Raw genomic sequence first — 112357 nt, 5'->3', positions numbered from 1 at the left:
CGAACGGCACCGACAGCGCGGCCGGGACGGAGGCGGCGCCGACGACGCTCGCCTCGGCGCTCACCCGCGTCTCGTCCGGCGGGAAGATCTACCTGCGCGGCGGGAAGTACGCGCTCACGCAGACCGTCACCATCGCGCCGGGCAACAGCGGCACTGCCAGTGCCCCGAAGGAACTGTCCGCCTACCCCGGTGAGACCCCGGTGCTGAACTTCTCCGCCATGGCGGAGGACCCCGCCAACCGCGGGCTTGCCGTCAACGGCTCGTACTGGAACATCGACGGCCTCGTCGTCGAGCACGCCGGTGACAACGGGATCTTCGTCGGTGGCAGCAACAACACCATCGAGCGCACGGTGACGCGCTTCAACCGCGACACCGGGCTGCAGCTCTCGCGGATGGCCTCCACCACCCCGCGCGAGCAGTGGCCGTCCAACAACCTCGTCCTCAGCGCGGAGTCGCACGACAACGCCGACTCCGACGGAGAGGACGCCGACGGTTTCGCCGCGAAGCTCACCGTCGGCTCCGGCAACGTATTCCGCTACGCCGTGGCACACAACAACATCGACGACGGCTGGGACCTCTACACCAAGACCGACACCGGCCCCATAGGCGCGGTGACCATCGAGGACTCCCTCGCCTTCGAGAACGGCACGCTGAGCGACGGCAGCCAGAACTCCAGCGGTGACCGCAACGGCTACAAGCTCGGCGGCGAGGACATCGAGGTCGACCACGTGATCCGGCGCAACATCGCCTACGACAACGGCAAGCACGGATTCACGTACAACAGGAATCTCGGGACGATGGCGGTCTCGGACAACATCAGCATCGACAACTCCGAGCGCAACTTCTCCTTCGACGGCGGCACTTCGGTGTTCCGGAACAACGTCTCGTGCCGCAGCAGCAGCGGCACCAACGACAAGACCGTGGGCGACGCCGACAGTACGAACCAGTTCTGGTCCGGTACGAACGGGTCCCGGTGCTCCGCATACGCAGGCGCCCTGGCCTGGTCCTACACGACGGACGGCCGCCTCGCCGTGACCTTCGGCGGCAACCTGGTGACTCCGTAACCGACCCGTTGACCCATGAAGAGAAGGCCCAGGTCGGTGACCTGGGCCTTCTCGCTTCACTTCTCGTCTCTACGGATGCCTGACGGCGGCTCAGTCGTAGCTGAAATCGCCTACCGTCCAGGCGCTGACGTCCTCGATCGAGACCCGGTACATCCCGCCCGTCTCCGGGATTCCGACGGTGCCCTGCAGGATGCGGGCAACATGGAAGTGCAGATAGGTGGGCGTGGCGTCCTTCCCGGCGGAGGTGGTGAAGATGCTGGAGAACTCGCCCAGGCGGGCCGAGTCCGTCAGGACCTCCGACACGCGCTGCCTCCACACGGTTTCGGGAGCCAGTCGACCGGTGATGACAGCGCCACCGGTGACCACGGTCAGGGACATCTGATTGCTGTGCCCGGACTCCACCATGGCGGCGATGTCCACGAGCAGCTCGTCAGTCTTCGACATGGAAGCCGAGTCTATTCGCCGGACCGCCCGGGCATCTCGGGGCCGATCCGGTCCGCTGCGCAGTCCTGGCCGCTTGGGCCGATTACCTTACCGACAAACATGCGGAAATCTATGATGGCGAAGCTAGACATTGGGTATCCGACTGACTATGGTTTCTCTCGTAGCCAAGGTTGAACGGTGTACGCGGTTCGAAGGTGGACCGACGGTGACACCGGCTTGGCACATGTGTAATCCCGAGGGAACGAACGGAGGATGCAGGCGCCATCAGGATCGCCCGGGCGGGATGGACACGGCCCGGGTACCGCAAGACCCCGGAATGGACGGTGGTTCCCGGTCAAGCAATCGCGATCCCCGCACTCCTCCCCTCGTTCAGGGCGAGGCTGCGGTAACAGACGGTCGGCGCAGTACTGAGGCCGACTGATGGTGTTGAATTTCCCTTCGGGGCCCTGGTGCCGTACGGCACCAGGGCCCCTCGACGCGTTCCCGGGAAGAGGTGCAGATGACAGCGGACAGTGCGCTCGGCGATCGGCTCGACGACGATGACTACCCCGCGTACACCATGGGGCGGGCGGCCGCGATGCTCGGCACCAACGCCGGTTTTCTCCGTGCTCTCGGAGATGCCCGCCTGATCACCCCGCTCCGTTCCGGGGGCGGCCACCGGCGCTACTCCCGGTATCAGCTGCGGCTCGCCGCGCGCGCACGGGAAGTCGTCGACCAGGGCACCCCGGTCGAGGCCGCCTGTCGCATCGTGATCCTTGAGGACCAGCTCGAGGAAGCGCAGCGCATCAACGCCGAATACCGCACCTCGGCGAAGGCGGACGAGAGCTCCAGCTGAGCCCATCACCGTTCACGGCAAAGTGCAGGATGCAGGCGTCGCTGGCGCACGGGTGGATGCGGCCGGGAGACCTTGGCCACATCGCCCGCGAGCGGGATGCCAGGGCCGTACCCGGCTGTTGGCACCCGAAGGACTACACAGCGACTGAACAGGACCAGACGTGACAGACGTACATGCCGGCCGCGCCGCAGACACCCTCTCGCGCCCGTTCGCAGTCCGCGGACTGACCTCGCGCAACCGGATCGCCATGGCCCCCATGACCCGGCAGTTCTCCCCGAACGGCGTCCCCGGTCAGGACGTGGCGGACTACTACACGCGGCGGGCCGCCGGTGGTGTGGGGCTGATCATCACCGAGGGCACCTACATCGACCACCACTCCGCGGGCACCAGCGACCGCATCCCGCGGTTCCACGGTGCGGACGCGCTCGCGGGCTGGGCGGCCGTCGCGGACTCCGTGCACCAGGTGGGCGGCGCGATCATTCCGCAGCTGTGGCACGTGGGTGTCACCCGCGCCGAGGGCGCCCCGCCCGTGGTGGACGCGGAGCCGGTCAGCCCCTCGGGCGTGTCCCTGGCGGGTGCCCCCAAGGGGCGCGCCATGACGCAGAAGGACCTCGACGACGTCGTCGGCGCCTTCGCCGACGCGGCAGCCGCCGCCGAGCGCGCCGGCTTCGACGGCATCGAACTGCACGGCGCACACGGCTACTTGATCGACCAGTTCCTCTGGTCGGGCACCAACCGGCGTACGGATGCCTACGGCGGCGACCTCGTCGCACGGACCCGTTTCGCGGCCGACATAGTGGCGGCCTGCCGCGCGGCCGTGTCCGACGCCTTCCCCATCTTCTTCCGTATGTCCCAGTGGAAGATGGACGCGTACGAGGCGAAGCTCGCCGCTACGCCCGAGGAGCTGGACTCCCTGCTGACGCCGCTGGCCGAGGCCGGTGTCGATGTGTTCCACGCATCCACGCGCCGCTACTGGCTGCCGGAGTTCGACGACTCCGATCTGAACCTCGCCGGGTGGGTGAAGAAGATCAGCGGCAGGCCGACGGTCACCGTCGGCTCGGTCGGCCTGGACAGTGACTTCTTCGGCGCCTTCCAGGGGAACAGCTCCGGCGTCACAGGCGTCGAGCAACTGCTGGAGCGGCTGGAGCGCGACGAGTTCGACATGGTCGCCGTCGGCCGTGCGCTGATCGCCGACCCCGAGTGGGCGGCGAAGACGCTGCGCGGGCGCACCGACGAGATCACGCCGTTCGGCGCGGAGATGCTGTCGACCCTGCGCTGATCAGGTCGCATCACGAGCATCACGAACATAGGGATCATGGGGATCATGGGGAAGCCCCGGGCCGGTGGCCCGGGGCTTCCCAGCAGCAGGAGCGTCAGGATGCCGTCGGGGTCCAGCCTCCGAGCCAGTCCGCAGTCTCCTGGCCCGCGGCCTGGCTGTCGGTCAGCTGCGGGCGGTTGCTGCTCGCGGTGCCCGCGCCGGGACCGGTGTTCCTGTACTCGGCGAACCGGTCGTCCTTCCACGAGAATCCGCCCATGTCGGCCCACGGGGTCGTCTTGATCGCGGCGCTCAGCGTGGTCTCGCGGACGGTGGTCTGCGGGTCGAGGGTCGCGTCGCCGCCCGCGTGCCAGTTACGGCCCAGGAAGAAGCTGCCCGCGGTCACGTCACCGTTCACGACGGACCGCGTGATCAGGAAGCCCTTGCGGTCCGCGGGGGTGCTCGGTGCGGTGAGGTAGCCGGCCGACGTGCCGTCCCAGCGCTTCTTCAGCGTCAGTACGGACCGGTCGATCACCGCGCTGGCCCGGCCGAAGACGAAGTCGACGTTCCCGGCTATGTAGGAGTTGGTGACGTACACCCGGCCGAGCCGGTCCCTGGCCGCGGTGTCCAGCAGCAGGGTGTCCTGGTCGCCGTCGACGATGACACCGTCGAGGAGGACCTTGTCGGCGGCGGTGCGCAGGGCGACGGCCTGGTGACCGCTGAGGCTCTGGTTCGCACCTTCGTCGAAGCTGTTGGTGATGGTCAGGTTGCGGGCCTGGAAGTCGTCGGCCTCGACGGCGACCGTCGCGCTGCCGCTCGTACCGTACGTACCCGAACCGTCGGGCTTGGCTGTGCCCGCCGCGTTCCCGTAGACGATCACGGTGTCCTTGCGGCTGGCGCCCGAGCCCTGGAGGGTGACGTGCGGCTTGTTCGCAGGGACCTTGACGGTCTCCCGGTACGTGCCGGGCGCGACCGAGATCACCACCCGTGAGCCGTTGCCCGCCGGGACGGCGTCGACGGCCTTCTGCACGCTCGTGTACTGGCCGCTGCCGTCCTTGGCGACGGTGATCGTCGTGGCGGCGGCCGCGGCCGCCGTGCTCACCGTGCTCACCGTGCCGATCGTGGTGCGCGGCCCGGCACCCGCCTTGAGCAGGGCCGGGACGTCGGCGGCGCTGTCGAGGGTGTAGCCGTAGTACGTCTTCGGGTCGAACGCCGCGCCGCCCCCGCTCTCGTTGCGCCCGCTGGTCCCCTTGAAGACGTTCCCGCGCTGGACGACGGCGGCCGTGCTGTCCCGGGTGACGGGGTTCGCGAGGCCCTCGAAGTAGGAGTTCTCCAGGACCATCTTCGTCCGGCCGCGCGCGTAGTTGCCGTAGGACGTCGTGATGTCCGTCCCCGGCACGTCCTGGAGGTAGTTGTTGTAGAGATGGGCGTGCGCGACGTTGTCCGTGGACGGGTTGCGCTGCTCGGTCTCGCGGAACCAGTTGTGGTGGATCGTGAGATCGGAGGTGACGTTCTCGGTCCAGCCGATGCCGAACGTCTTGTTGTTGTCGCTCAGCCTGTTCCAGGACACCGTGACGTACGTACTGTCCTTGCGCACGTCGATGAGACCGTCGGCCATGTGCCTGAGGTCGTTGTGATCGACCCACACATGGTGCGCGCCGTCCATCTGGACCGCGTCGAAGTCGTGGTCCTTGTCGTTCCAGATGCCCTGGTACGAGTCCCGGATCGTCAGGTTCCGGATGATGACGTTGTGTACGCCCTGACCGAGGAAGAAGCCGCCGCCGACGATCTGGCCCGAGGTCCCGGCGCCCACGATCGTCTTGTCCGACTGAACCTTGATCTCCTTGCCGACCGGGTTCATGGTGATCGTCGCGGCCACGACGATCACGTACGGCTCCGGCGCGGTCGCGTACTTCTCCAGCTCGGCGAGCGTCTTCACGGTGACGATCGTGCCGCCGCGCCCGCCGTACGTACCGTCCTGGCCGAGCGCCTTGACCGAGGCGAAGCCGTCGGCGGCATCAAGTGCCGAGGCCGGTACGGCAGTTGCGGCCGACGCGTTCGCCTGGCCGTCCTCGCCGAACAGACCGAAGACGGTGCCGTAGGCCATGGCGACGGCCGCGGTCAGCGCCAGCGGGACACCGACGACCAGGGCCGGCTTGCGCCTGCGGTGACGGGAAGTGCTGCGTGTATCAGTCACGAGATGCGTCCGTTTCCACTCCGTGGGGGATGGGGGCACTCGTCAGTCGCCGCCAGGAAGCGGAAGGTTGCCGCGAATGTGCACAGGTCCGGGCGCCGTCATGAGCGGCGCCGCCCGGACCTGTAGTTCCTGTCGTCCGGTCCGGTGGCCCGGGAAAGGTTGAAACGAGGATTCGCTCAGGCCCGGCCCGTTGCGGCGGGGCCGACCAGTTCCTCCAGAACGTCTTCCATCGTGACGAAACCGATGACAGTGCCCTTGTCGCCGGTCACGGCCGCCAGGTGCGTGCCCGCGGCCCGCATCGCGGTCATGGTGTCGTCGAGCGGGGTGTCGATCTCGACGCGGATGACGGCGTGGAAGGCGCTCCTCGGGATCGGCTGGGTCCGCTGGGCGACGCCCAGGGCGTCCTTGATGTGCAGGTATCCCAGAATCTCGTCGCCCGGCCCGGTGACGGGCAGCCGGGAGAAGCCCGAGGTGGCCGCGGCACGTTCCAGCTGCTGCGGGGTGATGTCGTGGCCGACGGTGACGGTCCTGTTGAGCGGGACCATCACCTCGCCGATGGGCCGGGTGCCCAACTCCAGGGCGTCCCGCAGCCGTTCGCCGTCGGCCGGGGCGAGCAGACCGGCCTCGCTGGAGTCCTTCACCAGCCGGACGAGTTCGTCGTCGGTGTATACGGACGTGACCTCGCCCTTCGGCTCGACCTTCAGCAGCCGCAGCAGGACGTTGGCGAAGGCGTTGATGCCGAACACGACCGGGCGCAGGGCCCGGGTCAGCGCCACCAGCGGCGGGGCCAGCGCGAGCGCCGTCTGGGCGGGGGCGGCCAGCGCGATGTTCTTCGGGATCATCTCGCCGACCAGCATGTGCAGATACGTGGCGAGGGCCAGCGCGATCACGAACGCGATGGGGTGCACCAGCGCTTCGGGCACACCGACCGTTTCGAAGGGCGGCTCCAGGAGGTGGGCGATGGCCGGTTCGGCCACGGCGCCCAGGACCAGGGAGGAGATGGTGATGCCGAGCTGGGCGGTGGCCATGGCGGCCGACAGGTGCTCGAGACCCCACAGGGTGCTCCTGGCGCGGGCGTCGCCCTTGACGGCCCGGGGCTCGATCTGACTGCGGCGTACGGAGATCAGAGCGAACTCCGCCCCGACGAAGAACGCGTTGGTGACGAGGGTGAACAGGCCGATGGCGAGCTGGAGCATGGTCATCGGGAGCCCTCCTCGACGAGCGACACGGGAGCAGAGGCGGGAGCAGAGGCGGGAGCAGAGGCGGGCGCAGTGACGCGTACCCGGTCGGCGCGGTGGTGCTCGACGTGCAGGACGGTCAGGTGCCAGCCCTCCACAGAGATCCCGTCGGCAGGTACGGGGATGCGTTCCAGCCGGGTCGCGACCAGTCCGGCAAGCGTTTCGTACGGGCCTTCCGGCACGTCGAAGCCGATGGTTTCGAGCTGGTCGAGACGGATACTGCCGTCCGCCTCCCAGACCGCGCGCCCGTCCGTGGACGGTGCGCCCGGCGCCAGGTCGGGGCGCTCGTCGGGGTCGTGCTCGTCGCGGACCTCGCCGACGACCTCCTCGACGATGTCCTCGACGGTCGCGACACCCGCGGTGCCTCCGTACTCGTCGATGACGACAGCCATCGTGCGGCTCTGCCGCAGCCGTCCAAGGAGCGTGTCCACGGGCAGCGAGTCGGGTACGAGGAGCGGGGCCGTGGCCAGGTCGGTGACCGGGGTCGTGCGGCGCAGCGGCTCGTCCAGCGCGAGTACGTCGCGGATGTGGACGGTGCCTATGACCTCGTCGAGGCTCCCGCGGTAGACGGGGAACCGGGACAGGCCGGTGGCCAGGGTCAGATCGGCCGCGTCGGCCGCGGTGGCACCGGCTTCGAGGGCCCGGACGTCCACGCGCGGCGTCATGACGTTCTCGGCGGTCAGGTCGGCGAGGTGGAGGGTGCGGACGAACAGCTCGGCGGAGTCCTGCTCGATCGCGCCCTCGCGGGCGGAGTGCCGGGCGAGGGCGACGAGTTCCTCCGGGGTGCGGGCGGAGGCCAGCTCCTCGGCGGGTTCCAGGCCGAAGCGGCGTACGACACGGTTCGCGGTGTTGTTCAGGTGCCGGATCAGCGGGGCGAAGCAGGCGGTGAACGCGCGCTGCGGCCCCGCCACGACCTTGGCGACGGCCAGCGGGCTGGAGATCGCCCAGTTCTTCGGAACGAGCTCGCCGATCACCATCAGCACCACAGTGGAGAGCGCGACGCCGAGGAACGTGGCGACGGCCGGGACGGCGCCCGGGGGCAGGCCGACCGCGTCCAGGGGGCCGCGCAGGAGCACGGCGAGGGAGGGCTCGGCGAGCATGCCGATGACCAGCGAGGTGACGGTGATGCCGAGCTGGGCGCCGGAGAGCTGGAACGTGAGGCGTTTGGCGGCCTTCAGGGCGCTCGCGGCGCCGCGCTCGCCGGCCTGGGCGGCGCGCTCCAGCTCACCGCGTTCGATCGTGGTCAGCGAGAACTCGGCTGCGACGAAGACCGCGCATGCCAGCGTGAGCGCGAGCGCGAGGAGGAGAAGGAGGACTTCGCTCACCGTGCCACCGCCGCCCTGCGAATCAGCGGGGCGGGAATGGCACGGCGCGTACTGGGAGGCTCACCCATTGCGGGACCGGAGCTCCTTTTCGGGTCGGACGGCGGTCGGATGGCGGGCTGGGGCGTACTGCCCCTTCACAGATGGTAAAGGGAAAGCAAAGCATTCCCTTGTGGCCCCGGTCACAGGGCGCTCCGAGCCCGCTCAACCGGCCGGGCACCCCAGGGCCTCTCCAGCCGCGCTACCGTGCGCCGACAGCCGGGCCGGCCGGATGCCCGTGCGCGCGGGGAGGATCGATCCATGAGTCAGGCAGAGACCGGCGAGCTGCGACGACGGCTCGGAGTGCGCGACGCCGTGGTCATCGGGCTGGGCTCCATGATCGGGGCCGGCGTCTTCACCGCGCTCGGGCCCGCCGCCGAGGCCGCCGGTTCCGGACTGCTGCTCAGCCTGGCCCTCGCCGCCGTGGTCGCGTACTGCAACGCGACATCGACCGCCCGCCTCGCCGCCCGCTATCCGCAGTCCGGCGGCACCTACGTCTACGGCCGCGAACGCCTGGGCGACTTCTGGGGCTACCTGGCCGGCTGGGGATTCGTCGTCGGCAAGACCGCCTCGTGCGCCGCCATGGCCCTCACCGTCGGCGCCTACGCCTGGCCGGACCAGGCGCACGCGGTGGCCGTGGCCGCCGTCGTGGCGCTGACCGCCCTGAACTACACCGGCGTACAGAAGGCGGCCCGGCTGACCCGGACCGTCGTCGCCGTCGTCCTGGCCGTCCTGGCCGCGGTCGTCACCGCGCTCCTGACCAGCGGCACGGCCCAGGCCTCCCGCCTCGAACTCGGCGGCGACATCACGGCGAGCGGGGTGCTCCAGGCCGCCGGGCTGCTGTTCTTCGCCTTCGCCGGATACGCCCGCATCGCGACGCTCGGCGAGGAGGTCCGCGACCCCCGGCGCACCATCCCCCGGGCCATCCCTCTCGCCCTCGGCATCACCCTCGTCGTCTACACCGCGGTCGCCGTGTCCGTCCTGGCCGTCCTCGGCCCGGACCGGCTCGCCCAGTCGGCCGCCCCGCTCACCGACGCCGTGCGCGCGGCGGGCGTCCCGGCCCTGGCTCCCGTGGTGCGCGTCGGTGCGGCCGTCGCCGCCCTCGGCTCCCTGCTCGCGCTGATCCTGGGCGTCTCCCGCACCACGCTCGCCATGGCCCGCGACCACCATCTCCCCCGTACGCTGGCCGCCGTCCACCCCCGCTTCGGCGTCCCCCACCACGCCGAGCTGGCCGTCGGCGCCGTCGTCGCCGTACTCGCCGCGACGATCGACGTACGGGACGCCATCGGTTTCTCCTCCTTCGGCGTGCTGGTCTACTACGCCATCGCCAACGCCGCCGCCCGCACCCTCGGCCCCGACGAGGGGCGCCCGCCCGTGCCCGTACCCCTGCTCGGCCTGGCCGGCTGTCTCGCGCTCGCCCTCACCCTGCCCGCCCCCTCGGTCCTCATCGGCGGCTCGGTCCTCCTGGCCGGCGCCGCCGTCTACGGGCTGCGCCGCCGGACCACGGGCTGACGGGCCCCGCCGCCCGCGCCGTCCCCGACTTGCCGGACCACCCCACATGGGGTTGGTTCGAAGTAGGTGTGTACGTGGTTCCCGTCTCCCCGGTTTGGGGGTGAACCGGCGTGCTGTTCACCGATCGTGCCGCAGCGGGGCAGCAGCTTGCCGAAGCGCTCCGGCACCTTGAGAAAGAGCGTCCCGTCGTCCTCGGTCTGCCGCGCGGCGGAGTCCCGGTGGCCTTCGAAGTGGCCCAGGCCCTCGACGCACCCCTCGATGTGATCGTCGTCCGCAAACTCGGCGTGCCGTACCACCCCGAGCTGGGGTTCGGTGCGATCGGCGAGGACGGGGTGGAGGTCATCAGCGAGGAGATCGTCCGCCGGGCCGGGGTCACGGAGCAGGACGTCGCATCCGTCGAGCAAGCCGAGCAGGAGGAACTCGTACGCCGGGCACGGGCGTTCCGCGCCGACCGGCCCCGGGTGCCGCTGGAGGGCCGGACGGTAATCCTGGTCGACGACGGGATCGCGACCGGCGCCACGGCCGAGGCCGCGTGCGAAGTCGTACGGGCGCACGGGGCGGCCCGTGTGGTGCTCGCCGTTCCGGTGGCGCCGCCGAGCGCGGTCGCCCACCTCCGTGCCCTGGCGGACGACGTGGTGTGTCTGTCGACGCCGGCCCTGTTCTCCGCCGTCGGCGAGTGGTACCGCGACTTCTCCCAGACCCCGGACGAGGAGGTCGTCGCCCTGCTGGCCCGTGCCGCGCACCGCGACGCACCGTCCCGCCCCGTCCGTAGGACCGAGGTCGAGGTGACGGCCGACGGCCTCGCACTGGCCGGGGAACTCGCCCTTCCCGAGGACGCCGGGGCGGTCGTGGTGTTCGCCCACGGCTCCGGAAGCAGCCGCCACAGCCCCCGTAACCGCGCGGTGTCTGCCGGCCTGAACCGGGCCGGCCTCGGCACCCTCCTCTTCGACCTGCTCGTGCCCGCGGAGGAAGGCGACCGCACATACGTCTTCGACATCGAGACCCTCGCCCGGCGGCTGACGCACGCAACCCTCTGGCTGCGCGACCGGGTGGACGTGCCGATCGGCTACTTCGGCGCGAGCACCGGAGCCGCCGCCGCGCTGCGGGCCGCGGCGGCCCCCGACGCGGACGTCGGCGCGGTGGTCTCGCGCGGCGGACGCCCCGACCTCGCCGGGCCGCGGCTCGCGGACGTACGGGCCCCCACGCTGCTCATCGTGGGCGGCTACGACGATCAGGTGCTCGATCTCAACCGGCAGGCGCAGGCCGAACTGCGCTGCGAGAACCGCCTGGAGGTCGTGCCGGGCGCCACGCACCTCTTCGAGGAACGCGGCGCCCTGGACACGGTCGCCGACCTCGCACGCGACTGGTTCACCCGGCACCTGGTGACGGGTGAACGGTGACGGGCGCCGACGGGCCGGCAGCCTTACCTGATGGCGTCCTCACTTCATGGCGTGACATCCTCACTTCATGGCGCGAGCGGGTACGACCTGCGCCCCGACGCCTCGTCGATCTCGTCGTGCGCCTTGGTCAGCAGCTTCATCGCCAGTTCGTTGAGGGCTCTGCCACCCGCGATCTCCTCGCCCACTCTCGGCTGCTCGGCGTCACTGGGGTGACGGCTGGCGTAGCCGTGCGAGCGCATCTCCGTACCGTCCGGGAGGCGCACCATCGCAGCCGCACGGGTGCGGTTGCTGTCCTCCTCGAATTCGAGCTCGATGTGCCATCCGACAGCGGTCCTGAGCATGACGGTCACCTCCGGAAATCCCCTCCGGACATCCCCTCCTACCAGGGTGCTCCTGTTCCCTCGGCCGCGCAGCGCCACCCTTCCCTGATTAACCGGATCAATGGGAAAACTTTCCGCATGTCCGGCACGGGATTACCGTTGAAGAATGTCCAGCCACCAGCGCGAGACCAAGCCACAGACGGAATTCACGTGTCCGGCCTGCAAGCAACCGGTTGCGACCGAAATGACCCGGCACAAGACGCTCGGGATCTTCGTACCCGTATGGCAAGCGGGCCCGTGCCAGAACCCCGACTGCCCCGAGTACCGGGCGGATACGGAGCAGCCGCAGGACAAGGCGCACTCGTAGCCCCACCAGGCCCCCACCCCGCCCGCACCCCGCCCGTATACAGTGCGAAAATCAGTATGTTCGAGTAGGTGGGGGCCTGGCATGGCACTGTTCGGAAACGCGCACACGATCGACCCGGGGACGGCTCAGCAGGACTACGCCCGGCTGCTGGCGCCGGGCGAACAGATCAGCGCCGCCTATCTGTTGATCCGCGACACGATGCTGTTCACCGAGCATCGGCTCATCCTCGTCGACAAGCAGGGGATCACCGGCAAGAAGATGGAGTACCACTCGGTCCCGTACCGGAGCATCACGCACTTCTCGGTGGAGACGGCCGGCACGTTCGACCTCGAAGCCGAGCTCAATATCTGGATCACCGGGGCCCCCCTGCCGGTCCGGAAGACCTTCTCCAAGGATGTCGACATCTACGAGGTGCAGGCCATCCTGGCGCAGTACGTGGCCAAGTAGGTCGACGCGGCCACGTAGGTCACGCCACCCGGTCTCGTGCCGGTCCGAGCGGCCCTCCGCGTACGCCTCACCGTCGGCGTTCGCGGAGGGCCGACACCATCTCGCGGATGGCGGGCAGCTGGGCGTACATGGCATCGCCGGGGCAGTCGGTGAGATAGCTGTCCCGGTGTCCCGACACGACGTGCAGCTTGGCCGCGTGGCCCTTCGGGTACCGGCTCTCGTCGTTCGTGGAGACCAGCCGTACCGAGCCCCGCGGGTCGGTCCCGGGGCGCAGCTTCCACGCGATCACCCGGCTGATCGCCTCCACGACCGCCTTCGGTACGGGCACACCGGCCCCGAAGGTGCCGATCGCCGCGATCCCGACGCTGTCGGCGTTGAACCCCTTGGTGTGCGCGCCGCGCACCGGCCGTGTGATGCCGCCGGCCCTGCCCTCGTAGATGGTCCCGCAGCGGTCGACGAGGAAGTTGTACCCGATGTCGTCCCACCCGTCCGCCTTGATGTGATTCGCCTGGATCCGGCGCAGCAGCTCCGGGGCGTCGGCGCAGTCGTAGCCGTTGGAGTTGCCCGTGTGGTGGATGAAGGCGGCGCTCACCCGGCCCGTGTACGCCGCCGCGTGCTTGACCATGCCTTCGTCTGCATGCCAGAACGACCGGGGGACGATCTCGGGCTGCGGTGCCCCGGGCGGGACCTCGGGCAGGGCGAGGGGTTCGGGCGCGGCGAATCGTACCGGGGCATCCCGGAGGACCAGGAAAGCCAGCGGCATGAACACGGCACACAGGACGAGCCGACGCGACCACATGGGCATACGTCCACCCTGCTGCCTGCGCGGCCGCCCCGCAGCCGTGCCAGCCAACCGAGTGAGGGGAGGGCCGTGGAGACGAGCCCGGGGACAGACCAGGGACAGGCCCGGCAGAACATACCGAGCGTGCCTTTTACGGGCACCCGAACCATTCCGGCCAATCAGCGCCGAAGGTCAGGAGGCGACCGCTCCCCTGCTGTCCTTGAGGAGCCGCTCGGCGCGGTGCGGAGACGTGTCCAGTCTCGACAGCACGCCCGGGACGGCGTTGTTGGGGAGGATGAGTTCGAAGAGGGCCGAGATCTCACAGACCAGGTCCGGCGGCTCCGCCATCGACTCGGCGACCAGCTGAACTCCCGTCCACGCGCCGACGAACAGCCGTGAGGTGGACTCCGGGTCGACGTGCGGCAGCAGCTCCCCGCGCGCCTTGGCCTCGGTGAGGATCTCCGTGCCCATGTCGATCCAGTCGGGCCAGCGGGTGCCGAACAGGCTCCGGGCGCGCGGGTCGACGGACAGCCGGATCGAAGCGCTCAGCATCGGCTCGCGGGGCAGCCGGTACGCCAGCAGCAGCGCTATGTCCACCCACTCCTGGAGCTTGAACGCCTGCGGCGTGAGCCCTTCGGCGGTCACCGCCTCTTCGAGAACTCCTCGCGCAAGCTCTTCCTTCGAAGTGAAGTGGAAGTACAGTGCACCTCGGGTAAGTCCAGCCCGTTCAAGGATTGATGCGATGGTGGCCGCGTCGTAACCGTGCTCGTCGAAGACCTCGGCTGCCGCTTCCAGGAAGATCCTGCGCGTGCGGATCGCCCGTTGCTGTCTGGCCAACTCGCGCTCCCCTGACCTCGTCTTTGCGCTTACTTCAAAACAAACGGGTGAGCCGGTATCATATCAGTGCGAGCATCATCACATTGCGCCACGTCCGGGGGGGATCGTGTCCGAAGCTCCTGTGATTGACGACAACTTGACCGCGGTGCCCAAGGAGATCGTGCATCTCCGGCGGGACGCCTCGGTGTTCATCACCGACTGGACGTGCCTGGGCCCCGGTGACTTCACGCTCACCGCCCGCTGGCCCGCCACCACCGTCGGCCACGCCTACGACCCCAGGGTGCTCACCCAGACCATCCGGCAGAGCGGCCTGGTCATCGCCCATGCCGCGTACGACGTGCCACTCAGTCATCAGACGCTGCTCCATGACTTCAACTTCACTGTCCGGCCCGGCTTTCGGATGCCTGCCGACCGTCCCTCGGCCCTGGAGATCGGGATAAGGGTGTCGGAGCCCACCCGCCGCGGGAAGAACGTCAGCGGTCTCGGCATGGATGTTCATGTGACCCAAGAAAACACCACTGTGGCGGTGGCGAATTCGGAGTTCGGCTGGATTTCGCCGGCCGCCTACCGCCGGCTGCGCGGCGAACACCTCTCCCGCAGCTGGAACGAATGGCCGCTTCCCGCTCCTGTCGCCCCGCGCACCGTCGGCCGGCTCACCGCTGCGGACGTGGTCCTGTCCGCCACCGACCGCCCCCACCGCTGGCAGTTGCGCAACGACGCCGACAACGTCCTCCTCTTCGACCACCCGGTCGACCACGTCCCCGGACTGGCGCTCATGGAGGCCGGCTATCAGGCGGCGCAGGCCCTGCTCTCCCCCGCGGCCTTCGAGCCCACGGGTATAGCCAGCAGGTATGAGCGGTACGTCGAATTCGACCGGCCCTGCTGGGTCGAGGCCGAGCTGATGCCGCCCCCCGGCCCCGGCCTCACCGCGGTGAAGGTCACGGGCACACAGGACGAACAACCCGTATTCCAGGTCGAGTTGAGCGGCACCGTCACCTAGCGGTGGCGCACCGGACGACGGGGCCGGCCGACGGAGTCCGCCGGTCCCACGCCGTACCGGCGGGTCACTGATTGATGAATCCGCCGTCCACCGGCATGACCGTGCCCGTGAGGAACGGGCAACGGTCGCTGAGCAGCCACGCCGCAGCCGCCGCGATCTCCTCCGGCTCCGCCGTACGGCCCTGTGGCGTAAGGGAGTTGACCATTTCCTCAAGGCCGGGATTGCGCCCGAACCAGTCGGCGGTGATCTCGCTGCGCGTCGTCCCGGGAGCGACGGCGTTCACCCGGATGCCCTGCTTGGCGTACTCGTCGGCAGCCGCCCGCGTGAGACCGACCACGGCATGCTTGGACGCTATGTAAGGCGCGGCGGCGGGTATCGCCACCAGCCCGGCCACGCTGCTGTTGTTGACGATCGTGCCGCCGCCGCTGGTGAGCATCGCGGCGATCTCGTACCGAAGGCAGTTCCACACGCTTCGTACGTTGGTGTCCATGAGGGTGTCGTAGATGTCGTCGCCCATCAGGTGCATCGGCGTCCGGTCACCGCCGAGACCCGCGTTGTTGAAGGCCGAGTCCAGGCGCCCGTACGTCGACACGGCGAAGTCCACCGCCCGGGAGACCTCTTCCGCCACGGATACGTCGGTGACGACGTAGGCCGCTTCCGCACCCTTGTCCCGCAGTTCGCCGACCAGCGTGGCGAGCCGCTCTTCCCGGCGGGCGGCCAGCACCACCTTCGCGCCCTCCTGGGCGAACACCCGGGCCGCCGCCGCGCCGATGCCACTGCTCGCCCCGGTGATGAGGACGACTTTGTCTGAGAGGAGATCGTTGCTCATGGGCGCAGTGTCGCAGGGCTGTTCGATGCGGACTATGGCAGCCCCGTCTCTCCCCTGCGCACCGCGAGCCGTGGCAGCATCAACGACCAGAACTGGGCGACCGCCCGGCACGAGGACCACTCCGCGTCCGCGCGCCCCAGGATCTCCGAGCCCACGACGGCCGCCGTGACCGCGGACACCACGGCATCCGGCAGCACGTCCGCCGCCAGATCGCCCCGCTCACCGGCGACGACCAGCGTCGCTCCGACCCAACTGCGCCACTTCAGCCAGAGTTTGGCGTCCTCCTGCCAGGTGGCGTCGTTGCCGAGGCCGAACCCGACCCTCAACACCACGTCCTGAGTGAGGCGTTGGGACAGCAGATGGGAGGTGTCGACCAGGAGGCGCAGTGGATCGGGGTGGCCGGGCGGGCACGGGGCGATGATTCCGCGCAGCGTTTCCGCCGCCGCCGACTCGACCGCCTCCCCCAACTCCCTTTTGCTGCTGAAGTGGAAGTGCAGCGCACCGCTGCTGACTCCGGCGCCGGTGCTGATGTCGGAGAGCGAGGACAGTCCGAACCCGCTCCGGGCGAAGGCCTCGGCGGCCGAACGGATCAACTGCTCGCGCGTACGCACCGCACGGTCCTGCTTGGCCATCCTGACGCTCCGGGGGGCGTGATCAACGACTGCGTGCGGCGAAGTCACCACGTTAACAAACCGGTCGTATGGTTTCGGTGGTTGTTTCTTGAATCTGGCTGAAATTCTGTCCCGGCCCCGGCCCCGGGTGGCTGCGCGGTACCGTGCGGCATGCTCGCTATCCGGTTCGGCCACTTCGGTGGTCCTGAAGTCCTCGCGCCCGTTGAACTGGCCGCCCCCGTCGCGGGCCCCGGAGAGGTGCTCCTCGCGGTCGAGGCAGCCGGGGTGAACTTCGCGGACACCCATCAGGTGGACGGGTCCTATCTGACCGCCGACGCCCTGCCGTTCGTCCCGGGCAGTGAGGTCGTGGGCCGTACCCCCGACGGCACCAGGGTGCTGGCCCGGGTCTCGGGCGGTTACGCGGAGCAGGTGGTCGCCAAGGAGTCCGCCGTCCAGGAGATCCCCGAGGAACTGGGCGCCGCGGAAGCGCTCGCCCTGATGATGCAGGGCCTGACCGCCTGGCATCTGCTCCGCTCGGCGGCCCGGCTGCGCGAGGGCGAGACCGTGGTCGTCCACTCGGCGGCCGGCGGAGTGGGCAGTCTCGCCGTCCAGCTGGCCAGGGAGTTCGGCGCCGGACGGGTGCTCGCCCAGGCCTCGACCCCCGCCAAGGAGCGCCTCGCCCTGGACCTCGGTGCGGACGCGGTTATCACGTACCCCCACGAGGAGAAGGCGGACGTCGTCCTGGACGCGGTGGGCGGTGAGCTCTTCGACCAGGCCCTGGGGTCCCTGGCGTCCTTCGGCAGGCTGGTGACCTACGGCAACGCCGCCCGTTCCGGATTCACCCCGGTCGACCCGGCCCGGCTGAACCGGCTGAACGCGGCGGTCGTCGGTTTCTGGCTGCGGCCGGCCCTGGCGGCGCCGGGTGCGGTCAGCGGTCCCCTCAAGGAACTCTTCGGCCTGGTGGCCGAGGGCCGTCTCAAGCCGGTGGCCGGAGGGAGCTACCCGCTCGCGGAGGCCCGTCGCGCCCACGAGGACCTGCTCGCCCGCCGCACGGTCGGCAAGATCGTCCTCGTCCCAGGAGCCTGACCGCGACGACCTCATCCGGGGCGCCGGTCACCCGTTCTCCCGCACCGGAGTGCCGCGAGGCCGGAACGGGCTTTGACTGCTTCGTACGAGTACGAGCCCTTCCCCAGACCTCGCGTCCCCACGAGTCCTGGGCCCGACTGGGAGTGCCCATGCCGCTGCCGCCCTCCACGAACGACTCCGGTGCGGAATCCGTCCCCGAGCCCCGGACCCCGCACCGCGCGGACGACGCCCGGCCACGCACGGGTGCTCTGCGCCGCACCGGCCAGTGGTGCGCCCGGCACTTCGTCACCGTCATCGTGCTCTGGCTCGCCGCCCTGGCCGGGCTCCAGGTCCTGAACCACGCGTACGGCGGCGACTACTCCGACGACTTCTCCCTCCCCGGCACCCAGTCGCAGGACGGCCTCGACGTGCTCAAGGCGCACGATCCCTCGGCCGGCGGCTACAGCTCCCAGGTGGTGCTGCACGACGCGTCCAAGCCGCTCACCGACGTCAGCAGCCAGGTCTCCTCCGCCGTCACGGCCCTCGAAAAACTGCCGCACGTCCTCTCGGCCCAGAACCCACTGCCCTCGGACGGCTCCACGCCCCCGGCCTCCGGCACCCCGAATGTCGGGCCTCTCTCCACCGACGAGAAGACGGCGTACATCACCGTCCGGTTCGACGTGCAGCCCTCCACTCTCGGGGAGGGCTATCTGGACGGAGTGGACTCCGCCGTCGCGCCGCTGCGCGCGGCGGACGTCGACGTGGAGTACGGCGGACCGCTGGGCGAACTGGCCCGCCCCGAGGCGGACGACAGAACCAGTGAGGTCATCGGCTTCGGGGTGGCGATCCTCGTCCTGCTGATCGGCTTCGGCAGTCTGCTGGCCGCCCTTCTGCCCCTGATCACGGCACTGATCTGCGTCGTCTGCGGCCTCGCCCTGCTGGGACTGCTCGCAGCCACGGCCACCTTCGCCACCGTGTCACCGACCCTGGCCACGATGATCGGGATCGGCGTCGGCATCGACTACGCGCTCTTCCTCGTCACCCGGCACCGCCAGAACCTGATGAACGGCGAGGACCCGGTGAGCGCCGCCGGCCTGGCCGCGGCCACCAGCGGGCGGGCGGTCCTGCTCTCCGGCTGCACGGTCATCATCGCCCTCTCCGGACTGTGGGTCTCCGGGATCGGCTTCATCGGCAAGCTCGGCCTGGCCGCGGCGGTCACCGTTGTCACGGCAGTGGCCGGGGCCCTCACCCTCGTACCCGCGATGCTGGGTCTGATCGGCCGGCGCATGGACCGGCTCCACGTACGCACCCCTGTCGCCGAGACCGACGCGGAGCCCGGCGAGGAGACGCACGGCGGCTGGCACCGGTACGCGCGGCGCGTGGAGCGCCGGCCGTGGTGGTTCCTGACCGGCGGGGTGATCGTCCTGGTCGTCCTGGCATTCCCGCTGCCGTTCATCCAGCTCGGGCACATCGGCGACGGCGCGGACCCCAAGTCCTTCACCGACCGGCGGGCCTTCGACCTGATGTCCTCGGCCTTCGGCCCCGGTTCGAACGGCCCCCTGACCCTCGTGATCGACCAGACCTCCGTCCCGCAGTCCGACCGGTCCGCGCTGGCCACGCAGGCGCAGCAGGCCCTCACCAAGGTGCCGGACGCGGCCACCATCACCCCGCTGAAGGCCACGTCCGACGGCGACGTGCTGATCGGCACCGCGTACTCGGTGGCCTCCCCGCAGGACGAGAAGACCACCGATCTCGTCAACCGGCTGCACGACGAGGTCCTGCCGAAGGCCGTCTCCGGGACGGACGCGAGCACCTACGTCACGGGCACGACCGCCGCCCAGGTCGACTTCCTGGACATCGTCTCCAGCCGGCTCCCCCTGATCATCGCGGTGGTGGTGGGCCTCGCCTTCCTCGTCATCCTGACCGTGTTCCGCGGCCTGCTCGTCGCGGTCAAGGCGGCCGTGCTCAACGTGCTGTCGATCGCGGCCTCGTACGGCGTCGTGGTGGCCGTCTTCCAGTGGGGCTGGGGCGGCCCGGCCCTGGGCGTATCGGGTGACGTCCCGATCGAGAGCTACGTACCGATGATGATGTTCGCCATCGTCTTCGGCCTCTCCATGGACTACGAGATCTTCCTGCTCTCCCGCATCCACGAGGCGTGGCTGCGCACCGGGGACCCCAAGGCGAGTGTGGCGCACGCCCTGGAGATCACCGCCCGGGTCATCACCTGCGCGGCGCTCATCATGGTCAGCGTGTTCGCGGCCTTCATCATCAGCGACAACATCGTGGTGAAGATGCTGGGCCTGGGCCTCGCCGCGAGCGTCCTCATCGACGCCACCGTCGTCCGCCTGCTGCTGGTCCCCGCCGTGATGACCCTGCTCGGCAAGGCCGCCTGGTGGACCCCGCGGTGGCTGGACCGGATCCTGCCCCACCTGGACGCCGAAGGTGACGCCCGTACCTAGGGCCAGGCCAGGCCGGGCCCGGGGGGCTGAACCGCCGGACCGAAGCCGCGTACAGCAACGCGCCCGTCGTTCCGTTTGCGGCGGTCACTATGGTGTCCGCGTGACCTCCTTGACCTCGCAGACACCGAGCCCGGCTCCCGCGGACGCCGGGGCGGCAGCGGCCGGTGCCCGCCCGACCGGGCGCGACCCGTTCTTCGACAACGCGAAATACCTGGCGATCGTCCTGGTGGCGATCGGCCATGCCTGGGAGCCGCTGCCCGACAGCGGGCGGGTGGTCGAGGCGCTCTACACCTTCGTCTACACCTTCCACATGCCGGTCTTCATCGTGATCGCCGGCTACTTCTCCCGCAGCTTCGACCTGCGGCCGGAGCGGGTGTGGAAGCTGGTCACCCAGCTTCTGGTGCCGTACGTCGTCTTCGAGGTCGCGTACACCGTCTTCGAGCGTCTGGTGGAGCACCCCTCCCAGCCGCTGACGATCGTCGACCCGTACTGGCTGCTCTGGTTCATGCCCGCCCTGTTCATCTGGCGGCTCACGACACCGATCTGGCAGGTGATCCGCCAGCCGGTGGCCGTGTCCGTGGTCATCGCCGCCCTGGCGTCGATGAGTGACGGCATCGGCGGCGATCTGCAGCTCCAGCGCGTCCTGCAGTTCCTGCCGTTCTACGTACTCGGCCTGCGTCTGAAGCCGCACCACTTCGACCTGGTGCGCCGCCCCGCGGCACGGATCATCGCCCTGCCGGTCTTCGCGGTCGCCCTGCTCGTCGCGTACTGGGCGGTGCCGCGCATCTCGACCTCGTGGTTCTTCCGGAAGAGCAGCGCCGAGGAGCTGTCCTCGCCGGTCTGGGCGGGCGCCGTGATGACCCTCCTGCTGTTCGCCGCCGCCGTGGTGCTCAGCGCGTGCTTCCTCGCCTGGGTGCCGAACCGGAAGCTGTGGATGAGCGCGCTCGGAGCGGGCACGATCTACGGCTATCTGCTGCACGGCTTCGTCATCAGGACCGCGACGTACGAGAACTTCTACGACCACGCGTTCCTGGAGACTCCGCTCGGCCGGATCGCGGTGACGGTGGCGGCCGCGGTGATGGTGACGCTGCTGTGCACCTCACCGGTGCGGCGGGTGTTCCGCTTCGTGGTGGAGCCCCGGGTGAAGTGGGCCCTGAAGCCCAAACCGAAGCCGGCGCCCTGACACCCGAGGCGTCCTGACGCCCAGGACCTCCGGACGCCTCAGGACCTCCGGACGCCTCAGCCGGTGACGGAGGTCCTGCCGAGCACCGTGGCGTGCTCCAGGACGTCCTCCAGCGGGTCGTCGATCTGACCGGTCGCGATGAGCGCCACCTGCGGACCGTTGTGTGCGTTGGTGTGCGTCTCGTCGGCGTACGCGATCCCGGCGGGCAGCACGGAGGCCAGTACCGTCGCTCCGAGTACGGTCAGCTTGCGCATGCTCATGTCGGTTCCTTGCCCATGGGGTCCAGTCGGCCGGACCATCCTCTCCCTCCACCCGAGCGCGACACGCCGGTCACAACCCGTATGCCGGATCAGCTGTTACGGAAAACGCACCGCACCCCTGGGCCCGTCCGGCGGGCACAGGGGTGCGGGTGGTTCTACGAGCTACAAGCTACGGGCTACCGGTTCAGACCGGGTCCGGCGTACCGAGCAGCGCCGACGCGTTCTCCATCGGGGTGAGGGGCACCGCGGGAGCGGGCACCTCGGCCGAACGGCAGGTGAAGCCGAGGCGCGTCAGCGCCCGGGTGACTTCGGCGGAGGAGAAGTCACGGCGGTCCTGCCGGGTGATCACTTCACCGACCTGCTTGACGGGGTAGACCCGGCGGCTGATGACCACCGCGTCACCGGTGACGGGTTCGGGCTTGATGCCCTTCATCGAATCCTCGACTTCGTTCTTGAACAGATCGAAGGGGAAGCGGGCGATGACACAGCGCATAGTGCCTCAACAAGGTGGAGGGGAAAGCCGGACGGGGACTTACCGGTTCGGGTTCACGCAGCCCGGTTGCCGCGGCGCTGCGTTGCCGCAGCACGCGCTTCCGGCGCGGGTGCGCCCGGACGGCGACCCTGTGCGGGGCGGCTACGCCGGCCGCGGCCGGCGAAACCACCACTCTTGGACCGCTCGGACGGCGGCGAGCTGATGGTGACCGGGACGCCCGACGGGGCCTGCGCACCGGTGATCCGGCTCAGCTCGGCCTCGCCGGAACGGACCTGGGCGACCTGCGGGGTGATCCCGGCGTCCGCCATCAAGCGGGTCATCTCGCGGCGCTGGTTGGGCAGCACCAGCGTGACGACACTGCCGGACTCACCGGCGCGGGCGGTACGGCCGCCGCGGTGCAGGTAGTCCTTGTGGTCGCTCGGCGGGTCGACGTTCACGACGAGGTCGAGGTTGTCGACGTGGATACCGCGGGCGGCGACGTTGGTGGCGACGAGCACCGTGACATGGCCGGTCTTGAACCGGTCCAGGGTGCGGGTGCGCTGCGGCTGCGACTTGCCGCCGTGCAGGGCCGCGGCCCGTACACCGCTGCTCAGCAGGTGGTCGGTGAGCTTGTCCACGGCGTGCTTGGTGTCCAGGAACATGATCACCCGGCCGTCGCGGGCCGCGATCTCGGTGGTCGTGGCGTACTTGTCGGCGCCCTGGACGTAGAGCACGTGGTGCTCCATCGTCGTCACCGCACCGGCCGCGGGGTCGACCGAGTGGACGACCGGGTCGTTGAGGTAGCGACGGACGAGCAGGTCGACGTTGCGGTCGAGGGTGGCCGAGAACAGCATCCGCTGGCCGTCGGGGCTCACCTGGTCGAGCAGCTCGGTGACCTGGGGCATGAAGCCCATGTCGGCCATCTGGTCGGCCTCGTCGAGGACGGTGATGGTGACACGGTCGAGGCGGCAGTCGCCGCGCTCGATGAGGTCCTTCAGCCGGCCCGGGGTGGCGACGACGACTTCGGCACCGCCGCGCAGGGCGCTGGCCTGGCGGCCGATCGACATGCCACCGACGACGGTGGCGATGCGCAGCTTCAGCGACCGGGCGTACGGGGTGAGCGCGTCGGTGACCTGCTGGGCCAGTTCCCGGGTGGGGACGAGGACCAGGGCCAGCGGACGGCGGGCGTCGGCGCGGCGGCCCTCGGTACGGGCCAGCAGGGCCAGACCGAAGGCGAGCGTCTTGCCGGAGCCGGTGCGGCCACGGCCCAGGACGTCGCGCCCGGCGAGCGAGTTCGGCAGGGTGGCTGCCTGGATCGGGAACGGCACCGACATGCCCTCGGCGACGAGCGCCGCCATCAGCGGTGCGGGCATCTCCAGGTCACCGAAGGCTTCCACTGCGGGCAGCGCGGGGGTGATGGTCACGGGAAGGGCGAACTCGCCCTTGAGCGCCGCGGGCCGACGGCCGCCGTAGCCACCGGAACGGCCGGAGCCGCCGCCGGAACGGCCCTGGGAGGGTCCGCCCTGTCGGCTCGACGGAGCCGAGCGGAACCCGTTGGCGGTGCGACTGCTGCCGGCGGAACCGCCTGCGCGGGTCCGGGAAAATCGGTCGTTCGTACGAGATGTGCGATCGCGGTTCATGCAGAACCTTCCTCGATATGGCGCGTATCGAGGGATTCTTTATCGGGCAGCAGCAGCCTGAGCGGCGCCAAGAATCGCAAGAACGTGCCGATGAAATACGAAATTGAAGCCCGGCCGCTGGGAACAAGCCGTATCCGGCGCTTCAGAATGACTGCTTCGACATGACCGACATACATCCGGAATAAATCACCGGGGAGTCGCTCATGGTGTCGGTCATGGATCGGTCAAGATGTGGGACGTGCGGTGGTACGTGGTGCGTGTCCTGCCGGGGGATCGTCGACGGTCCGGTTGCCGGATGTCCGGGCTGACCTGCGTCACGCCCACGCTCCCCGAAAACAACAACGAGCTGGGACCCGCACCCCAAGGTGCGGGCCCCAGCTGCGCCATACGCCTGAGGTGATCAGGCGGGGGTGATGTTCTCCGCCTGCGGGCCCTTCTGGCCCTGCGTGACGTCGAAGTTCACCTTCTGGCCTTCCTGCAGCTCGCGGAAGCCGGAAGAGGCGATGTTCGAGTAGTGAGCGAAGACGTCAGCGCCGCCACCCTCCTGCTCGATGAAGCCGAAACCCTTTTCCGCGTTGAACCACTTCACGGTGCCAGTAGCCATGTCATATCTCCTTCGGGGCAGTGCCCGTGAGCTCACACTGTGCGAGCCCTACGTCGCCGCAAATGATTGCCCCTTCCGGAAAAGACCCGGAAATACAAAAGCGCGCCCACCGATGTAGAACCGGCGAGAGCACTTGAAGTTTTGGGAACCACAACTGCAACTGAGATCAACAGTAGCACGATTCGCCGGGATCGGGGCTGTACGCCATATCACTCCGGCCGCAGGCATAAATCTGCAGTTGCCCATTGAGTAATATTCTGTGCTGGCCAATACAGATATTCAGCGGCCGGTCGCGGGACGCCGCAGCTCCTCGTTGAGACGCAGGGCTTCTTCGAGCTGATCCTCGAGGATGACGATGCGGCACGCGGCCTCGATGGGCGTACCGCCGTCGACCAGCTCGCGGACGCGAGCGGCGATGCGCAGTTGATAGCGGGAGTAGCGGCGATGGCCGCCCTCGGACCGCAGAGGCGTGATCAGACGGGCCTCGCCGACCGCACGCAGGAATCCCGGCGTCGCACCGATCATCTCGGCGGCTCGCCCCATGGTGTAAGCGGGGTAATCGTCGTCATCGAGCCGACCGATGGCGGGCGAAGGGGGTTCCGCCGGCATCTGCACCTCTTCTGTCACGCGTCCAGGCGTACCGCTGTTTGACGCGCCTGCGCAAGAAACCCTATGCGTGCGGGAACTTCATGTCTATCGCGCCCATCACAGATTTCCGCGCGGGCGGGGGCGCGGAGCGGACGGGACGAACACCCGACTGACCGGTTGGTCAGTTGGAAACGCACCTGACCTGGGGCCATAATGCTGGCGTAGCCCTTCACGCATCCCCCGTCGTGAAGGGCTACACCTCTGTCCGGACGCGGCTTTTACGGTGCGGGGGTCTTACGGTCCTGTGACGTGGGTGCGCCGAGCCGGGTCATGCGCTCCGCCCGGCCCTAGCGTGGCGTCCATGCGTGTACTGGTCACCGGCGGAGCCGGGTTCATCGGGTCGGAGATCGTCCGCGCCCTCGTCTCGTCCGGTCACGAGGCGGTCGCGTTCGACGCCTTGCTGCCGTCGGCGCACATGGGGGGTTCCCCTGCGCCGGTCCCGGCCGGCGTCCGGTCGGTCGTCGCCGACGTTCGGGACCGGGAGGCGGTCGCCGGGGCGCTGGCCGGGGTCGACGCCGTGTGCCATCAGGCGGCGATGGTCGGGCTGGGCAAGGATTTCGCGGACGCGCCCGCGTATGTAGGGTGCAACGACCTCGGTACCGCGGTGCTGCTCGCCGAGATGGCGGCGGCGGGGGTACGGGGGCTGGTGCTCGCCGGATCGATGGTGGTCTACGGCGAGGGGCGCTACGACTGCCCCCGGCACGGGGCGGTGCGGCCCGGCCCCAGGGCGGAGGCCGATCTGGCGGCCGGGCGCTTCGAGCCACTCTGCCCTTCCTGCGGCGCGGACCTCGTGCCCGGGCTCGTCCCGGAGGACGCTCCTGCCGATCCGCGGAACGTGTACGCGACGACCAAGCTCGCCCAGGAGCACCTTGCGGCGGCGTGGGCGCGGGCGACGGGTGGGCGGGCGGTGTCGCTGCGCTACCACAACGTGTACGGGCCGGGGATGCCGCGCGACACCCCGTACGCCGGGGTCGCCTCCTTCTTCCGCTCGGCCCTGGCACGGGGCGAGGCGCCTCGGGTCTTCGAGGACGGCATGCAGCGGCGGGACTTCGTCCACGTACGGGATGTGGCGGCGGCCGATGTGGTGGCGCTGGGGGCGCTGACGGGGCGGGCGCCGGGGTCGTTCACCGCGTACAACACGGGGAGCGGGGAGCCGCACACGATCGGCGAGATGGCCACCGCGCTTGCGTCGGCCCACGGTGGGCCGGCCCCAGTGGTCACCGGGGAGTACCGCCTCGGGGACGTACGCCACGTCACGGCGGACACGACCCGCCTGCGCGCCGAGCTGGGCTGGCGGCCGGGGGTCGGCTTCGAGGCGGGCATGAAGGAATTCGCGGCGGCGGGGCTGCGGGGCATTTCAAGCCCGTCCGGCGTTTGAGGACGGAACCCTCAGCCCGGAGACACCGGCAGCGTTACCTCGAAGCGGCAGCCGCCGGCCACGTTTCTCACCGCAGCCCGCCCCGCATGCGCCTCCACAATGCCGCGCACGATCGCGAGGCCCAGGCCCGCGCCCGCCGGTGGTGTGCGGGCGTGCGTGCCGCGCCAGCCCGTGTCGAAGACCCGGGGCAGGTCCTCCTCCGGAATCCCCCCGCATCCGTCGGTCACCGAGAGCACCACCCCGCCCTCGCACCGCTGCGCCGCCACCGCCACGGTGCCATCGGCCGGCGTACGGCGGATCGCGTTGATCAGGAGGTTGCCCAGGACCCGGCTCATCTCCTTGCTGTCGACCTCCACCGGCACCGCGTCGATCCGGTCACCCACCAGCCGTACGCCGTGCTCGCGCGCCAGCGGATGCGCACCCGCGAGCGCGTCCCCGACCAGGTCGTACACGGATATACGGGCGGGGGTGAGGGTCAGCGATCCGGCATGGATACGGGAGAGTTCGAAGAGGTCGCCGACCATGTCGTTCATGCGCTCCACCTCCGTACGGATCTGCCGCAGATAGCGCCCCGAGTCCGGCGCCATGCCGTCCTCCAGCGCCTCCGACATAGCGCGCAGCCCGGCCAGCGGCGTCCGCAGATCGTGCGAGATCCACGCCACGAGTTCGCGCCGCGAGGTCTCCAGGGCGCGTTCCCGCTCCCGGGAACTGTCGAGCTTGGCACTGGTGGCGGCCAACTCCCGGGTGAGCGCGGCAAGTTCGGCGGTCACCTCACCCTCGGGCGCCGCGAACGTACCGCCGTCCCCGAAGGAGCGTGCCGCGAGCGTCAGATCCCGGCTCCGCGCCGCGACCCAGCGGCCCAGCAGCATCGCCGTCGCGAGGGAGACCACGGCGGCCATGGCCACGACGGTCGTGACGACCGTCAGGTCGTGCGGCGACAGGAACATCGCCCAGGCCACCGCCAGCGTCCCCGCGAGCATCGCCGTCACGGCGACCGCGGCGACGACCGTCAGCGATACGACGAGGGAACGGTGCCGGAAGATCCGCAGGACGAGGGCGCCCAGCAGCCCCGCAGCGGCGGCGCCCATGAAGGCGAAGAGCGCGATGAGCAGGATGTCGTTCACTGCGTCCCACTCCCGGCGGCGTCAAGCGTGCTGTCGCCCTGGAGGTCCAGGCGGTAGCCCACACCCCAGACCGTGCGGATCAGGCAGGGGCGGCCCGGGTCCGCCTCGACCTTGCCGCGCAGGCGCCGTACATGGACCGTCACCGTCGACAGGTCGCCGAAGTCCCAGCCCCAGACCTCACGCATCAGCTCCTCGCGGGTGAACACCTGGCCGGGGTGGCGCAGGAAGAACGCGAGCAGGTCGAACTCGCGGAGGGTCAGGGCGAGCACGGTGCCGTCGCGGGTCGCACTGCGGGCCGCCGGGTCGAGGACGAGCCCGGCGCCACCGAACGGCGCCATGGGCCCACCGGCGGCCGACCCGTTGGTGGCCCTGGCGCGGCGCAGTACGGAGTCGACGCGCAGGACGAGTTCGCGCGGGCTGAACGGCTTGGTGACGTAGTCGTCCGCCCCGGTCTCCAGACCGAGGATGCGGTCGTCCTCGTCGCCCCGCGCCGTGAGCATGATGACCGGCACCGGCCCCTTTGCGCGCATCCGGCGGCAGACCTCGAAGCCGTCCATGCCGGGCAGCATCAGATCGAGGACGACCAGATCGGTTCGCCGCGCGGCGAACCGTTCCAGGGCGGAAGGCCCGTCGTCGGCCCGCTCGACTCCGTAACCCGCCCGGTACAGATAGCCAGCGACGACTTCGGCGACGGTCGGATCGTCGTCCACGACGAGCACCCACCCGGCCGGGGCATCGGAACGGGCAGTCGGTGGGGTGTTCTGCATGGCCCCCACCTTGGCACCCGGTGGTTCGGCGCGGGTCGTCACGGGCTCGCCGGTTGGCCGACGTCCACGTTTCGTAAGATCCTGGCACCCGAAATGCCGGATTCCGCTCCGTAGGGTGAACGGCGTGACCGACTCCTCACCGCCCGACTCCACGGCCCCACGCGCCGAAGCCGCCGCGCCCGCCGACGTCGTCCTGCCCTGTCTCGACGAGGCGGCTGCCCTGCCCGGCGTGCTGGAACGCATCCCGCCGGGCTGGCGCGCGATCGTCGTCGACAACGGTTCCACGGACGGCTCCGCCGAGCTGGCGCGCTCGCTCGGCGCGACGGTCGTCCGCGAGCCGCAGCGCGGCTTCGGCGCCGCCTGCCACGCCGGACTGCTCGCGGCCACGGCGGAGTTCGTCTGTTTCTGCGACTGCGACGGCTCCCTCGATCCGGCCCTGCTCCCCTCCTTCGTACGGAGGATCGCCGACGGGGAGACCGATCTGTTGCTGGGGCGCCGCCGCCCCGAGGGCCGAGGCGCCTGGCCGTTGCACGCACGGGCGGGGAATGTGGCGCTGGCCCGGATGCTGCGCCGCCGCACGGGTCTGCGCCTGCACGATCTGGGCCCGATGCGGGCCGGCCGCCGCGACGACCTGCTCGCGCTCGGACTCACGGACCGCCGCAGCGGCTACCCGCTCCAGATGGTGGTCCGGGCCGCCGACGCCGGACTGCGCGTCGCGGAGACGGACGTCCCGTACCTCGCCCGTGCCGGAAAGTCGAAGGTCACCGGCACCTGGCGGGGCACCTGGCACGCGGTGCGCGATATGCGGGCGGTGCTGCGGCAGCCACCGGGACGGTCGACAGCCGTACGCACGGAGGCGTCCCGATGAGCCACGCCACGCACCCCACCGGTTCCACTGAACCCACCGGCCCCACCGGCCCCACCACACTCCTGGTCATCGCGAAAGAACCCGTGCCCGGACGGGTCAAGACCCGGCTCTGTCCGCCCTTCAGCCCCGCCGAAGCCGCCCAGCTCGCCGAGGCAGCCCTCGCCGACACCCTGCGCACCGTCCTCACCCTCCCCGCCCGGCGGCGCATCGTCGTCCTCGACGGGCAGCCGGGACCGTGGCTGCCGCCCGGCATCGACGTCGTGCCCCAGAGCGCGGGCGGCCTCGACGAACGGCTCGCCGCCGCGTTCGCCGCCTGCACCGGCCCCGCCCTCCTCATCGGCATGGACACCCCGCAGGCCGGCGCCGCGCACCTGGCCGATGCCCTCGCCCCGGACGGCTGGGACCACTGCGACGCCTGGTTCGGACCGGCCGAGGACGGCGGTTTCTGGGCGCTGGGCCTCGCCGCCCCCGACCCCGGTCTCGTGCGCGGCGTACCGATGTCCGTCCCGGAGACCGGCGCGGTCCAGCGCCGCCGCCTCGTGGACGCCGGGCTCACCGTGCGCGATCTGCCGCCGCTGCGCGACGTGGACATGGCGGAGGACGCCGCGTACGTCGCCGCCGCCGCGCCGGACGGCGCGTTCGCCGGGGCCTTCGCCCGCCTGGCCCGGACGGCGGTCCGGTGAGCGCCCCGACCGATACGGCGCACCCGGCCCCGGCCCCGACCCCCTGGACCACCGACCCGTACGCGAACGCGCTGCGCAACGGCCACGGTCCGCTCTTCCTGCGGCGTACGGACGGCTGGCTGCTGCCCCTGGACGTGGAGCGCTGGTGCGCGGGCGCCGACACCGCCGACCTGTCGGCGCTGCGCCGCTGCGAGGGCCCGGTCCTGGACGTCGGCTGCGGACCCGGCCGCCTCGTCGCGGAACTGGCCGCGCACGGACACCGCGCGCTGGGGATCGACGTGAGCGAGGCAGCCGTCGCCCGCACCCTGTGCCTCGGCGGCTCGGCGCTGCACCGCAGCGTCTTCGATCCGCTGCCGGGCGAGGGCCGTTGGGGCACGGTTCTGCTCATCGACGGCAACATCGGTATCGGCGGCGACCCGCACGCCCTGCTCCGCCGCGCCGCCGAACTCCTCGCCCCCGGCGGGCTGCTCGTCGCCGAGACCACGGCTCAGGACGTCGACGAGCGGGTCCGGGTCCGGCTGGACGACGGACGCGGTGGGGCAGCAGCGGACGGTACGCGGCCGGGCGCCCCAGCGGACACGCTCTTCTCGTGGGCCCGGCTCTCCACACCCGCCCTGCTCCGTTACGCGCGGCCGCCCGACTGGCGGCCCGTCGATCAGTGGGAGACGGACGGCCGCCCCTTCGTGGCCCTGCGCCTCAGCCACAGAGCGCGGACCACGAACCAGAGCGCCGATGCCGCGAACAGCGCGCCCGTGATCAGCAGCCAGTTCCCGAGGAACACATCGGGGGACAGCCCACTCGCGGACTCGTAACGCTCCGTCTGCCGGGTGATCAGCGGAAACCACGTCAGCAGGAGAAGACCGGAGAGGAAGGCCGGTACGCGTACGAAGTTGATCCGCCCGGACCACGGTCCCAGGGCCCGGCGTACGGCCCGGTCCACCAGGGAGTACGCCGGCACCAGCACCAGGTCGTGTACGAGGGCGGCGCCGACGAACCACAGCACGATGCCGAACGTGTCGCCGTCCAGCAGCCTCACGCCCGCGTAGCCCGCGAGGCAGAACGTGGTGGCCAGCAGCAGGAGATGCAGCGGCCCTTCCCCGTACCAACGCTCCAGAATCCCGTGCCAACGCTCCAGAACACCCTTTTGGGGCCCCGGCCGTACTGCACGCGTACTCATCACAGCTCTCCGAACGTCAGCCGGCCCACCCATTTGGTGTTCATCACGCCGGGCGCCGCCGGCACGATGATCCGTGCCGGATATCCGTGATCGGGCGACAGATCCTCGCCGTTGACCCGCAGCGCAAGCAGCGAGCGCGGGTCGCGTACCTGGTTGTCGCGGAGTGCGGCCTTACGGAACGGGCCGCGCCGCTGCACGGACTCCACCAGGACGCCCGGCGGCCGGTCCTCCGGATATCCCGCGAGCGCCGCCAGGTCCCGCAGCCGTACCCCCCGCCACCACTGGTCCGACGTCGACCAGCCCTCCACGCAGGCGATCGGGAGCGCCGCGCTGTACTGGTCCATCGCCAGCAACTCGGCCCGGGACAGCCGGATCACACCGGCCGGTCCGCTGACGGTGAGCGACCAGCCCTCCCCCGTATCGACCGGGGTGACACCCACGTAGGCGGCGGTCTTGTTGATCTGGAAGCCGTTGGGTCCCGCGCCGGGCTCCGCGCCGCCCCTCGGGGTGAGGAGCGCGGTGGCGCGGAGCGGTCCGTCGAAGCTCCGTCCCGCCGAGGTGGCGAGCATCAGCAGCGAACCGGTGCCCACCACCGCGAGAGCCCCGCGCCGGGAGATGGTCGCCGGAGCGGGGGCGGGTGACGCCAGTTCGTCCTGGTCCGCTCGTAGTGCGCCGCCGCGCATCGCCCGTACGGCCTTCGGGAGTTTCAGCGCGGTGTGGGCGAGGAACGCGGCGAAGAACACCCATCCCCCGTAGAAGTGCAGCGGATAGAAGGACCCCGGAAACAGGTACTCCAGCTGGATGTTGAGCAGTCCGGTGATGAACTCGAACAGGGCGCCGCCCACGAGCAGCAGCAGCGAGATCCGCTCCAGCGCATGTGCCACGGACCGGACGGGCGGCAGCGTGAAGAGCTTCGGGATCACCGACCAGAGCTTCGCCAGCAGGACGGGTACGAGCGCGATGCCGACCGTGACGTGCAGCCCCTGGTTCAGGCGGTACAACCAGACGGGGCCGGTCGGCCAGGCGAAGAGACAGAAGCCCAGCCACCCCTTGCCCGGCGTCTTGTCGTTGACCGCCGCGAGGTCCGGGTTGTACGCCGCGTACGACAGCAGCCCGGTCACGAACAGCAGCGTGAGCCCGACGAGCAGGACCACGCCGAGCACGGCCGTGAAGCGGACACCGCGCACCGGGCTGCGCCAGAACGCGGGGTCGGCGGGGGTGGGCAGGGGGCTGGGCAAAGCACTGGGCAGGGCACTGGGCAGCGTACGAATCCGACGTCTTGCGTCCATGCGCCGACGCTATGTCCGGGACGGGGGGACGAGGCGGCTGCGACTCCTGACGAAAGTCTGACGTCACTCCCGTGGCACCTCCGGAAGCCACCCCCACCTGCATAGCGTGCGGGTGTGAAGACCGGGAACCCGCTGAATTCCGAGGACCGTGCCGGGCGCCGCCACGACCTGATCGCCGCCGGGGCAGGTGTCCTGCTCGTCACGGTGGCCGTGCTCGTCGGACGCGCGATCCAGCACGCCGACGGAAGCCTCCGGGTGCACTGGCCGCCGCTGCTGGCCTCGTGGGACCCGCACGTGGGCGCCGGCACCCCGGCCGCCGTCGTGGTCGCCGCCGCCGTCATCGCGTACGGACCGGTCCTCGCCGCACGGCTGCCGTGGCGGGGCCTGCTCCTCACCGCGTGGGCGGCCTCCCTGGCCTGGACGCTGTCGCTCGCGCTCATCGACGGCTGGGACCGGGGCATCGCCCGCCGCCTCACCACGAAGCACGAATACCTGCACGTCATCGACCGTTTCGACGACATCGGGGCGGCTCTGCGCAGCTTCAACGACCACATCGTGATCGGACCCCCGGGCAACTGGCCCGCCCATGTCGCCGGGCACCCGCCGGGCGCCACGCTGACCTTCGTCGGCCTCGACCGCATCGGGCTCGGCGGCGGCGCCTGGGCCGCCGTCTGGTGCCTCGTGCTCGCCGCGTCCGCCTCGGTCGCCGTCCTGATCACGCTCCGCGCCCTGGGCGAGGAACGCCTCGCGCGCCGGGCCGCCCCGTTCCTCGTCCTCGCCCCCGTCGCGGTGTGGGCGGGCGTCTCGGCCGACGGCTACTTCGCGGCCGTCGCCGCCTGGTCGGTGGCTTTTTTGGCGCTGGCCGCGACACGGCGAACAGGCCGCTGGGCCCTGGCACTCGGCTCCGGGCTGCTGTTCGGCCTGACCTGCTACCTGTCGTACGGACTGACGCTGATCGCGGTGCTCCTGCTCGCCGCCCTCGTACTCGCCCGGACGGCACGCCCGCTCGGCCCGTTCCTGCTGCTCTGCCCGTTCCTGCTGGGGGCGCTGGTCGTGCCGCTCGCCTTCACCCTGGCGGGATTCAACTGGTGGGACGCCTACCACCTGCTCGTCGAGCGCTACTACCAAGGTGCGGGCGGTGTACGGCCGTACGGCTACTGGGTCTGGGCGAACCTCGCCTGCACCACCCTGGCCGCCGGCCTCGCCACCGTCGCCGGCCTGCGCCGCGCCATGGCCGCCGCCCCCGACGCCGTACGCACCCTGCGCCCCGGCCACGGCCCCGTCCCCGGCACCTCGGAGGCGGCCGGGCAGCGACTCGCTCTCCTTGCCCTGGCGGCGCTCCTGGCCCTGCTCGTCGCGGACCTCTCCGGTATGAGCAAGGCGGAGACGGAACGCATCTGGCAGCCCTTCATCCTCTGGCTGCTGCCCACCGCCGCGCTGCTCCCCGACACGACCCGGCGCGGCTGGCTGACCGCACAGGCGGTGGTGGCCCTACTGATCAACCACCTGCTGTGGACAGGCTGGTGATACTCCCTTGAGCCGCTTCACACCCGCACCCGCACCTGCCCACGCAGCCGCTCAAGCACCCGCCCGCGCAGCAGCTCGTACTCCTCGCGGAGCCTCACGATCTCCGCCGGGCGGGGGACCACCGTGCCGCCCGTGACGATCTCCTCCGGTCCGAACTGCTCGCGGGTGAGGTCGATCTCGATACCCATGCCCAGTCGGTTCCACCAGTGGAAGTCCGTCTGGACGCCGCCGACCCGGACCTCACCACGGATCAGCTCGCCGCCGAGCAGGTCGTTGACCACCATGGCGGTGACCCCGCACTGGTCCCGCGCCGGGTTGTCCGGATTCCAGTGCGGCCGGTGAACGGGGGTGGTCGTGTCGGCGTCCCAGCTGCTTCTGATGGCGGCTTCGAGATCGGCGAGGAGGAGTGGTTCCATGCCCTGATCCTCCCACCGCCCACTGACAGTCCCCGCCCCTCAGCGCGAGGTCCGCGAAGCCATGACGGCGATGTCGTCCTCCGCGTCCTGCCCGAACCGGTCCAGCACCTCGTCCAGCAGGTCTTCCAGCTTCCCGCTCACCGGCAGGGCGAGCCCCGAGAGCCGTCCCACCGACACATCGATGTCCTCGCCCCTGCGCTCCACCAGACCGTCGGTGTACATGAACAGCACCGTCCCCGGACCGCACGGCAGCTTCGTCGACCGGTAGCCGCCGAACCCCGTCCCGATCGGCGGTCCCACCGGTACCGTCGCCACCCGCCCGGTCGACCCCGGATCGATGAACACCGGCGGCAGATGACCCGCGCTGGACACTTCGCAGACCCCGGCGGACCGGTCGACCACCGCGATCAGACAGGTCGCGGCCCGGTCCATGCCGGAGCGCTCGACCATCTGATCGAGGTGCTCCAGAATCTCGTGCGGCGGCAGATCGTCGTAGGCGAGGAGCCGGAGCAGCGAGCGGTAGTGGCTCATGGCGACGGACGCCTCCACCCCGTGCCCCATCACATCGCCCATCGCCTTGAGATGGCGCCCGTCGCGCAGCGGAATGACGTCGAACCAGTCGCCTCCCACCAACGCCCCCTGTTCCGCGGGCAGATAGCGGCTGGCGACCTCCACATGCGGGTGCGGCCCGCGCGGCTCGGAGAGCAGGGAACGCTGGAGCTCCCGGGCGATGGAGTGCTCGTGGGCGTACCGGCGGGCGTGCTCCAGATCGATGGCGGCGCGGACCGCCAGCTCGCGCGCGACGACCAAGTCCTCGTCCGTGAAAGGGGGCGAGCCACCGGTCCGTACGAGGCTCAGCGCACCCTGCGGAAGCCCGCGCACCGTGAGCGGTACGACGAGCGCCGAGTGGATGCCGATGGCGCGGCAGACCGCGGCCCGTTCGGGAGTGGGAACCCATACGCCGAGCAGCTCCTCGCTCCGGAAGTCCACGCTCACCGGGGCGTTCGACACCAGGCAGCGCGGTACGGCCGCGTCCTCCTGGTAGTCGATGTACTCACCCGGCCGGCTGAACTGGTCCAGCGTGTCACGGAGCTTCGGCACCGCCGCCAGCGCGGCGCGCCGCAGCCGCAGCACGCCCGGCGGCGCGTGCCGCACCTCGTGCCCCACATCCGGCGGGAAGACCTCCACGGCGGCGACGTCCGCCAGCGCCGGTACGACGAACTCGGCGAGTTCCTGGCAGGTGGTGTCCATGTCGAGCGTCGTACCAAGACTCACCGCCGCCGTGTCCAGCAGCGCCAGACGACGCCTGGCCCGGTTCAGCTCCTCGTGCCGGATCTCGGACTCGCTGATGTCCAGGACGATGGCGACGAGCCCGATGACGTTCCCGTACTCGTCCTCCAGCCGGTGGTACGCCCCGTGCCAGTGCCGCTGCTCCAGATCGGACACCGCCCACGTCTGACCCGTGTAGGTGAGGTCGCGGGCCTGCCCGTCGGCCAGCACCTTGCGCAGGACGTCCTCGCGCGCCTCGATCTCGGGCAGCATCTCGAAGACGGACCGGCCCAGGTGGGCGGCGGCCGAGACGCCGTTGATCCGTTCGAGTGCCGGGTTGACGTAGAGGTAGCGCAGTTCGGTGTCGAGCACCGCCACGCCCGCCATCGCACCACCGAACAGCGCGGCCGGCCCCGCGAGGTCGAAGGGCGTCGGCTGGGCTGCGTGCTCTTCGGACGGCAAGGGAGCCTCCTGGGGCGGGCACGGGGCAGGCACAGGGCGGGCACGCGGTGGCCGGGCGGCAGACGGGGTGCATGCACCGCCTGCAGCCCGGCTCTTCATCGTGGTCCGCCGCGCCCCGCCCCGCATCTCCGCGCCTTCCGAACGGACCAGGGCGCCGTCGTCCCCGCGCATCCGTGCCGCCGCCGCTCAGTGCGCGTGCGGTCCCGACAGCTGCGGCTTCCCCTGCGGTACGAGCGCGAGCGCCACTACCGCGCTCACCCCCGCAGCCACCGCACACACCGTGAACGCGTCACCGAACGCCCCGATGGCCGCACTCCCGCCCGCGATCCCCGCCGCCGCGACCGTGGACACGACCGCAACCCCGACGGAACCGCCCACCTCGTGGAAGGTGTTCACGACACCCGAAGCGAGCCCCGCCTCCCGGTGATCCACCATGGCCAGCGCCGTCGTCGTCGCCGTCACGAACACCGCCCCCAGCCCGAACGAGGCCACGACGAGCCCGGGAAGCAGATCCCCATACACACTGCTGTCCGCCGAAAGCCACGTCAGGGGTAGGCACCCGACGGCGGCGATCACCATCGCGCCCACGGCGGTCGTACGGCTGCCGATCCGCCCGACGAGCCGCGACCCGAGATGCGCGCCGATACCGACGGCGAGCGCGACGGGCAGGAAGACGAGACCGGTCTTCATCGGCCCGAAGCCGCGCCCGTGCTGGAGATAGACGGAACCGAGGAAGAAGAACGCGATCAGCAGCCCTGTGGCGATCAGCATCAGGAACGCCCCCGCGAGCACCGGCCGCCGCGTGAACATCCGCAGGTCCATGAGCGCCGCCTTCGCGACCCGTTCGACGCCCGCGAACACCGCGTACAGCACGGCCGCCCCCGCGAGCGGCAGCAGCGTCGCCGCCGCACCCCAGCCGGAGTCCCCCGCCTCGACCAGCCCGTAGATCAGCGACCCGGTCCCGGCGGTGACCAGCAGCGCCCCGGGCACGTCGAGCCGGGCGGGCTGCGGTGCGCGGGCCGGAACCAGGAGAGGTACGGCCACCAGGAGCGCCAGGCCGACGGGGACGTTGACGTAGAACACCCACTGCCAGCCCGGACCGGCGGTCAGCGCACCGCCGAGCAGCACCCCGATCGCCGAACCGGTGCCGCCGATCATGGCCCACACGCCGAGCGCCTTGTTGCGCTCCTCGCCGTGGAACGTGGTGGTGACCAGGGACAGCGCGGCGGGCGACAGCAGCGCTGCTCCCACCCCCTGCGCGATCCGTCCGCCGATCAGCAGCGCGGCGCTGTCGGCGAGCCCGGTGGCCAGCGAGGCGGCGGTGAAGACGGCCAGCCCGGCAAGCAGGACACGGCGGGCCCCGAGCGCGTCGGCGAGCCGCCCGCCCAGCAGCATCAGCCCGCCGAAACAGAGGGTGTACGCGGTGACGACCCAGGTCAGCGTGGTGCGGCCGAGGTTCAGATCGGTCGCCATGTCGGGCAGCGCGACGTTCACCACGGTCACGTCGAGCACCAGCATGAACTGGCCGACACAGATCAGCGCCAGGACCGCCCAGCGCCGTGGATCGACGACGGGGTCGGAGTGGGCATGGGCATGCGGATGGACCTGATGGACCTCGGAATGGCTCATGAACTCAACTGTACGGTTCAGTTCAGTTGAACTCAACTGTTCAGTTCAGGTCGCTGTTAGCCTGTCCTCCATGAACGCGAAGCAGCCCCCCGCCGGACCCCGCGCCGAGGCCAAGCGCCTGGCCATCGTCGGAGCCGCCCGCACGGCGTTCCTCCGCGAGGGTTTCGGCGTGGGCATGGACGTCATCGCCGCCGAGGCGGGCGTATCGAAGGTGACGGTCTACAACCACTTCGGCAGCAAGGAAGCCCTGTTCACGGCCGTCATCACGGGCGCGCTGGACGAACCGCTCGGCGGCGCGCCCACGGCAGCGCTCGCCGGCCTGGCCGACGCCGCCGACCTCCGTACGGCCTTCATCGACGCGGCCCGCGCCTGGGTGGCGGCGGTACGGGGCAACACGGACGTCGCGGCCCTGCGCAACCTGGTCGCCGCCGAGCAGCACCGCTTCCCCGAGCTAGGGACTGCCTGGCAGGGCCACGGCCCCGAAGGCCACCACCCGGCCGTCGCCGACGCCCTGCGCACGCTCACCGACCGGGGCCGGCTGGACATCCCTCACCTGGAAACGGCGATCGTGCAGCTCTACGCGCTGCTCGTCTTCCCGCACCTGGTCTTCAGCTCGTACGGGACCGCCATCGACGACGCCGCCACGGATCGTCTGATCACGAGCGGCGTCGACATGTTCTTGAGCTACTACGCCCCGAAGGGATAGCCCCTGGGGCGGGTTGTGAAAGTGCTGGTCACAGCCATTCGTTGATGGCTGCGATCAGCACGGTCGCTTCGTAGCGGACGGCGAGTCTGTCGTACCTGGTGGCGACGGCCCGGTGTCGTTTGAGTCGGTTGATCCCGCACTCGACAGCGTGCCGCTGCTTGTAGTCGTCTCTGTCGAACTTCGGCGGCCGTCCGCCGCGCGAGCCGCGCCCCAGCCGGTTGCGGACACGGTCCGCGGGGACCGGAATCGTGGCCTTGATCCCGCCTGGCGGCGCTTCCGGCGGATCTGAAACCGAACGAGAGGTAATGAGAGGACCCGCCGTGCCGACGGCCCGCGGCGGATCGATTCGCCGCTCGCGGCCCTCCTGGGGTCGGCCCCGCAGTGGCCTCTTGACCATCTTCGGAAGGGACGCATACCCGCATGAAGCTCCGCAACGCCGTCGCCGCCACACCCCACCCGCACGGTCCGGGCCGGGCAGCGCCGGCGCGTCGCCCCGGACGGCACCGCCGTCAAGCTCGGGTCGGCCTCACCGACGGACACCTGCCGGATCAGCCACTTCTCCGTCTGCCCGGGACGCGGCGCCTGAGCCGGTCCCGAACCCCCTGACGATCAGCCACCCGGCCAGCCCCAGCTCCCAGGCGAACACCGGGAGCGCGGCGGCCGACCCCGCCACGGAGAGTTGCGCGTAGGCCCCGAACATCACGGCGACGGCCGAGGCGCAGATCAGCGGCCCGCCGACCAGCCCGAGCACGGCGATGAAGCGCGGCACGAGCCGTGCGCGGTACGTCAGGTACGCAAGCAGGACGGTGTTCAGACCGAGGGCGATGTTGGGCCCGAGCAGGAACGTCCAGTCGTGCACGGCCGCCAGCGCGACGTCGGCGCCGGCCGCCGCCCCCGCGTCCCGCCGCAAGGTGACGAGCGCCAGGACGGCGACGATCCCGAGGGCGATGACGGCCGCCTCCAGCAGCCGCCCGAAGGCGTACCCGAGCGCGAGCCCCTCGCCGTGGCGCCGCAGGACGGGGAACAGCGCCGCCCCGGTACCGGCCACCGCCACCACCAGCACCACCTCGCAGAGCACCCCGATCAGCGCCCGCGTGTCGGCGCCCTGCGCGAGCCGGCCGTCCGCCGCGCCCAGCAGGGGGCGGTACAGAACCGCCCCGGCTATCGCGGCGGCCTCGGTCAGCAGGAACAGCGACCCGGCGGCCACCGCGGTTCTCCGGTCCGGACTCATCTTCTAGGTACCCCTCGCTCGGTGGTGGTGTACGCCGTACACCTGGCAGCAACCATAGGCGTACGGCGTACACTCGTCAAGGAGAGGGCACTGTCGAAGAGGGAAGGGGCCGAACCGGAATGACCCGGCAGGAAGCCACGCACACGCAACGGATCCCCCTGAACAGGGACCGCGTCCTGCGCGCCGCCGTCGCGCTCGCCGACGCCACCGGCATCGACGCGCTCAGCATGCGCAGGCTCGCGCAGGAGCTGGACGTCGTACCGATGGCCCTCTACAAGCACGTGGCCAACAAGGAGGAGCTGCTCGACGGCATGGCCGACGCCGTCGTCGTCGAGATCGACCCGCCGGCCGCGGGCCCCGACTGGCAGCGCGTGGTCCGCGGGCGGATCCTCTCGGCCCGGCGGGTCCTGCTGCGCCACCCCTGGGCGGCCCGGGTCATCGAGTCGCGGACCGGCCCCACCCCGGCCGTGCTGGCGTACCTGGACACGATGGCCGGGAGCTTCAGGGACGGCGGCCTCTCCGCCGACCTCACGCACCACGTCATGCACGCGATGGGCAGCCGCCTGCTCGGCTTCAGCCAGGAACTGTTCGACACCTCGGGCCCCTCCGGCCCGCCGGACCCCGGGCTGGCGGCGCGCTACCCGCACATCGCGGAACTGGCCGCGACGGCCGCACACGACAGGGGCTCCACGGTCGGTGGCGGCTGCGACGACCAGTACGAGTTCGAATTCGCCCTCGACCTCCTCCTGGACGGCTTCGAAAGCCTCCGCCGCCAGGGCTGGACGTCCGCGCGGAAGGCGTAGCGGGTGCGGGGGGCGGGGGCTGATCTAGCGTCGAAGAGGGGGAGGGAAACCCAGCCGGGCCGGGGCCAGTGGTTGCGCGCGGGCCCGCGTGCGCTCGGCGCCGTTCCCACGCGGATCCGGCAACACTCAGCTCCCGGGCCGCGCGACGATCCCGGAGAGCAGGTACGTCCCATGCGCACGTCCATTCGCAACTGTCCTCACCGGCCTGACCCTCGCGCTCGGTGGCGTGGCCTTCACGGCCCCCGCCACCCACGCGGACGTCACGGCCTGCATCAACCAGGTCGAGCGGGAGCTGCAATCACGACCCACATCAATGGTGCACCGTCACCATCAAGGATGCGCTGGCGTTCCAGACGTGCGGCGACCTTCGCATCGAGTTTGCGCTGGTCCAGCACACCCAGCACTGCGCGGGCATAGTCCTCGGTCTGAAGCAGGCCATGAACCAACTGCGCCTGGTACGTGGAGATGAAGGCCGCACGCGCCTCCATCTCTGCATACGCCTGGAACCAGGTAGGCAACCGGCTACGCAGCACCAGTCCCACGAGGACGGGCGGGGCCTGTTCCTCGTCGCGGCCGTCGCCACCCGGTGGGGTGTCAGGCCGCGTGCGGGTGGAAAGACCGTCTGGTTCGAGTGCCGGGCGGGCGTACGCCCAGATGGCGCCACGCAGCACGCCCGGAGCGCAGACCCGCTCTCTAATAGGGAGTCGCGGCCCCGACACACGGCCGACCGACCGGACAAAGGAGTCCCGGGATGCCAAGGATCGCCAAAGCGGCTGCCGTCATGGCCGTGATCGGATTGCTCACCGCGGCCGGCAGCGGCTGTTCCGACAGCGACAATGGCGGGTCGTCCCCGACGAAATCCGCGACGAAGTCCGCGACGAAATCCCCGACTGCGAGCGCCACCGCCGCCGGAGGCCAGACCGTGGCCACCGCCGACAACCCGCTGGGGACGATCCTGGTCGGCGAGGACGACAAGACCGTCTACCTCTTCGAGTCCGACACTTCCATCAAGTCCACCTGCTCCGGTGACTGCGCGAAAGCCTGGCCGCCCGTGCTCACGGACGGCAAGCCCGTCGCGGGCGAGGGCGCGAAGGCCGACCTGCTGGGCACCGCCGCGCGCGGTGACGGCGGCACCCAAGTCACGTACAACGGCCATCCCTTGTACTACTTCCAGGACGACGTACAAGCCGGTGACACGAACGGCCAGGACTCCGACGCGTTCGGCGCCAAGTGGTACGTACTCGACGCGTCCGGTGACAAGGTCACCAAGAAGGCGGAGCCGACCGGCGGCGGATACTGACCTCGTCGACACCCATTTCATCGCGCACTGCGCGGAGTACCGTGGAGACATCGAGGGCTCGATGTCGGGCGCGCGGCCGGAGGCGATGGTCTGTGATCAACAGAAGAATGCCTGACGCGAGGGCGCATGCGTACGGGTGACGAGTCCTCGCAGAGTCCGGTCGGCGCGATCGGCAGAGTGACCGTGCAGATCCCGCCCGACGGACCGGGCGAGGTTCTCGTCGCGATGCGTGGCGGTTCGGAGTCGTACGCGGCGTACTGCACCACGTCCATCGGCTGGGGTGTGCGCGTCGTCGTCATCGACTCCCTCTCGGCACGCTCAGTGCTTGTCGAGCCCCTGCCTTCCTGAATCACTGCAGGAGAGTTCCCATGCTGTTCTGGCACGTTCCCGCGCCCAACGAGGCGATGCTCATATCCGGTACGAAACGGCAGGCGCAGGAGACACAGTTCCGGATCGTCACCGGGCACGGCAGTTTCGTCCTGCCGGTGAAGCAGAAGGCCCGCATGCTGTCGCTGGCCCTGCGCGAAGCGGAGATCTCCGAGGACTGTGTCACCCAGCAGGGCAAGGCCGACCAGGAGGCGACCGAACGCGAGCAGCAGGCAGCGGCACTCAAGGCCGAGTACGAACGTGACACCGCGATCAAGAGGGCCGGTTTCCTCGCCGAGACGGAACAGTCCAACGCCCGGGCCGCGCAGGCGGGCCCGCTCGCCCAGGCCAGGGCGTCCCACGAGGTCATCGAGGAGCAGACCGCACTCGCCGAGCGCCAGGCCATGCTGGCCGCGCAGCGATTGGAGGCGGAGGTCAGGCGACCGGCGGACGCCGAGGCGTACCGTCAGCGCACGCTGGCCGAAGCCGCCCGTGACCAGGTCAAGTTCGAGGCGGACGGCAACGCCTACGCCGCACGGACGCTCGCTCAGGCGCAGGCCGACGCCAACGCCGCCCGTGCCGCCTCGCTGCGGGACGGAAACCAAGAACTCATCGCGGCCAACCTCGTCGTGGAGAACCTGCCCGCTCTGGCCGACGCGGCCGCCCGGGGCATGTCCGGGGCAAGCCTCACCGTCCTGAACGGCACCGACGGGGTCAACGAGATCGCGGCGGGTCTGGTGGGCCAGGGTCTGGCCATCCTCAACTCGCTCCAGAACACGAAGAACCCGGCCGTGAACGGAAAGTCGGACCTCCGTCTTCCCGGTATGACTTCGTAGAACACAGACCAGAGGCCCGGCAGTTCACGGACGGGCCCCGCTCCGAGCCACCCCGTACGGGCGCGGCAACTCGTCGATGCCCAGCGTTCCGTGCGGGGTCTCGGCGTGCAGGGGCAGCTGGAGCGCCGCGGAGACCGCTTCCGGGAGGGCCTCGATGCCCAGCAGGCCGGTGACCAGGGCGGTCGTCAGCTCGTGCCAGAGGTCGGCGCGGCGCAGCATCGCGTGGTCGCTGTCCTCGACCGTGATCAGGCAGGTCCGGCCACCGGCGCGGCGGGCCCGGTCGGCCAGGGCCTGGCTGGCGCGGGGACTCGTGACGCGGTCGTGGGTGCTGTGGAGCAGGACGACATCGCGGTCCGCGAGCTGGGCGACCGGGTCCTCGGGCGGGCACCACGGGGCGAGGCCGATCACTGCGCGTACCAGGGGGTGCCCGGCGGCGCGGAGGGATGCGCGGGCGCCCATGGAGTGGCCCACGAGGACGACGGGGATCTCACCGGCCTCACGCTGGATAGCGTCGAGGGCGCGTACGGCGTCGTGGAAGGGGTCCTCGCGGGGGCCGTTCCAGCCGCGGCAGGTGTAGCGGACGCTGCGGACCAGGACGTCGGCCGGGCGCGTGGCCTTCGTGACGGCCTGCCGGAACGGGCGCATCCGGACCGCCGGCAGATTCAGCGGACCGAACGGCGGAGGCCCCGTCCCTGCCTCGCGGCCACCGTGCAGGAGGAGTACCGCAGCCGAGGGGGGTTGGTTTGCCATACGTTCACCGTACGGGGGCACGTACGTGTCCACGTACGGCAATCAAGGGAGCCATCATGGCATCAGGACCTCAACTCGGTCAGCCGGTCCAGGACTTCACCCTGCCCGGCGGAATTCTCACCGACGACGCTTTCGAGCGGCGTGATTTCTCGCTCTCGGAGACGCGCGGACGGTCCGTCGTCCTCGCTTTCTATCCGGGAGACAACACTCCGGTCTGCACGAAGCAGCTCTGCTCCTACTCTTCCGGGTTCGAGACCTTCGAGGGGCTGGATGCCGAGGTCTGGGGAATCAGTCCACAGGGCGTGGACAGCCATGAGGCGTTCGCCCGCACGCACGGACTGCGGATGCCGCTGCTCGCCGACGAGGGGCGCGAGATCGCCAAGGCGTACGGGGTTTCCGCGCCCGGCATCGGTGTGCGGCGGGCGATCTTCCTGGTCGGTCCTGACGGGGTTCTGCGGTGGAAGCACGTGGCGCTGTTCGGGGCCACATTCCAGTCGCTGGACACCCTCGCCGACCGCCTGTCCGGCATCAAAGTCGCGTAAAGACTGCCGGGACCCGGCAGTACCACGATCCCCCGGCGTATGGGATCATCCAGCCAGTTCGACGGAAATGTCGGGGGACATCGAAAAACCGGGGGAGTGATCACGTGACCTTTTTTCTGGGTCTCGGCATTGCGGGAATTGCTCTTCTCGCCCTCTCCCTGATCTTCGACGGAATCCTCGAAGGACTATTGGGCGGCGTGCTGGACGGCCTGTTCGACGGCCTCCTCTCGCTGCCGGTCATCGCGGGCTTCCTCTCGATGCTGGGCTTCGGCGGCGCGATCATGCTGGGCACGACGGGTGTCGGCACGGTCGCGGCGACCGTCACGGGAGTCGCCGCCGGTCTCGTCGCGGCGTGGGTGACCTGGAAGTTCAGCCGGTCCCTCATGCGGGACCAGACGACCGCGACGCCGCGCGGGGACGATCTCGTCGGCACGTCCGGGTCGGTCGTCACACCCATCCCGGCCGACGGCTACGGCGAGGTGCTGCTGCGACTCGCGGGCCAGACGGTGAAGTTCTCCGCCAAGAGCCCGGAGCCCGTCGAGCGCGGCGCCGAGATCTGGGTGGAGGCCGCGCTGTCGACCACCTCGGTCCAGGTCCGCCCGGTAGAGCGCTGACCACCATCTGACCGTTCGACACTGACTGTTCGACCGAAAAACGATCTGCCGTCCCCCTCGTCGGGAGGCAGGGGGGACCCTTCTCATGAGCCCAGTTCTGATTGCCGTCATCGGCATCGTCGTACTCGTCGTACTCCTCGGCCTCGTAGTGGTCACCCGCTACAAGGTGGCCGGGCCCAGCGAGGCGTTCATCATCACCGGCCGGCGCGGCAAGAAGTCGACCGATCCGGTCACCGGCCGCACCAGCATCGACAACAGCGGCCAGAAGGTCGTCGTCGGTGGCGGCGTCTTCGTCGTGCCGTTCGTCCAGCAGAAGTTCACCCTGGACCTCTCCAGCCGCCACATCCCGATCTCCGTGCGCGGCGCCGTCACCCTGCGCGGCGTGAAGGCGAACCTGGAAGGCGTCGCGATCGTCAAGGTCGGCGGCAACGAGGACGCGATCCGGGCAGCGGCCCAGCGTTTCCTCCAGCAGCAGGACGGCATCGTCGGCTTCACCCAGGAAGTGCTGTCGGGCGCGCTGCGCGCCATCGTGGGCCGGATGTCGGTCGAGGACATCATCCGCGACCGTGCCGCGTTCGCGAGCCAGGTCGCAGAGGAGGCCGAGGCGAGCCTGTCCGGTCAGGGCCTGATCCTGGACGCGTTCCAGATCCAGGACATCACCACCGAGGGCTCGTACCTCGAAGACCTCGGCCGGCCCGAGGCGGCGCGCGCCAAGCAGGAGGCCGACATCGCGGAGGCCATCGCCCGCCGTGCGTCGGAGCAGGCCCGCCTGAAGGCGGCCGAGGAAATCGCCATCGCCGAGCGGACGTTCTACCTCAAGCAGGCCGAGATCAAGGCCGAGACGGAAGCGGCGGCCGCCAAGGCCAACGCGGCCGGCCCGCTCGCCGAGGCCGCCCGCCAGCAGGAAGTGCTCCAGGAGCAGGAGAAGGTCGCCGAGCGCCAGGCGGCGCTGACCGACCGCGAGCTGGACACGAAGGTCCGTAAGCCTGCGGACGCCGCCCGCTACCAGGCCGAGCAGGAGGCGGAGGCCCGCCGCATCGCCCAGGTCAAGGAAGCCGAAGCGGACGCGGAGCGCTCCCGTCTGACCGGCCAGGGCGAGAAGCTGCACCGCTCGGCCCTGGCCGACGCGGTACGCATCGAGGGCGAGGCGGAGGCCGCGGCGATCGCGGCCAAGGGCTCGGCCGAGGCCGAAGCCATGCGGAAGAAGGCCGACGCGTTCGCGCAGTACGGGGACGCTGCAGTACTCCAGATGCTGGTCGAGGTCCTGCCGACGGTCGTCGCGAAGGCCTCCGAGCCGCTGAGCGCGATCGACAAGCTGACGGTCATCTCCACAGACGGCGCCAGCCAACTCGCCCGCACGGTCACGGACAACGTGACGCAGGGCATCGAACTCCTCAACTCCACAACGGGCGTGGACCTGGGCGCGCTGCTCCAGACCCTGAAGAACCGCACGGCCCCCGCCACCGCCACCGAGCTCCCCGCCCAGGCGGAGCCCGCCACAAGCAACGGCAAGATCGAGATCACCGACTGACCGATCGCGCACCCACGACCACCCGTGCCCGGCCGAGGAACTCCTCGGTCGGGCACGGGTGCGTCCGGGATGGGCGAGAAAGCGGACCTTTGAGGGGTTCGATGTGGACCACGGCGAGGGCGGAGCCCGCCACCGTGTCCTGGTCGAGCCGCCACAGCACGCTCGGGGTCGCCGCATCCGGCCGGTACTCGGTCAGTACGGGTGCGCGGGCGTCGCTGCGCAGGTCACGCCCCGGGGTCGTCCAGGTCGGCGGCGCGGGACAGGAGGGCGCGCAGCCGTTCCTCGTCGCCCTGGGAGAGCGCGGAGACGAAGCGGGCGAGGACGGCGTTGCGGTCCCGCTCGCCGTCCAGGATGCGGCGCATCCGCAGCGCGGCGAGACCGGCGTCGTCGGCAGCCGCGGTCCATATGTAGGAGCGGCCCTCGCGGGTGCGGGTCACGGCGTTCTTCGCGTACAGACGGGAGAGGATCGTGATGACGGTGGTGTACGCGAGGTCCCCGTCGAGGTGTTCCTGCACCCAGCCCGCGGTGGCGGGGCCGTCGGCGGACCGCAGCACCTTGAGGACCTGGGACTCCAGCTCCCCCTGACCTCGCCTGCGCAGCCGCCGGCTCTCGGTTCGCTCCACGTCACCGGGGCCGTCGTCCCCGAGTTCGTTCCGGGCGTTGTCCATCGTCCTGTCCGCCCTTCCCGAGTCCTGGCAACGCCGCATTTTAGTGGGCGTTCCTCCCGTTTGCTTCTACAAGTCTGTAGAGTTTCACTCGGAACCAAGCAGTTCGTCCAACGCAACGTATGGAGACGGCAATGGCCCTGTGGGATCGGCTCAAGGAATCCGCGTCGACGATGCAAACGCAGCTGGAGGCGAAGAAGAACGACCTCAAGAGCGGGGCGTTCCGCGACGCGAGCATGGCCATGTGCGCCCTGGTCTCCGCCGCCGACGGTTCCATCGACCCGTCCGAGCGGCAGCGCGTCGCCTCGCTGATCGCGTCGAACGACGTGCTCCAGAACTTCCCGGCGGACGACCTCCAGCGCCGCTTCAACGCGTACGTCGACAAGCTCACCGCCGACTTCGCGTTCGGCAAGGTCAGCGTGCTCCAGGAGATCGCCAAGGCGAAGAAGAAGCCCGCCGAGGCGCGTGCGGTCGTCCAGATCGGCATCATCATCGGCGGCGCCGACGGCGACTTCGACAAGTCGGAGCAGGCCGTCGTGCGCGAGGCGTGCTTCGCACTCGACCTGCCGCCGCACGAGTTCGACCTGTAGTCGACCTGCGAGGGCCGGCCCGGGCTGCTTTCCTCTCAGAGTTCCTTGGCCGGCCAGTCCAGGAGACGGGCGCCGATCACCGCGGTCTGGAGCGTGTAGCGGTGCACCGGGTCGGACGGGTCCGAGCCGGTCAGCTGGCGGATGCGCTCCAGCCGGTACGTCAGGGCGCGCACGCTCAGCGCCAGTCGGCGGGCCGTCTCGGCCGCGACGCAGCCCGCATCGAAGTACACCGAGAGCGTCTTCAGCAGCGGTTCCGCGCCGCCCCTGGCCTTCTGGAGCGGGCCGAGCTCGCTGCGCACCAGGTCGGCCATCGCCTCGCGGTCGCGGGTCAGCACCGGGTAGACCAGCAGGTCGGACGCGTACAGCACCGGCTCGTCGAGCCCCATCCGCCGCGCCAGATCGATGGCATCGAGCGCTTCGTCGTACGAGTGGACGACGCCGCCCGGACCCTGGTGCGGGCGGCCCACCGCGACCTGGCCGCCGTCCGTCGCCGCGTGGGCCTGCTTGGCGAAGTACCGCAGGACGTCCGGCTGGCTGCCGGGGGCGATGCAGACCAGCCGCCCGTCCTTCGTCGTCAGCAGGATCTTCCGGCCGCCGAAGCGGGCCAGCAGCGCCGCCTCCACGTTCCGCGCCACCGCGTCCGTCTCGGTGTACGCCTCCGGGCCCGACGCCACCGCCACCGCATGGGCGCGCGAGAGCCGCAGCCCGAAACGGGTGGCCCGCTCGGCGAGGCGACCCAGGTCGCTGCGCCCGTACAGCAGGTCGTCGATGAACTCCCGTCGCGCCGCTTCCTCGCGCCGTACGGTGAGGCGCTGGGCGCGCTCGAAGCCCTCGGCAAAGGCGTCGACCGCCTGTTCCACCGCGGCCAGGACGGAATCGGTCGTGGTCGGCGTCGCGGTCGCCGTCTGCGGCCAGGCGGTGCGGGTCTCGGCCAGATGCATGCCTACCAGGGCGCGCAGTTGGTGTCCGGCCTCGGCGGCCTCGCGGCCGAGGACACGGCGGGACTCCAGCTCCTCGCGGGTCAACCGGCGCCCCGTGACGGAGACTTCGCTCAATATGCGGGCATAGTCCCCCAGAAACTCTGCGGGTATCTCCGGCACCGGCACGTACACCCCTCTGCCTTCACATTCCGGTCCTGATGCGGCTCCAACGCTTCCTTAACGCCTCCGGGCGGCTGCCAGTGCCCGGCATCAGCGATGCGTAAAGACTGCCGGATTCCGGCAGTGCGGCAGTGCGGTCCCGGCTGACACCATCCGGTCAGCAACACACGGGGGAACGCACGGCGGACACGGGGGACAACCCGGCTGCAGCACAGCCGTTCGCGGCGACGCGGCAGCCGGGCACCGCCCTCCCCTACCGGACACGGCGCGCAGGGCGCAGGGGGGTGGACGATGACCGAATTCCTTACGGCAGCAGTCGGATTCCCTGTCGTTCTCTTCGATGCCGCCCTGGTCGTCGTCGTGTGCTTCTGGCTGCTGGTACTGGCCGGAGCCGCAGGTCACGACACCTTTGACACGGACATCGACGCCGAATCGGCGGGTATCGGCGGGGTGCCGGTCACCGTGTCGGTGTCCCTGCTGGTCCTCGTCGCCTGGTTCACCAGCCTGACCGGCTCCGTGCTGCTGCACCGCAGCGCTGCCACCGGCGGCACAAAGGCCGCGCTCTCCGTCGCCGTACTGGCCGGGGCGCTGCTGATCTCCTGTGGCACGGTGCGCGTGCTCGTACGCCGCTTCCGCCGGTCCTGACGGTTCGGCCGCCATCGTGCAGGTCCGGAAACTCCGGCCGCACCCACCACTTCCGGCGCAGGGCGCCGAGCAGGGGCTCTCCGCGGGCTGAACCGGAAGGAGCAAGGCATGCTGGGTTTTGTGCCCCCACTTCCTCAGCAGCCCCAACGCGCCCCCGCAGGCGGACACATGGTCGTCTGCGGTGACGACACTCTGGCCAGGCGCCTCGCCGTGGAGCTCCGTTACGTCTACGGAATGGGGTCTCCCCTGCTCGAACGGAGTTGAGAGCTTGGGGAAGGGTCACCCTGCTCCTCCCACCGGGCCGCGACCCCAGCCGTCCCGAGCAGCAGATGACCCAACGCGGGCGCGCGGCAGCCCTGTTCGGGCGGATGTCGGCGGCGATGAACCGCAACGGCGGCGCGGCCGGCGCCACGGACAACGACACGAACGCGGGGGTCGAGGCCGTACGCATCCTGGAGGCGCCGGAGCCTCCGACGACGTACTCGAAGAGGCGGGCATCGACCGTGCCGCCGCACTCGCGCTCGTCTACGACGACGACGAACGCAACATCCGCGCCGCCCTCACCGCCCGGCGCCTCAATCCGAGGCTGCGCCTGGTCATCCGGCTCTACAACCGCAAGCTCGGCCAGCACCTGGAGACGCTGCTCGACCAGGCGGCGGTGCTGGCCATGCCCGGACTCGACCAGGCTGCGCTCGACGCCTCCACCACCGTCCTGTCCGACGCGGACACGGCGGCCCCCGCCCTCGCCGCCACCGTCCTCACCGGCAGCAGCAAGGTCATCCAGGCCGAGGGGCTGCTGCTGCGGGCCGCCGAACGGCCGCCGCCGCGCCACGGCGAGGTGGCCGACCCGGGGCTCTGCACGCTCGCGCTGCTCTCCTCCACCACGCACGACCCGGCGGGCGCCGAGGGTTCCGACAGCAGTGGCGACGAGGGACCCCAACTCCTCCCGGACGCCGCCTCGGTGGCGGCTGCCGCCGGGCGCGGAACCATCGTCCTGGAGAACATCAGCCAGGCGGACCCGGCCCGGCCCGTCATGCGGATGGGCGGGCGGGGCGCGCCACTGAGCCAGGTGTTCTCACGGCGGTTGCGCTGGTCGGCGGCGGGCGTGGCAACAGCCGTGGTCGGCCTGGCCGTCTCCTCGGTCCTGACCAACGACTACCACCCGCTGCACGCCGCCTATCTGACCCTGCTCGATCTGTTCGCGATGGGCGACCCGGCGGTCGACGACCCGCCGTCCCGCCAGATCATCCAGCTGCTCTCCGGCCTGGCCGGACTGATGCTGCTGCCGCTGCTGGTGGCCGCCGTCCTGGAGGCGTTCGGCTCGCTGCGCACCACGTCGTCGCTGCGCCGCCCGCCGCGCGGACTGTCCGGACACGTCGTCCTGCTGGGCCTCGGCAAGATCGGTACGCGGGTCCTGGTGCGGCTGCGTGAACTGAACATCCCCGTGGTCGTCGTGGAGGAGGACCCGGAGGCGCGCGGCATCCCGCTGGCCCGGAGCATGCACGTCCCGACGGTCATAGGCGATGTCACCCAGGAAGGCGTCCTGGAAGCGGCGAAGATCCACCGCGCCGGTTCCCTGCTGGCCCTGACCAGCGTCGACACCACGAATCTGGAGGCCGCGCTGTACGCCCGCTCGGTGAAGCCGGACCTGCGGGTGGCGCTGCGCCTGTACGACGACGAGTTCGCCACCGCCGTCTACCGCACCCTGCGCACCGCCCACCCCCAGGCCCTGACCCGCTCCCGGTCCGTCTCCCATCTGGCCGCCCCGTCGTTCGCGGGCGCCATGATGGGCCGGCAGATCCTGGGGGCGATCCCGGTCGAGCGGAAGGTCATGCTGTTCGCCGCCCTGGGGGTGGCCGGCCACCCCCAGCTGGAGGGCCGCACGATCGAGCAGGCGTTTCGCGCGGGCGCCTGGCGCGTCCTGGCCCTGGACGCCACCCCGCCCGCCGACCGGCAGCCGGACATGGCGGCCGGCGGGGCGACAGGGCAGCCGCAGGGCCTGGTCTGGGACCTGCACCCCGGGTACGTGCTGCGCCCCGAGGACCGCGTGGTGATCGCCGCGACCCGCCGCGGTCTGGCGGAACTCCTGCGCGGGCAGCGGACGATGACGCGCCGCTGACCGCACCGGCGTGGGCTACCGCAGGCCGCCCATCGCGTCCCGTACCTCGTCCAGGGTCCGTTCGGCGATCTCGTTGGCCCGCTCGTTGCCCGCGCGCAGCACCGACCGTACGTACGCCATGTCCTGCGCGTACTCCGCGCGCCGGGCCCGGATCGGCGCCATGCGCGTATTGACCGCGTCGGTCACCGTCCGCTTGAGTACGGCGGCGCCGCCGTTCCCGATCTCCTCGGCGACTTCGTGCGGGTCGCGGTCGAGGCAGAGCGCGGCGAGCAGCACGAGGCTCGACACCCCGGGCCTGCCCTCCGGGTCGTACGTGATGTGGCGCTCGGCGTCCGTCTTCGCGCCCTTGATCAGCCGCGCCGTCTCGTCGGCACCGGCGGAGAGCGCGATCGAGTTGGCGCGGCTCTTGCTCATCTTGGTGCCGTCGGTGCCGAGCAGGAGCGGCGCGGCGGAGAGCAGGGCGTCCGGTTCGGGGAACACCGCCCCGTACCGCTCGTTGAAGCGCCGTGCGATGGTCCGGGTCACTTCGAGGTGCGGCAGCTGGTCCTGGCCGACCGGCACGAGGTTGCCCTTGCAGAAGAGGATGTCGGCGGCCTGGTGGACGGGATAGGTGTACATGAGCCCGCTGACCGAGGACTGCCGGGAGTGCGCGATCTCGTCCTTCACCGTGGGGTTGCGGCCCAGCTCGGCGACGGAGACCAGGCTCAGGAAGGGCAGCAGGAGCTGGTTGAGGGCGGGCACGGCGCTGTGGTTGAAGACCGTCGTGCGGGCGGGGTCGATCCCGATCGCCAGATGGTCGAGCAGCAGCCCGTCCACGTACTCGGTGAGCCGCTCGGCGACGTCCCGGTCGGTGAGCACCTGGTAGTCGGCGACGAGCACGAAGACCTCCACGCCGAGGTCCTGGAGGCGGACCCGGTTGTGGAGGGTGCCGAAGTAGTGCCCGAGGTGAAGGGCGCCGGTGGGGCGGTCGCCGGTCAGGACGCGGAAGCGTTCGGGGGTCTGCCGGAGCTGCTGTTCGAGCTCGGCGCTGCGGACCTGTTCGGGCGTGGTGGCGATCGTGGTCGGGATCTCGGATGCGGTGATGGTCATGGTCGGTCTCTCCTCGCGAGTGCGCTGGATGCGTGGAGGACGGCCCGCCGAACCGGGGATCCGCGCCGCCCGGGGGGCAGCAAAAAAGGGCCGTCCATATCGAGCGGCCCTGGTTCCGTGCAGATGAGGTGGCCGCTCCTAGGAGGAGCGCCACCAGTTCCGGCACAGTACGGAGGTCATGGGGCGAGTGTACCGACCGCCGGAGCGGCCGGGCTGCGCGCCGCAGCCGGCGCGCCTGCTGCGTATGGGTGGACACCGCGCGCCCTTGGCTCCGTATCGCTCGTCGCGACGGTAGACCGGGGCACGCCGCACGTTCTCCCGGACGCACAGAGGAGCCCCGCATGGTGCCACCCGACCGTACCGATGGCGCATACCGGTTCGACGGTCTGCGCGCGATGTACATCAACTGCACGCTCAAGCGGTCTCCCGAGACCAGCAACACGGACGGTCTCGTCGAGCGGAGCCGCTCGGTGATGGAGGCGCGCGGTGTCACCACCGAGGTCGTCCGGGCCGTCGATCACGACATCGCGACCGGGGTGTGGCCGGACATGACGGAGCACGGCTGGGAGACGGACGCCTGGCCCGCGCTGTACGAGAAGGTGATGGCCGCCGACATCCTGGTGCTGTGCGGGCCGATCTGGCTGGGTGACAACAGCTCGGTGATGAAGCGGGTCATCGAGCGGCTCTACGCCTGTTCGAGCATCCTCAACGACAAGGACCAGTACGCGTACTACGGCCGGGCCGGGGGCTGTCTGATCACCGGGAACGAGGACGGCGTCAAGCATTGCGCCATGAATGTGCTCTACAGCCTCCAGCACCTGGGCTACACGATCCCCCCGCAGGCCGACGCGGGCTGGATCGGGGAAGCGGGGCCCGGGCCCTCGTACCTGGATCCGGGATCGGGAGGCCCGGAGAACGACTTCACCAACCGCAATACGTCCTTCATGGCCTGGAACCTGATGCACCTCGCCGCGATGCTCAAGCGCTCTGGCGGCATCCCAGCCCATGGCAACCAGCGTTCCGCGTGGGACGCGGGCTGCCGTGCGGACTCTCCCAATCCGGAGCACCGCTGACCTCGTGGGGCGCTACTTCTTGGCGTGCTCGCCCACGTAGAACAGGATCCAGATGAAGCCGGCGAAGATGTGCGTGGCGAAGACGTAGACGAAGACGCGCAGGGCGACGCCGCGTTCCTTCCAGCGTTCGCTCTCGGCCATGGTCCGCCTCACTTCGTCCGTCGCCGAGGTCGTACGGCCTGTCCAGAGTACGCACCGGCCCCGGCCCGGACGGCGGACGAGATGTTGCCGCCCCGATCAGCCGAGGAGAGCCTGAGCAGGACGTCACCAGGTCTCAGCGAGCGCGGACCGCACCGCGCCGGTCATGGTGGGCGTAAGGAGCGACATTGCGATGAGAGTCATGCTGAGGGCACACCTGGACACCCAGGTCTCGAATGAGGCGCTCAAGAACGGCCAGCTCCAGAAGGTCGTAGAGAAGATGATGGAAGACCTCAAACCCGAGGCGGCCTACTTCGGCCCCAGCGAGGGCGGTCGGTCCTGCACGTTCGTCTTCGACATGCAGGACAGTTCCCGGATGCCCAGCATCGCGGAGCCGTTCTTCGATCAGCTCGGCGCGAAGATCGAGATCCAGCCGGTGATGAACGGCGAAGACCTGAAAAAGGGTCTTGCCGCACTGAAGTAGGGCTGACCTCGGGTGCCGCCCGGACCGGACCGGTCCGGTCGGCACCCAGGGGGCGGTGGGCGGGGGCAGGCGTGTACCAGGACGGGTCGGTCCTGGCGAGCGTCCTCTTCCATGCGCGCGGTGCGGCGGTGGTCGAGCCTGGGCTCGCACAGGTACTGCGGCGGGGCGCCGGCCGGCAGGCCGCCGACCAGCAGGAATCGTCGCGTCCGGGGGGACAGGAATAGGTCGCGTGGGTGTCCGGTTGTAGGGTCTGTTCATATAGTTCAACATTCAACCAATACCTCTTGGAGGGCGGGCGTCATGCAGTTCGGGATCTTCACCGTCGGAGACGTCACCACCGATCCCACGACCGGCCGGACACCGAGCGAGCACGAGCGGATCAAGGCGACCATCGAGATCGCGCTCAAGGCCGAGGAAGTGGGCCTGGACGTCTTCGCGACGGGTGAGCACCACAACCCGCCGTTCGTCCCGTCCTCGCCGACGACCACACTCGGCTACATCGCCGCCCGCACCGAGAAGCTGATCCTCTCCACCTCCACCACGCTGATCACCACCAACGACCCGGTGAAGATCGCCGAGGACTACGCCACCCTCCAGCACCTCGCGGACGGCCGCATGGACCTGATGATGGGCCGCGGCAACACCGGACCGGTCTACCCCTGGTTCGGCAAGGACATCCGCCAGGGCATCCCGCTGGCGATCGAGAACTACGCCCTGCTGCACAAGCTGTGGCGCGAGGACGTCGTCGACTGGGAAGGCAAGTTCCGTACGCCGCTCCAGTCCTTCACCGCCACCCCGCGCCCGCTGGACGGCGTCCCGCCGTTCGTCTGGCACGGCTCCATCCGCTCCCCGGAGATCGCCGAGCAGGCCGCGTACTACGGCGACGGCTTCTTCCACAACAACATCTTCTGGCCCATGGAGCACACCGAGAAGATGGTCAAGCTCTACCGCAGCAGGTACGCCCACTACGGGCACGGCACCGAGGAGCAGGCCATCGTGGGCCTCGGCGGCCAGGTGTTCATGCGCAAGAACTCGCAGGACGCGGTACGGGAATTCCGCCCGTACTTCGACAACGCACCGGTCTACGGCCACGGGCCCTCGCTGGAGGACTTCACCGAGCAGACCCCGCTGACCGTCGGCTCCCCGCAGGAGGTCATCGAGCGGACCCTGTCCTTCCGTGACTCCGTCGGCGACTACCAGCGCCAGCTGTTCCTGATGGACCACGCGGGACTCCCGCTCAAGACGGTCCTGGAGCAGCTCGACATCCTCGGCGAAGAGGTCGTGCCGGTGCTGCGTAAGGAATTCGCCAGGCTGCGGCCGGCCGGAGTGCCGGAGAGCAGCCCGGTCCACCCGGCGGTCACCGCCGCCCGTACGGCCACTGCCGCTGCTGTCGCCAAGGAGATCTGAGTACCGTGTTCGCCACCGCACCCCTGAAGATCGTCGCCGTCTCGGCCGGGCTGAGCAGCCCCTCGTCCACGCGGCTGCTGGCCGACCGGCTGGCCGTGGCCGCCCGTGAGCGGCTGGAGGCCGACCAGGACCGCAGGGTCGACGTACAGATCATCGAGCTGCGCGATCTGGCCATCGACATCGCGAACAACCTGGTGACCGGCTTCCCGCCGCGCGCCCTGAAGGACGCGATCGAAGCGGTGACGGAGGCGGACGGCCTGATCGCCGTGACGCCGGTCTTCACCGCCTCGTACAGCGGGCTGTTCAAGTCGTTCTTCGACCTGATCGACCACACCGCGCTGACCGGCAAGCCCGTCGTGATCTCGGCGACGGGCGGCACGGCCCGGCACTCGCTGGTCCTGGAGCACGCGCTGCGCCCGCTCTTCGCCTATCTGCGGGCCGTGACCCTGCCGACGTCCGTGTACGCGGCGTCGGAGGACTGGGGCTCGTCCGGCGACGAGTACACCGAGGGCCTGCCGTCCCGCATCCGGCGGGCAGGCGGCGAGCTGGCGTCGGCGGTCCTGGGACGGACGGTCTCCGGGGCATCGAGGGCGCTCGGCCTGGACGACGGCGAGGACGCGGTCGTGCCGTTCGAGCAGCAGCTCGCCGACCTCCGGCTGGACTGACCCGCCGAGACCCCCAGAGGGGCGAGATGTCCGGTTTGATTACAGTTGGGCCGACCATCGAATCAAGCTGAACCGAGCTGGACCGAGCTGGAGGCAGACATGGGCAGGATCGTCGTGGGCGTGGACGGCTCCGATTCATCGATCAAGGCGCTGCACTGGGCCGTACGTCAGGCCGAGCTGACAGGCGATTCCGTTGAGGCCGTGAACAGCTGGGAGTACCCCGCGACCAGCTGGGCGATGATGCCGGGCATGCCGGAGGACTTCGATCCGCAGGCCGTGGCAACCGTCGCGCTCACCGAGGCGCTGGAGGAGGCCCTCGGCGCCGAGGGGGCAGCCGCCGTCAGCAAGGTCATCGTGATCGGCAATCCGGCACAGGGCCTGCTGGACCGGGCCAAGGGCGCCAATCTGCTGGTCGTCGGCGCACGCGGACACAGCGGCTTCAAGGCGACGCTGCTCGGCTCGGTCAGCCTCCACCTCACCCAGCACGCACCGTGCCCGGTGACGGTCGTACGCGACTGACGGAGACGGCGCAGGAGGGGCGGCCCTGGTACGGGCCGCCCCTTCCGTGCATCGGCGTATCCGTCCGTGTGGTTGCCGTCATGGCTTCTCCAGAGCCGCTCGGCTGTACGCACCCGAGAATCCCGCCCCTTCACGTCTGTGCCCGTGCTCAGTCCTCCCGCGTGTAATAGACGTAGAAGGCGACACAGAACATGCCTGCTCCCACCACCGCGCCCATCACGGAGGACCGCAGCACGCTGGTGCCGGTAAGACTCGTCAGGAATCCGATCGCACAGGCCGTCAGCGCGCCGAACGCCGCCGCCCGCAGTTCACGCGGCAGCGCGTGCCGATAGCGGCCCAGGACGAAACAGAGCCCGGCGAAAGCCACACCGGAGACCACTCCGAGCACGACCTGCCCGCCGGTGACCGGGCCGCCGTCCCGTTCGATGAACGCCGCGTAGAAACCGAAGATCACGCCCAGTGCCACGGGCACCGCCCAGGCGAGCGGACCGTGGTGGCGGGCCGTCGTCCGCATGCGGGACCCCTGGGACCCGCGGGACGGCATGGCTGCGTGTGTGGCCATGGCGGACAGCTCCTTCCCTCGTCCCCGTTCCTCCAGAGCACACCCGACCGCGCCGCCCGGCAACTCGAATGGCGTACGGCCTGGGGCGCCCCGCCCCCGTACGGGATTCCCTGAGCGTGTGCGCACCTACCTATCCGTGGCCCTGTCGGCAGTCATGCTCGTCCTGCTCGCCGTTCTGGTGCCCCTGAGCGCCTTCGCGGCCTGGGTCGACCTGGAGATCGACGACACCGAGCGGTATGTCGCCTCCCTCTCCCCGCTCGCCTCCGACCCCGACGTGCAGAGCACCGTGGCCGACCTGATCACGGACGAGGCGATGAAGCGGCTCGACGTTGGGCCGCTCCAGGACGCCGTCGAGGAGCTGCTGCGCGGTGCCGTGCAGTCCTTCACGACGACGGAGGCGTTCCAGAACGCCTGGGACCTCGCCAACCGGACCTCCCACGAGACGGTGACCGAGGCACTGGACAGTGACAGCGGGGAGGCCGTGACCATCGATCTGGCTCCGGTGATCGAGCAGGTCAAGCAGGAGCTGGTCAAGGACGGCGTGCCGTTCGCGGATCAGATTCCCGTCCAGCACACCGATATCACTCTGCTCTCCGCCGACCGCGCGGACGAGCTGCGCGGCAATGCCGGATGGCTGCGGTACTGCAGCGTCTGGCCCGCGGTCGGCACCCTGGTGCTGCTCGTCCTGATGGTGGGCATGGCGGCGGTACGGCGCGGACTGCGGGGCGCGCTGTTCGCCGCCTCGGTCGCGGGGGCGGGTCTGGTGCTCGGCGCACTCGTGCTGCGGGTGCTGGTCGCGGTCGGCCGGAACCGGGTGCTGGACGCGGTGCCGGGAAGCGACCGGGACGGGGCCGCGGCGGTGTTCGACGCGCTGACCGCCTCGCTGCGGACGACGGTGTGGGTGGTGCTGCTTGTCGGGGCGGTGCTGGCGGTCGGTGCGGTGGTGGCGCGGGTGCTGCTGACGCGCCGGGCGGCCCGGCCGCGGCAGGCGGGGCGGCCGGTTCCGTGAGAGGCCGGGAGCCCCGCGGAGTCCGACGTGCGCTCCCGCGCAGGCCGGGCGACAGTGGGAATCGTGAGTGTCGGGGGCGACTGAGAGGTCTTCCGCATGCGAGCCATCGCCGTCAGCGCGTTCCGCGCGGAGCCCGGTCTCGTCGAACTCCCCAAGCCGGAGCCCGCGGCGGGCGAGGTGCGGGTGAAGATCGAGTACGCGGCGCTCAACCCGCACGACTGGCAGACCGCCGACGGCGCCGGGGGCGATCCGGCACAGCAGGTGTTCCCGCTGGTCATCGGCGTGGACTTCGCGGGCAGGGTCGACATGATCGGCAGCGGCGACAACCCCTTCCGGGTCGGCGACCCGGTCCTCGGCCGGGTCACGACGACGGCTCTGGGCACGGGAACGTACTGCGAGTACGCCTCCGTACCGCACGACTCCCTGATCGTCCCGGCCCCGCGCGAGCTGCCGCTGCGGCTCGCCGCCGCACTCCCCTCGGCCGGGATGGCCGCAGCCCAGATCCTGGAGGCCGCGGCCGTACGCCCCGGCGGGCGACTGCTCGTCATAGGTGCGGCAGGCGGCGTCGGCAGCTGTCTGACCCAGCTCGCCACCGCCCGTGACGTGCGCGTGCTCGCGGCGGTACGCGGCGACGAGCGGACCCGGATGGGCGCGCTGGGGGCCGCTGTCACCATCGATACGACGGCCGGAACCGGGTCCCTCGAAGCGGCGGTACGCGAGGTGTGCCCGGACGGCGTCGACGCGCTCGTCGACCTCGTCTCCACCGATCCGGCCTCCTTCGCCCCGCACGCCGCGCTCGTACGCACCGGAGGCGTCGCCCTCAGCACCCGGGGCGCCGCCGGTCCGGCAGCCGGCCCCGCCGGGACGAGAGGCCCCAGATGCGCCGACTTCCGGCTGGCCCCGACGGCCGTCCTGCTCGCCACTCTCGCGAAGGCCACCGCGAGCGGTGCGCTGAGCGTGCCGATCTCCATCGAACTCCCGCTGGAGAAGGCCCCGCAGGCGCTCGCCGAGAACCGTATGGGCGGTGCGCGCGGCAAAACCCTCTTCGTGCTCTGACCGCACTCCTGACCCCCCGCAATCCCCACAACCGAGAGAGGCGGCGTCATGGCCGACCAGGACATCTTCGACAACATCGACGAGCTGATTTCCGAGGAACGGTCCCTGCGCGACCGTTCCACCGCGAAGATGGGCCTCTCCGCCGAGGAGAAGGCCAGGCTGCATACGGTGGAGGTCCGGCTCGATCAGTGCTGGGACCTCCTGCGCCGCCGCCGAGCCCTCAGCGAATTCGGTGAGGACCCGTCAACGGCGAAGGTCCGGCCGGCCGAAGAGGTCGAGAACTACAAGAGCTGACTGAGCAGGAGGGGGCACGCAGTGGCCGGGGCCGACGCCGAACGGAAGCGCGCGGCACCGCCGCCCTGGCTGCTGAGCGGACTGCGCCCGCAGACCGCCCCCATCCCCTGGGCCGCCGTCGCACGCGCCTCCGTGGCGCTGGCCGCCCCGCTCGCCGTCGGCTTCGCCGTCGACCGGCCGACGTACGGCGCGCTCGTCTCGATGGGCGCGCTGTCCGGTGTCATCGGCGACACGGCCGACGCCTACCGGATGCGCATCCTCAACATCGCCGTACCGCAGCTGTTCGGCGCGCTGGGCATGATGCTCGGCACCCTCGTCTTCGATACCGGCTGGGCGGCCGTCGCCGTGCTCACCGCCATCGCCCTGGTCTCCGGGATGATGTCGACGATCGGAGCCGTGGCCTCGGTATCCGGCCTGCTGCTTCTGCTCAACTCGGTGGTCGGCGCCGGGCTTCCCATGCCGAACCCATGGTGGGTGGCCCCGCTGCTGCTGACTCTCGGCGGCCTCGTGGTGCTCGTCCTGACGCTGCTGGCCTGGCCGTTGCGCGGAAAGCTCCCCGAACGGGCCGCCGTGGCCGACACCTACCGGGCCATCGCCGACCTGCTGGCCGCCGCCGGCACTCCCGCGTACGAGGAGCGGCGCCAGGCCGTCACCCAGTCACTGAACGCCTCCTACGACCTCGTCCTCGCCCGTCGGGCGCGCTACCACGGGCGCAGCACCTCCATGGTGCGGCTGCTGTCCCAGCTCAACGTCGTCATCCCGCTCGTCGAGGCCGCGCCCGCCGTCCATCTGACGCGGCGCCCGCTGCCCGGCCTGATTCCGGCGGCGGTGCGCGCGCTGGCGGACGACGTCGAGCAGAGCCGCAGCGGCGCACCGGTACTCGACCTCCCGGCCCCCGAAACGCCCGCCACGCGCGCGGTGGACAGTGCCCTGCGGCATGCGGCGGCCGTCGTCCACAAGGCCGAACCCGATCCGTACAACGTGGACGACCGGCTCGGACGGCCCGCCGCACTCGGCGTACGCATCCGGCGGGTGGCCCGCAATGTGCTGTCCTCCGAGACGTCCTGGCGGTACGGGCTGCGTCTGGCCCTCTGTATCGGCCTGGCCCAGGCGCTCACCTCGCTGATCGCCGTGGAACGGTCCTACTGGGTCGCGCTGACCGTCACCTTCGTCCTCAAGCCGGACTTCGGCTCGGTCTTCTCCCGGGCCGTGCTGCGCGCGGTGGGCACGGCGGCCGGGCTGGTCATCGCGGCGCCGGTACTGGCCGAGGTGCCCATCGGGTGGTGGGACGTGCCGGTCATGGTGGTGCTCGCCGCGCTCATCCCGGCGCTCACGGCGAAGGGGTACGCCTTCCAGACCGCGGCCATCACCCCGGTCATCCTGCTGCTGTCCGACCTGCTGAACCACCAGGGCATCGACCTCGTCCAGCCGCGGCTCCTGGACAGTCTGATCGGCTGCGCCATCGTGCTCGTGGCCGGCTATCTGCTCTGGCCGGAGAGCTGGCACACCCGGATCGGCTCCCGGCTCGCGGACGCGGTGACGGACATCGCCGACTATGTGGCGTGCGCATTCGACGGCCTCGAAGCCGACCAGGCGGAACGGGTCCGGACCCGGCGCCGGCTCTACCGCGACCTGTCGGCCGTACGGTCCGAGTTCCAGCGGGCCCTGACGGAACCGCCTCCGGTCGGGGCGCGCGCCGCCGCCTGGTGGCCGCTGGTCGTCGCCGTCGAACGGATCGTGGACGCGACGACGGCGGCCCGGGTCCGGGTCAACCACGGGGCAGCGGCGCCGCTGCCCGCCGAGGTGGCCGCGGTCGAGCAGCAACTGCGGGAGCTGTCGGAGGGGCTGCGGTCGAGCGAGGAGCTGGTGGAGGTGCGGGCCGAGCTGCCGGGTGACGAGGACAGCGTGCTGGAGCCGCTGCGTCAGGAAGTGGCGGCGGCCAGGGCGATCGCCTCGCCCCAGCCGTAGGGTCCCTCCTTCGGCCAGGGCCGGGCTGCGTGTTTCACGTGAAACACGCAGAGTGACCGGTCAGAATCGCCAGTCACTGGTCACCCGTCACTGGTCCGGTCCGGGGCCCCGCTCCTGAAGGCGCTCCATCTCGCGCCGGTCGCGCTTGGTGGGGCGGCCCGTCCCGCGGTCGCGGACCGGGACCTGGAGTGCGATCTCGCGCGGCGGCGGAGGCGGGCTGTTGTCGACGAAACACTCGGCCGCCACCGGAGGGCCGACCCGCTTCTTCACGAGCTTCGACACGACCACGATCCGGTCCCGGCCGTCGTGCCTGAGCCGTACCTCGTCGCCGGCGTGCAGTGCCTGCGCGGGCTTGGCCCGGTCACCGTTGACCCGCGCATGTCCTGCCCGGCAGGCGGCCGCGGCCTGCGACCGGGTCTTCGTCAGCCGGACCGACCAGATCCAGACGTCGACGCGGACGCTGCCCTCCGCCTGCGGTGCCTCACCGGAAACCATGGGACCGACTCTAATGCGGCGCACACGCGCGGGCGCCGTACAAGCGGACTTTTCGTCCGCCCGTACGGCGCCCGGCCGGGATCGCGGTGGATCAGGAACCGAAGTCGCCGATGACCTCGGACATGTTGTAGCTGTACAACTCACGCTTGCACGAACCGCACTTGCTCGGGGCGTGCTCGCTGAGCGACCAGAGCTGCGGGGCGAAGCCGTCTCCCCGTCCGTGCGCGAGATAGAGGTCCTCGGGACCGAAGGAGGACTCCAGGATCTTCGGGTTGCCGACGAGCTGGGTCGTGCCGTCGACCGACTGCGGGGTGGCCTGGAGCAGCCGCCCGTTGTCATAGGCGTTGCTGCGGTGGAAGTACCACTTGTCCTCGTACCGCGTGACGCCCTGGATCTTGTGCCACAGGTCCTCGCCGCCGAAGGTGGCGCCGGTCGGCAGGCCGTACGCGAGGTCGGCACTGGCGCCCGTCCCGGCGGCCCCCTCGACCGCGGCCGTCAGGGCGGTCATCGGGTAGGTGCCGACACGTCCGGGGCTGGTGCCACCGTTGTTCGTGTTGCAGTACTCACCGAGGACCATGTGGTCCGTATCCGTCCGGTCCAGTGAGATGTACGAGGCCTTCGGGCGGCCGGTGGCGTAGCACTGGTTGCCGCTGGTGGTCCCGCTGGGCTTCGCCGTGGTGAACTTCAGCGTGGCGACCTGGGGCATGACGTAGCGGTAGCCGTAGCCGTACCAGACGTTGCTCTGACGGCCGACCCGCTTCTTCTCCAGAACATCGCTGACCAGGCCGTCCGGCGTCGGGTCGTTGACGTCGGCATTGTTGTCCGGGTTGAGGTCCATGATCTTGCGCATGTCGAAGACGCGCATGCCGTTGGCGGTGTCGGCGACGTACAGGTAGTCGCCGTACCAGACCATGCCCCCGGCGTGAATGCCGTTCTGCGCCTTGCAGGAGGCCGTCACGCTGGTCGTGCACTTGCCCTCACGCGCGTGCAGCGCGTCGAAGGAGATGTTGCTCTTGGAGTTGACGTAGGGCCAGACCAGCAGCACGTGCCGGTACATCTGGGTGGCCTGGTTGAAGAAGCTGACCCGGATGCCCTTCTCGTTGCAGGCATCGGAGGCGGAGTCCTGGACGCAGTTGTCGGCGTTCCCGACGTAGTCGCTGCGGCCGGGGTTCTCGGCGTCGTACCCCGCCACGGCTATCGGCTCGGCGTTGGACGTACCCCAGTCCTCGTCCTCCTGGGCGTCCGATACCCCGGTGATGGCCTGCGGTACCCATTCGCTGGAGATGGCGTCGTCGTTCTGCCAGCAGACGCGGTGATTGGTCGCCAGATCGGGACCGTAGATACCGGCGGTGCCGCAGGCCCCCTCCCAGCCTGCGGGCCGGTTCGCCTGCTCCATGAGCTCGGTGAGGCCCTGCTTGGGCAGTGCGGCGTCGAGCTGGTTGACGAGGCCCGTGAGGCTGGAACCCGCCGCCAGGTGGAAGTCTCCGGCCCGGCCGGGCACCGGGGCGGCCTGCACCCCGGCGTCGGCCTGGGCCGACGGTGCGGCAGGGGCGAGGTCGTCCTGCTCGCCCTCGGGTTCGTTCTCGAAGCCGTCGTCAGGCATTCCTTCGTTGCCGGGTACCGGATCGTCCGCTGCCACGGCTGCCGTGCGGGGGGTGGTGGGGACGGCGGTGGCGCCGGTGGCGGGGACGAATGCCGACAGCATCGCCCCTGCCGCCACGGCACAGGCCGCCAGACGTGTTCTGCGGGACGGTATTCCCATGGGGGGCCCTTCGTGAGAAACGTGCAGGTCACGGAGGACTGACTGGCCGTCACCCCACCGGCCGGGCCACGCTAACAAGACACATCGGGGTCGCGTACGAACATTTTTACGACGCACATCAGCCCTGCACCTCATGGGCACAGGGCTGATGTTTTGCCGGGTTCGTCAGTGGGAACCGGGCGCGATCAGACGCCGATGTCGCTGCCGTCCTTGCGCCATACGGCGACGACGGACGGGCGGACGATCTTCCCCGGGCCGTCCGGCCAGCTGCTCGCCGGCTTGTCGACGGTCGCGCCGTCGATCTCGCCCGGGTGCTGCACGGCGACCAGGACTCGACGGTCCTGGATCACCGGACCACAGGTCTCGGCGCCGGTCGGGACGGTGAGGAACTGCTTCAGCTCACCGCGCCGTTCGCCCTGCGTCGCGACACCGAAGAGGCCGTCGTGGGAACCGAGCTGGTTACCGTCCGTGGAGATCCACAGGTTGCCGTGGTCGTCGAAGGCCACGTTGTCCGGGCAGGAGATGGCGCTGACCTTCTCCTTGGGGAAGCCCGCGAAGTACGTCGAGGGGTCGTTCGGGTCGCCCGCGACGAGGAAGAGCCGCCAGGCGAAACCGTCGCCCGCCGGGTCGTCCCAGTGCTCCGCCAGCTCCAGGACCTGGCCGTGCTTGTTGAGGTTGCGCGGGTTCGCCTCGTCCGCGCCGGCCTTACCGGCCTTGCCGCGGTCGGTGTTGTTGGTGAGGGCGATGTAGACGCGGCCGGTGCGCGGCGAGGGCTCGACGTCCTCGGGGCGGTCCATCTTCGTGGCGCCGACCTTGTCACCGGCCAGACGGGTGAAGACGTACACCTCTTCGGCCGTCATACCGGGCACGTGCGAGGTGGTGCCGGTTGCCAGCGGAATCCACACGCCGCTGCCGTCGAACTCGCCGTCGGACGGCAGCTTTCCGGTGCCGTCGAACTCGGCCGCCGGGGAGTCGCCGGTCAGCTTGGCGACGTACAGCGTGCCCTCGTCCAGCAGCGTCAGGTTGTGCTCGTGGGCGGCCCGCGAGTTCCCCTTCTTCATCTGCTTGCCGGAGACGAACTTGTAGAAGTAGTCGAAGCGTTCGTCGTCGCCCATGTAGACGACCGGGCGGCCGTCGGAGGTCAGCCGGGGCTGCGCCGCCTCGTGCTTGAAGCGGCCCAGCGCGGTCCGCTTGCGCGGGGTGGAATCCGGGTCGAACGGGTCGAGTTCGACGACCCAGCCGTGGCGGTGCGGCTCGTTGGGCTCCTGCGCGACGTCGAAGCGCTTGTCGAACCGCTCCCACTTGCGCTCGGTGGTGGTCGAACCGATGCCGTACCGCTTGTCGGTGACGCTCGAACCGTTGGCGAAGTACTGGTTGAAGTTCTCCTCGCCGTGCAGCGTGGTGCCCCACGGCGTGGTGCCGCCCGCGCAGTTGTTCAGCGTGCCGAGGACCTTGCGGCCGGACGCGTCGGCGGAGGTACGCAGCAGGGGGCTGCCCGCGGCCGGACCGGTGACCTTGAACTCGCTGGTCGCGGTGAGGCGGCGGTTCAGCGGGTGACGGCCGACGGCGCCGAGCTTGCCGGTGCGGTGCTCCTCCTGGACCACGACGACGGAGAGTCCGTGCGCCGCCCAGGCGATCTCGACCTGCTCACGGGTCGGATTGGCCGGATCATATCCACGGAACATGAGGTTCTCGTCCGTGTACTCATGATTGGCGACCAGGACCTGACGGCCGTGCTCACCACGGAGCGGGAGCAGCGAGAGGAAGTCGTTGTTGTAACCGAACTGACCCGCCTGCGCCTTCGCCGTCTGACGGTCCGGGTCGAAGGCGGGGGCGCCGCGCAGAATCGGCTCGCCCCAGCGGATCACGAGATTCTGCTCGTAACCGTCCGGGACGGTCACCTTGTCGTCCTTATTGGGGGCCACGGGAGCGAAGCGCAGACCACGGGCGCCCGAAACGCCGGGCTTGTGCGGGTACTTCGGCGAACGGCCCGACCCGGCGAGGGCAGCGGCCTCGGCCTGCGGGGCGGCCGGACCGGCGAGAGCAGCGGTCCCGGCAGCAGCGGCAACGGTCACCACGGCGGCGGCGCGCATCATCGACCGGCGCGACAGGGCACCGGCGATGACATCGCCGGCGTACTCGTTGTCGCTGGTGTTCGGTATCTCCTGGAAGCAGGCGTCGCCGCAGCGATAGCGGCAGGTCAGCCCAGAGCGCCCGCCCGGATGCGAGCTGATGAGCGGCAGCAGATTGCGCACGTGGATTCCCTCCATCTGTGTGTCCTGCGTGACGGTAGGTGCGCATTCACGCGGTACGAGGGACTCCCGGTGAACGCGGGGTGAAGTCCGGGCCACCGCTGCGATCCGCGTATGGCCGGAATTCGGTAATGCCTCGGTTGGGGCTCGGTTGAGGCTCAGTTGTCCACGGGGCGGGCCGTGCCGCCGAACGGCCGGATCCGGCCGCTAACCTTACGTATCCGTCGTGGTCAGGGAGCAATTCCCGCAGGGCGGACATATACCGCACCCAACTCATGCGAAAGGCTTGGCCCATGGGCATTCGGAGCTTGCTGCGCAAGGTGTTCGGCCGCACGGAGCAGGACGAGTCGGCCACGGCCGCCGTCCCCTCCCAGGCCGAGCGCACCCAGCCCACGGAGCCGGAGCCGGAGACGACTTCGGCGGCCGAGCCCGCACCGGCCGTGAAGGCGTCGGTGCCCGCCCCGGCCTCCTCCTCCCCCTCGACTTCTCCCTCCGCTTCCTCCGCCTCCACTTCTTCCGCTTCTTCCGCTTCTTCCGCCTCGGCGACCACGCCGGCCGCGCGGTCCGGCGAGCAGGAGAGCGGACGGGCCTCGGACCTGGTGGCGGCTGCCTTCGACAAGGCGGCCGCCGCTTCGTCGTCCACCCCCGCCGCCACGCCCACGGTCCCGGCCCAGGGCTCGGCCCCCGACACGAAGCCCGCCCCGGAGCCGGTCGCTGAGCCGGTCGCCGAACCGGTCGCCGAACCGGTCACGGAGCCGGAACCGGTCGCCGAATCGGTCACGGAGCCGGAACCGGTAGCCGCCGCGATCCCGGCGGCCGAGGCCGAGCCGACCCCCGAGCCGACCCCGGAGGCAGCCCCCGAGCCCGCCGCCGAGGTCGAGGTCGAGGTCGAGGTCAAGGTCGAACCGGCCGCCGTGGTCGAGGCCCTCCCGGAGCCGGCCGCAGAGCCGACCCCGGAGGCAGCCCCCGAGCCCGCCGCCGAGCCGGTGGCCGAGCCCGTGTGCGCCATGATCCCGCCCGCGGAGCCCGTCGCCGTGGAGCCCACCGCCGCGGAGCCCGTCGCCGCGGAGCCCACCCCGGAGCCCGTCGCCGAGGCCCCCGCGGTCACCGGCGCCGCCAAGCCCGCCGTGGCTTTCGCCCGGGTAAAGACCCTCGCGCCCCAGCTCGTCGACTCGTACAAGGCCGCGCAGGCCGGGCTCAAGGAGCACGGGCTGACCGGACTCCGCGCCACCGTGTACCTGGTGCTCGACCGGTCCGGGTCCATGCGGCCGTTCTACAAGGACGGCAGCGCCCAGCACCTGGGCGACCGCACCCTGGCCCTCGCCGCGCACCTCGACGAGAACGCCACCGTGCCCGTCGTCTTCTTCTCGACCGACATCGACGGCACCGGAGCGGTCGACCTCACCGCCCACGAGGGCCGGATCGACGAGCTGCACGCCGGGCTCGGCCGCCTGGGACGTACCAACTACCACCGGGCCGTCGAGGAGATCGTCGCGCACTACGAGAAGTCGGAGGCCACCGGTCCCGCCCTCGTGATCTTCCAGACGGACGGCCCGCCGGACGCCAAGCAGGCCGCAAAGCAGGCGCTGTCCGAGGCGGCCCGGCTGCCGCTGTTCTTCCAGTTCGTCGCCTTCGGTGACGAGGACGCCAAGGGCTTCGACTTCCTGCGCAGGCTCGATGTCGAGAACGCCGCGTTCTTCCACGCGGGCCCGGCGCCGCGCGAGGTCCCGGACGCCACGTTCTACCGGGAAATCCTGTCCGCTCTTCCCGCCTGGACCGCCGCCCGCGAGGACGTCACCAGCAGCTGATCCACCGGCGCAATCACAGTCACGGCGGTGCCCGCCCCAGCGGCCGGGTACCGCCGTCGTCGTTATCCGTGCGAGGGGATCAGCCGAGGGCCGTTAGGATTTCGACCATGGCGGCCACTGGAACCGAGAAGCAGGAGTCGAAGGCGTTCTACGTCTCGACCCCCATTTACTACGTCAACGACGCTCCTCACCTGGGCCACGCCTATACGACCGTCGCAGGCGACGTGCTCACGCGCTGGCACCGTCAGCGCGGCGAGAAGGTGTGGTTCCTCACCGGCACGGACGAGCACGGTCAGAAGATCATGCGTACGGCCGAGGCGAACAACGTCACCCCGCAGGCATGGTGCGACAAGCTCGTCGAGGAGGCATGGAAGCCCCTCTGGGAGCACCTGAACATCTCGAACGACGACTTCATCCGTACGACGGAGAAGCGGCACACCGACCGTGTGCAGGAGTTCGTGCAGGACCTGTACGACAAGGACCAGATCTACAAGGGCGGGTACGAAGGCCCGTACTGCGTGGGCTGTGAGGAGTACAAGCTCCCGGGCGACCTCATCGAGGCCGAGGACGGCACCAAGCTGTGCCCCGTCCACAAGAAGCCGGTGGAGCTCCTCAAGGAGGAGAACTACTTCTTCAAGCTGAGCGAGTACGGCCCGAAGCTGCTGGAGTTCTACGCGGCCAACCCCGGCTTCATCCAGCCCGAGTCCGCCCGCAACGAGGTGCTGAACTTCGTCACGCAGGGCCTCCAGGACCTGTCGATCTCGCGCTCGACCTTCGACTGGGGCGTCCCGGTGCCGTGGGACGAGAAGCACGTGATCTACGTCTGGGTCGACGCGCTGCTCAACTACGCGACGGCGGTCGGCTACGGCGCCAACCAGGAGAAGTTCGAGAACACCTTCCCTGCCGACGTGCACCTGATCGGCAAGGACATCCTGCGCTTCCACTCGGTGATCTGGCCCGCGATGCTGATGGCGCAGGGGCTGCCGCTGCCCGGCAAGGTCGTCGCCAACGGCTGGCTGATGGTCGGCGGCGAGAAGATGTCCAAGTCGAACCTGACCGGCATCAAGCCGCAGGATCTGACCTCGCACTTCGGCGTGGACGCGTACCGCTGGTACTTCCTGCGCGCGATCGCGTACGGCAACGACGGCTCGTTCTCGTGGGAGGACTTCGCCGCCCGCTACACCTCCGAGCTCGCCAACGACTACGGCAACCTGGCCTCGCGCCTCGCCGCCATGGTCGGCAAGTACTTCGGCGGGGCACTCCCGGAGGCCACGGCCGCCGGTGACGCCGAGCAGGCCGTGCAGGATGGTCTGGCGAAGGCCGTCGCCACCGCCGACCGGAAGATCGGCGAGGAGCTCGACTTCCAGGCCGGCATCCTGGCGATCTTCGACTTCGTGAAGCAGGTCAACGGCTACATCACCGAGCAGGAGCCCTGGAAGGTCGCCAAGGACACGTCCCCGGAGGGCCAGGCCCGCCTCGCGACGATCCTGTACACCGCCGCCGAGGCGCTGCGCGGTGTGGCCGTCCTGCTGAATTCGGTGATGCCGGAGACCTCGCAGCAGCTGTGGGAGTCCCTGGGCGCCGAGGAGTCCCTGGGCGCGCTGGCCGACCAGCGGGTGCAGGACGCGGGCACCTGGGGCCGGCTGCCCGCCGGGGCGACGGTGACGAAGGGTGCGGTGCTGTTCCCGCGCCTGGAGGAGAAGCCCGCGTAGCCACACCCACGCGACGACAGAGGGCCGGGACCGCATCTGCGGTCCCCGCCCGCGCGTCTGCCGCCCCGCGCCGCAATGCCGCCGTGTGTTAGCGGCCCCCCAACCAGTCTCGTACTTGCTCGCCGGGTCGAGGGCGAGAAGGAGTTCCTTCATCCGGTCCTCGGGAATCGAGACGCAGCCCTGGGTCGGGCCGCCGTGGTCCACATGGAGCCAGATACCGCCGCCCCGGTCCTCGCCGAGCGGACGCTCACGGTCGAGGGGGGTGACGCCGGGCGTGCGGTTGTAGTCGATGGCGACGACGTAGTCGAAGGACCCTTCGAGCGGCTCCCCGAGGAAGCCCTCCCCGCTCAGCGCGAAACGGGGATGCTCGTCGTACGGGAGCAGGGCCCCCGGGTCGGGGAGCAGCCCGCCCGCGTCGGAGAGGGTGTAGACGCCGATCGGCGACTTGAGGTCGTCCACCACATGGAAGTCCGTCCAGCCCTCCAGACCGTTGTGCGCGGGCCAGGGACCGGCCGCCGCCCTCCATCCCTTGGCGAGGTCGCCCCGGGTGTAGAGGACGGCGGTGGACTGGTTGGAGTCGCGGGCCTCGCCGGTGACGACGACAGCCTGCCGCGCGGTGGCCGGAATCGCGGCCCTGGTCCGCGGGCCGAGCGCCGGGATCTCCGCGGGCCTGGGCGCCTCCGTATGCCCGGCCACCGGCGTGGGCTGGGGGCCTCCCGCACCACGGGCCTCGTGGGGTGGGGCCGGCTCGGTGGAGCAGCCGGTGAGGGCGAGGACGAGCAGGGCGGTGAGGGTGGCGTACGGACGTCGGGAAGCGGACACGACGAGGACTCCTGAATAGGTCGGCTGACGCAGTCTCAGGTGATATTCTTCGCCGGGTCCGTTCCTGACGCATCCGCAGCCGGGCCATCCGGCTGTACACGCCACCCCGCCAGGTCAGATCCCGGTGCCGTCCTGCGTCTCGTCCGGGTCGACGCCCATCGTGATCGAGCCGATGACACCGCGCGCGATGCGCCCCTTGCCGTAGTTGAGTTTCAGCAGCCCGCCCGTGACCCCGCTCTGGTCGTAGATGGTGTCCTCGGTGAGGGTGGTGCGGGTGGTCGTGCTCGTCGAGTACGGCGCCACCTTCGCCGAGTCGAGCACGGCCTTCTCCGCGAAGAAGAACTGCCCGGTGTGGCAGGTGTGTCCGCCCTCGTACCCGGCGTCGGTCATCTTCCCGCCGACGTGCACCTTGGTGTGGATGTGCACGGCGCGGCCCTGGTACCAGCCGGGGAAGACCGTCTTGAACTCCACGTACCCGTGCTTGTCGGTGAGCTGCGTGCCCCGCAGATACCGCTTGTCGTCGGTGGGCTCGCTGTGGCCGCCGCCGGGCGCGCCGCCGCCACCGGGCTCACCGGACGGGGGCGTGCCGGTGGGAGTGCCGGAGGGCATGTCGGTGGGCGTGCCGCTCGGGGGCGTGCCACCGCCGGGGCCTGTGCTCATGCTCTCGTAGCCGGAGTAGATGCCGAGGGCGTCGCAGTGCCAGATGTCGACGGCGGCCTGCTTGACCGGTTTACAGGTGTCGGAGTCGATGACCTTCAGGCGGAGGGTCATCGGGATGCCCTCCCTGTCCTCGGTGATGTCCCGGCGGATCTTGTCCGCGTCGATGTAATACGGCCCTTCGGTGGTCTCCGAGGTCAGCCGGTAGCACTCCTCGCTCTGCCCGGCCGCCTTCTTCGCACCGCCGCTGCCGCTCTCGCCGGCCGAGGCGTTCGCGACGACTGCGGTTCCGATCCCGGCTGCGGCCACGGCCGCGCCACCGGCGAGGATGACCCGCCGGCGGGTCAGGTCCTTCTTGTGTGCGGGTCCCTGATTTTCTGTCATGGGCGTTGAGGCTAGGCAGCCGAGCTGGCAAGGGCATGGGTACGCGCTGTGTGTTCCTGTGCACCGGCCCCGTGAGCGGTATCGCACACGTGAAACAGCCCCCGGCCTGACGACCGGGGGCTGTTTCACGTGGAACAACGACGGGCTACTTCTCCGTCTTGTCCTTCGCCGCGGCGACCGGCTTGCGGAGCTGGATGTTCAGCTCACGCAGACGGGTCTCGTCCAGCTCGGACGGTGCGCCCATCATCAGGTCCTGGGCGTTGCCGTTGAGCGGGAAGGCGATCGTCTCGCGGATGTTGGGCTCGTCGGCGAGCAGCATCACGATGCGGTCGACGCCCGGGGCGATGCCACCGTGCGGCGGGGCGCCGAGGCGGAACGCGCGCAGCATGCCCGCGAACTCCCGCTCGACGGTCTCGGCCTCGTAGCCGGCGATGCCGAAGGCCTTCAGCATGACCTCGGGCTCGTGGTTACGGATGGCGCCGGAGGACAGCTCGATGCCGTTGCAGACGATGTCGTACTGCCACGCCAGGATGTCCAGCGGGTCCTTCTCCTCCAGGTCCTTCATGCCGCCCTGGGGCATGGAGAACGGGTTGTGGGAGAAGTCGATCTTCCCGGTCTCCTCGTCCTTCTCGTACATCGGGAAGTCGACGATCCAGCAGAACCGGAAGACGCCCTCCTCGAAGTGGCCGGAGCGCTTGGCGGCCTCGACGCGGACGACGGACATGATCTTGGAGACCTCGTCGAACTCGCCCGCGCCGAAGAAGACGGCGTGGCCGGGGACGAGGGACAGGCGCTCGGTGAGCGTCTTGATGTCGGTCTCGGTGAGGAACTTGGCGATCGGGCCCGCCAGCGTGCCGTCCTCGCCGACCCGGACCCAGGCGAGGCCCTTCGCGCCGTGCTCGACCGCGTACGCACCGAGGCCGTCGAAGAACTTCCGGGACTGGCCCGCGGTGTCCGGGACCGGCAGCGCGCGGACGTGCTTGCCGGCGAACGCCTTGAACTCCGAGTCCGCGAAGACGTCGGAGATGTCGACGAGCTCCAGCTGGGCGCGGAGGTCCGGCTTGTCGTTGCCGTACTTCAGCATCGACTCACGGAACGGGATGCGCGGGAACGGCGAGGTGACGTGGCGGCCGTTGCCGTACTCCTCGAAGAGCTCGGTCATGAGCTTCTCGATCGGCTGGAAGACGTCCTCCTGCTCGACGAACGACATCTCGACGTCGAGCTGGTAGAACTCGCCGGGCGAACGGTCCGCGCGGGCGTCCTCGTCGCGGAAGCACGGCGCGATCTGGAAGTAGCGGTCGAAGCCGGAGATCATCAGCAGCTGCTTGAACTGCTGGGGGGCCTGCGGCAGCGCGTAGAACTTGCCCGGGTTCAGCCGGGAGGGGACCACGAAGTCGCGGGCGCCCTCGGGGGACGTCGCGGCGAGGATCGGGGTCGCCATCTCGTTGAAGCCGAGGGCCACCATCTTGGAGCGGATGGAGGCGATGACCGACGAGCGCAGCATGATGTTGCGGTGCATGCGCTCGCGGCGCAGGTCGAGGAAGCGGTACTCCAGACGCCGCTCCTCGTTGACCCCGTCCTCGGCGTTGATCGTGAAGGGCAGCGGGGCGGCCTCGCCCAGGACCTCGACCTCGGTGACCTCGATCTCGATGTCACCGGTCGGGAGCTCCGGGTTGACGTTGTCGGCGCCGCGCGCGGAGACCTTGCCGTCGATCCGGACGACGGTCTCCTTGGTCAGCTTCGACAGGGCGTCGTTGCCGGGAGTGCCGGGGCGGGCGACGAGCTGCACCAGACCGTAGTGGTCACGCAGATCGATGAAGAGGATGCCACCCAGGTCTCGGCGATTGTGCAGCCAGCCGCTCAGCCGGACGTCGGTGCCGACGTCAGAGGCGCGGAGCTCGCCGCAGGTGTGGGACCTGTACCGATGCATCGTCGTTCATCCAGTCTTAGCGATTCGAGGTGGATTCAGCCACCCCAGGCTACCGCCCGTAGCCACACGCCAGCATTGCCATTGTCGTTTCAAGATCTTCCGGGACACATCGGGCGCGGGAGGCGGTGCCGCGAGCTGCCGGACGGCCGCCCCGTCCCTTCGGTGGCGTCCGGCGCGCACATCTTCATAAAGTGGGGCAATGCGCACCGAGGAAGTCCTGGCCGCGATCGCGACCGGCCTGTGGCGCTGGGACAACGAAGCCGGGAAAGTCACGCTCGACGCGGAGGCGGCCCGGCTTCTCGGCCTGCCCGCCGAGTCCGGCGACTTCAGCGAGTCCATGGTGCGCTCCCGGTTCCACCCGGTCGACTGGAACGAGATCTACGGGGTCGTGAATCTCGCGGTCACCGAGGGCACCCTCGCCGAGGCCAGGCTGCGGATCGTGGACGAGCGGGGTTACGTACTCCGTATCGTCCGCAGCCGGTCGAGGCCGGTCCTGCGCCCCGGCGGGGGCCCCGAGAGCTATGTGCTGATGGGCACCCTCCAGGAGGTCGCCGAACCGCAGCCGGACTCCACCGCCGAACACACCGCCATCACCGGGGACTGGCGCCGCTCCCGTGAGGCGTTCCTGCTGGACGCGGGCCGGGCACTGGCCGAGGCGCGGTCCACCGAGGAGGTGCTGCGGGTCGCCGCGTCACTCTCGATGCCCGGGTTCTCGCCGGACGGCCTCGCCGTCTTCGGCGTCGCGGGAGAGCGGCTGACGATCATCGGGCACCACGGGCACAACGTGGGCGACGAGGACCCGTTCGCCGACATGCCGCTGGACACCGACTACCCGGCCGCCGAGGTCGTACGGACGGGGCGGGCGATCTATCTGCCGTCGCCGGACGAGTACCGCCGGCGCTTCTCCGCCACCTGGCCGCTCGCCCGCCGCTTCGGGCGCCGCTCCTGGGCCTTCCTGCCGCTGGTCGCCTCGGGCCACGTGATGGGCGCCTGGATGGCCGGGTTCCGGCACCCCGTGTCCTTCTCGCCGGACGAGCGCGCCGTGCTGACAACGGTCGCCCGGATGCTCGCCCAGGCACTGGACCGCGCCGGGGCCGCCGAGACCGAACGCGAGCTGTCGCTCGGGCTCCAGCGCTCGATGATGCCGTCCCTCGGCCCCGACATCCCCGGGATGTCGGTGGCCGCGCGCTACATCCCGACCGGTGGCGGGCTCCAGGTCGGCGGCGACTGGTACGACATGATCCCGCTCCCCAACGGCCGTATCGCGCTCGTCATCGGCGACGTCCAGGGACATGACGTACGGGCCGCCGGGCTCATGGGCCAGCTACGGATCGCCCTGCGCGCCTACGCCTCCGAGGGGCACCGCCCCGACGCGGTGCTCTCCCGGGCCTCGCGCTTCCTCGCCGGACTCGCCGAGGAGCAGGGGGGCGGCGACGAGCGTGCCGCCCCGCGCTTCGCGACCTGTCTGTACGCGGAGGCCGACCCGGAGACCGGGACCCTGGACATCGCCCGGGCGGGCCACCCGGACCCGGTGGTGATCAGCGTCGACGGCACCGCGGTGATCCGGCAGACAGCGGGCGGGCTGCCGCTGGGTATCGAGGCCGACTCGGACTATCCGACGACCAGGGTCGTCCTGGAACCGGGCGAAACGATCATGCTGTGCACGGACGGGCTCATCGAGACCGGCGGGCACGACATGGCGACCGGCTGGAACCGGCTCCGGCCGGTCCTGGAGGAGCCGACCGAGGACCTGGAGAAGCTCGCCGACGCCCTCGTACAGGCCGTGCACGGCCCGACGTCCCACTACACGACGGGGCCACTGGTGGACCGGCGCGAGGACGACATCGCCGTCCTGGTGCTCCGCCGCGAGGGCCCCACGACCCGGCAGGCGCCCCCGCGCCGCACCGCGATGACCATCGCCCAGGCCGAACCGGAGCGGATCGCGGCGGCGCGGCAGCAGCTGCGCGAACTGCTGCACGACTGGGCCGACCCCGAACAGGTCGACTCGGCGGTGCTGATGCTCTCCGAGGTGGCCACCAATGTGCTCGTCCACACGGACGGCGACGCGCTGATGGTCGCGGAGGCGAGCGGGGAACGGGGCGAACGGCGGCTGCGCGTCGAGGTCGCCGACGGCAGCGACGAGCTGCCGCACAAGCGGCGGCCCGGGGAGATGGCGTCCAGCGGGCGGGGCCTCGTCCTGATGCAGATGCTGGCCGACGCGTGGGGTGTGGACCCGCGGGGCGAGGGGAAGTCGATCTGGTTCGAGCTGCTGGAGGCGGAGGAGGTCGAGCTGCTGGAGACGGAGGTGCTGCCGGCTCTCTGACCGGGGCCGCGCCCTCAACCGCCGGACGGGCTCGGCGGCGGGCCGTCGTCGGGCTCCGGGGCCGCGTAGCCCTTCCGGAGCTCCCCGATGACTCCGAACGCCGCCGCGCACAACGGCACCGCGAGCAGCATGCCCAGGACGCCCGCGACGCTGGCGCCCGCGGTCAGCGCAATCATGATCATGGCGGGGTGCATCTGGACCGTACGGCTCTGGATCATCGGCTGGAGGAGGTGGGCCTCCAGCACCTGGACCGCCAGCACCACCCCCAGGACCCAGAGCGCGATCACGATCCCCCGGTCGGCGAGCGCGACCAGGACAGCCACGGCGCCGGAGAGGAACGCCCCGAGGTACGGGATATAGGCCCCGACGAAGACCAGCGCCCCCAGCCCCACCGCGCCCGGGACGTCCAGGATCAGCAGGCCCACCGTGATGAAGAGGGCGTCGATCAGCGCGATGAACGTGGTGCCCCGCATGAAGCCCTCGACGGCCTCGAAGGCCCGCCGCCCCATGGCCTCCACCAGATCGCCTGTGCCGCGCGGGGCGAGGGTGTGGGCAAGGTTCGCGGCCCGGTCGGAGTCGCGCAGGAAGAAGAAGGTGAGCAGCAGGGCCAGGACGCCGGTGGCCAGGAGAGAGGCGACCAGGCTGAGTCCGCTGAGCAGGCCGCCCGCCGCGCTGGCGCCGAACTTCTCGACGAGGTTCTTGGCGTTGTCGGCGAGGTCGTCCACGTTCGTGTCGTCCGCGACTCCGAAGTGGTCGATGACCCATTGGCCCGCGTCCTTGAGCGAGTCCACGATCTGGCCGCCGGTGTCGATGAGCGCGGTGACGACGATGTACCCGGCGCCGCCGACCACTCCGACGAGCGCTGCGCAGGTCAGCCCGGCGGCCACCGAACGGTGCACCTTGTGGGCGGTCAGCCAGCGGTGGACGGGGCCGAGCAGGGCCGTACCGAGCAGCGCGAGCAGGACCGGCGTGACGGCCGTCTTGAGCACGATGCACAGCCAGACGGCTACTGCGGCGACACCGGCGACGAGAAGCACGACGCCGCACCAGGCGGCTGTCCGGCGCGCCCCGTCGGGCAGGAGAGGCTTCTGGGTATGCACTCTCCCACCCGACCACGGTGCGGGCGCGGTGGCCCGCCCGCACGGGCGCACGGGTGACGGTCCGTCACCCGCGCCCCGGCGGGCGGACGGGGTGTCACATTCCGTGGACCGCGGGCACCGTGCCGAGACGGCCGGCCTGGAAGTCCTCGAACGCCTGCTTCAGCTCGGCCTGGCTGTTCATCACGAACGGCCCGTAGTGCGCCATCGGCTCACGGATCGGACGGCCGCCGAGCAGGACGATCTCCAGGTCGGGGGTATTGCCGTCCTGTGCCTCGTCCGCGCGGACGGTCAGCGAGGAACCGCTGCCGAAGACGGCGGTCTGCCCCTTGTGGACCGGCCGGCGCTCGGCACCGGCCGTGCCGCGCCCGGCCAGCACGTACGCGAGGGCGTTGAAGTCCTCGCGCCACGGCAGGGTCACCTCGGCGCCGGGGCGGACGGTGGCGTGGATCATCGTGATCGGGGTGTGGGTGATCCCGGGGCCCTCGTGCCCGTCGAGCTCACCGGCGATGACACGGAGCAGCGCGCCGCCGTCCGGGGAGGCGAGGAGCTGGACCTGGCCGCCGCGGATGTCCTGGTAGCGGGGCGCCATCATCTTGTCGGCCTTGGGGAGGTTCACCCAGAGCTGGAGGCCGTGGAAGAGGCCGCCGGACATGACGAGGGACTCCGGCGGGGCCTCGATGTGCAGCAGCCCGGAGCCGGCGGTCATCCACTGGGTGTCGCCGTTCTCGATGGTGCCGCCGCCACCGTTGCTGTCCTGGTGGACGAAGGTGCCGTCGATCAGATAGGTGACGGTCTCGAAGCCGCGGTGCGGGTGCCAGGGAGTGCCCTTGGGCTCGCCGGCCGCGTACTCCACCTCACCCATCTGGTCCATCATGATGAACGGGTCGAGGTGCTTGTAGTTGATGCCCGCGAAGGCGCGGCGCACCGGGAAGCCCTCCCCCTCGAACCCGGTGGGCGCGGTCGTGACCGCGAGCACGGGACGGGCCACGGCGTCGCCCTGGGCCACGACCTTGGGCAGACTCAGCGGGTTTTCGACGGTCACTGCGGGCATGGGAAGCCACCTCCGGGATTGTCCTGATTCCAATTTAGTTGAATGGTGAACATCCTGCAAGGGGGGATGCATTCCCGCCCGCGTCCGGGCAGCACAAAGGGCCCGCACCCCATCGGTACGGACCCTTCGGGACAGCCGCAACTCAGCCGCCAACGAAACGAGAGGCCCTAGCCGTACATACGACGCATCGCGAAGTCGACCATCTGCTCCACGGCCTTGGCGTCGAAGACCATGCGGTGATCGCCCTCCATGTCGAGGACGAAGCCGTAGCCGGTGGGCAGCAGGTCGATCACCTCGGCTCCGGTGATCACGAAGTACTTGGACTCCTTGCCCGCGTACAGCCGCAGCTCCTTGAGCGTGGTGAACATGGGAATCACCGGCTGCTGGGTGTTGTGCAGGGCCAGGAAGCCCGGGTTGTCCCCGCGCGGGCAGTAGACCTTCGAGGTCGCGAAGATCTGCTGGAAGTCCTCCGCGGACAGGGAGCCCGTGGTGAAGGCCCGGACCGCGTCCGCCAGGGACGGCGGTGACGGTTCGGGGTACAGCGGCTGCTCGCCGTAGCCGCCACCCATCTGCTGCTGCGCGCCCGGGGTCTGGTCATAGCCGTACATGCCGCAAAGAGTAATCGGACACATCAACCCCTTGAGGGGTTGCGTCTTATTACTGACGGGTAGCATCATCGTAGAGGTCAGCTGATATACCCACGCCAGCTCGTCGCCCGACCCTCACCCCTCCCCGGGGCGCTGCGCGCCACTGCTATTGATTACGGAGCCTTCCCAATGGGGCACTACAAGTCGAATCTCCGCGACATCGAGTTCAACCTCTTCGAGGTCCTCGGGCGCGACAAGGTGTACGGCACCGGCACGTTCGCCGAGATGGACGTCGACACCGCGAAGACCATCCTCGACGAGGTCAACCGCCTCGCGGAGAACGAGCTCGCCGACTCCTTCGCGGACGCCGACCGCAACCCGCCGGTCTTCGACCCGGAGACCAACACCGCTCCGGTCCCGGCCTCCTTCAAGAAGTCGTACCAGGCGTTCATGGACTCCGAGTACTGGCGTCTGGGCCTGCCCGAGGAGATCGGCGGCACCACCTCGCCGCGCTCTCTGATCTGGGGCTACGCGGAGCTGCTGCTCGGTGCGAACCCGGCCGTCTGGATGTACTCCTCCGGCCCGGCCTTCGCCGGCATCCTCTTCGACGAGGGCAACGAGGCGCAGAAGAAGATCGCGGAGATCGCCGTCGAGAAGCAGTGGGGCTCGACGATGGTGCTGACCGAGCCCGACGCGGGTTCGGACGTCGGCGCCGGCCGCACGAAGGCCGTCGAGCAGGAGGACGGCTCCTGGCACATCGAGGGTGTGAAGCGCTTCATCACCTCGGGCGAGCACGACATGTCCGAGAACATCATTCACTACGTGCTGGCGCGCCCCGAGGGTGCGGGCCCGGGCACCAAGGGCCTGTCGCTCTTCATGGTCCCGAAGTTCCACTTCGACTGGACCACCGGTGAGCTGGCCGAGCGCAACGGCGTGTACGCGACGAACGTCGAGCACAAGATGGGCCTCAAGGCGTCCAACACGTGCGAGATGACGTTCGGCGACCAGCACCCCGCCAAGGGCTGGCTGATCGGTGACAAGCACGACGGCATCCGCCAGATGTTCCGCATCATCGAGTTCGCCCGCATGATGGTCGGCACGAAGGCCATCGCGACGCTCTCGACGGGTTACCTGAACGCGCTGGAGTACGCCAAGGAGCGCGTCCAGGGCACGGACCTCTCGCAGTTCATGGACAAGACGGCGCCCAAGGTCACCATCACGCACCACCCCGACGTGCGCCGCTCGCTCATGACGCAGAAGGCGTACGCGGAGGGCATGCGCTCCCTCGTGCTGTACACCGCCACGGTCCAGGACGCGATCCAGGAGCAGGAGTCCGCGGGCGAGGACGCGAAGGCGCTGCACGGCCTCAACGACCTGCTGCTCCCGATCGTGAAGGGCTACGGCTCCGAGAAGTCGTACGAGCAGCTCGCGCAGTCGCTCCAGACCTTCGGTGGTTCCGGTTACCTCCAGGAGTACCCGGTCGAGCAGTACATCCGCGACGCCAAGATCGACACCCTTTACGAGGGCACGACGGCGATCCAGGGCCAGGACTTCTTCTTCCGGAAGATCGTCCGCGACCAGGGCGCCTCGCTGAACACGCTCTCCGAGGAGATCAAGAAGTTCCTCGCCGAGAACCAGGGCAACGAGGAGCTCAGCGCCTCGGTCGACTCGCTCGCCAAGGCGGCCGTGGACCTGGAGGCGATCGTCGGCACGATGATCACCGACCTCACCGCGACCGGCGAGGACGTCAGGAACATCTACAAGGTGGGCCTCAACACCACCCGCCTGCTGATGGCCTCCGGCGATGTCGTCGTCGGTTACCTGCTGCTCAAGGGCGCGGCCGTGGCCGCCGAGAAGCTGCCGACCGCGTCCCCGAAGGACGTCGCCTTCTACCAGGGCAAGATCGCCGCCGCGAAGTTCTTCGCCGCGAACATCCTGCCGGGCGTCGGCGCCGAGCGCGCGCTCGCGGAGAGCATCGACAACTCGCTGATGGAGCTGGACGAGGCCGCGTTCTAGTCCTGCGGCCCGCACGATCCGTCAACCGGCGCCGCCACCCGAAATCCTTTCGGGTGGCGGCGCTGTCGTATCAGCTGGGTACGCTGAGTGCAGCGCCGAGAATCCCGTCCATGGGAGGAACCATGACCGCCGAGGCACTGCCCGAAGCGTCGCAGCTGCGGCGCGACGATTCCAAGTGGCCGGTCCCGCCCGAGGACGGCTACACCGCGGACGACTTGTTCACACTTCACGACCTCCCGCCGCACACAGAGCTGATCGACGGGAGCCTGGTTTTCGTGAGTCCACAGCGCAAGTTCCACACGCTGGCTATGTATCTGCTGGAACAGGGGCTGCGCCAGCACGTCCCCGAGGATCTGCGGGTGCGCCGAGAAATGGCCGTGGTACTCGGCAAGCGCAACGCTCCGGAGCCCGACCTCCTCGTCGTCATGGCAGAGGCGGACAAGGACCAGCGGCAGACCCGCTACCAAGCTGCCGACGTCTTGCTCGCGGTCGAGGTCGTCTCCCCCGACTCCGAGGACCGCGACCGCGACACCAAGCCGCGCAAGTATGCCGGCGCGGGCATCAAGCACTTCTGGCTCGTCGAAATGACTGGTGAGCACGACCATCCCACGGTCCACACCTACGAGCTGGACCCGGTCAACAAGACCTACGTCTCCACCGGCGTCCACCACGACCGCCTCAAGCTCTCCGTTCCGTACGACATCAACATCGACCTGACCGCCATCGACGAGCTCTAGACCCCCGGCGGGCGGCGTTCGATCGTCGTTACAGTGAAGAACATGAGTTCTCCCCTCCGCTTCGACCGCGGGCACACCGACGACCTGATGGCCTTCCTGATGGCCAGCCCCTCCCCCTACCACGCGGTGGCTTCCGCCGCGGCGCGGTTGGAGAAGGCCGGTTTCCGGCAGGTCGAGGAGACCGCGGCCTGGGACGCCTCCACCGGTGGGAAGTACGTGCTGCGGGGCGGGGCGATCATCGCCTGGTACGTGCCGGAGGGCGCCGAGGCGCACACCCCGTTCCGGATCGCCGGAGCGCACACCGACTCGCCGAACCTCCGGGTGAAGCCGCTGCCCGACACCGGTTCGTACGGCTGGCGCCAGGTCGCCGTCGAGATCTACGGCGGGACGCTCCTGAACACCTGGCTCGACCGGGACCTGGGCCTCGCCGGCCGGATCTCGCTGCGGGACGGCACCCACCGGCTGGTCAACATCGACCGGGCGCTCCTGCGCGTACCGCAGCTGGCCGTCCACCTGGACCGGTCGGCCAACACCGACGGCCTCAAGCTCGACCGGCAGAAGCACATGCAGCCGATCTGGGGACTCGGTGACGTCGAGGAGGGCGACCTCATCCGCTTCGTCGCCGAGGAGGCGGGCGTCGACGCCGAGGACGTGACCGGCTGGGACCTGATGCCGCACGCAATCGAGCCGCCCTCCTATCTGGGCCGGGACCGGGAGCTGCTGGCCGGCCCCCGGATGGACAACCTGCTCTCCGTGCACGCGGCGACCGCCGCGCTCGCCGCCGTCGCCGGTCAGCCGGACGACGAGATCCCGTACATCCCGGTGCTCGCCGCCTTCGACCACGAGGAGAACGGCTCGCAGTCCGACACCGGCGCCGACGGCCCGCTGCTCGGCACCGTCCTGGAGCGCTCCGTGTTCGCGCGCGGCGGCACCCTCGAAGACCGCGCCCGTGCCTTCGCCGGCACCGTCTGCCTCTCCTCCGACACCGGTCACGCGGTGCACCCGAACTACGCGGAGCGCCACGACCCGACGCACCACCCGGTGGCCAACGGCGGACCGATCCTCAAGGTCAACGTCAATATGCGGTACGCGACCGACGGCAGCGGCCGGGCCGTGTTCGCGGCGGCGTGCGAGAAGGCCGGCGTGCCGTGGCAGACGTTCGTCTCCAACAACGCGATGCCGTGCGGCACGACGATCGGACCGATCACTGCGGCCCGTCACGGCATCCAGACCGTCGACGTCGGCGTCGCGATCCTGTCGATGCACAGCGCCCGAGAGCTGTGCGGCGCGGACGACCCGTACCTGCTGGCGAACGCGCTCACGGCGTTCCTGGCGGGCTGACACCACGGGCGCCCCCTGTCGAAGGCGTGGGTCATGCCTTCGACAGGGGGCGCCCTTCATTCCGGGCCCTACGAGACCGTGGTCAGATACATGCCGGAGGCGCCCGCCCCCGCCGTGTTGCGGCAGCTGTAGTTGCCGCTCGGCCGGGCGTGGATCAGCGTGAGGCAGCGGCCGAGCGCCAACTGCCCGTAGTAGTTGGGGTGTACGGACTCCTGCACCGGGCCCTGGGTCTCGTTGCTGTCGATCCAGCGGGCCCACTCGCTCGTCGTGGCCGACGCGGGCGCGGTCGAGCTGACCAGCTTGCTGGTCCTCGCGCACACCTCGCGGCCCTGGAGCATGTCCCGCAGGTCCATGAACTGCACGCCCTTGGTGGTGGCGACGCCCTTGAGGCGGCCGGCGACCTGGGGGACGAGCGAGTCGCGCGCCCAGTCGGAGTCCTTGTTCCAGAAGGGGCAGCCGCCCGTGTTCGTACGGCTCCAGCCGCTCTCCGCGTAGCGGTTCTCGGCGCCGCGCGGGATGGGAGAGGGATAGGACTGGAGCACGATCCGGTAGTCCGACGCGGCGTATCCGGCCCCGGACATGACCGCGCGGATCTCGTCGACGGACTTGCCGACGTCCGCCATGACTGTGTTGATCTTCGAGTCGACGGCGGCCTGCTGGTCGTCGTGGCAGTACGAGTACCAGACGATGTAGTCGGTCGCGCAGCTCCTGATGATGTCCGCGAAGCCCAGGTCGTTGCCGCCGACGGACAGGACGATCAGCTTCACGTCGTGGGCTGCCGCGATACCGGCGAGCTGGTCGGCCTGCGGAGCCTCGCCCTTGTAGGAAACGCCGCCGTTCGCCGCCCGGAAGACGTTCTGGGTCGTGGCGCCCGAGCAGGCGATGTTGATCAACGCCCCCACCGCACCGGCCGCGCCATTGACCTCGGCGGAGTCCGAGCGGTGGCAGCCGTTCGCCGCCGTGGTGCCGTAGACGCGGCTCGGGTCGTACCCACTCCCCGTCCATGCCCGGTCGGTCCCGTCGTGGTTCCCGCCGGCGGTAAGGCTGTTGCCCTGCCAGCGGCCGGCCTCGCCGGAGATGTAGCTGTCGCCCATCGTCACGACGGCGGTGGGCCCTGAGCCGGGGCTCGCGACGGCGGGGGAGACGCCGGCGGCCGTCAGTGCCGCCGCGGCGGCGAGGGAGAGAGCGAGAAGCCCGTGAACGGCGCGGTAGGGGGATGAGCGCATGGCTGTTGTTCTCCTGCGTCGGTGCAGAGAAGCGGGGGACAGCCGCCGGCCGGTGGCATACGGAATCTGGCACGCCCTGGCTTGTTACCGCTAGGTAGCGCCACGTTTCTCTTTCGTCACGGAGGCGAGCGCACGCTCGGATACGGACCCGGAGTCGGAACCGGAGTCGGACCCGGACCGGTGGTCATACCGGGCTGGTCCGGAACCGGCGCCGGTACTCGGTCGGCGTCGTGCCGAGTTCCAGCGGAACACTGAACTGGCTCTGCCCAAGGCCGCTTCAGGTACATCACGAGCTGCCGGGCGACGCGCAGCGCGGTGGCCTCGCCGAGGTCGTCGGCGATGAGGGCGAGCGACAGATCGAGGCAGGTAGCTGATCCCCGCGCCGGTCCACACATCCCCTTCGCGAATGAAAATCGGATCGGCATAGACCTCGATCATCGGATGGTCGGCGGCGAGCTGCTGCGCGGTCGACCAGTGGGTGGTGGCCGCTTGCGAACGGCATCCCTCGAAGAACTCGCCGCTGCCGCCCGGGGCATGGCCGTTGCCGGGCCGGGTACACGATCCACAGACCGGCCCGGAGCCTCCGGGCCATCGAGGAGGCAGACATCATGGGACTCGGAGGGTGCATCATCCTCATCGGCGCAGGGGCCGTTCTCGCCTTCGCCACCGACTGGGAAATGGACACCGTCAACGTCGATCTGGTCGGCTGGATCATGATGATCGTCGGCCTCATCGGCGTCTTCGCCTACGCGAGCATCGCGCGCCGCCGCCGCCTGGTCGTACCGCCCACCGCGGTCGTGCCGGATGACGAGCGCCGTTAGAACCGGCCACCTGGGACGACCTGGCATCCGAACGCATCTGCGCCTCGATATTCTTGGGTGTACGCGCGCCCCGACCGGGTGCGTCCTCCCCCCACTGAGAGGCACTCGTGGAGTTCCGGCTGCTCGGCACCGTCTCCATCGACACACTCTCGGGCCCCCTCCCGCTCGGGCCCGCCAAACGCCGAAGCCTGCTCGCCGCCCTGCTGCTGCGCGCCAACACCCCCGTATCCATATCCCAGTTGACGGACGCGCTGTGGGACGACGAACCACCCCTGCACGCCCGTACCGTCATCCAGGGCCATGTGTCCCGGCTGCGCGCCCTCCTCATGGAGGCCGACGCCGAGGCGCACGAGGTGGAACTGACCACGCTCGGTGACGCCTATCTGCTGCGGGTGCCGGAATCGCTGCTCGACTCGCAGCGATTCGAGGAGCTGCTCATGCTGGCGCGGGAGCAGCGTAGCGCCACCGACACCGTGCTGATGCTCAAGGAAGCCCTCGCGCTGTGGCAGGGGCCACCGCTCACGGGGGTGTTCGCCGGTCCGCCGCTCCAGGCGGCCGCGCACTCCCTGGAGGAGTCGCGGCTGGCCACGGTCGAGCAACTGGCCGGTGCCTACGCCCGGTTGGGGGAGCACAACCGGGCCGCAGCGGTGCTGCGGGCGGAAGCCGTGGCGCACCCGATGCGGGAGTCGCTGGCGGCGGCGCTGATGACGGCCCTGTACCGGTCCGGGCGGCAGTCGGAGGCCCTGGACTGGTTCCACCGCACCCGGCGGCTGCTCGCCGACGAGCTGGGCGTCGACCCCGGGCGGGAGCTCGCCGACGCGTACGCGCTGATCCTGCGAGGCGACCCCGAGGCCGGCCGGCACTCCGACGACGGCCCCGGGCCCACGCAGCTCCGCCCGGCGGCCATCGGCGTCGACGTGCCGGCGCCCCTCACCCCCGCACGCGCCCTCGCCCCGGCGCACCCCGGCGGCGAGCCCCACACTGCCGACCTGCTGCCCCGCGCACCCCGCGGCTTCCACGGGCGGCTCCTCGAACTGGCCTCGCTGTCCCGGGCCGCGGCGGGCGAGGCCCCCATCTGTCTGGTCACCGGACCGACGGGCATCGGCAAGACCGCGCTCGCCCTCCAGTGGGCGCACCGCAACGTCGTGGCCTTCCCCGACGGACGACTCTTCGCCGATCTGCGCGGATTCAGCGACACCGGCGAGCCCGAACCGCTGGAGATCCTGCGTGAGTTCCTGCTCGCGCTCGGCGTCGCACCGCGCCGCGTACCCGAATCCGTCCCGGCCGCGGCCGCGCTCTTCCGCTCGATGACCGCCCGGCGCAGTCTGCTCGTCGTACTCGACAACGCCCGCGACTCCGCCCAGCTCAGGCCGCTGCTGCCGGGCGGTACCGACTGCGTCACCGTGGTCACCAGCCGCCACCGGCTCGAAGGCATCATCGCCTCGGACGCGGCCCGGCCCGTCCCGCTCGACATCCTCGGCCCGCAGGACGGTGTGGCCCTGCTGGCCGGCGTACTCGGTGAGGAGCGGGTCCTCGCCGAACCGGTGGCGGCCCGCCGTCTCGCCGAGCTCTGCGGCGGACTGCCGCTCGCCCTGCGGGTCACGGCGGCGCGCCTGTCGGGCCGCCCCCAGCGCACCCTGGCCGGTACGGCCGCCGAACTGGCCGACGAACAGAACCGGCTGGCCTACCTCGAAGGCGAGGACACCGGTGTCTCCGCCGCGCTGCGCCTGACCGTGCAGCAGCTGCCGCCCGAGGCCGTCCACCAGTTCGCCCGCCTCGGCCACCACCCCGGTGGCCACTTCGACCCGTACACGGCCGCCGCGCTCGCCGGCAGCAACCCGGTCACCGCGGCAACCGCGCTGGAACGGCTCGGAGCCGCCCACCTCGTCACCGAGACGGCGCCCGGCCGCTGGGTCCTGCACGACCTCGTGCGCCTGTACGCCCGTGGCCTGGACCCGGCATCGGGGCGCGAAGCCCTCATCAGCGTCCTCGACCACTACATCGCGACCGCGCTCGCCGCCGCGGACACGGCCGAACCCGGAGGCGAGTCCTGCTTCCTCCTCCCGGACGGCTTCCACCGCCCCAGCGCCGTACGGGACTTCGCCGACCGGGCGGAGGCGATGAACTGGCTGGCCACGGAACGCGAGGATCTGACCCTGGCCGCCGCCGCGGCCCGTACCGCCGGACTCGACGACCGGTCCTGGCGGATCATCCTGCTCCAGTGGCCCCAGGTGGTGTGGCGGGTACGGGACAACTGGACGCCGATGCTGGAGACGGCCCTCGCCGCCGCGCGCGCCCTCGACGATCCGTACGCCGAGTCACGGGTGACGACGCTGCTGGGCTGGGTCCTGACCGAGGAGGGCAGGACCGCCGACGCCGTCGCCCTGCTGGAGCGCTCCCCGGGCCTCGCCCGGCAGGCCGACGACCGCCTCGGCGAGGCGACCGCGCTGATCAACCTGGCCATCGTGCAGGCCGAACAGGGCGACGTGGAGCTGGCGTTGGAGGGCTGCGCACGCGCCATCGAGCTGGGCCGCGAGGAGCGGGACGCCCACACCGAGATGCTGGCCCTGCAACACCTCGCCCGGATGCAGCTCGCCGCGAACCGGCCGCAGGAAGCCCTCGACGCCGCCCGGGCCGCCCTCGATCTCGGCCCGGAGCACGAGGAGGCGGCCCGACGGGTGCTGCTGACGACCGTCTGCGGCGAGGCCCATTTGGCGCTGGGCGCGAAGGACGACGGCATCCGGCTGCTGGAGCGGGCCGCCCGGGAGGCGGAGGAGGCCGGATTCAGCGACGGCGCGGTACGGGCCCTCGGCGCGTTGTGGCAGGTCACGGCGGAGCCGGACCACGGCAAGCGGTACGAGCAGGCGGTCCGCAGGCTCTCCGACGACGGCTGACGCACGCGGGCCGAGGGGGCGTGCCCGGGGCACGAAAGCCGGACATCGGCGGGAGATCGGCCGGACGTTAGCGGCACGACAGCGAAACGTCACCGCCGGACGGCAGACTCATGAATGTCAGCAGGTCAGGGGCGTCCCACCGCAGCACGCGGGGCGGCTCCGGACCACTGCGCCACTCAGACCGTCGACCGTCGGGCCGGACCACCGGACGCGTCGGACTCCCATCACCGACCCGGGGGAACTCTCATGCGTACGTCCCGTCACCGCTCCACCCTGCTCGCCGCCGCGACCACGGCAGTGCTCGCCCTCGCCCTCACCGCCTGTGGCGGGGACGACGGCGGCACGAAGTCCGCCGGCCCGGCGGACAGCAGCTCCGCACCGGCCGCCGCGGCCGCAGGCTCCTCGCAGGACACCGGCACCACGAAGGACACCGCCGCCGCGCAGACCACCGGCAGCAACACCGGCACCGGCACCGCCGACAAGTCCACCGGTGACGGCGCCGCCGCGTCCGCCCCGACCTGCACCACCAAGGACGTCGCCATCAGCGCCGCCCGCCAGGACGGCCCGCCCTACACGCACATCGTCCTGACGGCGAAGAACACCTCCGGCCACAGCTGCACGATCAAGGGCTTCCCCAAGGTCCAGTTCCTGGAGAGCCACAAGGAGGACGTGCCCGCGGTCGCCAAGAGCAAGCCGGCCGCCCCCGTCGTGCTGGAGGCCGGTGCCCCCGCGTACGCCCTGGTGAAGCTGTCCGACGGTGGCGTGGACGAGGAGACCGAGCCGGTGTCGGCCTTCTCCGTCTGGCTCGAGGGCGGCGACGGCATGGCCGCCGTGAAGGCGCCCGGCTCCGGTGGCATCGCCGTCGACCCGGCCGTCTGGGCGACCGGCTACTGGACCCCCGAACTCCGCAACGGCGCCGACGACTTCTGAGTACCGGCTCCCTGAGCGGAGCGCGGGCGCCCACCACCCCGAACGGGGCGCGGGCCGGCCCCCCGAACGGCCCGCGGGCCCGGTCCGGTGGATTCCCACCGGACGCGGGCCCGCCCGCGTACCCGGATGCACCACCGTCACACGGGTTGCACCGCCGTCACACGGTCATCCGGCAGAGGTCAGGCGTCCATGCCCGCGAGCACCAGCGGCAGCCGGGACGTGCCCTCGGCGGTCACGCGGAGCGGGACGCCCCAGTCCTGCTGGTGGACATGGCAGGCCGGGTACTCGTTCTCCGGGTCGTCGTCGCAGGACGCCGCCATCGCCGAGACGTGCAGCACGCCTTCGGTGACCCCGTCCGCCAGGACCAGATCGCGGAACAGATCGGTGCCGGGGCCAGCGCCCTTCGCCAGCAGCTCGGGCGGGGTCGAGGAGACGAGCAGCCGGGTCGAGGGACCGTACCGGGTGTCCAGCTTCTGCCCGGCCGGCGCCTGGAAGACCACATCGAGCCGGAGCGCTCCCGGAGCGACCTCGGTGGCCGCCCGCTGCGTCCGGTGGGCCTCGCCCGCGACGCGTACGGCCTCTTCGGGCAGCAGCAGCCGGGTCAGCCGGTGGCGGGCCGACTCCACGACGACCAGGTCGCCGTCGACCAGCACCGCGTCGCTCGGCTCGCGCACGTCCGTAGCCAGAGTGGTGACCTCGCCGCTCTCGGGGTCGTACCGCCGCAGCGCGTGGTTGTACGTGTCGCTTACGGCGACGGACCCGTCCGGCAGCGCGGTGACGCCCAGCGGGTGCTGGAAGAGCGCCTGTTCGGCGGCGCCGTCGCGGTGACCGAAGTCGAAGAGCCCGGTGCCGACGGCGGTGTGGACGGAGCCGTCGCGCTCGACGTACCGCACAGCGGAGGTCTCCGAGTCCGCGACCCACAGCCGCTCCCCGTCGACGGACGTGGCGAGACCGGACGGCTGCGCGAACCACGCCTCGGCCGCGGGCCCGTCGACCAGCCCCTCGTTCGTCGTGCCCGCCTCGACCCGCACGGTCAGGGTCCCGGGGTCGTACGACCACAGCTGGTGCACGCCGGCCATCGCGATCCACAGGCGGTCGGCGAACCAGGCGATGTCCCACGGCGAGGAGAGGTCGATGTCCCTGGCCGGGCCGTGGCTCGGCGCCCCCTGCCACCACTGGCGGCCGGTCCCGGCGAGCGTGGTCGTCAGGCCCGTCCCCAGATCGAGGGCACGGATCGCGTGGTTGACCGTGTCCGCGACGGCGATACGCCCGTCGGGCAGCACGGCGAGACCCTGCGGCTCGCTGAACCTGGCTTCGTCAGGACCGCCGTCCACCAGCCCGCGCTCGCCCGCACCGAAGTGCCGGCGGACGGTCTCGCCGTCCTCGTCCAGCTCGACCAGCCGGTGCCGGGTGGTGTCGGAGACCAGGAAGCCGCCGTCGGGGAGGGCAAGCGCCTTGCCGGGGAAGCGCAGATACGTGGCCACCGGCTCCGGAGCGACATAGGGACCGTCGCCCCGCCGCAGCGTGCCCTTCTCCCCGTGCTCGGCCTCCAGCTCCTCGACCAGCTTCTCGATGGCGTGCGCGTGCCCCTCACCGGCGTGCTGGGCGACGACGTACCCCTCGGGGTCGATGACGACGAGCGTCGGCCAGGCCCGTACGGCGTACTGCTTCCAGGTGGCGAGCTCGGGATCGTCCAGGACGGGGTGGTGCACCTCGTACCGCTCGACGGCGTCGACGACGGCCTGGTGCTCGGCCTCGTGCACGAACTTCGGCGAGTGCACGCCGATGATCACCACGGTGTCGCGGTGCTTCTCCTCCAGCTCGCGCAGCTCATCGAGGACATGCAGACAGTTCACACAGCAGAACGTCCAAAAATCCAAGATCACAATGCGCCCTCGCAGGTCAGCGAGGGTGTACTGCGTATCGCCTGTATTCAGCCAGCCACCCTTGCCGATCAGCTCGGGGGCCCGGACGCGCGCACGTGTAGCCATACCGACAGTCAACATCACCGCGCCCTGCACGCATTCCGGTGGGGGCTCGGGGACCCTGTCAGCCATGAGACTTCTCGTACGTGAGCGACTGTTCGCCGTCGGTGACGACTACTGGATCAAGGACACCGAGGGGCGCAAGGTCTTCCTGGTCGACGGCAAGGCCATGCGGATGCGGGACACCTTCGAGCTGAAGGACGCGCAGGGCCGGATTCTCATCGAACTGCGGCAGAAGCTGATCAGCCTGCGCGACACGATGGTCATCGAACGCGACGGCGAAGAGCTCGCCGAGGTCAAGCGGAAGCGGCTGTCACTGCTGCGCAACCACTACCGGGTGACGCTGGTCGACGGCACCGAACTCGACGTCAGCGGGCGCATTCTGGACCGCGAGTTCGCCATCGACTACGACGGGGAGCTGCTCGCCCAGATCTCCCGTCGCTGGCTCACGGTCCGCGACACGTACGGGATCGACGTCGTCCGCGAGGACGCCGACGCGGCGCTGCTCATCGCCGTGTCGTTGTGCGTGATCGTGCTCGCGGACAAGGAGGGGTGAGCCGACGCCTGTGAGTCAGCGCGGCGGGGCGAGGCCCAGGCGGCGGTCCTTCAGGGCCGGGAACTGCTCCCGCGTGGTGGCGGTCCTGGCCGGGTCGAACTCCACGGTAAGGATCTCCTCGCCCGCGCCCGCCTCGGCCAGCACCTCGCCCCACGGGTCGACGACGATGCTGTGCCCGGCCTGCGGGACATCGGCATGGGTGCCCGCGGTGCCGACGGCCAGGACGTACGCCTGGTTCTCGACGGCGCGGGCCTGGGCCAGCAGCGTCCAGTGGGCGCGGCGGCGCTCCGGCCAGCCGGCCGCGACGACCAGGGTCTCGGCGCCCGCGTCGACGAGCCCGCGGAACAGTTCCGGGAAGCGCAGGTCGTAACAGGTGGCGAGGCCCAGCGTGGTCTGCGGCAGGGCGACCGTGACCAGTTCCTCGCCCGCGCCCATCATCACCGCCTCGCCCTTGTCGAAGCCGAAGAGGTGGATCTTGCGGTACGAGGCCACCCGCTCGCCCTCGGGCGAGAAGACCAGCGAGGTGTTGTAGAGGGTGCCGTCCGCGGCCCGCTCGACGAAGGAACCGGCGTGCAGCCAGACCCCGGCCTCCGCCGCGGCCTTCGCCATCAACTGGTGCGTGGGGCCCTCGAAGGGTTCGGCCTCGTCCGCGAAAGCGGTGTAGGCGAAGGCGCCTACCGGCCAGAGCTCGGGGAGAACCACCAGGTCCGCACCCCGCTGGGAGACGACCAGCGAAGCCGCTCGGTCTCTGCGGGCATTGACGGATTCGTCCGGTTCTACTGCGATCTGGATGAGGGAGGCGCGCACACTACCACCGTCCTGGCATTCGAGCCGTCAACACGGGCCTACGATCGTCACACGAAAGCACTGCCGGGGTGCCTGCCCGCAGCGTAACTTAGCCAACGAACCTCAACCGAAGACAGCGTCCCGCAGACAGCGCCGTCAGTTCCGGCCAGCGCGCCGGTACTCCCTGCTCTCCAGCCCATGCACCGCAGAACCGCACGAGGGGTCCCGTGACCGTCCATCCCAGCCTCCAGACCTACGCCGACGCCTGGACCCACTCCATCGAGTCGATAGCCGAGCTGGTGAAGCCGCTCGTCGAAGGGGAGTGGAATCGCCGTACGCCGTGCCCCGGCTGGTCGGTGCGCGACATCGTGTCGCACATCATCGGCATGGAGTGCGAACAGCTCGGCGACCCCCGCCCGATCCACACGCTGCCGCGCGATCTCTACCACGTGCAGAACGACTTCACCCGGTACATGGAGATGCAGGTCGACGTGCGGCGTCACCACACCGCACCGGAGATGACCTCCGAGCTGGAGTACACCGTCATCCGCCGCGCCCGCCAGCTGCGCAACGAGTCGCGTGCTCCCGAGACCATGGTCCGGGCGCCCCTCGGGACGGAACAGACCCTGGAACTGGCGCTGCACATGCGGGCCTTCGACGTCTGGGTGCACGAGCAGGACCTGCGTACGACGCTGGGTCAGCCGGGCAATCTGGACTCCCCCGGCGCCCTCGTCGCCCGGGACACCCTGCTCGCCGCACTGCCGAAGGCCGTCGCCAAGAACGCGGGCGCGCCCGTCAATTCGGCGGTCGTGCTCGATGTCCACGGGCCCGTGGAGTTTCTGCGCACGGTCCGCGTGGACGCGGACGGCCGCGGTTCGATCGACGGGGCGCCGTCCCTGGGTCCCGCCGTGACGCTGGCAATGGACTGGGAGACGTACTACCGCCTCGCCTGCGGCAGGGTCCGGGCGACCGCGGTCGCGGACCGGATCAAGGTCGAGGGCGACCAGGATCTCGGGGCCGCGATCCTGCACCACTTCGCCGTGACGCCGTAGTTCCACCGGTCGGCGACGCCCGTCCTGGAGTACGAGACGGGCGCGCCGCCGGCCGGGCGCGCCGACGCATTACGCGGGCACGTGCACGGCCTCGACCCTGCTCACCACATGGTGATCGCGTTCCCTGAGCGCCGCCCTGGCCCGCAGCCGCAGTATCTGGGTGATGCCGAGCGCCTCCAGGACGAAGACGGAGGCGAACGCGATCCGGTAGTTGTCGCCGGTCGCGTCCAGCAGCACACCGACCGCGAACAGCGTGGTCATCGAGGCGACGAAGCCGCCCATGTTGACGATCCCCGACGCGGTGCCCTGCCGCTCCGGCGGGTTGGCGGGCCGCGCGAAGTCGAAGCCGATCATCGACGCGGGTCCGCACGCACCGAGCACCAGGCACAGGGTGACCAGCAGCCACATCGGCGCGTGGTCGGCCGGGTGGAAGATCGTCGCGGCCCACAGCAGGGCCGTCAGCGCGACCGTCCCGAGCGCCAGCGGGACGCGCGCCGCGTGGTGCCGGGCGATGACCTGCCCGTACACGAGCCCCACCGCCATGTTGGAGAGCACCACCAGCGTGAGCAGCTCACCTGCCGTTCCCCGGCTCAGTCCCTGTGCCTCGACCAGGAACGGCATGCCCCAGAGCAGCAGGAAGACCATGGCGGGGAACTGGGTGGTGAAGTGCACCCACATCCCGAGCCGGGTGCCCGGCTCCCGCCAGGCGGCGGCGATCTGCTTCCGTACGTACGCGGCGCCCGCGTGCTCGGCGGGCGGCGGCTCGTGCCCCTCCGGGTGGTCCTTGAGGAACAGCAGCAGCAACACCAGCACCACCACGCCCGCGGCCGCGCTGCCGACGAAGGTCGTCGTCCAGCCGAAGCCGTGCAGCGCGCGTGCGATGAACAGGGTCGAGACGAGGTTGCCCGCCATCCCGAACAGCGCGGCGACCTGCCCGATCATCGGTCCGCGCCGGGCCGGGAACCACCGGCTGCCGAGCCGCAGCACGCTGATGAACGTCATCGCGTCGCCGCAGCCGAGCAGCGCGCGGGAGGCCAGCGCCATGCCGTACGAGGGGGAGAGCGCGAAGCCGAGCTGTCCGAGTGTGAACAGCACGGCCCCGATGGTGAGGACCTTCTTCGTGCCGAGCCGGTCGACCATCAGCCCGACGGGTATCTGCATGCCCGCGTAGACGAGCAGCTGAAGGATGGAGAACGTCGACAGCGCCGAGGCGTTGACGTCGAAGCGGTCCGCGGCGTCGAGTCCGGCGACTCCCAGGCTCGTACGGAAGATGATGGCGACGAAGTAGACGGCGACACCGATGCCCCAGATCCGGGCGGCACGCCGGCCACCGGGCGGATCACCGGGCAGGGAAAGAGTGGGGGCGGCCCCGGAACTCACCGGTCCTCACCCCGGACCAGCACCTTGACCCGGCTGACGTGGCGCCGTACGACCTGCGCGGCACCGTCCGCGTCCCCGGCCCTGATGGCGTCCAGCAGCTCACCGTGCTCGGTGATGTTGGCGGCGATCCGGCCGGGGTGCGCCTCCAGCACGGCGACGCCCATTCGCAGCTGCCGGTCGCGCAGCTGGTCGTAGAGGCGCGAAAGGATCTCGTTGCCCGCGTTCCGCACGATCTCGGCGTGGAAGCAGCGGTCGCTGACGGCGACGGCGGCGAGGTCACCGGCCTCGGACTTCTGCCGCTGCTCCTCCAGCAGGTCCTCAAGCCGGCGGATCAGCTGCGCCGAAGCGGGCACCGCCTTGCGGGCCGCGAACTCCTCGACCAGCAGCCGGGTCTCCACCACGTCCGCGATCTCCTGCGCGGAGACGGCGAGCACGAGGGCGCCCTTCTTCGGGTAGAGCTTGATCAGCCCTTCGACCTCCAGCCGCAGCAGCGCCTCGCGCACGGGCGTACGGGAGACGCCGACGGCCTCCGCCAGATCGCCCTCGGTGAGGAGCGTCCCACCCTCGTAGCGACGGTCGAGTACGGCCTCTTTGATGTGGGCGTAGACGCGGTCGGCAGCGGGCGGCTGCTTGAGGGAGGTCTTGACGGGAGGCTTGGCTGGGGCAGCGGGCGCGGCAGGCATGCGCACAGCATAGATACAACATGGACGCATGTGACGATCCGTCCACGATATGAAATCCCGGAACCCCTCAGCCCCACTCCGGAAATACCCCGGAATTCACACCCGTTGCGGTACATCCATTGCCCCGCGCCATGAGTCTCACCACCGAGCGGCACCCTTATGTAGCCGCATATCAGGGGCATTTGGAGCGTTCAGTTGAATATCGGCATGAAGCGCAGATATCGCGCAACCGCCACCGCCACCGTGGCCCTCACCGCCGGCGCCGTTCTCGCGGGCAGCGCCTTCGCCACGCAGGCCCAGGCAGCCGCACCGCCGAAGCCCACGATCGTCGCCAAGGGCGGCTTCGTGATGAACAACGGCACCGGCAAGACCCTCTTCACCAAGGCCGCGGACACGCGCCGCTCCACCGGCTCCACCACCAAGATCATGACCGCCAAGGTGGTGCTGTCGCAGAAGAATCTGAACCTGGATTCCAAGGTCACGATCCAGAAGGCGTACAGCGACTACATCGTCTCCAAGGGCGCCTCGTCGGCCCGGCTGATCGTCGGCGACAAGGTCACCGTCCGCCAGCTCCTGTACGGGCTCATGCTCCCGTCGGGCTGCGACGCGGCGTACGCCCTCGCCGACAAGTTCGGCACCGGCACCACGCGCGGGGCCCGCGTGAAGTCGTTCATCGGCAAGATGAACGCCACCGCCAAGTCCCTCGGCCTGAAGAACACGAAGTTCGACTCGTTCGACGGCATAGGGGGTGGGAACAACTACTCCACCCCACGCGACCTGACGAAGATCGCCGGCAGCGCGATGGAGAGCTCCACCTTCCGCTCGATCGTCAAGACCAAGTCGACGAAGCAGAAGGTGACCACGAAGAGCGGCGGATACCGCTACATGGCGTGGAGCAACACCAACAAGATGCTCAGCACGTACAGCGGCGCGATCGGCGTGAAGACCGGCTCCGGTCCGACCGCCAAGTACTGCCTGGTCTTCGCCGCGACCCGTAACGGCAAGACGGTCATCGGCACGGTCCTCACCTCCTCGTCCGAGGCGAACAGGACCGCGGACGCGAAGAAGCTCATGGACTACGGCTTCAAGCTGTAGCACCTGTACGGATCCACGGATCACGGGTCTACGGACTACGGGGGGCGGTCACCGCGGTGACCGCCCGACCCGGCGGTGGCCGAACGACAGGACGAGGCTGACAGAGTCTTTGCCACGCCTACGTACATCCCTTCGGGCCGCTCATGAGTCTCGTATCGGGACCCCCTCACATCCCGGTCCCCCTCAACGCATTCGCGAACTCGGAGCGTTCATTGATATCGAGCCACAAGGCCCGCCCCAAGGCTGGTCACAAGGCCCGCAGCAAGCGCCTGCGCAACGCTGCCATCGCAGCCGTCGTCTCCGGTGGCGTGATGCTGGCGGTCTCGCCTCTCATGACGTCTGCCCAGGCCGCTGTCCCCCTGCCGACCCTCAGCGCCAAGGGTGCGTTCCTGCAGGACAGGACAACAGGCGCCAAGAAGTACGGCAAGGCCGCCGACATCAAGCGACAGATGGCCAGCACCACCAAGGTCATGACCGCCGCCGTGGTGCTCAACACCCCCGGCGTCGATCTGAGCCGCAAGGTGACCATCTCGCAGACCTACCGCGACTACGTCACGGCCAAGGGCGCCAGCACGGCGGACCTGAAAACCGGTGACAAGGCCACGGTCCGTCAGCTTCTGCACGCTCTGATGCTTCCGTCCGGCTGTGACGCGGCGTACGCGCTCGCCGACACCTTCGGCGTGGGCTCCACCCGGGCAGTCCGGACCCAGCAGTTCATCGGCCAGATGAACAAGAAGGCCGCCTCGCTCGGGATGACCAACACCACGTTCGACTCGTTCGACGGCATTTCGTCGACCGGGAACAACTACTCGACCCCACGCGACCTTGCGCAGCTCGCCAGCTACGCGATGCGGGGCTCGACGCTGCGCGGCATCATGAGCGCCGCCAAGTACGTCACCCCCGTGACGACCAGCACCGGCGCGCTGCGCACGTACACCTGGTACAACACCAACAAGCTGCTCGGCTCCTACAGCGGCGCCGTCGGCATCAAGACCGGCACCGGCACGACGGCAGGCCCCTGCCTCATCTTCGCCGCCACCCGGGGCGACAAGACGTACGTCGGCGTCATCCTGAACGGCACCGACCGCTACAACGACGCGGCCAAGCTGCTGGACTACGGCTTCGGTTCCGCCACCGCGACGACCATGCAGCTGCGTACGCTGCCCCAGGGCGCGCAGCGCGACTGATCCGGCACCGGAATCAAGCAGCCGGACACAAGCAGAAGGGTGGGGGGGGCGCCCCCGGGGCGCCCCCCCGGGGGGGGGGGGCCCCGGGGGGGGGCGGCGCGGGCGGGGGGGGGTTAAAAAAAAACAACCCCCCCCCCCCCCCCGGCCGGTTGGTTCCGGCCCCCCGGGGCGCCCAGCGCCCCTCCCCGCCCCCCTTAAAAACCCCGCCCCACACCCGCTGTGGGGGGCGCCCCCCCCGGGGGCCCCCACCCCTTTGTCTGTCAGGCCCAGGTGATCAGCCGCTTCGGCTGTTCCAGGATCGCCGCGACATCCGCGAGCACCTTGGAGCCGAGCTCGCCGTCGACCAGGCGGTGGTCGAACGACAGCGCCAGCGTGGTGACCTGGCGGGGCTTCACCTTGCCCTTGTGGACCCACGGCTGGAGCTTGATCGCACCGACCGCGAGGATCGCGGACTCGCCCGGGTTCAGGATCGGCGTTCCCGTGTCGACGCCGAAGACACCGACGTTGGTGATCGTCACTGTGCCGCCCGCCATCGCGGCGGGGGACGTCTTGCCCTCGCGCGCAGTGGAGACCAACTCGCCCAGTGAAGCGGCGAGCTGGGGCAGGGTCTGCTCGTGCGCGTCCTTGATGTTCGGCACGATCAGACCGCGCGGGGTGGCCGCGGCGATGCCCAGATTCACGTAGTGCTTCTGGACGATCTCCTGGTTGGCCTCGTCCCAGGCGGCGTTGACGTCCGGGTTCCGCTTGATCGCGACCAGGAGGGCCTTGGCGATGATCAGGAGCGGGTTGACCCGCACCCCCGCCATGTCCTTGTCCTCCTTGAGCTCCGCCACCAGCTTCATCGTGCGCGTCACATCGACGGTCACGAACTCGGTGACGTGCGGAGCCGTGAAGGCGCTGCCCACCATCGCCTGCGCGATGGCCTTGCGTACGCCCTTGACGGGGATACGAGTCTCCCGGGCACCCGGGACGACTGCGGCAGCCGCGGCCACCGGCACGGGCGCAGCGGGTGCGGCAACAGCAGCAGGTTCCGCCACGGGCGTCGCCGCCGCGTGGACGTCCTCGCGGGTGATGATGCCGTCCTTGCCGGTCGGTGTGACCGTCGCCAGGTCGATGCCCAGGTCCTTGGCCAGCTTGCGGACCGGCGGCTTGGCGAGCGGGCGGCTCTCCGGAGCCATCGTGCCGTGGCCGTTCAGTTCGCCCTGTACCGCGGCGGCGGCCTGCTGCGGGACCTCGGCACCCTTGCGCGGGCGCCGCTTCGTGGAGGACTCGGCCACGCCGTAGCCCACCAGGACCGGCTGGCGGCCCTTCGGCGCCTTGGGCTCGGGCTCGGCCACCGGCTCCGGAGCCGCCACGGGCTCCGCCGCGGGGGCCACGTCGCCGCTGCCCGGCGCCACGTCCACCGAGATGATCACCTGGCCGACATCGACGGTCGTGCCCTCGGGGAAGCGCAGCTCGTGCACGACCCCGTCGAACGGAATCGGCAGCTCCACAGCCGCCTTGGCCGTCTCGACCTCGCACACGACCTGGCCGTCGGTGACGGTGTCGCCGGGCTGGACGTACCACTTGAGGATTTCCGCCTCGGTCAGTCCTTCGCCCACATCGGGCATCTTGAACTCACGGAAGCGAGCAGACGTTTCGGTCATCGTCGTCACGAACCCTCTCCTCAGTACGCCAGCGAGCGGTCGACGGCGTCGAGCACCCGGTCGAGTCCCGGCAGGTACTCGTCCTCGAGACGGGCCGGCGGATACGGGACGTGGTAGCCGCCGACACGCAGCACCGGTGCTTCGAGGTGGTAGAAGCAGCGCTCCGTGATGCGGGCGGCGATCTCGGCGCCCGAGCCGTAGAACACCGGGGCCTCGTGGACCACCACGAGCCGGCCGGTCTTCTCCACCGACGTCTGGATCGCGTCGAAGTCGATCGGGGACATCGACCGCAGGTCCAGGACCTCGACCGACTTGCCCTCCTCCTGCGCGGCCGCGGCAGCCTCCAGGCAGACCTTCACCATCGGCCCGTACGCGACGAGCGTGAGGTCGGCACCTGTACGCGCCACCGTCGCCTTGTGCAGCGGCCCGGGAATGGACTCGGTGTCGACCTCGCCCTTGTCCCAGTAACGCCGCTTCGGCTCGAAGAAGATGATCGGGTCGTCGCTCTGCACGGCCTGCTGCATCATCCAGTACGCGTCGGACGCGTTGGACGGCGAAACGACCTTCAGCCCCGCGACGTGCGCGAACAAGGCCTCCGGCGACTCGCTGTGGTGCTCCACGGCGCCGATGCCGCCGCCGTACGGAATCCGCACGACGACCGGCAGCTTGATCTTGCCCAGCGAACGGGCGTGCATCTTCGCCAGCTGCGTGACGATCTGGTCGTACGCGGGGAAGACGAAGCCGTCGAACTGGATCTCGACGATCGGCCGGTAGCCCCGCAGGGCCATACCGATCGCCGTACCGACGATCCCGGACTCGGCGAGCGGGGTGTCGATGACCCGGCCCTCGCCGAAGTCCTTCTGGAGCCCGTCGGTGATCCGGAAGACGCCGCCCAGTTTGCCGACGTCCTCACCCATGATCAGGACCTTCGGGTCCGTGTCGAGGGCAAGGCGCAGCGACTCGTTGAGCGCCTTCGCGATGGACATCTTTTCCACGGCCATGGCTAGTTGCCCTCCTCGGCAGAGTCTGCGAACGATGCCTGGTAGGCGGCGAACTGGGCGCGCTCCTCGTCGACGAGGCTGCTCCCGTCCGCGTAACCGTGCTCGAAGAGCGACATCGGGTCCGGGTCGGGCATGGCCCTGACCGCTTCCCGTACGCGCTTGCCGAGGGTCTCGCTCTCCTCGTCCAGCGCGGTGAAGAACGCCTCGTCGGCGACCTTCTCCTTCTCCAGGTACGTCCGCAGGCGCAGGATCGGGTCCTTGGCCTCCCAGGCCGCCCGCTCCTCGTCCGCCCGGTACTTCGTCGGGTCGTCGGAGGTGGTGTGGGCGCCCATCCGGTAGGTGAACGCCTCGACGAGGGTCGGGCCCTCGCCACGGCGGGCCCGCTCCAGAGCCGACTTGGTGACGGCCAGACAGGCGAGTACGTCGTTGCCGTCGACCCGGACGCCGGGGAAGCCGAAGCCCTGGGCGCGCTGGTAGAGCGGCACCCGGGTCTGGCGCTCGGTCGGCTCCGAGATCGCCCACTGGTTGTTCTGGCAGAAGAACACCACGGGGGCGTTGTAGACGGCGGAGAAGGTGAACGCCTCCGCGACATCGCCCTGGCTGGAGGCGCCGTCACCGAAGTACGCGATCACGGCCGAGTCCGCGCCGTCCTTGGCGACGCCCATGGCGTAGCCGGTGGCGTGCAGGGTCTGCGAGCCGATGACGATCGTGTACAGGTGGAAGTTGTTGGTGTTCGGGTCCCAGCCGCCGTGGTTCACACCGCGGAACATCCCGAGCAGATTGGTCGGGTCGACACCCCGGCACCAGGCGACGCCGTGCTCCCGGTAGGTCGGGAAGACGTAGTCGTCGTCGCGCAGCGCCCGGCCGGAGCCGATCTGTGCGGCCTCCTGGCCCAGCAGCGAGGCCCACAGGCCCAGCTCGCCCTGGCGCTGGAGCGCCGTGGCCTCGGCGTCGAAGCGCCGGGTCAGGACCATGTCCCGGTAGAGACCGCGGAGCTCGTCCGCGGTCAGGTCGATCTCGTAGTCCGGGTGCTCGACGCGCTCGCCCTCGGGCGTCAGCAACTGTACGAGTTGGGGCTCGGAACTCTGTGGCGTCTTCGCGGCGCTGGTCCGCTTGCTGCTGCGTCGCGGTTTGCGCGCGGCAGTGCTCTCCACGGTCACGTGCGTGCTCCTCCGTCGGTCCGGCCCCCGGGGTCTGCCGGGAACCAGTGCGGCTCGCCTGTGTCCGGACCCGTGCACGGGGTGTGTGCAACGCGGCTGGGAACAGGCGTGACAGGTGCCCCGGCGAGCGCCCTGTCAAAGGCACGTTACCCAGTGCATCGCATAACTGCGAAACCCTCTCTGACCTGCGATTTTGCTTGGATATCCAAGTAAATCAAGAAAATCGGGAAGTCTCGCTGGTCACAGCACTGGTAACAGCCTTGCAGGCCGCCGGAACAACGGCACGTTATCCCGGCCGACAGCGCCAGGGAAGGGGTGAGTGTGTGAGACTGCGTTTGTGCGCGAAGATGGAAAAATCACCGTATTTCTGTTGGACGACCACGAAGTGGTCCGCCGTGGAGTGCATGAATTGCTCTCCTCCGAAGCCGATATCGAGGTGGTCGGAGAGGCGGGCACGGCGGCGGACGCACTGGTCCGTATCCCCGCCACCCGCCCCGATGTGGCGGTCCTGGACGTCCGGCTGCCGGACGGCAGCGGGGTGGAGGTCTGCCGCGAGGTCCGCTCCCAGGACGAGAACATCAAGTGCCTGATGCTCACCTCGTACGCCGACGACGAGGCTCTTTTCGACGCGATCATGGCCGGTGCCTCCGGTTATGTACTGAAAGCGATCCGCGGCAATGAGCTGCTGAACGCGGTACGGGACGTGGCGGCCGGGAAATCCCTGCTGGACCCGGCGGCGACCGCACGGGTGCTGGAACGGCTGCGCGACGGGCCGAACGACAAGGGCAACGACAAGCTGGCCGGCCTCACCGAGCAGGAGCGCAAGATCCTGGACCTCATCGGCGAGGGGCTCACGAACCGGGTGATCGGCGAACGGCTCCATCTCGCGGAGAAGACGATCAAGAATTATGTGTCCAGCCTGCTCTCCAAGCTGGGGATGGAGCGCCGCTCGCAGGCCGCGGCGTACGTGGCCCGCCTCCAGGCGGAACGGCGCTGAAACGCCGGATTCCGCCGCGCATTCCCCTGCGGCTCCGGGCGATTTTGGGACTTTGGTCCCGGCCCAACCGGGGCCGCAGACCCTTACCCGGCCCCTACAGGTAGCGGACAGTGGACGCATGGCTTCTGAGGAACTCCGTGCGATCGAGCTGCTCGGCCGGGTGCCGTACGGCCGCCTGGCGACGAGCATGCGAGCCCTCCCCATCCTGGCCGTGGCCCGCCACATCGTGGCCGAGGGCCGCGTGCTCCTGCGGCTGCACCGAGGGCTCGGTCACCACGAATCGTGCGACGGAAGCGTCATCGCGTACGGGGCGGACAACTTCAACACCGCGGTCGACGGCGGCGACGATCCCTGGTCCGTGCAGTTCACCGGGCCCGCCGAGATCGTCCATCCCTGCTCCGAGCAGCAGAAACTCTTCGGTCCTGTGCCTCTCACAGCGAACGGCGAACCCTTCGATCCGGTCTATCTCCGGCTCGAACCCCACTTCGTCACCATGCACACTCTGAGCTTCCATGCAAGTCAGCAAATCGGCCACGTAGCGTGATCTAGCATTTGGTAAGTGCAGCGCTCATATGTAACCCGCCCGCCTGTTCCCCCGGTCGGCGAGGTGCTGCGCCGCTATCCCGATGCCGGTGAACCGCTCGCCTGCGAGCCCCTCACCAAGGGCCTCCTCAACCACGGCTACCGCGTCTCCACCACGCGCGGCGCGTATTTCCTCAAGCACCATCTGGACAAGCACCACCTCGACGACGCCACCGGCGACCGCGCCACGATCGTCCGCCAGCACCGCGCCACCCAGCGGCTCCATTCGCTCGGAGTGCCCGTCGCCCCGCCCCTCACGGACACGGAGGGTGACACGGTCACGGTGATCGACGGCCGCTACTACGCCCTGCACCCCTGGGTGGACGGCCTCCACCGGGTGGGCGCCGAGCTGACCACCGCCCAGTCACGCCGGCTGGGTGCCCTGCTCGGAGCCGTACACACCGGTCTGGAGCAGGTGATGGGGCCGGGCAGCGGTCTGCCGCCCCGGCCCGGTTACGGGAGCCCCGACCCCGCGGACACCTTCGAGCTGATCGACGACCTGCTGGCCGCGGCGCGCGGGCTGCGCCCCCGGGACGCCTTCGACGAGCTCGCCGTACACCGCCTCATCGAGCGCCGCGCCCTGCTGGAACAGCATGCCGACCGCAGGCCGCCCACCCCGGGCGGACCGGCCACGGGATGGGTGCACGGTGACTTCCATCCGCTGAATCTGCTCTACCGGGGCGCCGATCCGGTCGCGATCGTCGACTGGGACCGGCTGGGCGTGCAGCCGCGCGCGGAGGAGGCGGTACGGGCCGCGGCGATCTTCTTCGTCAGGCCGGCCGGGGAGCTGGACCTGGAGAAGGTACGGGCGTACGCGCGGGCCTACCGCCGGGCGGCCGGGGCGGGCGCTGCGGAGCTGGCCGCGGCGGTGCACCGGGTGTGGTGGGAACGGCTCAACGACTTCTGGATACTGCGCTGGCGCTACCGCCTGCACGACCGCAGGGCCGACCCGCAGTTCCCTGCGGTGTCGGCCCTGGCGGTGTGGTGGACGCGCGAGTACGAGGCGGTGTGCGAAGCCTTTACGGAGTGAAGGCTTCGGGACCCCTACGGGATGCGAGTCCCTTACGGCGTGGTGCCCGCGACTGTACCGGCGGTCTCGCCGGTCCCTGACGACGCGCCTTCGGTGGTGCCCTCGGTGGTGCCTTCGGTCGTGCCCTCGGTCGTGCCCTCGTCGTCGCCCGTGCCGCCCTCGTCCCCGGTGCCGCCCTCGTCGCCCGCGCCCTCGTCCGTACCCGCGGCGCCGCCGTCGGCGGTGCCCGGGTCGGTCGTGGGCGGCTGCGTGGACGGCGTACCGGTGGGCTCGCTGGGCGTCGGGGAGGGGGTCCAGGTGGACTCCTCGGTGGGCTCCCACTGGCCGCCCGTGGACGCGTCCGGTTCCTCGGTCTCCTCCGACGGCTCCTCGGACGGTGTCTCCGAGGACTCCGACGGGGTGGGCGAGGCCGGGGTGGTGGCGGGCGTCGGGGTCTTCTTGTTGCCGGTGTCGTTCGCCGCGTTGACGGCGAAGGCGACACCCGCGCCGATCGCGATCAGGGCGAGCAGGACGAACAGCCACATCTTGCCGCGGCCGCGGCCGCGGCCACCGTTGTGCTGGCCGCCGACGTAGCCACCGTCGTCGGGGTTCATCGGCGGCAGGATCGGGCCCTGCGAGGTGTCCCCGTGTGTCGGGTAGCCCATCGCCGCCGTGCCGCTCACCGAGCCCATCGGCGAGGTGTGACCGCCCTCGTGCGCCATGACCGGGCCGGTGTTCCACATACCGGTGTGGCCGCCCTGGACCTGGAGCATCTGCAGGCTGTACTGGACGAGGCCCCGCATCTCCTCGGCGCTCTGGAACCGGTCGTCCGGGTCCTTCGCGAGCGAGCGCATCACCATCCCGTCCAGCTCCGGCGGCACCACGTCCGAGACCTCGGACGGCGGGACCGGGATGTCCTGGACGTGCTGGTAGACGACGGAGAGCGGGGTCTCACCCGTGAACGGGGGCCGCAGGGCCAGCAGCTCGTAGAGCAGGCAGCCGGTGGCGTACAGGTCGGAGCGGTGGTCGACCGCCTTGCCGAGTGCCTGTTCGGGGGAGAGGTACTGCGGCGTGCCCATGACCATGCCGGTCTGGGTCATCGTCGACTGCGCGCCGTGCAGCGCACGGGCGATGCCGAAGTCCATGACCTTGACCGCGCCGGAGTGCGTGATGATCACGTTGGCGGGCTTGATGTCACGGTGCACGATGCCGTGCTGGTGCGAGTACGCGAGAGCTTCCAGTACACCCGAGACGATGATCAGCGCCTGCTCGGGCGGCGGGGTCTCGGCGTTGAGCAGGAGGTCGCGGATGGTGTTGCCCTCGACGAGCTCCATCACGATGTACGGGACGGTCCGGCCGCCCACGACGTCCTCGCCGGAGTCGTACACGGCGACGATCGCATGGTGGTTGAGGCCCGCGACGGACTGCGCCTCGCGCGTGAAACGGGCCTTGGAGACCGGGTCTTCGGCGAGGTCGGAGCGGAGCAGTTTCACCGCCACGGTGCGTCCCAGACGGACATCCTCCGCGGCGTAGACCTCGGCCATGCCGCCGCGGCCGAGCCGGTGGGTCATCCGGTAGCGCCCGTCGCCGACCACACCGCCGATGCCCCAGGAGTCGGTGCCATCCGAAACTCCGCCGCCGTTTGCTTCGGGTCCGGGTGCCATCAGTCCTCGCCGTCGTTTCTGTCCGCGCGTCCGCGGGTGTCACGGGTGCCTTGCTGCATTGCCACGTCACGCTACAGGCTCTGTCCGGCACCCCGGTTCCGAGAGGGACCGGTCATCCAATCGGCTCGCGTGCCGTGCACGCAAATTCCATGCGGTTCCTGTAACGCTTCCGAGACGCTTCTTGTGCGTAGGGTCACGGAACGGGCACCTGGCTTGACGTGTCGTACCCCTCGGGCAGACTTGGCCGGAATACGGGATCTTCGCGTCACGTCATCAGTTGCGCGCCGAGGGGGAAGCAAGTCATGAGCCAGGACGGCGCACACGGCGCTCAGGGTCGCTATGCGGGCGGTTCGGTCGCAGGCGGCCGCTACCAGCTGCGCGACCTGCTCGGCGAGGGCGGGATGGCTTCCGTGTATCTCGCGTACGACTCGGCGCTCGACCGCCAGGTCGCGATCAAGACGCTGCACACGGAGCTGGGGCGCGAGCAGTCCTTCCGCGAGCGCTTCCGGCGCGAGGCGCAGGCGGTCGCGAAGCTCCAGCACACCAACATCGTCTCGGTCTTCGATACCGGCGAGGACGAGCTCGGCGGCGCGCTGATGCCGTACATCGTCATGGAGTACGTCGAGGGGCAGCCGCTCGGCTCCGTCCTCCAGTCGGACATCCAGCAGTACGGCGCGATGCCGGCCGACAAGGCGCTCAAGGTGACGGCCGATGTGCTGGCAGCGCTGGAGACCAGCCACGAGATGGGCCTGGTCCACCGGGACATCAAGCCCGGCAACGTGATGATGACCAAGCGCGGCATCGTGAAGGTCATGGACTTCGGCATCGCACGCGCCATGCAGTCGGGCGTGACGTCGATGACGCAGACCGGCATGGTCGTCGGCACCCCGCAGTACCTCTCCCCCGAACAGGCCCTGGGGCGCGGGGTGGACGCGCGGTCCGACCTCTACTCGGTCGGCATCATGCTGTTCCAGCTGCTCACCGGGCGGATTCCGTTCGACGCGGACTCGCCGCTGGCCATCGCGTACGCGCATGTCCAGGAGGAGCCGGTCGCTCCGTCGACCATCAACCGCTCGATCACTCCCGCGATGGACGCGCTCGTCGCCCGCGCGCTGAAGAAGAACCCGAACGAGCGCTTCCCGAGCGCCGCGGCGATGCAGGACGAGGTCACCCGCGTGCTGAACGCGGGCGGCCAGGCCGGCGCCCCCTTGATCGTCAGCGGCAGCGGAGCCCCGGGGAACAGCGGCGCGGGTGTCGGCTCCGCCGTCTTCCCGCCGGTCGACCAGGGCACGCCCGCGCCGCAGAGCGTTCAGACGCCGTACCAGCCGCAGCCCCACCAGACCCACCAGCCGTACCAGCAGCCGGGTCCGTACGCCCCGACTCCGGCGCCCGCACCGAGCTACGGCTACCCGCAGGCGTACCAGACCCCGGTCCCCCCGGCGCACCAGACGGCGCCCCCGTACACGATGTCCCCGCAGGGAACCGGCGGTCACGGCGGTGGCGGTCACGGCGGTGGCGGGGGCAAGCGGAACATGCCCGTCATCGTGGGGTCGATCGTGGTCGCGCTGCTCGCGATCGGCGGCCTGGTCACGGCGCTGTCCCTGAACGTCGACGACTCGGAGACCGGCACGAACGGCGATCCGGGTACCGGGGAGTCCGCAGTGGCCGGCGAGCACAAGGCGCCGGAGCGGAACCGGACGATGGACGAAGAGGACTGCACGGACGCGAGCGAGGACTCGGACGACCCGCAGAAGGTCGGGGCGCCGAGCTTCATCTATAAGGACATCCGTTCGGCAAAGGCGTGCGCCCAGGCGGCAGGCTGGACGGTCAAGGTCATCGATGTGCCGGGCAACACCTATGCCGAGGACCAGGTCGTCGACCAGTTCCCGTCCTCCGGTACGGCCATTCCGGAGCGCGGTGCCCACTTCGAACTGAGAATCTCCACGGGCGACCCGGCCTGACGCCGATTGGCCCGGCCACCACGGTCGAACGGTCCGGGCTACCGTCCGGGATGCCGGATATATCCGCTCGTGTGACTCTGAGCGCATGGCTCCAGGACTCCTCCCGTCTCGGCGGTCCCGGTCGTCGCGCTGCGTGCTCTGCCTGGCGGTGAGCGCGGCGGCAGTGCTGGGACCCGCGAGCTGGACGTACGCGGCAGAGCGGGTGCCCGGTGCGCCCGGCGCGCCCGGCGGGGTTGCGCACCGGTCGGCAGGCTCCCCTTCGGCGGACGCGGGCGCGCGGGGACCGCTCACGCTCGCCCCCCGTTCGGCGGAACCGCCGGGTACGGCCACGGGCGGCCCGTCGACTGCCCCCACGACCGGCACCCCGGCGGCTCCCTCGTCCCGGCCCACGACGCCGCCGCCCCCCGTACCGGCCTCCAGACCCTCCGTGAGCTCCTCGGCCGCGACCTCCGCTTCGCCGTCCGTCGTGCCCTCCGGTACGCCGTCCACGCTCCCCTCGGGCGCCGCTGGTTCGGCCGGGCCGCCCTCCGGGAGCGCGGCACCGCCCGCCGGATCGTCGGCGAGCCCCTCCGCTTCCGCCGATCGGTCGCCCCTCGCGGGCAGGCCGGCGGGCGAGGGCCGCGCCCGGCCCGGGCGTTCGCTGTCGCCGCTGGAACTCGCCCGCGCCGACGCCCTGCTCGAAGAGGAGGAGTCGGAGCAGGACACCGGTGAGGTGCCTCCCGCCGAGGTCACGCCCAGTGCATCGCCCAGCTCGGGACGGTCGGCCCCCCAGGCGATGGACGCGCCCGCCGTGCGGCAGGTCCAGGAGGTGTCGCTCGGCGCAGGGATCGCACTGGTAGGCCTCGGACTGGGCTTCCTGGCATTCCGGATGCGCCGCGTCCGCTGAGGCCGCGCCCGATCGATCCGTATCCCGGCCCGTATTCCTGCCCGTTTCCCCGTAACGCTTGCCTGGAGCAGCATACTCGGTATACATACTGAGTATGTCGATCCGTCACGGGCTTCTGGCCCTCCTGGAGCGCGGGCCTCGTTACGGCTCCCAGCTCCGTACCGAATTCGAGTCGCGCACCGGTTCCACCTGGCCGCTGAACGTCGGCCAGGTGTACACCACGCTCAGCCGGCTGGAGCGCGACGGCATGGTCGTCCAGGACGGTGAGGACGACGCGGGGCACGCGCTCTACTCGATCACCGACGACGGCCGTACCGAACTGCACAGCTGGTTCGGGACACCCGTCGACCGCAGCAACCCGCCCCGCGACGAGCTGGCCATCAAGCTCGCCATGGCGGTCGGCGCCCCGGGCGTCGACATCCGGGCGGTGATCCAGGCCCAGCGCCACCACACCCTGAAGGCGATGCAGGAGTACACCCGGCTGAAGGCACAGGCACTCACGGCCATCCCTGCCAACCGGGACGAGGTCGCCTGGCTCCTCGTGGTGGAGCAGCTGATCTTCCAGGCCGAGGCGGAGGCCCGGTGGCTGGACCACTGCGAATCACGTCTCGTACGCCTCGCCGAGGCCGCCGCCACCGACCCGGAGCCCGAGCCCGGCAAGGCCGCCCGGCGCGGCTCCGCCCGTGCCACGGCGGCCCGGCCCCGCGCCGGTCGCTGACCGCGCCGACCGACCGCGCCCGCTGACCCAGCACCCAGCACCCAGCACCCAGCAGAACGTCCTAGGGGGAACGCCCACCATGTCCTCGTCCGTCCCGTCCCCGTCCACCGGCTTGTCCGTGAACGCGCCCGTCCTGGAGCTGAGAGCGCTGACGCGCACGCACGGCTCCGGTGTCGCCCAGGTCCACGCGCTGCGCGGGATCAACCTGTCCGTCCACACGGGTGAGCTCGTCGCCGTGATGGGACCGTCCGGTTCCGGAAAGTCCACCCTGCTGACGCTGGCCGGCGGTCTCGACACCGCGAGCAGCGGGCAGGTCGTCATCGAAGGCCAGGACATCGCCACCCTCGGCCGCAAGGGCATCGCCGCCCTCCGCCGCCGCAGCGTCGGCTACGTCTTCCAGGACTACAACCTCATCCCCGCCCTCACCGCCGCCGAGAACATCGCCCTGCCCCGCGAACTCGACGGCGTCTCCCTCCGCAAGGCGCGCAAGGAAGCCCTTGCCGCGCTGGAAGAGATGAGTCTCGGCGAGATCGCCGACCGCTTCCCCGACGAGATGTCCGGCGGCCAGCAGCAGCGCGTCGCCATCGCCCGCGCCCTGGTGGGGGACCGGCGTCTCGTGCTCGCCGACGAGCCGACCGGAGCGCTCGACTCCGAGACCGGCGAGTCCGTCCTCGCCCTGCTCCGCAGCCGTTGCGACCAGGGCGCGGCCGGGGTGATGGTGACGCACGAGCCGCGGTACGCGGCCTGGGCCGACCGGGTCGTGTTCCTCCGGGACGGTTCGATCGTCGACCAGACACTCGTCTCCGGTGCCGACTCGCTGCTCACCGCAGAGGGCGCCAAGTGAGCGTCTTCTCGGGGTGGCGCGCCGCCTTCCGGATCGCCCGGCGGGACGCCATGCGGGCCAAGGGCCGCAGCGCGCTGGTGGTCGCGATGATCGCCCTGCCGGTCCTCGGGGTGACGGCCGCCGATGTGTCGTACCGCAGCGCGCTGCCTGACCGGGCCGAGAAACTGACGGCCCTGATGGGTTCGGCCGACGCCCTGTACAGCCATCCGGGCATGGGCGTAGGGGCGATCGAGCAGATGCCCGACGGTGATAGCTGGGGTGGTCAGGCACTCTCCGACGCGGAGAGCCGTGGGCCCGTGGACGTACGCAGTACGTTCCCGAAGGGCTCGCGCTACCTCACCGAGCGGTCCGTCCCCGCCGTCGTCACCACCCGGCACGGCATCGCGAGCACGGAAATCGTCGAGTTCCGCACCGCGGACCCGCTGGCCCGGGGCAAGATCGAGCTGGTGGACGGTGCGTTCCCGGACGGCAAGGACGAGATCGCCGCCACCGAGCCCTTCATGGAATCGGCCGGGCTCCGTATCGGCTCCCGCGTCACGGTGCGCGGCCCCGGGAAGGTGTACACCCTCACCGGCACCGTCGAACTGCCCGACGACCTGGGCAAGAAGGCGCTGTACGCCGATCCGGGCGCGGTCATCGCCCCTTGGAAGACCGCGTCCGACCGCGACGCCACGATCCTGCCGCCCCAGCCCGGCGAGACGGAATGGCTGGTCAAGGGTGCGGCCGGAGTCGGCGTGGGCTGGCCGGACGTGCTCAGGGCCAATGAGAAGGGCCTCCTGGTGGTGTCCCGCCAGGTCGCCCTCGACCCACCGCCGGACTCCGAGGTCCCGATGGCCGACAGCATGAGCGGCAGCTCCGGAAGCTCGGCGGAGATGAGCGCCGCGGTCGTCACCGTGGTCGCCCTGACCGTCCTGGAGATCGTGCTGCTCGCCGGACCGGCCTTCGCGGTCGGCGCACGCCGCTCGCGCAGGCAGCTCGGCCTGGTCGGTACGTGCGGCGGCGACCGGAGCCACATCCGGGCCGTGGTGCTGGCCGGCGGTGCGGTGCTCGGCGGAGTCGGCGCCGTGCTCGGCGTCGTCGCCGGATTCGGGCTGACCGTGCTGTTCCGCCCGCTGATCGAGGGCTGGACCGGAAACCGCTTCGGTGAACTCTCCGTACGCCCGGCGGAACTCCTGGCCATCGCCGCGCTCGGCCTGGTCACCGGCATCCTGGCGGCGCTCGCCCCGGCGATCGTGGCCGGCCGGCAGTCCGTACTGGAGTCCCTGACCGGCCGCCGCGGTACCCGTCGCAGCTCCCGCGTGCTGCCCGCACTGGGCTCCGCCGCCATCGCGGGTGGTGTCGCGATCGCCGTCTACGGCGGTGTCAACGGCGATTCGCCCCTGGTCGCCGGCGGCTCGGTCCTCGCCGAACTCGGCGTTCTCGCCTGCATCCCCGTGCTCGTCGGACTCCTCGGCCGGCTCGGCCGCAGGCTTCCGCTCAGCCCGCGGATGGCGCTGCGCGACGCGGCCCGCAACCGGGGGCGTACCGCACCTGCCGTCGCCGCGGTGATGGCGGCCGTCGCCGGCACCGTGGCCGTGGCCACGTACATGAACAGCACACTGGCCGAGCACGACTACACCTTCACGCCCTCGCTCACCTCGGGCACGGCCGCACTCGTCGCCACCGACCCGGAGCACGTCGCGCAGCTGCCCCGGGCGCGGGCGGCCGCCGAGCACCATCTCTCCCTCAGCGGCGGCCGCGCCGACTTCGGCCGGGTCTGGGCGGGCAGCGACTGCTCGGTCTACTTCGAGGAGGAGAGCGGCTGCGGCACCACCGAGCTGGTCAAGCCGACCGGCAAGGGCCACGCCTGCCCGCTGAAGGGCGCGGGCGCCAAGGCACTCGCCCGGAAGCTGTCCGCCTCCGAGCACAAGAACCTGATGAGCTCGCCGGCCTGCGTGGACGAGTTCATGCTCATGACCAGCTTCGACACCGACACCTCGAAGATCGTGGTGGGCGACGCCAAGCTGCTCACGACGTACGTGAAACTCGACGACCCGGCGGCGGCCAAGGCCCTCGCGGCGGGCACACCGGTCCTGCTCAATTCGGCGTACGCGAAGAACGGCAAGGTCACCCTCAAAGCCGTGCACGCGTACAACGACCGCGATACCGAGAACCGCAAGCTGCACCCGGGCAAGGCGCGAAGCACGACCGACCGTCTGAAGGTCTACGTCGCCCCGGACGCGTACGCCGACACCCCCGGCATCCGCATGATCATTCCGCAGCGGACGGCAGCCCGGCTCGGCCTCCACACCCAGGAGTTCGGGAGCATCTACCCCGTCGCCCACCGCGCGACGGATGCCGAGGAGCAGGCAATCGCCTCGGCGATCGAACTGGCCGGAGGCGGCGCCCTTCTGATGTCCGGCAATCAGCCCGACTCCGGCGAGGACGTCCTCCTGCTGATCCTCGCCCTGTTCGCCGGTCTGGTGACCCTGGGCGCCGCCGCGATCACCACCGGTCTGGCCAAGGCGGACGCGGAGGCCGACCTCACCACGCTCAGCGCGGTCGGCGCACCACCGGGCGTGCGGCGTACGCTCTCCGGCTTCCAGTGCCTGGTGGTCTCGCTCACGGGGGTCCTGCTCGGGACGGCCGCAGGCCTCGTACCCGCGGTGGCTCTGCGCCTGATCGACCTGCGCGATGCGATGAAGTCCATGCGCGCGGAGCCCATGGACTCCGCGTACACGCCGATCGTGATGCCGTGGGAGACCATCGGGCTGCTGGCCCTGGTCGTACCGGTGCTCGCGGGGCTACTGGCCGCCGCGTTCTCCGGTTCACGGGCGGTGCTGGCCCGGCGGGCGGGG

Annotated in this window: 100 protein-coding genes and 5 pseudogenes (2 of these 105 running past the window's edge); 57 read left to right on the top strand and 48 right to left on the bottom strand. The window is 70.4% G+C overall.

Annotated features, from left to right (window positions below; all coding sequences use genetic code 11):
- Nucleotides 1–1064, top strand: partial view of a carbohydrate-binding protein gene (locus tag ACFT7S_RS03320; RefSeq protein ID WP_382726288.1) — the 3' portion only. 511 nt of this gene lie to the left of the window's left edge; 1064 of the gene's 1575 nt are visible here — the last part of the coding sequence; the start codon falls outside the window, past its left edge; its stop codon occupies nucleotides 1062–1064.
- Nucleotides 1065–1154: 90 nt separating this feature from the next.
- Here ACFT7S_RS03320 and ACFT7S_RS03315 read toward each other — a convergent pair whose 3' ends face one another.
- Nucleotides 1155–1508, bottom strand: coding sequence for a hypothetical protein (locus tag ACFT7S_RS03315; protein ID WP_382726285.1), 354 nt, complete (start codon nucleotides 1506–1508; stop codon nucleotides 1155–1157).
- Nucleotides 1509–2007: 499 nt separating this feature from the next.
- On the opposite strand from ACFT7S_RS03315, the gene ACFT7S_RS03310 reads away from it, so the two are divergent.
- Both ACFT7S_RS03310 and ACFT7S_RS03305 read left to right on the top strand, forming a co-directional pair.
- A complete protein-coding gene (locus tag ACFT7S_RS03310) occupies nucleotides 2008–2343 on the top strand; it encodes a MerR family transcriptional regulator (RefSeq protein ID WP_382726283.1) in 336 nt (111 codons plus the stop codon).
- 160 nt (nucleotides 2344–2503) lie between these two features.
- A complete protein-coding gene (locus ACFT7S_RS03305) occupies nucleotides 2504–3622 on the top strand; it encodes an NADH:flavin oxidoreductase (protein WP_382726280.1) in 1119 nt (372 codons plus the stop codon).
- Nucleotides 3623–3716: 94 nt separating this feature from the next.
- On the opposite strand, the gene ACFT7S_RS03300 is transcribed toward ACFT7S_RS03305, so the two are convergent.
- From ACFT7S_RS03300 to ACFT7S_RS03290, 3 genes are all read right to left on the bottom strand, one after another.
- Nucleotides 3717–5795 (bottom strand): pectinesterase family protein, encoded by a 2079-nt coding sequence (locus ACFT7S_RS03300; protein ID WP_382726277.1) that lies wholly within the window; start codon nucleotides 5793–5795, stop codon nucleotides 3717–3719.
- Nucleotides 5796–5971: 176 nt separating this feature from the next.
- Nucleotides 5972–6997, bottom strand: a complete 1026-nt coding sequence (locus tag ACFT7S_RS03295; RefSeq protein ID WP_382726275.1) for a hemolysin family protein — start codon at nucleotides 6995–6997, stop codon at nucleotides 5972–5974.
- Nucleotides 6994–8358, bottom strand: coding sequence for a hemolysin family protein (locus tag ACFT7S_RS03290; RefSeq protein WP_382726273.1), 1365 nt, complete (start codon nucleotides 8356–8358; stop codon nucleotides 6994–6996). The genes ACFT7S_RS03295 and ACFT7S_RS03290 overlap by 4 nt, the downstream gene beginning before the upstream one ends.
- Before the next feature lie 297 nt (nucleotides 8359–8655).
- Here ACFT7S_RS03290 and ACFT7S_RS03285 point away from each other — a divergent pair, with 297 nt between their 5' ends.
- Both ACFT7S_RS03285 and ACFT7S_RS03280 read left to right on the top strand, forming a co-directional pair.
- Nucleotides 8656–9906 carry an APC family permease gene (locus ACFT7S_RS03285; protein ID WP_382726270.1) on the top strand — a complete coding sequence of 417 codons (1251 nt, stop codon included), beginning with the start codon at nucleotides 8656–8658 and terminating at the stop codon, nucleotides 9904–9906.
- Between the two features lie 110 nt (nucleotides 9907–10016).
- Nucleotides 10017–11306, top strand: a complete 1290-nt coding sequence (locus ACFT7S_RS03280) for a phosphoribosyltransferase family protein (protein ID WP_382726268.1) — start codon at nucleotides 10017–10019, stop codon at nucleotides 11304–11306.
- Between the two features lie 65 nt (nucleotides 11307–11371).
- Here the strand turns inward: ACFT7S_RS03280 and ACFT7S_RS03275 are convergent, their stop codons facing one another.
- Complete coding sequence (locus tag ACFT7S_RS03275) at nucleotides 11372–11647, bottom strand: DUF1876 domain-containing protein (protein WP_382726266.1); 276 nt, start codon at nucleotides 11645–11647, stop codon at nucleotides 11372–11374.
- A 145-nt stretch (nucleotides 11648–11792) separates the two neighbouring features.
- On the opposite strand from ACFT7S_RS03275, the gene ACFT7S_RS03270 reads away from it, so the two are divergent.
- Both ACFT7S_RS03270 and ACFT7S_RS03265 read left to right on the top strand, forming a co-directional pair.
- Nucleotides 11793–11993, top strand: a complete 201-nt coding sequence (locus tag ACFT7S_RS03270) for a hypothetical protein (protein ID WP_382726263.1) — start codon at nucleotides 11793–11795, stop codon at nucleotides 11991–11993.
- A gap of 81 nt (nucleotides 11994–12074) precedes the next feature.
- Entirely contained in the window at nucleotides 12075–12440 is a 366-nt protein-coding gene (locus tag ACFT7S_RS03265; protein ID WP_382726261.1) for a PH domain-containing protein, read from the top strand.
- 67 nt (nucleotides 12441–12507) lie between these two features.
- Here ACFT7S_RS03265 and ACFT7S_RS03260 read toward each other — a convergent pair whose 3' ends face one another.
- Together ACFT7S_RS03260 and ACFT7S_RS03255 are read right to left on the bottom strand one after the other, a co-directional pair.
- Nucleotides 12508–13239, bottom strand: a complete 732-nt coding sequence (locus ACFT7S_RS03260; RefSeq protein ID WP_382726801.1) for a peptidoglycan recognition protein — start codon at nucleotides 13237–13239, stop codon at nucleotides 12508–12510.
- A gap of 174 nt (nucleotides 13240–13413) precedes the next feature.
- Nucleotides 13414–14058: a ScbR family autoregulator-binding transcription factor gene (locus ACFT7S_RS03255; protein WP_382726258.1), complete on the bottom strand. Its 645-nt coding sequence runs from the start codon at nucleotides 14056–14058 to the stop codon at nucleotides 13414–13416.
- 106 nt (nucleotides 14059–14164) lie between these two features.
- On the opposite strand from ACFT7S_RS03255, the gene ACFT7S_RS03250 reads away from it, so the two are divergent.
- The gene (locus tag ACFT7S_RS03250) at nucleotides 14165–15058 is read left to right on the top strand and encodes a ScbA/BarX family gamma-butyrolactone biosynthesis protein (protein ID WP_382726255.1); all 894 of its coding nucleotides are present in this window, start codon (nucleotides 14165–14167) and stop codon (nucleotides 15056–15058) included.
- 64 nt (nucleotides 15059–15122) lie between these two features.
- On the opposite strand, the gene ACFT7S_RS03245 is transcribed toward ACFT7S_RS03250, so the two are convergent.
- Complete coding sequence (locus ACFT7S_RS03245; RefSeq protein WP_382726252.1) at nucleotides 15123–15887, bottom strand: glucose 1-dehydrogenase; 765 nt, start codon at nucleotides 15885–15887, stop codon at nucleotides 15123–15125.
- A 32-nt stretch (nucleotides 15888–15919) separates the two neighbouring features.
- Nucleotides 15920–16519: a ScbR family autoregulator-binding transcription factor gene (locus tag ACFT7S_RS03240; protein WP_382726249.1), complete on the bottom strand. Its 600-nt coding sequence runs from the start codon at nucleotides 16517–16519 to the stop codon at nucleotides 15920–15922.
- 150 nt (nucleotides 16520–16669) lie between these two features.
- Here ACFT7S_RS03240 and ACFT7S_RS03235 point away from each other — a divergent pair, with 150 nt between their 5' ends.
- The 3 genes from ACFT7S_RS03235 (at nucleotide 16670) to ACFT7S_RS03225 (ending at nucleotide 21205) form a co-directional block, all read left to right on the top strand.
- Complete coding sequence (locus ACFT7S_RS03235) at nucleotides 16670–17584, top strand: zinc-binding alcohol dehydrogenase family protein (RefSeq protein WP_382726247.1); 915 nt, start codon at nucleotides 16670–16672, stop codon at nucleotides 17582–17584.
- Between the two features lie 149 nt (nucleotides 17585–17733).
- On the top strand, nucleotides 17734–20022 hold the full coding sequence (locus ACFT7S_RS03230; RefSeq protein ID WP_382726244.1) for an MMPL family transporter: 2289 nt from the start codon (nucleotides 17734–17736) through the stop codon (nucleotides 20020–20022).
- 100 nt (nucleotides 20023–20122) lie between these two features.
- A complete protein-coding gene (locus ACFT7S_RS03225) occupies nucleotides 20123–21205 on the top strand; it encodes an acyltransferase family protein (protein WP_382726241.1) in 1083 nt (360 codons plus the stop codon).
- A gap of 56 nt (nucleotides 21206–21261) precedes the next feature.
- Here ACFT7S_RS03225 and ACFT7S_RS03220 read toward each other — a convergent pair whose 3' ends face one another.
- From ACFT7S_RS03220 to ACFT7S_RS03200, 5 genes are all read right to left on the bottom strand, one after another.
- On the bottom strand, nucleotides 21262–21465 hold the full coding sequence (locus tag ACFT7S_RS03220) for a hypothetical protein (protein ID WP_382726239.1): 204 nt from the start codon (nucleotides 21463–21465) through the stop codon (nucleotides 21262–21264).
- 184 nt (nucleotides 21466–21649) lie between these two features.
- Nucleotides 21650–21958, bottom strand: coding sequence for an SCO5918 family protein (locus ACFT7S_RS03215; protein WP_382726236.1), 309 nt, complete (start codon nucleotides 21956–21958; stop codon nucleotides 21650–21652).
- Between the two features lie 53 nt (nucleotides 21959–22011).
- Nucleotides 22012–23577 carry a DEAD/DEAH box helicase gene (locus ACFT7S_RS03210; protein WP_382726233.1) on the bottom strand — a complete coding sequence of 522 codons (1566 nt, stop codon included), beginning with the start codon at nucleotides 23575–23577 and terminating at the stop codon, nucleotides 22012–22014.
- A gap of 400 nt (nucleotides 23578–23977) precedes the next feature.
- Nucleotides 23978–24181 carry a cold-shock protein gene (locus tag ACFT7S_RS03205; RefSeq protein WP_151476148.1) on the bottom strand — a complete coding sequence of 68 codons (204 nt, stop codon included), beginning with the start codon at nucleotides 24179–24181 and terminating at the stop codon, nucleotides 23978–23980.
- Between the two features lie 279 nt (nucleotides 24182–24460).
- On the bottom strand, nucleotides 24461–24790 hold the full coding sequence (locus ACFT7S_RS03200; protein WP_382726798.1) for a MerR family transcriptional regulator: 330 nt from the start codon (nucleotides 24788–24790) through the stop codon (nucleotides 24461–24463).
- A 340-nt stretch (nucleotides 24791–25130) separates the two neighbouring features.
- On the opposite strand from ACFT7S_RS03200, the gene ACFT7S_RS03195 reads away from it, so the two are divergent.
- Nucleotides 25131–26207 carry an NAD-dependent epimerase/dehydratase family protein gene (locus ACFT7S_RS03195; protein WP_382726230.1) on the top strand — a complete coding sequence of 359 codons (1077 nt, stop codon included), beginning with the start codon at nucleotides 25131–25133 and terminating at the stop codon, nucleotides 26205–26207.
- An 11-nt stretch (nucleotides 26208–26218) separates the two neighbouring features.
- On the opposite strand, the gene ACFT7S_RS03190 is transcribed toward ACFT7S_RS03195, so the two are convergent.
- Complete coding sequence (locus ACFT7S_RS03190) at nucleotides 26219–27331, bottom strand: sensor histidine kinase (RefSeq protein ID WP_382726228.1); 1113 nt, start codon at nucleotides 27329–27331, stop codon at nucleotides 26219–26221.
- Nucleotides 27328–28098, bottom strand: a complete 771-nt coding sequence (locus ACFT7S_RS03185; RefSeq protein ID WP_382726225.1) for a response regulator transcription factor — start codon at nucleotides 28096–28098, stop codon at nucleotides 27328–27330. Before ACFT7S_RS03185 ends, ACFT7S_RS03190 begins: the two co-directional genes overlap by 4 nt.
- A 124-nt stretch (nucleotides 28099–28222) precedes the next feature.
- Between ACFT7S_RS03185 and ACFT7S_RS03180 the strand changes: the two genes are divergently transcribed.
- From ACFT7S_RS03180 to ACFT7S_RS03170, 3 genes are read left to right on the top strand one after another with little or no spacing between them, the layout of a single operon-like run.
- Nucleotides 28223–28966 (top strand): glycosyltransferase family 2 protein, encoded by a 744-nt coding sequence (locus ACFT7S_RS03180; protein WP_382726222.1) that lies wholly within the window; start codon nucleotides 28223–28225, stop codon nucleotides 28964–28966.
- Nucleotides 28963–29649: a DUF2064 domain-containing protein gene (locus ACFT7S_RS03175; protein WP_382726219.1), complete on the top strand. Its 687-nt coding sequence runs from the start codon at nucleotides 28963–28965 to the stop codon at nucleotides 29647–29649. The genes ACFT7S_RS03180 and ACFT7S_RS03175 overlap by 4 nt, the downstream gene beginning before the upstream one ends.
- Nucleotides 29646–30461: a class I SAM-dependent methyltransferase gene (locus tag ACFT7S_RS03170; RefSeq protein ID WP_382726217.1), complete on the top strand. Its 816-nt coding sequence runs from the start codon at nucleotides 29646–29648 to the stop codon at nucleotides 30459–30461. Before ACFT7S_RS03175 ends, ACFT7S_RS03170 begins: the two co-directional genes overlap by 4 nt.
- 364 nt (nucleotides 30462–30825) lie before the next feature.
- Here the strand turns inward: ACFT7S_RS03170 and ACFT7S_RS03165 are convergent, their stop codons facing one another.
- Nucleotides 30826–32115, bottom strand: a complete 1290-nt coding sequence (locus ACFT7S_RS03165) for a molybdopterin-dependent oxidoreductase (protein ID WP_382726214.1) — start codon at nucleotides 32113–32115, stop codon at nucleotides 30826–30828.
- A 114-nt stretch (nucleotides 32116–32229) separates the two neighbouring features.
- Between ACFT7S_RS03165 and ACFT7S_RS03160 the strand changes: the two genes are divergently transcribed.
- A complete protein-coding gene (locus ACFT7S_RS03160; RefSeq protein ID WP_382726212.1) occupies nucleotides 32230–33642 on the top strand; it encodes a hypothetical protein in 1413 nt (470 codons plus the stop codon).
- Nucleotides 33643–33659: 17 nt separating this feature from the next.
- Here the strand turns inward: ACFT7S_RS03160 and ACFT7S_RS03155 are convergent, their stop codons facing one another.
- The 3 genes from ACFT7S_RS03155 to ACFT7S_RS03145 all read right to left on the bottom strand — a co-directional run bounded on the left by ACFT7S_RS03155 (nucleotide 33660) and on the right by ACFT7S_RS03145 (nucleotide 37418).
- Nucleotides 33660–34058, bottom strand: coding sequence for a hypothetical protein (locus ACFT7S_RS03155; RefSeq protein WP_382726209.1), 399 nt, complete (start codon nucleotides 34056–34058; stop codon nucleotides 33660–33662).
- Nucleotides 34059–34097: 39 nt separating this feature from the next.
- On the bottom strand, nucleotides 34098–35789 hold the full coding sequence (locus ACFT7S_RS03150; protein WP_382726207.1) for a SpoIIE family protein phosphatase: 1692 nt from the start codon (nucleotides 35787–35789) through the stop codon (nucleotides 34098–34100).
- Between the two features lie 186 nt (nucleotides 35790–35975).
- Nucleotides 35976–37418 (bottom strand): MFS transporter, encoded by a 1443-nt coding sequence (locus tag ACFT7S_RS03145; RefSeq protein WP_382726205.1) that lies wholly within the window; start codon nucleotides 37416–37418, stop codon nucleotides 35976–35978.
- Nucleotides 37419–37488: 70 nt separating this feature from the next.
- Between ACFT7S_RS03145 and ACFT7S_RS03140 the strand changes: the two genes are divergently transcribed.
- Nucleotides 37489–38124: a TetR/AcrR family transcriptional regulator gene (locus ACFT7S_RS03140; protein ID WP_382726202.1), complete on the top strand. Its 636-nt coding sequence runs from the start codon at nucleotides 37489–37491 to the stop codon at nucleotides 38122–38124.
- A 28-nt stretch (nucleotides 38125–38152) separates the two neighbouring features.
- On the opposite strand, the gene ACFT7S_RS03135 is transcribed toward ACFT7S_RS03140, so the two are convergent.
- Nucleotides 38153–38521, bottom strand: a complete 369-nt coding sequence (locus ACFT7S_RS03135; protein ID WP_382726199.1) for a hypothetical protein — start codon at nucleotides 38519–38521, stop codon at nucleotides 38153–38155.
- 129 nt (nucleotides 38522–38650) lie between these two features.
- Nucleotides 38651–39355, bottom strand: coding sequence for a DUF4386 domain-containing protein (locus ACFT7S_RS03130; protein ID WP_382726196.1), 705 nt, complete (start codon nucleotides 39353–39355; stop codon nucleotides 38651–38653).
- Between the two features lie 119 nt (nucleotides 39356–39474).
- On the opposite strand from ACFT7S_RS03130, the gene ACFT7S_RS03125 reads away from it, so the two are divergent.
- Nucleotides 39475–40158, top strand: a complete 684-nt coding sequence (locus tag ACFT7S_RS03125) for a TetR/AcrR family transcriptional regulator C-terminal domain-containing protein (protein WP_382726194.1) — start codon at nucleotides 39475–39477, stop codon at nucleotides 40156–40158.
- A gap of 293 nt (nucleotides 40159–40451) precedes the next feature.
- On the opposite strand, the pseudogene ACFT7S_RS03120 reads toward ACFT7S_RS03125, so the two are convergent.
- Nucleotides 40452–40703 (bottom strand): annotated as a pseudogene (locus ACFT7S_RS03120) (Scr1 family TA system antitoxin-like transcriptional regulator); the annotation flags it as partial.
- A 206-nt stretch (nucleotides 40704–40909) separates the two neighbouring features.
- Between ACFT7S_RS03120 and ACFT7S_RS03115 the strand changes: the two are divergent.
- The 3 genes from ACFT7S_RS03115 to ACFT7S_RS03105 all read left to right on the top strand — a co-directional run bounded on the left by ACFT7S_RS03115 (nucleotide 40910) and on the right by ACFT7S_RS03105 (nucleotide 42660).
- A complete protein-coding gene (locus ACFT7S_RS03115) occupies nucleotides 40910–41458 on the top strand; it encodes a hypothetical protein (RefSeq protein ID WP_382726192.1) in 549 nt (182 codons plus the stop codon).
- 126 nt (nucleotides 41459–41584) lie between these two features.
- Nucleotides 41585–41806, top strand: a complete 222-nt coding sequence (locus ACFT7S_RS03110; protein WP_382726189.1) for a hypothetical protein — start codon at nucleotides 41585–41587, stop codon at nucleotides 41804–41806.
- Between the two features lie 20 nt (nucleotides 41807–41826).
- On the top strand, nucleotides 41827–42660 hold the full coding sequence (locus ACFT7S_RS03105) for a hypothetical protein (protein ID WP_382726188.1): 834 nt from the start codon (nucleotides 41827–41829) through the stop codon (nucleotides 42658–42660).
- Nucleotides 42661–42684: 24 nt separating this feature from the next.
- On the opposite strand, the gene ACFT7S_RS03100 is transcribed toward ACFT7S_RS03105, so the two are convergent.
- The gene (locus ACFT7S_RS03100) at nucleotides 42685–43410 is read right to left on the bottom strand and encodes a dienelactone hydrolase family protein (protein WP_382726186.1); all 726 of its coding nucleotides are present in this window, start codon (nucleotides 43408–43410) and stop codon (nucleotides 42685–42687) included.
- 56 nt (nucleotides 43411–43466) lie between these two features.
- On the opposite strand from ACFT7S_RS03100, the gene ACFT7S_RS03095 reads away from it, so the two are divergent.
- The 3 genes from ACFT7S_RS03095 (at nucleotide 43467) to ACFT7S_RS03085 (ending at nucleotide 46097) form a co-directional block, all read left to right on the top strand.
- Nucleotides 43467–43952: a peroxiredoxin gene (locus ACFT7S_RS03095; RefSeq protein WP_382726184.1), complete on the top strand. Its 486-nt coding sequence runs from the start codon at nucleotides 43467–43469 to the stop codon at nucleotides 43950–43952.
- Nucleotides 43953–44056: 104 nt separating this feature from the next.
- Complete coding sequence (locus tag ACFT7S_RS03090; protein ID WP_382726181.1) at nucleotides 44057–44566, top strand: hypothetical protein; 510 nt, start codon at nucleotides 44057–44059, stop codon at nucleotides 44564–44566.
- Nucleotides 44567–44651: 85 nt separating this feature from the next.
- Entirely contained in the window at nucleotides 44652–46097 is a 1446-nt protein-coding gene (locus ACFT7S_RS03085; protein ID WP_382726178.1) for a flotillin family protein, read from the top strand.
- Between the two features lie 224 nt (nucleotides 46098–46321).
- Here ACFT7S_RS03085 and ACFT7S_RS03080 read toward each other — a convergent pair whose 3' ends face one another.
- Complete coding sequence (locus tag ACFT7S_RS03080) at nucleotides 46322–46765, bottom strand: BlaI/MecI/CopY family transcriptional regulator (protein ID WP_382726176.1); 444 nt, start codon at nucleotides 46763–46765, stop codon at nucleotides 46322–46324.
- A 131-nt stretch (nucleotides 46766–46896) separates the two neighbouring features.
- Here ACFT7S_RS03080 and ACFT7S_RS03075 point away from each other — a divergent pair, with 131 nt between their 5' ends.
- Nucleotides 46897–47352 carry a tellurite resistance TerB family protein gene (locus tag ACFT7S_RS03075; RefSeq protein WP_382726173.1) on the top strand — a complete coding sequence of 152 codons (456 nt, stop codon included), beginning with the start codon at nucleotides 46897–46899 and terminating at the stop codon, nucleotides 47350–47352.
- 35 nt (nucleotides 47353–47387) lie between these two features.
- On the opposite strand, the gene ACFT7S_RS03070 is transcribed toward ACFT7S_RS03075, so the two are convergent.
- The gene (locus tag ACFT7S_RS03070) at nucleotides 47388–48458 is read right to left on the bottom strand and encodes a PucR family transcriptional regulator (protein WP_382726171.1); all 1071 of its coding nucleotides are present in this window, start codon (nucleotides 48456–48458) and stop codon (nucleotides 47388–47390) included.
- Between the two features lie 285 nt (nucleotides 48459–48743).
- On the opposite strand from ACFT7S_RS03070, the pseudogene ACFT7S_RS03065 reads away from it, so the two are divergent.
- Both ACFT7S_RS03065 and ACFT7S_RS03060 read left to right on the top strand, forming a co-directional pair.
- Nucleotides 48744–49091: pseudogene (locus ACFT7S_RS03065) on the top strand (hypothetical protein); the annotation flags it as partial.
- A 114-nt stretch (nucleotides 49092–49205) separates the two neighbouring features.
- Nucleotides 49206–51216 (top strand): annotated as a pseudogene (locus ACFT7S_RS03060) (NAD-binding protein).
- Nucleotides 51217–51231: 15 nt separating this feature from the next.
- Here ACFT7S_RS03060 and trpS read toward each other — a convergent pair.
- Nucleotides 51232–52305: a tryptophan--tRNA ligase gene (trpS, locus tag ACFT7S_RS03055; protein WP_382726168.1), complete on the bottom strand. Its 1074-nt coding sequence runs from the start codon at nucleotides 52303–52305 to the stop codon at nucleotides 51232–51234.
- A 341-nt stretch (nucleotides 52306–52646) separates the two neighbouring features.
- Here trpS and ACFT7S_RS03050 point away from each other — a divergent pair, with 341 nt between their 5' ends.
- The gene (locus ACFT7S_RS03050) at nucleotides 52647–53378 is read left to right on the top strand and encodes a flavodoxin family protein (protein WP_382726167.1); all 732 of its coding nucleotides are present in this window, start codon (nucleotides 52647–52649) and stop codon (nucleotides 53376–53378) included.
- Nucleotides 53379–53390: 12 nt separating this feature from the next.
- Here ACFT7S_RS03050 and ACFT7S_RS03045 read toward each other — a convergent pair whose 3' ends face one another.
- Nucleotides 53391–53519, bottom strand: coding sequence for a DUF6126 family protein (locus tag ACFT7S_RS03045; protein WP_382726164.1), 129 nt, complete (start codon nucleotides 53517–53519; stop codon nucleotides 53391–53393).
- Nucleotides 53520–53709: 190 nt separating this feature from the next.
- On the opposite strand from ACFT7S_RS03045, the gene ACFT7S_RS03040 reads away from it, so the two are divergent.
- The 4 genes from ACFT7S_RS03040 (at nucleotide 53710) to ACFT7S_RS03025 (ending at nucleotide 56591) form a co-directional block, all read left to right on the top strand.
- A complete protein-coding gene (locus ACFT7S_RS03040) occupies nucleotides 53710–54000 on the top strand; it encodes a DUF3303 family protein (protein ID WP_382726160.1) in 291 nt (96 codons plus the stop codon).
- Nucleotides 54001–54300: 300 nt separating this feature from the next.
- Nucleotides 54301–55407 (top strand): LLM class flavin-dependent oxidoreductase, encoded by a 1107-nt coding sequence (locus ACFT7S_RS03035; protein ID WP_382726157.1) that lies wholly within the window; start codon nucleotides 54301–54303, stop codon nucleotides 55405–55407.
- Between the two features lie 5 nt (nucleotides 55408–55412).
- Complete coding sequence (locus ACFT7S_RS03030) at nucleotides 55413–56072, top strand: FMN reductase (RefSeq protein ID WP_382726154.1); 660 nt, start codon at nucleotides 55413–55415, stop codon at nucleotides 56070–56072.
- Between the two features lie 99 nt (nucleotides 56073–56171).
- Nucleotides 56172–56591: a universal stress protein gene (locus ACFT7S_RS03025; protein WP_382726151.1), complete on the top strand. Its 420-nt coding sequence runs from the start codon at nucleotides 56172–56174 to the stop codon at nucleotides 56589–56591.
- A gap of 148 nt (nucleotides 56592–56739) precedes the next feature.
- Here the strand turns inward: ACFT7S_RS03025 and ACFT7S_RS03020 are convergent, their stop codons facing one another.
- Complete coding sequence (locus ACFT7S_RS03020; RefSeq protein WP_382726149.1) at nucleotides 56740–57153, bottom strand: hypothetical protein; 414 nt, start codon at nucleotides 57151–57153, stop codon at nucleotides 56740–56742.
- A 118-nt stretch (nucleotides 57154–57271) separates the two neighbouring features.
- Here ACFT7S_RS03020 and ACFT7S_RS03015 point away from each other — a divergent pair, with 118 nt between their 5' ends.
- From ACFT7S_RS03015 to ACFT7S_RS03000, 4 genes are all read left to right on the top strand, one after another.
- A complete protein-coding gene (locus ACFT7S_RS03015) occupies nucleotides 57272–58162 on the top strand; it encodes a hypothetical protein (protein WP_382726147.1) in 891 nt (296 codons plus the stop codon).
- Nucleotides 58163–58258: 96 nt separating this feature from the next.
- Nucleotides 58259–59218 carry an NADP-dependent oxidoreductase gene (locus ACFT7S_RS03010; RefSeq protein ID WP_382726144.1) on the top strand — a complete coding sequence of 320 codons (960 nt, stop codon included), beginning with the start codon at nucleotides 58259–58261 and terminating at the stop codon, nucleotides 59216–59218.
- Between the two features lie 48 nt (nucleotides 59219–59266).
- Complete coding sequence (locus tag ACFT7S_RS03005) at nucleotides 59267–59512, top strand: DUF2630 family protein (RefSeq protein ID WP_382726141.1); 246 nt, start codon at nucleotides 59267–59269, stop codon at nucleotides 59510–59512.
- A 21-nt stretch (nucleotides 59513–59533) separates the two neighbouring features.
- Nucleotides 59534–61480, top strand: coding sequence for an FUSC family protein (locus tag ACFT7S_RS03000; protein WP_382726140.1), 1947 nt, complete (start codon nucleotides 59534–59536; stop codon nucleotides 61478–61480).
- Nucleotides 61481–61567: 87 nt separating this feature from the next.
- Here ACFT7S_RS03000 and ACFT7S_RS02995 read toward each other — a convergent pair whose 3' ends face one another.
- From ACFT7S_RS02995 to ACFT7S_RS02985, 3 genes are all read right to left on the bottom strand, one after another.
- Nucleotides 61568–61975, bottom strand: coding sequence for an RNA-binding S4 domain-containing protein (locus tag ACFT7S_RS02995; RefSeq protein WP_382726137.1), 408 nt, complete (start codon nucleotides 61973–61975; stop codon nucleotides 61568–61570).
- Nucleotides 61976–62066: 91 nt separating this feature from the next.
- Complete coding sequence (locus tag ACFT7S_RS02990) at nucleotides 62067–63737, bottom strand: hypothetical protein (protein WP_382726135.1); 1671 nt, start codon at nucleotides 63735–63737, stop codon at nucleotides 62067–62069.
- A gap of 185 nt (nucleotides 63738–63922) precedes the next feature.
- Complete coding sequence (locus ACFT7S_RS02985) at nucleotides 63923–65992, bottom strand: PhoX family protein (protein ID WP_382726797.1); 2070 nt, start codon at nucleotides 65990–65992, stop codon at nucleotides 63923–63925.
- Between the two features lie 290 nt (nucleotides 65993–66282).
- Here ACFT7S_RS02985 and ACFT7S_RS02980 point away from each other — a divergent pair, with 290 nt between their 5' ends.
- Both ACFT7S_RS02980 and metG read left to right on the top strand, forming a co-directional pair.
- Nucleotides 66283–67797, top strand: a complete 1515-nt coding sequence (locus ACFT7S_RS02980; protein ID WP_382726132.1) for a VWA domain-containing protein — start codon at nucleotides 66283–66285, stop codon at nucleotides 67795–67797.
- Between the two features lie 107 nt (nucleotides 67798–67904).
- Nucleotides 67905–69509: a methionine--tRNA ligase gene (gene metG, locus ACFT7S_RS02975; RefSeq protein ID WP_382726130.1), complete on the top strand. Its 1605-nt coding sequence runs from the start codon at nucleotides 67905–67907 to the stop codon at nucleotides 69507–69509.
- 120 nt (nucleotides 69510–69629) lie between these two features.
- Here the strand turns inward: metG and ACFT7S_RS02970 are convergent.
- From ACFT7S_RS02970 to aspS, 3 genes and pseudogenes are all read right to left on the bottom strand, one after another.
- Nucleotides 69630–70331: pseudogene (locus ACFT7S_RS02970) on the bottom strand (L,D-transpeptidase family protein); the annotation flags it as partial.
- Nucleotides 70332–70445: 114 nt separating this feature from the next.
- Nucleotides 70446–71372 (bottom strand): intradiol ring-cleavage dioxygenase, encoded by a 927-nt coding sequence (locus tag ACFT7S_RS02965; protein WP_382726127.1) that lies wholly within the window; start codon nucleotides 71370–71372, stop codon nucleotides 70446–70448.
- 145 nt (nucleotides 71373–71517) lie between these two features.
- Nucleotides 71518–73302 (bottom strand): aspartate--tRNA ligase, encoded by a 1785-nt coding sequence (gene aspS, locus ACFT7S_RS02960; protein WP_382726125.1) that lies wholly within the window; start codon nucleotides 73300–73302, stop codon nucleotides 71518–71520.
- Between the two features lie 199 nt (nucleotides 73303–73501).
- Here aspS and ACFT7S_RS02955 point away from each other — a divergent pair, with 199 nt between their 5' ends.
- Nucleotides 73502–75625, top strand: coding sequence for a SpoIIE family protein phosphatase (locus tag ACFT7S_RS02955; RefSeq protein WP_382726122.1), 2124 nt, complete (start codon nucleotides 73502–73504; stop codon nucleotides 75623–75625).
- A 14-nt stretch (nucleotides 75626–75639) separates the two neighbouring features.
- On the opposite strand, the gene ACFT7S_RS02950 is transcribed toward ACFT7S_RS02955, so the two are convergent.
- The 3 genes from ACFT7S_RS02950 to ACFT7S_RS02940 form a co-directional block, all read right to left on the bottom strand.
- Entirely contained in the window at nucleotides 75640–76725 is a 1086-nt protein-coding gene (locus ACFT7S_RS02950) for an AI-2E family transporter (protein WP_382726121.1), read from the bottom strand.
- 94 nt (nucleotides 76726–76819) lie between these two features.
- A complete protein-coding gene (locus tag ACFT7S_RS02945) occupies nucleotides 76820–77776 on the bottom strand; it encodes a pirin family protein (RefSeq protein WP_382726117.1) in 957 nt (318 codons plus the stop codon).
- A 167-nt stretch (nucleotides 77777–77943) separates the two neighbouring features.
- Complete coding sequence (locus ACFT7S_RS02940) at nucleotides 77944–78384, bottom strand: SseB family protein (RefSeq protein ID WP_382726114.1); 441 nt, start codon at nucleotides 78382–78384, stop codon at nucleotides 77944–77946.
- A gap of 168 nt (nucleotides 78385–78552) precedes the next feature.
- Here ACFT7S_RS02940 and ACFT7S_RS02935 point away from each other — a divergent pair, with 168 nt between their 5' ends.
- From ACFT7S_RS02935 to ACFT7S_RS02925, 3 genes are all read left to right on the top strand, one after another.
- Complete coding sequence (locus ACFT7S_RS02935) at nucleotides 78553–80379, top strand: acyl-CoA dehydrogenase (RefSeq protein WP_382726111.1); 1827 nt, start codon at nucleotides 78553–78555, stop codon at nucleotides 80377–80379.
- Between the two features lie 110 nt (nucleotides 80380–80489).
- Entirely contained in the window at nucleotides 80490–81116 is a 627-nt protein-coding gene (locus ACFT7S_RS02930; protein WP_382726109.1) for a Uma2 family endonuclease, read from the top strand.
- Nucleotides 81117–81158: 42 nt separating this feature from the next.
- Nucleotides 81159–82457 (top strand): M18 family aminopeptidase, encoded by a 1299-nt coding sequence (locus ACFT7S_RS02925; RefSeq protein ID WP_382726106.1) that lies wholly within the window; start codon nucleotides 81159–81161, stop codon nucleotides 82455–82457.
- A 68-nt stretch (nucleotides 82458–82525) separates the two neighbouring features.
- On the opposite strand, the gene ACFT7S_RS02920 is transcribed toward ACFT7S_RS02925, so the two are convergent.
- Together ACFT7S_RS02920 and ACFT7S_RS02915 are read right to left on the bottom strand one after the other, a co-directional pair.
- A complete protein-coding gene (locus ACFT7S_RS02920; protein ID WP_382726103.1) occupies nucleotides 82526–83683 on the bottom strand; it encodes a GDSL-type esterase/lipase family protein in 1158 nt (385 codons plus the stop codon).
- Nucleotides 83684–83921: 238 nt separating this feature from the next.
- Nucleotides 83922–84169, bottom strand: a pseudogene (locus tag ACFT7S_RS02915) (AraC family transcriptional regulator); the annotation flags it as partial.
- Between the two features lie 122 nt (nucleotides 84170–84291).
- Here ACFT7S_RS02915 and ACFT7S_RS02910 point away from each other — a divergent pair.
- The 3 genes from ACFT7S_RS02910 to ACFT7S_RS02900 all read left to right on the top strand — a co-directional run bounded on the left by ACFT7S_RS02910 (nucleotide 84292) and on the right by ACFT7S_RS02900 (nucleotide 88328).
- Nucleotides 84292–84504 (top strand): DUF6458 family protein, encoded by a 213-nt coding sequence (locus ACFT7S_RS02910; RefSeq protein WP_382726101.1) that lies wholly within the window; start codon nucleotides 84292–84294, stop codon nucleotides 84502–84504.
- Nucleotides 84505–84611: 107 nt separating this feature from the next.
- Nucleotides 84612–87398 carry a BTAD domain-containing putative transcriptional regulator gene (locus tag ACFT7S_RS02905; protein WP_382726098.1) on the top strand — a complete coding sequence of 929 codons (2787 nt, stop codon included), beginning with the start codon at nucleotides 84612–84614 and terminating at the stop codon, nucleotides 87396–87398.
- A 246-nt stretch (nucleotides 87399–87644) separates the two neighbouring features.
- Nucleotides 87645–88328 carry a DUF4232 domain-containing protein gene (locus tag ACFT7S_RS02900; protein ID WP_382726096.1) on the top strand — a complete coding sequence of 228 codons (684 nt, stop codon included), beginning with the start codon at nucleotides 87645–87647 and terminating at the stop codon, nucleotides 88326–88328.
- Between the two features lie 179 nt (nucleotides 88329–88507).
- Here the strand turns inward: ACFT7S_RS02900 and ACFT7S_RS02895 are convergent, their stop codons facing one another.
- Nucleotides 88508–90319, bottom strand: coding sequence for an NHL domain-containing thioredoxin family protein (locus ACFT7S_RS02895; RefSeq protein ID WP_382726094.1), 1812 nt, complete (start codon nucleotides 90317–90319; stop codon nucleotides 88508–88510).
- A 64-nt stretch (nucleotides 90320–90383) separates the two neighbouring features.
- Here ACFT7S_RS02895 and ACFT7S_RS02890 point away from each other — a divergent pair, with 64 nt between their 5' ends.
- Nucleotides 90384–90869: an LURP-one-related/scramblase family protein gene (locus tag ACFT7S_RS02890; protein ID WP_382726090.1), complete on the top strand. Its 486-nt coding sequence runs from the start codon at nucleotides 90384–90386 to the stop codon at nucleotides 90867–90869.
- 15 nt (nucleotides 90870–90884) lie between these two features.
- Here the strand turns inward: ACFT7S_RS02890 and ACFT7S_RS02885 are convergent, their stop codons facing one another.
- Nucleotides 90885–91676 (bottom strand): carbon-nitrogen family hydrolase, encoded by a 792-nt coding sequence (locus ACFT7S_RS02885; RefSeq protein ID WP_382726088.1) that lies wholly within the window; start codon nucleotides 91674–91676, stop codon nucleotides 90885–90887.
- A 206-nt stretch (nucleotides 91677–91882) separates the two neighbouring features.
- Here ACFT7S_RS02885 and ACFT7S_RS02880 point away from each other — a divergent pair, with 206 nt between their 5' ends.
- The gene (locus ACFT7S_RS02880) at nucleotides 91883–92707 is read left to right on the top strand and encodes a maleylpyruvate isomerase family mycothiol-dependent enzyme (RefSeq protein WP_382726085.1); all 825 of its coding nucleotides are present in this window, start codon (nucleotides 91883–91885) and stop codon (nucleotides 92705–92707) included.
- A gap of 69 nt (nucleotides 92708–92776) precedes the next feature.
- On the opposite strand, the gene ACFT7S_RS02875 is transcribed toward ACFT7S_RS02880, so the two are convergent.
- Entirely contained in the window at nucleotides 92777–94087 is a 1311-nt protein-coding gene (locus ACFT7S_RS02875) for a nitrate/nitrite transporter (protein ID WP_382726081.1), read from the bottom strand.
- Nucleotides 94084–94770 carry a GntR family transcriptional regulator gene (locus tag ACFT7S_RS02870; protein WP_382726079.1) on the bottom strand — a complete coding sequence of 229 codons (687 nt, stop codon included), beginning with the start codon at nucleotides 94768–94770 and terminating at the stop codon, nucleotides 94084–94086. Before ACFT7S_RS02870 ends, ACFT7S_RS02875 begins: the two co-directional genes overlap by 4 nt.
- 207 nt (nucleotides 94771–94977) lie before the next feature.
- Here ACFT7S_RS02870 and ACFT7S_RS02865 point away from each other — a divergent pair, with 207 nt between their 5' ends.
- The gene (locus ACFT7S_RS02865; RefSeq protein WP_382726077.1) at nucleotides 94978–95865 is read left to right on the top strand and encodes a D-alanyl-D-alanine carboxypeptidase family protein; all 888 of its coding nucleotides are present in this window, start codon (nucleotides 94978–94980) and stop codon (nucleotides 95863–95865) included.
- 311 nt (nucleotides 95866–96176) lie between these two features.
- On the top strand, nucleotides 96177–97052 hold the full coding sequence (locus ACFT7S_RS02860; RefSeq protein ID WP_382726794.1) for a D-alanyl-D-alanine carboxypeptidase family protein: 876 nt from the start codon (nucleotides 96177–96179) through the stop codon (nucleotides 97050–97052).
- A 260-nt stretch (nucleotides 97053–97312) separates the two neighbouring features.
- On the opposite strand, the gene ACFT7S_RS02855 is transcribed toward ACFT7S_RS02860, so the two are convergent.
- Genes ACFT7S_RS02855 through pdhA form a run of 3 tightly spaced genes read right to left on the bottom strand, consistent with a single transcriptional unit; the run spans nucleotide 97313 to nucleotide 100859 of the window.
- Nucleotides 97313–98707 carry a dihydrolipoamide acetyltransferase family protein gene (locus ACFT7S_RS02855; RefSeq protein WP_382726074.1) on the bottom strand — a complete coding sequence of 465 codons (1395 nt, stop codon included), beginning with the start codon at nucleotides 98705–98707 and terminating at the stop codon, nucleotides 97313–97315.
- 11 nt (nucleotides 98708–98718) lie between these two features.
- Nucleotides 98719–99699: an alpha-ketoacid dehydrogenase subunit beta gene (locus tag ACFT7S_RS02850; RefSeq protein WP_382726071.1), complete on the bottom strand. Its 981-nt coding sequence runs from the start codon at nucleotides 99697–99699 to the stop codon at nucleotides 98719–98721.
- Between the two features lie 2 nt (nucleotides 99700–99701).
- Complete coding sequence (gene pdhA, locus ACFT7S_RS02845; protein ID WP_382726068.1) at nucleotides 99702–100859, bottom strand: pyruvate dehydrogenase (acetyl-transferring) E1 component subunit alpha; 1158 nt, start codon at nucleotides 100857–100859, stop codon at nucleotides 99702–99704.
- 337 nt (nucleotides 100860–101196) lie between these two features.
- Here pdhA and ACFT7S_RS02840 point away from each other — a divergent pair, with 337 nt between their 5' ends.
- From ACFT7S_RS02840 to ACFT7S_RS02830, 3 genes are all read left to right on the top strand, one after another.
- On the top strand, nucleotides 101197–101856 hold the full coding sequence (locus ACFT7S_RS02840; protein WP_382726065.1) for a response regulator: 660 nt from the start codon (nucleotides 101197–101199) through the stop codon (nucleotides 101854–101856).
- 118 nt (nucleotides 101857–101974) lie between these two features.
- The gene (locus tag ACFT7S_RS02835; RefSeq protein WP_382726063.1) at nucleotides 101975–102400 is read left to right on the top strand and encodes a pyridoxamine 5'-phosphate oxidase family protein; all 426 of its coding nucleotides are present in this window, start codon (nucleotides 101975–101977) and stop codon (nucleotides 102398–102400) included.
- 63 nt (nucleotides 102401–102463) lie between these two features.
- Nucleotides 102464–103468 carry a phosphotransferase gene (locus tag ACFT7S_RS02830; protein ID WP_382726791.1) on the top strand — a complete coding sequence of 335 codons (1005 nt, stop codon included), beginning with the start codon at nucleotides 102464–102466 and terminating at the stop codon, nucleotides 103466–103468.
- A 32-nt stretch (nucleotides 103469–103500) separates the two neighbouring features.
- On the opposite strand, the gene ACFT7S_RS02825 is transcribed toward ACFT7S_RS02830, so the two are convergent.
- Nucleotides 103501–105111, bottom strand: a complete 1611-nt coding sequence (locus ACFT7S_RS02825; protein ID WP_382726061.1) for a protein kinase — start codon at nucleotides 105109–105111, stop codon at nucleotides 103501–103503.
- A gap of 302 nt (nucleotides 105112–105413) precedes the next feature.
- Between ACFT7S_RS02825 and ACFT7S_RS02820 the strand changes: the two genes are divergently transcribed.
- The 5 genes from ACFT7S_RS02820 to ACFT7S_RS02800 all read left to right on the top strand — a co-directional run.
- Nucleotides 105414–107072 carry a protein kinase gene (locus ACFT7S_RS02820; protein WP_382726059.1) on the top strand — a complete coding sequence of 553 codons (1659 nt, stop codon included), beginning with the start codon at nucleotides 105414–105416 and terminating at the stop codon, nucleotides 107070–107072.
- 85 nt (nucleotides 107073–107157) lie between these two features.
- On the top strand, nucleotides 107158–107958 hold the full coding sequence (locus tag ACFT7S_RS02815; protein WP_382726057.1) for a hypothetical protein: 801 nt from the start codon (nucleotides 107158–107160) through the stop codon (nucleotides 107956–107958).
- 94 nt (nucleotides 107959–108052) lie between these two features.
- On the top strand, nucleotides 108053–108676 hold the full coding sequence (locus tag ACFT7S_RS02810) for a PadR family transcriptional regulator (RefSeq protein WP_382726054.1): 624 nt from the start codon (nucleotides 108053–108055) through the stop codon (nucleotides 108674–108676).
- Between the two features lie 79 nt (nucleotides 108677–108755).
- Nucleotides 108756–109520, top strand: coding sequence for an ABC transporter ATP-binding protein (locus ACFT7S_RS02805; RefSeq protein ID WP_382726051.1), 765 nt, complete (start codon nucleotides 108756–108758; stop codon nucleotides 109518–109520).
- Nucleotides 109517–112357 carry the 5' portion of an FtsX-like permease family protein gene (locus tag ACFT7S_RS02800; RefSeq protein ID WP_382726048.1) on the top strand. It continues 3 nt past the right edge of the window, so the window shows 2841 of its 2844 coding nt (coding positions 1–2841); the start codon lies at nucleotides 109517–109519; its stop codon lies off the right edge, out of view. The genes ACFT7S_RS02805 and ACFT7S_RS02800 overlap by 4 nt, the downstream gene beginning before the upstream one ends.

The organism is Streptomyces sp. NPDC057136 (assembly GCF_042670885.1).
Taxonomy (GTDB): Bacteria; Actinomycetota; Actinomycetes; order Streptomycetales; family Streptomycetaceae; genus Streptomyces.
Note: the sequence above shows the minus strand (reverse complement) of the source record. Positions and strands in the feature narration are given on the sequence as shown.

What these genes read in the sequence shown, in the direction of transcription:
- ACFT7S_RS03315 (WP_382726285.1), bottom strand. Translation starts at nt 1,508, where the DNA reads ATGTCGAAGACTGACGAGCTGCTCGTGGACATCGCCGCCATGGTGGAG.
- ACFT7S_RS03310 (WP_382726283.1), top strand. Translation starts at nt 2,008, where the DNA reads ATGACAGCGGACAGTGCGCTCGGCGATCGGCTCGACGACGATGACTAC.
- ACFT7S_RS03295 (WP_382726275.1), bottom strand. Translation starts at nt 6,997, where the DNA reads ATGACCATGCTCCAGCTCGCCATCGGCCTGTTCACCCTCGTCACCAAC.
- ACFT7S_RS03285 (WP_382726270.1), top strand. Translation starts at nt 8,656, where the DNA reads ATGAGTCAGGCAGAGACCGGCGAGCTGCGACGACGGCTCGGAGTGCGC.
- ACFT7S_RS03275 (WP_382726266.1), bottom strand. Translation starts at nt 11,647, where the DNA reads ATGCTCAGGACCGCTGTCGGATGGCACATCGAGCTCGAATTCGAGGAG.
- ACFT7S_RS03270 (WP_382726263.1), top strand. Translation starts at nt 11,793, where the DNA reads ATGTCCAGCCACCAGCGCGAGACCAAGCCACAGACGGAATTCACGTGT.
- ACFT7S_RS03265 (WP_382726261.1), top strand. Translation starts at nt 12,075, where the DNA reads ATGGCACTGTTCGGAAACGCGCACACGATCGACCCGGGGACGGCTCAG.
- ACFT7S_RS03260 (WP_382726801.1), bottom strand. Translation starts at nt 13,239, where the DNA reads ATGTGGTCGCGTCGGCTCGTCCTGTGTGCCGTGTTCATGCCGCTGGCT.
- ACFT7S_RS03245 (WP_382726252.1), bottom strand. Translation starts at nt 15,887, where the DNA reads ATGAGCAACGATCTCCTCTCAGACAAAGTCGTCCTCATCACCGGGGCG.
- ACFT7S_RS03240 (WP_382726249.1), bottom strand. Translation starts at nt 16,519, where the DNA reads ATGGCCAAGCAGGACCGTGCGGTGCGTACGCGCGAGCAGTTGATCCGT.
- ACFT7S_RS03235 (WP_382726247.1), top strand. Translation starts at nt 16,670, where the DNA reads ATGCTCGCTATCCGGTTCGGCCACTTCGGTGGTCCTGAAGTCCTCGCG.
- ACFT7S_RS03230 (WP_382726244.1), top strand. Translation starts at nt 17,734, where the DNA reads ATGCCGCTGCCGCCCTCCACGAACGACTCCGGTGCGGAATCCGTCCCC.
- ACFT7S_RS03220 (WP_382726239.1), bottom strand. Translation starts at nt 21,465, where the DNA reads ATGAGCATGCGCAAGCTGACCGTACTCGGAGCGACGGTACTGGCCTCC.
- ACFT7S_RS03215 (WP_382726236.1), bottom strand. Translation starts at nt 21,958, where the DNA reads ATGCGCTGTGTCATCGCCCGCTTCCCCTTCGATCTGTTCAAGAACGAA.
- ACFT7S_RS03210 (WP_382726233.1), bottom strand. Translation starts at nt 23,577, where the DNA reads ATGAACCGCGATCGCACATCTCGTACGAACGACCGATTTTCCCGGACC.
- ACFT7S_RS03205 (WP_151476148.1), bottom strand. Translation starts at nt 24,181, where the DNA reads ATGGCTACTGGCACCGTGAAGTGGTTCAACGCGGAAAAGGGTTTCGGC.
- ACFT7S_RS03200 (WP_382726798.1), bottom strand. Translation starts at nt 24,790, where the DNA reads ATGCCGGCGGAACCCCCTTCGCCCGCCATCGGTCGGCTCGATGACGAC.
- ACFT7S_RS03195 (WP_382726230.1), top strand. Translation starts at nt 25,131, where the DNA reads ATGCGTGTACTGGTCACCGGCGGAGCCGGGTTCATCGGGTCGGAGATC.
- ACFT7S_RS03185 (WP_382726225.1), bottom strand. Translation starts at nt 28,098, where the DNA reads ATGCAGAACACCCCACCGACTGCCCGTTCCGATGCCCCGGCCGGGTGG.
- ACFT7S_RS03175 (WP_382726219.1), top strand. Translation starts at nt 28,963, where the DNA reads ATGAGCCACGCCACGCACCCCACCGGTTCCACTGAACCCACCGGCCCC.
- ACFT7S_RS03165 (WP_382726214.1), bottom strand. Translation starts at nt 32,115, where the DNA reads ATGGACGCAAGACGTCGGATTCGTACGCTGCCCAGTGCCCTGCCCAGT.
- ACFT7S_RS03155 (WP_382726209.1), bottom strand. Translation starts at nt 34,058, where the DNA reads ATGGAACCACTCCTCCTCGCCGATCTCGAAGCCGCCATCAGAAGCAGC.
- ACFT7S_RS03145 (WP_382726205.1), bottom strand. Translation starts at nt 37,418, where the DNA reads ATGAGCCATTCCGAGGTCCATCAGGTCCATCCGCATGCCCATGCCCAC.
- ACFT7S_RS03140 (WP_382726202.1), top strand. Translation starts at nt 37,489, where the DNA reads ATGAACGCGAAGCAGCCCCCCGCCGGACCCCGCGCCGAGGCCAAGCGC.
- ACFT7S_RS03135 (WP_382726199.1), bottom strand. Translation starts at nt 38,521, where the DNA reads ATGGTCAAGAGGCCACTGCGGGGCCGACCCCAGGAGGGCCGCGAGCGG.
- ACFT7S_RS03130 (WP_382726196.1), bottom strand. Translation starts at nt 39,355, where the DNA reads ATGAGTCCGGACCGGAGAACCGCGGTGGCCGCCGGGTCGCTGTTCCTG.
- ACFT7S_RS03125 (WP_382726194.1), top strand. Translation starts at nt 39,475, where the DNA reads ATGACCCGGCAGGAAGCCACGCACACGCAACGGATCCCCCTGAACAGG.
- ACFT7S_RS03115 (WP_382726192.1), top strand. Translation starts at nt 40,910, where the DNA reads ATGCCAAGGATCGCCAAAGCGGCTGCCGTCATGGCCGTGATCGGATTG.
- ACFT7S_RS03110 (WP_382726189.1), top strand. Translation starts at nt 41,585, where the DNA reads ATGCGTACGGGTGACGAGTCCTCGCAGAGTCCGGTCGGCGCGATCGGC.
- ACFT7S_RS03105 (WP_382726188.1), top strand. Translation starts at nt 41,827, where the DNA reads ATGCTGTTCTGGCACGTTCCCGCGCCCAACGAGGCGATGCTCATATCC.
- ACFT7S_RS03100 (WP_382726186.1), bottom strand. Translation starts at nt 43,410, where the DNA reads ATGGCAAACCAACCCCCCTCGGCTGCGGTACTCCTCCTGCACGGTGGC.
- ACFT7S_RS03095 (WP_382726184.1), top strand. Translation starts at nt 43,467, where the DNA reads ATGGCATCAGGACCTCAACTCGGTCAGCCGGTCCAGGACTTCACCCTG.
- ACFT7S_RS03085 (WP_382726178.1), top strand. Translation starts at nt 44,652, where the DNA reads ATGAGCCCAGTTCTGATTGCCGTCATCGGCATCGTCGTACTCGTCGTA.
- ACFT7S_RS03080 (WP_382726176.1), bottom strand. Translation starts at nt 46,765, where the DNA reads ATGGACAACGCCCGGAACGAACTCGGGGACGACGGCCCCGGTGACGTG.
- ACFT7S_RS03075 (WP_382726173.1), top strand. Translation starts at nt 46,897, where the DNA reads ATGGCCCTGTGGGATCGGCTCAAGGAATCCGCGTCGACGATGCAAACG.
- trpS (WP_382726168.1), bottom strand. Translation starts at nt 52,305, where the DNA reads ATGACCATCACCGCATCCGAGATCCCGACCACGATCGCCACCACGCCC.
- ACFT7S_RS03050 (WP_382726167.1), top strand. Translation starts at nt 52,647, where the DNA reads ATGGTGCCACCCGACCGTACCGATGGCGCATACCGGTTCGACGGTCTG.
- ACFT7S_RS03045 (WP_382726164.1), bottom strand. Translation starts at nt 53,519, where the DNA reads ATGGCCGAGAGCGAACGCTGGAAGGAACGCGGCGTCGCCCTGCGCGTC.
- ACFT7S_RS03040 (WP_382726160.1), top strand. Translation starts at nt 53,710, where the DNA reads ATGAGAGTCATGCTGAGGGCACACCTGGACACCCAGGTCTCGAATGAG.
- ACFT7S_RS03035 (WP_382726157.1), top strand. Translation starts at nt 54,301, where the DNA reads ATGCAGTTCGGGATCTTCACCGTCGGAGACGTCACCACCGATCCCACG.
- ACFT7S_RS03025 (WP_382726151.1), top strand. Translation starts at nt 56,172, where the DNA reads ATGGGCAGGATCGTCGTGGGCGTGGACGGCTCCGATTCATCGATCAAG.
- ACFT7S_RS03020 (WP_382726149.1), bottom strand. Translation starts at nt 57,153, where the DNA reads ATGGCCACACACGCAGCCATGCCGTCCCGCGGGTCCCAGGGGTCCCGC.
- ACFT7S_RS03010 (WP_382726144.1), top strand. Translation starts at nt 58,259, where the DNA reads ATGCGAGCCATCGCCGTCAGCGCGTTCCGCGCGGAGCCCGGTCTCGTC.
- ACFT7S_RS03005 (WP_382726141.1), top strand. Translation starts at nt 59,267, where the DNA reads ATGGCCGACCAGGACATCTTCGACAACATCGACGAGCTGATTTCCGAG.
- ACFT7S_RS02995 (WP_382726137.1), bottom strand. Translation starts at nt 61,975, where the DNA reads ATGGTTTCCGGTGAGGCACCGCAGGCGGAGGGCAGCGTCCGCGTCGAC.
- ACFT7S_RS02990 (WP_382726135.1), bottom strand. Translation starts at nt 63,737, where the DNA reads ATGGGAATACCGTCCCGCAGAACACGTCTGGCGGCCTGTGCCGTGGCG.
- ACFT7S_RS02980 (WP_382726132.1), top strand. Translation starts at nt 66,283, where the DNA reads ATGGGCATTCGGAGCTTGCTGCGCAAGGTGTTCGGCCGCACGGAGCAG.
- metG (WP_382726130.1), top strand. Translation starts at nt 67,905, where the DNA reads ATGGCGGCCACTGGAACCGAGAAGCAGGAGTCGAAGGCGTTCTACGTC.
- ACFT7S_RS02965 (WP_382726127.1), bottom strand. Translation starts at nt 71,372, where the DNA reads ATGACAGAAAATCAGGGACCCGCACACAAGAAGGACCTGACCCGCCGG.
- aspS (WP_382726125.1), bottom strand. Translation starts at nt 73,302, where the DNA reads ATGCATCGGTACAGGTCCCACACCTGCGGCGAGCTCCGCGCCTCTGAC.
- ACFT7S_RS02955 (WP_382726122.1), top strand. Translation starts at nt 73,502, where the DNA reads ATGCGCACCGAGGAAGTCCTGGCCGCGATCGCGACCGGCCTGTGGCGC.
- ACFT7S_RS02945 (WP_382726117.1), bottom strand. Translation starts at nt 77,776, where the DNA reads ATGCCCGCAGTGACCGTCGAAAACCCGCTGAGTCTGCCCAAGGTCGTG.
- ACFT7S_RS02940 (WP_382726114.1), bottom strand. Translation starts at nt 78,384, where the DNA reads ATGTACGGCTATGACCAGACCCCGGGCGCGCAGCAGCAGATGGGTGGC.
- ACFT7S_RS02935 (WP_382726111.1), top strand. Translation starts at nt 78,553, where the DNA reads ATGGGGCACTACAAGTCGAATCTCCGCGACATCGAGTTCAACCTCTTC.
- ACFT7S_RS02930 (WP_382726109.1), top strand. Translation starts at nt 80,490, where the DNA reads ATGGGAGGAACCATGACCGCCGAGGCACTGCCCGAAGCGTCGCAGCTG.
- ACFT7S_RS02925 (WP_382726106.1), top strand. Translation starts at nt 81,159, where the DNA reads ATGAGTTCTCCCCTCCGCTTCGACCGCGGGCACACCGACGACCTGATG.
- ACFT7S_RS02920 (WP_382726103.1), bottom strand. Translation starts at nt 83,683, where the DNA reads ATGCGCTCATCCCCCTACCGCGCCGTTCACGGGCTTCTCGCTCTCTCC.
- ACFT7S_RS02910 (WP_382726101.1), top strand. Translation starts at nt 84,292, where the DNA reads ATGGGACTCGGAGGGTGCATCATCCTCATCGGCGCAGGGGCCGTTCTC.
- ACFT7S_RS02900 (WP_382726096.1), top strand. Translation starts at nt 87,645, where the DNA reads ATGCGTACGTCCCGTCACCGCTCCACCCTGCTCGCCGCCGCGACCACG.
- ACFT7S_RS02895 (WP_382726094.1), bottom strand. Translation starts at nt 90,319, where the DNA reads ATGGCTACACGTGCGCGCGTCCGGGCCCCCGAGCTGATCGGCAAGGGT.
- ACFT7S_RS02890 (WP_382726090.1), top strand. Translation starts at nt 90,384, where the DNA reads ATGAGACTTCTCGTACGTGAGCGACTGTTCGCCGTCGGTGACGACTAC.
- ACFT7S_RS02870 (WP_382726079.1), bottom strand. Translation starts at nt 94,770, where the DNA reads ATGCCTGCCGCGCCCGCTGCCCCAGCCAAGCCTCCCGTCAAGACCTCC.
- ACFT7S_RS02865 (WP_382726077.1), top strand. Translation starts at nt 94,978, where the DNA reads ATGAAGCGCAGATATCGCGCAACCGCCACCGCCACCGTGGCCCTCACC.
- ACFT7S_RS02860 (WP_382726794.1), top strand. Translation starts at nt 96,177, where the DNA reads ATGCTGGCGGTCTCGCCTCTCATGACGTCTGCCCAGGCCGCTGTCCCC.
- ACFT7S_RS02850 (WP_382726071.1), bottom strand. Translation starts at nt 99,699, where the DNA reads ATGGCCGTGGAAAAGATGTCCATCGCGAAGGCGCTCAACGAGTCGCTG.
- ACFT7S_RS02835 (WP_382726063.1), top strand. Translation starts at nt 101,975, where the DNA reads ATGGCTTCTGAGGAACTCCGTGCGATCGAGCTGCTCGGCCGGGTGCCG.
- ACFT7S_RS02825 (WP_382726061.1), bottom strand. Translation starts at nt 105,111, where the DNA reads ATGGCACCCGGACCCGAAGCAAACGGCGGCGGAGTTTCGGATGGCACC.
- ACFT7S_RS02820 (WP_382726059.1), top strand. Translation starts at nt 105,414, where the DNA reads ATGAGCCAGGACGGCGCACACGGCGCTCAGGGTCGCTATGCGGGCGGT.
- ACFT7S_RS02815 (WP_382726057.1), top strand. Translation starts at nt 107,158, where the DNA reads ATGGCTCCAGGACTCCTCCCGTCTCGGCGGTCCCGGTCGTCGCGCTGC.
- ACFT7S_RS02810 (WP_382726054.1), top strand. Translation starts at nt 108,053, where the DNA reads ATGTCGATCCGTCACGGGCTTCTGGCCCTCCTGGAGCGCGGGCCTCGT.
- ACFT7S_RS02805 (WP_382726051.1), top strand. Translation starts at nt 108,756, where the DNA reads ATGTCCTCGTCCGTCCCGTCCCCGTCCACCGGCTTGTCCGTGAACGCG.